Origin of the sequence: Pedobacter cryotolerans (assembly GCF_005116475.1) — a bacterium.
Classification (GTDB): domain Bacteria; phylum Bacteroidota; class Bacteroidia; order Sphingobacteriales; family Sphingobacteriaceae; genus Pedobacter; species Pedobacter cryotolerans.
Window position 1 is genome coordinate 1 of record NZ_SWBO01000009.1, and the last position, 115,343, is coordinate 115,343.

Here is a 115,343-nt window from a genome sequence, read left to right on the forward strand (position 1 = left end):
GATTGTTACCAACGATAGCGGAACATGGGTTTTCAATCCAACGACCAATACATGGACAAACATTAACGGTCCAAAAGGAGACAAAGGTGACCCAGGTGTAGTAGGAGTAGAAGGACAACCAGGATCAACTGGAACCCCAGGTATCCCAGGATCAAGTGCGACAGGTGCTCCTGGARCAGGTGTAACGATTGTTACCAACGATAGCGGAACATGGGTTTTCAATCCAACGACCAATACATGGACAAACATTAACGGTCCAAAAGGAGACAAAGGAGATGCTGGTGTAGTAGGAGTAGAAGGACAACCAGGATCAACTGGAACCCCAGGTATCCCAGGATCAAGTGCAACAGGTGCTCCTGGAGCAGGCGTAACAATTGTTACCAACGATAGCGGAACATGGGTTTTCAATCCAACGACCAATACATGGACAAACATTAACGGTCCAAAAGGAGACAAAGGTGACCCAGGTGTAGTAGGAGTAGAAGGACAACCAGGATCAACTGGAACCCCAGGTATCCCAGGATCAAGTGCGACAGGTGCTCCTGGAACAGGTGTAACGATTGTTACCAACGATAGCGGAACATGGGTTTTCAATCCAACGACCAATACATGGACAAACATTAATGGTCCAGCGGGTCCACAAGGGCCAGCAGGAGCTGATGGAGCAGACAATATTTTAGCAGATAATGGTTTAACAAAAGTTGCAAATACAATCAATTTAGGTGGAACGCTAATTGAACCAAAAACAACCATTATAACTAATACTACTCCAGGTAGCAATACTTTAGCTATCACCGGTTTAACATTAGGTGTATTAACAGATAGTTTGATTGTATCTAGTCCAGGTGGTATTTTAAAAACATTGCCTTCATCAACATTAAATTCAAATGATTGGCATATTACAGGAAATACAGGTACCGATTCAAATATTAACTTTTTAGGAACAACAGATCTTGCAAGTTTGAGATTTAGAACAAATAATATCGAAAGAATGGCTATAGACGTTATAGGTAACGTTAGTATCGGTGCTACACCGTCCATTGGAGCTAAGTTTCAAGTAGCTACAGAGGATAGTAAAGATGTAGTATTTAGTAGATACTTAAATAGCCCTGCTGATGATGATATTGATCTAGATTTTATAAGAGGCTACGGTACAATTGCAGCTCCAACAGTTGTAACTGCAAATGGTACGAGGCTTGGAGGAATAAGAGGAAGAACATTCATCAACGCTAACCCTGTTACTATGTTAGTTTCACCTTTATTGGCCTTTGCGCCAAGTGCTGAAGTAGCCTTTGAAACTGATGGCGTTCCTAGTACAACATCTGCACCGGGTAAAATTTTATTCAGAACAACTCCTGTTGGAGATATAGGGACAATAACAAGAATGTTAATCGATAATGCTGGTAATGTTGGTATTGGAGTTACAGCACCAAACAACAAATTACATGTTTCTGCAACAGCAAATCCGGTACGTTTTGAAGGTTTACTAGCCAGTGCTAATGTTGCCGATAAGCAAGTGGTAGTTGATGGAGATGGTGTATTAAAAACCGTTGCAGGCTCTACTAGTGCGGCTATACGTACGGTAACCGTAACGGTTGGCTCAAAAACTGCTGCAATAACTGATGAAACCATTTTAGTAGATGCTAGTGCTGGTTTAGTTCAAATTACACTTCCAGATGCAACAACTGTTAAAGGTAAAAGGTACAACGTTAAAAAAGTTGACAGTTCTGCAAATGAGGCTCAAGTAATCTCTGCTGGTGGTACAATTGATGGTAATGCTGCAAGGTACTGGTGTAACAGGTACATTGCCTTGGCAAGGTTGGGTATTCCAATCTGATGGTACAAATTGGTATATCATTAGTAGAATTTAAAAAAAAATACAACTGCCTACCCAACAGGGTGGGCAGTTAAAAATAAAAAAAGAGGGATGCGAAACTTTTTAGGGATGATTGGATTACGCATAAATAAGATTTTCTAATGATCTTGCCCTCTTTTTTATCAATTAAAATTAAGTTGCTGTAATCGATTTAATCAAATGAAAAAATTAATCCTATTTACGCTAGCCTTGTTTTTTTCGGTTGATCAATGTAATGCGCAATTGGCCGTTATCAATAGTAAAAAGGTAATGTTAAGCGTACCAGCTTTTGCAAAAACAGATACGCTGATTGCTAAAGAAACTGCTGTTTATGCTGCAGAATACAATAAAAAACAACTCTTCCTAAATCAATTGATTAAAGTTGCTGATAGTTTGTATAAATTAAATGCTAAATCTGAATTAGCCAATAAGGCCATCGCAGATGCACAAGCTTCTGAGAAAGATTTAAAAAGCTACGCAGATGTTTCTAATAAAAAATTATTAGAATATAAACAATTACTACAACAGCCATATATCGATAAAGTTATGGATGCCATTAAAGCCGTAGCCTCAAGATTAAAATACATGCAGGTTATAGATAATGCTTCGGTAGGAATGTTATATGTTAATCCTCTATCCGACATCACCAATCAAGTAATAAACGAATTAAAATCCAAATAAATGGATCATAATTTTAAGTCGATATTAAAATATTAGGTTACAATAATGTTAAAAGGTTTACAAATAGTTTGAGGAAGTATAAGGATCTATTCTTTATAAAAAATAAAAGTTACTCCATAAATAAGTGCTAGTAGAACTTCTCGACTTAAGTAAATATTAAACATAGCAAAAGGTTTCACTTGTGTTAACTCGTTTTGAGATAACAAGCAGTATATCAAAATAAAAATGAAAAAATTGATTAAAATATTTCCTCTCGTAATAGTTGCAATAGGAATGGTTAATGTTGTAAAAGCTCAACAGGGTTTTGGTACAAGCACTCCAGCTCCATCGGCTGTTGTAGATATGGTTGCAGGTAACAAAGGGGCCTTATTACCTCGCATAGCTTTATCAAGTACTATAGTTGCTTCGCCAGTAACTTCCCCGGCAGACGCACTAACTGTTTTTAATACAGCAACGGCTGGATTAGCGCCCAATAATGTTACACCTGGGTATTATTACTGGAGCGTAGCAGGTAGTAGATGGGTTAGATTGCTTGACATAGCTACATCAGACATCAACCTTTATAAGGATAATGGTAGCATTACTGCTTTGGCTAATAGAACGGTCACTGTTCCTCATTCAACAAATTTAAATTTTTCTGGTTTAGGAGGCGGAAGTGTCTATACTTATATAGAAAGTGGTACTATAGGTTTATATGCTTATGATGCCAATGGCGTTATTGAGATAAGTACAGAAGGAAGTAATAGTGACATCACTTTATCAACAGCTGTGGCTGGTTCAGATGTATTACTACAACCTCAAACGAATGATAAATTTGTAGGTATTGGTACAGTATCGCCAACACAAAAACTAGATATTGGTATTGGAAGTGTAAGAGTTAGAGATATTACTGCAACACACACTTTAGCAGCTACAGATAAAGTTGTTATTGCTGACAATGCAGGAATTTTAAAATCTGTTGATAAATCAGTTTTGGCCGTAGAGCCATGGTTTGTTCAAGGCGGTGAGCTTCAATCAAACTTAAATGCAGATCCAATTTATCATACAGGAAGTGTAGCGATAGGTATTGCAAGTAGCGCAAGTATTCCTGCCGCAGAAGTTACAGCCCATAATCCAAAATTATATATCGAAGGCAATGTAAGCACTACAGGTTCTTATTATACGGCAAGTAGTGTTTATGCAGATTATGTATTTGAGAAATATTTCGCTGGTAAATCTGAGATCAATCCGAACTATGAGTTTAAGTCTTTAAACTACGTAAGAGATTTCATTAAGACTAAACATCATTTACCAGGAGTAACTTCAATTGCTGATTTGAGAAAGGCAAACAATGGCTATACTTTCGATATGACAAAATTAACGGTTCAAAGTTTAGAGAAAATTGAAGAATTGTATTTGCATACCATTGAGCAAAAAGATAAGATAGACGCACAACAGAAAGAAATTTCAGACATGAAAATTCGTTTATCGCACATAGAAAAATTATTAACTCGTAAAGTTAATTAACTCTTTAATTTTTCAAAATTCTGTTCTTTTTATTAAGAACACAAGAAACTAGCCATGAAATTTAATATGTATAAAACTTTGAAGATAAGCTTCCTTTTTGTCTTCATGCTATTGTTCAGCAATAATCTTAGCGCCCAAGGGGGTGTTGATGTTATTATCTGGATGGACAATAGCGGATCTATCTCTGCATCAGAATATACTGCAATGGAAGCCACTACCAGACAAATTATTAGTGCTACTATTAATTGTGACCCATCTAAAAATAGGGTAGCAGTAGTGCATTATGGGCAAGCTTTCCTTTCTGATGGATCAAGACCCAATAGATTATTCATTGAATCCGATTTTACCAATAATGCAGTTACGGCTAATAATTTTCAAAGAAGAGGAACTAGTACAAGTCCTACTCCAGTAAACGATGTAGGTTATCACGACGAAGCTCATTCAGCATTAGGTTTAATTGGTAATGCCATTGATGGAGTTGCCAGTACCAGAATCATAAGTACACAGAAGACTCTTACAAGAACACCAGGAAACAGACTTGTTGTATTTTTCTTTACAGATGCTGAAAGAGATTTCTTCCCTTATTCTTCTTTAATAAATCCAATTTTGGGTGATGATTTTCAGAACTACAATAATTTTAAGGCAAACAGAAATGCCCATTTTGTTGTATTAAAAGGAGGACCAAATGAGCAAAACACAATAACAGCAAATAGTGCTGCTGCAGCAATTGCTTCTTTAGGCGGTAATTTTACTGATGTGGCAAACATGGATGCCAATCCAAATGATCCACAAGGAAGTAAAACCACACCACGAGCATATTACTACACCTCAAATTTTTCTATTTCTGCTGCAGATTTAACGGCTTTAGTCAGCGAAATTTGTTCTGCAAACTCTTGTGTTGCTGGAAATAATGCTCCTGCTTTGCCAAGTACCAATATCACTTTAAACCCATCAACAATTGGCGATTTAATCGCATCACTAACACCAAGTAATCAGCCTCCAGGTACAACTGTTACAATCCATTCTGCTACACCCGCCAACAGCGCAAATAAATATACAAATGCTACCGCTATTACACCCGGAGCTACCTATTATGTTTCTTTTTATGATGGGGTAGAATTTTGTTATAGCCCAACAACTGCTATTTTAATAGATTCTAATTGTGGCGTAATTGATTCTGATGGAGATGGTGTTTTTGATGGATGCGATTTGGATGATGATAATGATGGTATTTTAGATGCCGTAGAATGTATGGGTACCAACAGAATATCAAATGGTGTTTTTCCAACAACTGGTGGTAACACCAATGCTTTAACTGGGTGGACAGTAGGAGGAACATATGCATCATCAGGTACTTGGGCATCTCCAACTGGTAGAATAAATTTAAATACAAATGGATTAGAATTTAGAAGAGACGCCGCTACAGTTTCAACTGTAACACAAAACTTAACAGGAGTAATGGGTAGTTCTTCTATAAATATTAATGAATTCTATTGGATAAGAACCTTACAAGACGCAGCCAATGGAGGTTTTACATTTACTGTTTCTTTTGCAGGTACAGTTTATGCAACAATAAATTCTACCACAATGAATGATACAACATCACCTATTCTTTCTGCAAATAATGGGGCTAGTGTTAATACCAATTCATTTCCTTTTGTCACATCAGCTGGAACTATGTCTGGCAAAACAAATATTGTTATCACTCTGCCTACAAGTATTCCCTCAACAGGAGCATTGGTAATTACTTATACTGCTAATTCTGACCCAACTGAAGTTAGGGGTGTTGGTATGAGATCAATTTCTTTACTTTCTTGTGGAGATTTAGATGTCGATGGAATCCCAAATAATTTAGACTTAGACAGTGATGGCGATGGCTGTACAGATGCAGTAGAAGGCGCAGGTAATTTTACCTCTGCCAATTTGGTCAATTCTTCAATGCCAGGTGGCAACGCTGGCGGAAGTTTTAATGGTTCTACCACTACACCTGTTACTCAAAACTTGGGCAATACGGTAAGTAATGCGCCAGCAACTTTAGGTGTACCTACAATAGCCACTACAGGGCAAGCTGTTGGGGAATCGCAGAACAAACTCCTATCTGCACAATGTGTAACCTGTACAACCGGAGGGAATATTCCAGTAAGTGGGTCATTTACGGTAAACGGGGTTACTGTAACTTCCACAACTTCTGGAAGTATTGGAACCTATGCAAATGCTTATACAACTGATTGCGGAACACCAACAACACCTGCAGGTGCTTTAGGAGTTGGAGGAATAGGAGCTTGGACTGTAAAACTAGATTTTAACAAGCCTGTAAACAATATTGTTGTATTTCTTACAGCAACGGGTAGTGGTAACGGTTCATCTAATACTGAAAATTTCATTTTTAATACCAATGGTGGCGCTGTCAGTATTGCGGCACAATCATCTTGTTATTCTACTATTACAGGGAACCAAATTATTTCTGGTGCTTTTGCACCTGGTACTGGTGGTGGTGGTGGTGTTTTTGTTATAACTTCGCCAAGTCCCTTTACACAGCTTGTTATAAATGGAGCAGGTGGATCACAAGGTTCAATAATGGCATTATGTGCAGCTTCTATTACGCCAGATTGTACCATAACTACATCTAATCCAGATTCTGATGGCGATGGTGTTGCAGATAACTGTGATTTTGATGATGATAACGATGGTATTTTAGATACCGCAGAAGGTACAGGAGATACAGATTTAGATGGTATCCCTAATCGTTTAGATTTAGATAGTGATGGTGATGGTTGTAGCGATGCTGTAGAAGGAGCAGGTAGTTTTACAGCTACAGATTTAGTTACTTCTTCTATGTCTGGAGGTAATACTGGCGGAACGTATAATGGTTTTTCTACTACACCAGTTACCCAAAACCTTGGTAATACAATTAGTTATTCACCTGCAACTTTAGGAGTACCTATCATTGCAACTACAGGACAAGCGATTGGAGATTCGCAAGACAAAACAAAATCTCTGCAATGTGTTACCTGCACAGGTGGTGTGAATTTAGTAAGAAGCGGAACATTTACTTCTAATGGTGTTAATATTACTACATCTTACACAGGCGTGGTTAGCGCAGGTAATTCTACAAGTCCTTTCATTGGTTGTGGAGTTACTGTCCCTACTGGAGCAATAGCTGTTGGTGGTGGTGGAGGTTTGGGAAGCACTAATCCATGGTCACTAAAATTTGTTTTTGATAAACCAGTAAACAATTTAATTTATTATGTTGGAGCAACTGGTTATGGGCAAAATGAAAATTTTATCTTCAATGGTAACGGTGGTGCAGTTTCTATTAGTTTACAATCAGCATGTGATGCTACTGTAATTGGTGGTAACCAAATTGTTTCAGGACTTAACACCGTTCTTGGTAGCCAAGGAGGGGGTGCCGTTTTTGTGGTGTCTTCCGCGTCTGATTTTACTGAATTAACTATCAATGGCAATGGTGGAAACGGAGGAGCGCTAATAAATGTATGTGCTAACTCTATTACACCAATCTGTCAGTCAGGAACTGTGGCACCAGCTTTAGCAAGTACCAATATTACTTCTAACCCTGCTACAGTGGGGGATTTAATTGCTTTATTATCTGCAAGTAATCAACCAGCGGGTACTGTAATTACCATTCATTCTACAACTCCAGCTACTACTGCTAATAAATTTGCAAATAGTTCCGCAATTGTTGTGGGCACCACCTATTATGCTGCTTTCTATGATAGTTCAGGACTTTGTTATAGTCCTACAACGGCGGTTAATGTAATTTCATGTACTAAACCACCAACTTTAGGTATTCCAGATAGTTATACCAAAACTGGCGTATCAAGCCTGGTAGGTTTTGCCAATGGCTGGCCAGGCAATGTGCCAAATGGTTTTATCGCTATCGAATCTAAAAACAAAGGTTTTGTTATAACTAGAGTAAAAAATGTTACAGATATTCCAACAGCAGATTTAGTAGAAGGAATGTTAGTTTACGATATTTCAGCTGCTTGTATTAAGTTATACAATGGCGCAACGTGGAACTGTTTAGCTAAAAATTGTAATTAATTATTTAAAATTAATGAAATGAAAAAATATTTAATCGTCATCATTATGGCTGCATTTTTTACAGTAAATGCTATTGCACAAACAGCCATTGAAAAACAAACGGTAAGTAGCACTTCTTCTGTGTTAGATTTTGCTGCTGGCACTACAAAGGGAATCATCCTGCCCGCTGTAGAAACTTTGCCTACAACACCTGCAAACGGTACATTTTTATTAGACAAGAATGATAAAAAAATTAAAATGTATCAAAATGGGGCTTGGGTAGAGCTATCAAATACTGGAGATATCACAACTATTGTATCTTATAGTGGTACGGTTGATAATGGCAAGCAAACCATAATTGGTTCTCGTACCACAAAAGTGGTAGATGTATCTGGAAATTATGTTGATGGGCCAGTTGACGGTGTTTTAGTATTAGAATCACCTAACAAAGCACTGGTTTTACCAAAAGTAGCCAATCCACACCTAACTGTTAAAAGCCCATATCCAGGAATGATGTGTTACGATACCGTAAGTAAGTCATTAGCGGTTTATGATGGTAAACTATGGAATTATTGGAAATAGTAATGGATTTGATTTAAATAAATTAACAATCGGCTACATTGAAGTTATTTCGAAGTTGTTTGCAGTAGTATTGCCATCAAATAAATGATCACCTTAATAAAGTTGCGTTAACATAAGCTTGTTCCAAAGCTAGCGGCATTTTACGAAAATAACACAATTTAAAGTAGACAAAAGTTTGTATAAAGCAGACTTTTGGCTAATAATCTGAGTACGCTAATTAAACATTGGTTTTAAAGGTTTAAACTAGGATTTGGGTTAGCTTGTTCGTTGCCCTGAATTTATTTTAGGGTCTTTCATGCGGAATAGATGCTGAAATAAATCCTATACCTAGAGGATCAGCATCACGACCCTACGAAAAATAGACTTATTACAATGATAATTTCGTTGAGTAATTATCGAATTCAGGCTAATAATAAACTAAAGAAATGAGATTGGTATTACGATAATACAATGATGTTTCTTGGGGAAATTTTTTCCCGATTTTTAGATTTATAAATTCTTTCTCCCCATAAATTGGGTGATGTATTTTGTTATATGAGCTGTAAAAGCGGTTTTATCAACTGGCACTTTAATTGAAAACAACAAAGCAATTATCTCCAAAGAAATAAAATTAATAACCAAAAGGTTAAAATATAATTATGAAAAGAGTTTTACTATTGATATCATTCATTACCCTCTTCCAATTAACAAAAGCTCAACAGGGTTTTGGTACCAATAATCCTGCTCCATCATCAGTAATAGATATGGTATCTACCAATAAAGGCTTTTTGGTGCCACGTGTATCATTAACTAGTTTAATTGTTTCAGCTCCAATAAACTCACCTGCAGATGCGCTTACTGTTTTCAACACTGCTACCACAGGTGTTGCTCCCAATAATGTAACACCAGGTTATTATTATTGGAGTTCTGCAGAAACAAAATGGATTAGATTACTTACTTCATTTTCTGCCGATGTTCGTAGAATTGGAACTAGTCATATTTCAGAAGATGCTGGTGTTGGTTCAAATGGTTCTACCATGCTGGGAACGCATAATATTGCAATTGGAGCAGGAGCAATGAATAGTGTATCAGTTGGCCCAAGTCCTTTTGGCTTATTAGGAAATGTGGCTATAGGAGGTGGAAACCAATTAGCTAAAGTTACAGGCCCAGGCAACATTGCTATAGGTTATGGTAATAATCCTAACGGAACTGGTGGAGGTAATATTGGTATTGGTGGACTTAATTTAAGTGCAGTAACCACAGGTGAGGGTAATTATGCTATCGGAATTGAATCACAGCAGGCGGTAACTACTGGAAGTCAGAACATATCATTAGGTGCTGCTGTATTGAAAGTAGCTACAGGTAATAAAAATATTGGGATGGGAAATGATGTTTTAACTGTGTTGGCTTCAGGAAATGATAATGTTGGCTTTGGTGTGGCTGCTGGTGGTGCTCTAACAACTGGTAATTATAATACTTTTTTTGGTACCGAGGCAGGTAATAGACTTACGGGCCCAATTAGTGATCATTATACTTCTGGAGATTTTGGCTTATTTTTAGGCTCGCAAACCAAGGCTAAAAATGCATTAGATAATCAATTAAACATTGGTAACTGGATATATGGTGAAAATGGTGCACTTGCTTTAGGTAACTTTACAGGTGGCACAGCTTTACCAACTATAACAGCTTCAAATCGCTTAGATGTGGTAACAGGTAATGTTGGTGTGCGTGATATTAATGCTGCATATACCTTATCAGGAACAGATAAAGTTGTTATTGCCGATAATACTGGCGTTTTAAGAGCTGTAGCTACTTCTGCCTTAGTATCAGCATCATCAGACATCAACCTTTATAAAGATAATGGTACGGTTACCGCTGGTGCCAATAGAACGGTAAATATTCCTCATTCAACAAATTTAAATTTTTCTGGTTTAGGAGGTGGAAGTGTATATACGTATATAGAAAGTGGCACTATAGGTTTACATGCTTATGAAGCCAATGGCGTCATTGAGATAAGTACAGAAGGAAGTAATAGTGACATCACTTTATCAACAGCTGTGGCTGGTTCAGATGTATTACTACAACCTCAAACCACTGATAAATTTGTAGGTATTGGTACAGTATCGCCAACACAAAAACTAGATGTTGGTATTGGAAATGTAAGAGTTAGAGATATTACTGCAACACACACTTTAGCAGCTACAGATAAAGTTGTTATTGCTGACAATGCAGGGGTTTTAAGATCTGTTGATAAATCAGTTTTAGCCGTAGAGCCATGGTTTGTTCAAGGCGGTGCGCTTCAATCAAACTTAAATGCAGATCCAATTTATCATACAGGAAGTGTAGCGATAGGTATTGCAAGTAGCGCAAGTATTCCATCAGCAGAAGTTACAGCCCATAATCCAAAATTATATATCGAAGGCAATGTAAGCACCACAGGTTCTTATTATACGGCAAGTAGTGTTTATGCAGATTATGTATTTGAGAAATATTTCGCTGGTAAATCTGAGATCAATCCGAACTATGAGTTTAAGTCTTTAAACTACGTAAGAGATTTCATTAAGACTAAACATCATTTACCAGGAGTAACTTCAATTGCTGATTTGAGAAAGGCAAACAATGGCTATACTTTCGATATGACAAAATTAACGGTTCAAAGTTTAGAGAAAATTGAAGAATTGTATTTGCATACCATTGAGCAAAAAGATAAGATAGATGCACAACAGAACGAGATTGAAAAGCTTAAAAAAGATGCTGAAGATACTAAGGCTAGATTACAGCGGTTAGAAAAACTATTCAATAAAGCTAATTAATTTCTTGTTTTATATATTAAGGTGAAGCGCATTCATTATGTGATTATCGAAGCATAGATAACTAAACAGTTTGTTCAAAAAAAAATGTTAAAAAAAATAATATCCTTTTGTTTCGCAATGTTATGCTCAATTTGGGTATTTGCACAAGTGCCAACTTTAATTGGCTCTGCTAAGTTCTTTGCTGTTGGTTCTGGCTTAACTGGGGCGCCAACCTTTAATTACAACATCCCAGCAGGAAATAATAGAGTCATGGTAGTAAGTGTAGTGATAGAAAGATTCCACGACCCACTAAATAGTAATTTCCCAGCAGGCGCAGATGGTATAGATAATAATACATCTGTACAAGTGTCAATTGGTGGAACTGTAATTAATGGCTTAGCTGGTTTTACATCTAAAATATCTGCTTTTCCGAATACAAGACTTACAACATCAAGATATTATAGATATTTTAGTGAACAAGATGGACTGCCAACAGGAAATACTTCCATTACATTGCCAAATTTAAACCTTCCTGAGTCTGCATCAGACGAAATGTCTGTAATTGTTTCAGTTTACCAGAATGTAAAGAGTATTGTTCAAATACAAAATTCTTCAACTTTTGATCCAGGGCCAACGGGTACAACATTAGTAACAGCAACTGGTGTAGTACCCGCTAACCCAGTTGGGCGCAGCGCAACCGAAATTATTTATCAAGCTGTTGGAAACAGTTCAGAAAGTGAAATAATTAGCTTATCCTCTGGTTGGGCAAGCACTGCTAACATGAGCAATGTGGTTACAAACTCTTCTACGGTTAACAATGTCTCATTAAATCCTAATGAACCAGATGGTCTTTCGCACATAATAGGATATCGTACATATCCAGTAGGTACAAATCCAACAGTTACTTTTACGAGAGCAGGCACAGGACAAATACATATTGCTTCTGCATTTATTATGGCTTTAATGCCTCTTGCAAAGCCCGCAGTTACAGGTACAGTTTATATAGATAATAATGGTTTAACAGGAGGTGTAAATGGAGCAGGTACTTGGAATACCTCAGGAACACTTTGGGTAAATGCTATTAGCGACGGCATAGTAATAGCTAGAGCACCTGTAAACAATTTAGGGGTTTTTAACTTTCCAGAAGGCGGTAATTTGATTGAAGGAACCTACATCACTTTTCAGTTGAGTAAAAACGAAGGCATTGTAGGTTCTAATGCACCAGAAAAAGAACTTCCTTTAGGTTGGGGTACAGTTGGCGAAAGTACAACCTCTGGAACAAGCGATGGTACACCAAATGGAGAATTTCAATTTATGATTGGTAATGCCAATTCAGCAAATAATACAACCAATAGGTTTGGGGTTACGGCTTGTGCAGCAGGTACTGCCGCACCAATTATTAATGCTGCTACTAATTATTCTGTAGCCAATAGTGCTTATGGCATTCCATGTGGTTCAACTAAAGCGCTTTTAAGTACGCTTAGTGCTTCAAACAAACCTGCTGCGGCAACGGTAACTTTAACATGGCATACTGCTACACCAGCAACTAACGACAATCTAGTTACAAACATTGACGATTTAGGTGGAACAGAAAAGGTATACGCAGCTTTCTACAGTTCGGTTAATGATTGTTATTCGGCAACAAAAGAAATTACCGTTTTAGCGCCGCTTTGTGCTGGCGATAATGATTTTACAGCTACGCCAATAATTTCTAATGTAGGGGGTACACTTCCTACTATATTTGCCAATGATAGTTATAAAGGCATTACCATAACAAGTATATCAGCCATTACAGTTGATCGTTTGTATGAACTTTGGACACCTGCAAATGCAACAATTAACGACAATGGAACTTTAACTATACCAGCCGGATTAGCGCCAGGTACATATACGTATTATTATAAATTGAGAGATACAGATCCTGATGTTGGCGCATTAATTAATGACAGCCGAGTAGCAGAAGTTAAATTTAGAGTGGTAATAGATTCTGATGAAGATGGTATTGCTGATGAAACAGATTTAGACGATGATAATGATGGAATTCTAGATAGCGATGAATGCGGATCAAATGAAAGAATATCAAATGGCGTTTTTCCAACAACGGGAGGTAATATCAATACGCTTACTGGTTGGACAGTTGGTGGAACTTATGCCGCATCAGGTGCTTGGGCATCTCCAACTGGTAGAATAAATTTAAATACAAATGGATTAGAATTTAGAAGAGACGCCGCTACAGTTTCAACTGTAACACAAAATTTAACAGGAGTTGTTGGTGGTTCTTCTATAAATATAAACGATTTCTATTGGATAAGAACCTTGCAGGATGCAGCTAGTGGAGGTTTTACATTTACCGTTTCTTATGCAGGTACAGTGTATGCCACAATAAATTCTACCACAATGAATGATACAACATCACCTATTCTTTCTGCAAATAATGGGGCTGGTGTTAATACCAATTCATTTCCTTTTGTTACCTCTGCTGGAACTATGTCTGGCAAAACTAATATTGTTATCACTTTGCCTACTAGTATTCCCTCAACAGGAGCATTGGTAATTACTTATACTGCTAATGCTGACCCAACCGAAGTTAGAGGGGTTGGTATGAGATCAATATCTTTATTTTCTTGTGGAGATTTAGATGAAGATGGAATACCTAATAGTTTAGATTTAGACAGTGATAATGATGGTTGTGTAGATGCATTAGAAGGAAATGAAAATGTCACAAATGCACATTTGGTAACTGCTTCTGGAACGGTTGCTGTAGGCTTCGGTTCCACAGCTGCTAATCAAAACTTAGGAAATACGGTAGATGCCAACGGAGTGCCAATAATTGTAAACACTGGTGGTGCAGCAGATATTGGTAGCGATGTAGGGCAAGGCGTAGGAAGTGCCTACGATAACCTAACTAACCCATGTTGCACAAATACAGCTGCTCCAGGTACGCCAGATGGTTACACTAAAACAGGTGTTTCTAGTTTGGTGGGTTTTGCTAATGGCTGGCCAACTAATGTACCAAACGGGTTTATTGCTATCGAATCGAAAAATAAAGGTTTTGTAATAACTAGAGTGGCAAATACAAGCGCCATTACATCACCACTAGAAGGTATGTTGATTTACGATATATCAGCTAATTGTGTAAAGCTATATAACGGTACAGTTTGGAAATGTTTAGAGAAATTTTGTGGGTTTTAAATAGATTTTATGAAAAGGGTTTTATTAATAATGATATTGAGTATATCAGGAAGTTTAGTGTCAAAAGCACAAACAGCAATAGAAAAGCAAACCTCATCAAGTGCAAGTTCGGTTTTGGAGTTTGCTAATGGTACCACCAAAGGAATTATCCTTCCATCGGTAGAAACATTACCTACAACACCGGCAAATGGAACTTTTTTATTAGATAAAACAGATAAAAAAATTAAAATTTACCAGAATGGGTATTGGCTTGAACTTTCTGGAGTTGGTAATACTACAACCATTGTACCTTATAGTGGTACAGTAGATAATGGCAAAAAGACAATTATTGGAGACAAAACTACTACAGCCGATGGCATACTTGTTTTAGAAGCTACAAATAAAGCATTGGTTTTGCCACACGTAGCTAATCCACATTTAAATGTTAAAACTCCATACCCAGGTATGTTGTGTTATGACACTGTTTCAAAATCGCTTGCTGTGTTTGATGGTAGCGTTTGGAACTATTGGAAATAGAGTTAATTTCTTAAGTAATAAATCAAATTTACAAATATTTAATAAAGAAGTTCATTCTTTGAATTTCATTAAGGCATAAAAATGAAAAAAATACTACTATTATTATTGCTAAGTGTATCTAGCTTATTAGGTTTTGCGCAGGCACCAACTTATATCAATACCACTTTCAATATCAATGCAGGCGTACCAGTAACTTGGTATGGCGATGTAACATTTGGTCCAAATGCAATAGTTTATATAGAAGATGGTGCTATGGGGATATTCTATGGGAAAAATATGATTGTAGATCCAGGTGCAACATTTATAGCATTACCAGGAAATAATCAAATAGGTACTGGTACCATTATTTTTAAAGAGAATAATCCGAATCATCCAGGATACCCTTTACAACAAACTTTAAATGGAGGGTTTACAAGTGGAAATAATCCATCTTTACTAAATATAGAGTTAGATAACGCCAATGGACTTTCTTTATCAGGTAATGCCCGAGTTACCAACCAAGTTAAGTTTACCAAAGGTCATATCTATTTAAATAACTTCAATCTTGTTCTTGGTGCATCGGCGTCATTATCAAATTACGATGTAAGTAAACATGTAGTAACCAATGGTACAGGAGTTTTAACAAAAGAAGGTATTGCCAATAATGGAAGTTTCATTTATCCAGTAAGTATTGCAGGTTCAGATTATACTCCCGCAACTGTAACTAACAATGCTGCATTAAGAAATATCAGTGCACAAGTAAAAGATTATGCAACAAGTGCAGCAATAGAAACAACCTTTGTTACTAAAGGTATGGAACGTACTTGGCAAATTACAAGTAATGTTGCAGGTGCAGCAACGGTAACATTACAGCATAACTCAGCAACAAACACTAACGGTAGCGGTACAAATGAAAGCGCTTTCAATAACGAGTTAGCTTTTGTTAGTCAACAAATAACATCAGGTGTATGGTCGCAGTCTTGCTCGGGTACAAATGGTGGCAATCCGATTAGCATTAATACTGGCAACAATTTTAATTTGCCAACTACAGTAGATGCAACAGCATTTTTTAGTAAGAAAACAGTTAATTGTACTGATTTAATGGTGACAAAAACAGTCAATAATACAACACCAACAATAGGTAACAATTTAATATTTACCATAGTTGCAAAAAATAATGGTGTTGTAGATGCAAGTGGTGTTACGGTAACAGATTTGCTGCCTAGCGGATATACTTATGTAAGCGCTACAGCTAGCTCAGGTACTTATAATCTAGTAACTGGAATGTGGGCGATTGGAAATTTGGCTAACGGAATTAGTGCAACATTAACGATTACTGTTACCGTAAATGCTACTGGTTTATATGCAAATACAGCAACAATTGAAGGTACAGAAACTGATCCTGATTTAAGCAACAATAGCTCAACTGTTACGCCAACTCCGGGTGCCATTCAAGCAAATTTGGGCGTGTTAAAAACAGTAGATATAGCAGCACCAACAATTGGTAATAATGTTGTATTTACAGTTGCGGTTAATAATGCTGGACCAAATAATGCAACAAATGTTAAAGTAACAGATATGCTGCCAGCTGGATATACATTTATCAGCTCTACGGTTACTGCGGGCTCTTTTAATCAACTTTTAGGCACTTGGACGATTGGTGATTTTGCAAATGGAGCAACTGCTACTATGACGATTACTGCAAGAGTTAATGCTGTTGGGCCTTATGCCAATACAGCAGTTATTGCTGGTGCAGAGTTAGACCCAGTGCCAGCTAACAATACATCAACGGTAACGCCAATTCCAAATGCAGCAAAGGTTGATTTAAGCATCATTAAAACTACTCCAATTGCTTCAACATCAATAGGAGAGGAGTTTACGTATGAATTAAATGTGAAAAACATCGGAGTAAATTTAGCAACAGAAGTATTAACTACGGATATTCTGCCAGCTGGATTAACTTATGTATCTGCGAGTACGAATAATGGAACTTTTACTTTTAACTCAGGTACGAGAACTCTTAGCTGGAATATTGGTCAATTAGCCGTAGGCGCAAATGTGGTATTAACCATCAAAGTAAAAACTGATGATGCTGGATTAATTACTAATACTGCAACGGTGGGCAGTAAAGAAGAGGATATTAATTTAGCAAACAACTCCTCAACAGTTGATAAAGAAATATTTGGTTTACGTATGCCAAACGTGATCACACCAGATGGAGATGGTAAAAACGACGTGCTAAAAATACCAGGCTTAAAAGCTTATCCAGAAAATACTTTATCGGTATTTAACAGATGGGGTAATGAGGTGTGGTATAGCAATGGAGCTTATCAAGAAAATTGGAGTGGAGAAGGATTAAATGAAGGTACCTACTATTATAAACTTAGCTTAAAAGACAAAACAGGGAAATGGATAACCTTTATTAAATGGGTTACTTTGTTAAAAGACTAAAAATAAATAGCAAAAAAGAAAAGCAATCTGTAATGGGTTGCTTTTCTTTTTTAGGGGTATACGATATAATTTACTTGTGTAATTCAGTGCTTATATATTTAGTAATATGGTTGTGGTGGGGATTTTTTTTCCCAAATTATTCAAAAATAAATTATATCTCCCCAAATAATTATCTACAAAAGTTCAAAAAACCACCTAAACAAGGTCTCAAAGCAATCTTTAGTATGTGGCACTTTAATTGAAAATGGGTATGCATCATACTCATTTTTACATTAAAACTCCTGGTAAAGCAGGCTTAACATACAATGAAAAAAATATACATTTTATTTACACTAATCATTTTATGCCATATTGTTAAAGGGCAACAAGATGCTCAGTATAGTCAGTATATGTTTAACGGTATTTATATCAATCCAGCTTATGCAGGATATAAAGAACAGTTGAATATACATAGTTTTTATCGTAACCAATGGACAGGTATTGATGGAGCGCCAGTAAGCATGTCGCTTGCGGTTGATGCAATTGCAAACGAAGGAAATGTTGGTTTTGCATTACAAATAGCATCTGATAAATTGGGAGCTCAAAGTAGCATATCGGCCTATGGAAATTATGCATACCGCTTAAGAGTTGGCAATTCAGAGGCCTCTCGTTTAGCATTAGGTGTAGGTTTTGGGGTGGTGCAAAACGGAATAAATGGAGATATGCTAAACCCAATTGATTTTGGAGACAATAGAATTCCCATTGGGATGCAAAAGAATATTTTACCAGATGCTAGAGCAGGTGTATTTTATTCGAATGACAGGTGGTATGCTGGTTTTTCCGCTGATAATTTGATTGCGCAATATACCGTTAAACAAGATTTTTCTGCGGCTTATTATCCCACTCAAAAAGCACATTATTACTTAACTGGAGGGGTTTTATTGCCTTTGAACGAAAATATACAAATTAAGCCTTCATTTTTGCTTAAAGACGATAGAGGTGGCCCTACAAGTTTAGATGTAAACGCCTTTGTTTTATTAGCAGATAAGATTTGGTTGGGTGGTAGTTATCGTACAGCAGTGAAACTGTATGACAAATCGTATTTGCAGAAAGATTTGCAAATGAAAAATTCAGTTGTGGCAATGACAGAAATTTTCGCAACTCCACAATTGCGATTAGGTTATGCATTTGACTATAGTTTGAGCAAGCTTTCTGGTTATAGTGGTGGTTCTCATGAAATTTCTGTTGGTTTTTATATCAGACCAAAGAATTTGAGAATGTTAACTCCTAGGTATTTCTAACACAATTTTAATTAAATATAATATTACACAAATCATCTCTAAACCTTAGTAAGGAAAAATTTAAATAAATGAGAAGAATATTCAATATAAGCATTATTGTAATTAGCATATTAATGCTCAACATATCTACTAGTAAGGCGCAATATGTACTTAAAGAGGCTGATATTCAGTTTGATCTTTATAATTATGAAAAAGCAGTAATACTATACACGGAAGCTTATCAAAAGAAAAAAACACTAAAGGCTACAGAAAGATTAGCAGAAAGCTACAGACTGATGCAAGATTACAAACAAGCAGAAAGTTGGTACGCACTTTTAATAAGCACAGAGGGTGCTAAGCCTGAAGCACACAGGTGGCATGCAGAAATGCTAAAAAATAATTCAAAATATAGCGAAGCCAAAGTGCAATATGCAAAATACGCAACACAAGCAAAAAATTTAACTCCAGCTCAATTTAATCAAGTAGATGTTTGGCAAAAATCTTGTGATTCGGCTGTAAAATGGATGAGAAACCCAAATACAATTGCCATCAAAAATGAAAAATCTCTAAATAGTGCTCAATCTGATTGGGCAGCTGTAAATTATAATGGTAATGTTGTATTTACTTCAGATAGATCAAATATTGGAGAACTTAATGTAAGAACAGATAAACCATTTTTAAAATTTGATACGGGTAAAAAACCAGATAAAAAAATATACGGTTGGACAGGTAACGAATACTTAAAAATTTATCAAAAAGATAAATCAATTGATAGTATCTCTCTATTTCCAATAAATGCTCATACTGATTATCACGTTGGCGCTACGAGTTTTAGTAAAAATGGAAATGAAGTATTTTTTACATTAACAAAAATACCTAGTAAAGTAGAAAAGTTAAAAAATGCGCCTAGCACCATTAATATAGAAATTTACAGTAGTAAAATGGAAAACGGAAAATGGAGTGAGCCTATTCCATTTCGTTACAATAAGGCGCAAGAATGGTCTGTTGGAGATCCTTATTTAAGCATAGATGGAACAACTTTGTTTTTTGTTTCTAATAAGCCAGGTGGATTAGGTGGTACAGATATTTATTATTGTAAACGTTCATCTGGAGGAAATTGGGGTGAAGCTATAGCCTTGTCGGCAGCTAATACTGCGGGTAATGAAAGAAGTCCTATGAAGGATGATGAGAATTTTTATTTTTCAACGGATGGTAGTATCAGTATGGGCGGCTTAGATATATTTAAAGCTAAAATTACAGATAGAGGGGTTTTAACGAATATCGAAAATATGGGCTATCCATTAAATTCTGCCCAAGATGATTTTGCTTTTAATATTTTAGATAAAACAAAAGGTTATTTTGCCTCTAATAGAGAGGGTGGGATAGGTAGTGACGATATTTATACTTTTATAGAGCAACTGAAACTTAAATTTAGATTGGAGGGACAGGTATTTAATAAAGAGACAAATTTTCCTTTAGCAAATGCAGTAGTAACTTTAAAACATGTTAACGGTACGCCAATCAAAACTACTACTGATGAGAATGGCAGATATAAATTTAATTTAGAAGAGAACACGGATTATAATGTTTTAGCAGAAAAAACAGAATTTAGAACAGCCAATGAAGATATAACAACCAAAGGTTTAAATGAATCAAAAGTGATTAAGCAGGATCTTTATTTGGCACAAATAGTTATTGGAAAGGAAATTAGAATTGAGAACATTTATTACGATTTCGATAAATCTAACATCAGGCCAGATGCCTCTAAGGAATTAGATAAAATAGTTACTGTGATGAAAGAAAATCCAACAATTTGGATTGTACTTGGATCACATACTGATAGTAGAGGTAAAGATCAATATAACCAATGGTTATCTCAAAGTAGAGCTAACTCTGCCGTACAATATATAATTGATAGGGGTGTAGATAAAAGCCGTATAACTGCAAAAGGCTATGGAGAAAATAAACATGTAAACGAATGTGAAAATGGAGTGAAATGCTCAGAAGAAGCTCATCAATTAAATAGAAGAACCGAATTTACAATTGTTAAACAATAAATTAAAGGCGCTCTTAACTACAGATGAATATTCTTATTGCTGATGATGTTAAAATTTACAGGCTTGCAATTAAATCCTATATCCATAAATTATGGCCAGATGCTGTAGTTTATGAAGAAAGTAATTTAGATTCAGTAATAAAAGATGTTTTTGATGTAGAATATGATTTGCTGATATTAGCTGATAGTATGCCAGGTAATGAGCAAATTGAAGATTTTGTTACACAAGCAATAAAATACACCAAGGTAATTATATTTTGTGATTGTACTGAAGATAGCGCCAAAGCCAAGAGATTAATAGAATTGGGTGCGGATGGTTTTTTATCGAAAACGGCGACAGAGCAGGAGGTAATTAGCACTTTGCTATTTGTTTTTAGTGAAAATTAATCAGGCTTAGATAAATAAAACGCAGCTGTAAAAGATTTATGATGTTTGCATTAAACATTTTACCTTTGTGTATGGAAATAAAAGAGCAGAAAAATAATCCATTACATGGTTTAACTCTTGAGTTTATTGTAAAACAACTTTTTTTTCATTACGGATGGGAAGAGCTGGGCAACCTAGTTAAAATCGCTTGTTTTAAAAATGATCCAACAATGAAATCGAGCTTAAAGTTTTTACGAAAAACAGATTGGGCTCGTAAAAAGGTAGAAAAATTATATTTAAACACATTTCACTAAAACATTGACGCCTTAATAAAGTTAGTTAAATAGATCTTATTTAACCAGCTAATTATGAAACAGGTATTCTCAATATTTTTTCTAGTAATTTTTATTCATTTAACTGCAAAAGCGCAAACTGAAATTAAGGGACAAGTCATAGATCAGGTTTCTAAAAAAGGTCTTGAAAAGGTTGAAGTGCTAAACACCACCAATCAATTATCAACGCTTACTGATATCAATGGTAATTTCAAGATCAATGCTAAAGTTGGTGATGTGATGGTTTATCGACTATTGGGTTTTGATACAGATACGGCTTTATTAATAAATTTAAAAGAAGTAAAAAGACTTCTTCGTACACAATCAAATACCTTAAATACAGTTAGTATTTCTGGGCAGGTTGACCCTAAAACTCAGTATGCCGATGTGTATAATAAAGCCAATCCGGTATTACTAACTCCAGGTAGGGGTCTGCGTTTTTATCCGTCTAGTTTTTTTGGTAAAGAAGGTAAGCACGCCAGAAGGCTAAAAAAATTGATCGAAACTGATCAAGTAGAGAAAGAAATTGATAAGAGATTTAATGTCGTTACTGTTACAGCATTGTTGCCTATTAAACAACCAGAACTTTATGCGTTTTTGGTGCTTTATCGTCCTGATATTAAATTTGCTATAAATGCTGATTCTGATGATTTTAGATTTTATCTATTAGAAGCTTATGAAAAATTTAAAGCGTTGCCTGCAGATCAAAAAACATTGCCTAAACTTCAGAATTAGTACGTTGTACTATTAAGGTAGTTTTTTGAATTTCTAATAAATGTTATAAATTAAATGTTTTCTTCAACTAAATTTTCTTGCGCAAAACGTGTTAAATCGCTGTATTTAAGATATTTTTAAATATTGATAAGGTTTTTGTGTGCAAACCTAAAATACATTTCATAAATTAGTCATTCAAATATGAATGTATGAAAAGAGGTTTGATGTTAGTTGTGATGCTTTTTGTGGTTAATAATGCTTTAGCTAAAATGGTAAATGCTTTGCCTAAAGATAAACCAAGTGTGCTGGTGTTTTCATTAACTAAGGGTTTTCACCATTCATCAATAGCCGATGGAATAGTGGCGTTATTTAAATTGGGACAAGAAAATAACTTCAAGGTAGATACCACCACAAATGTTTTATCATTTAATACGCAAAATCTTAAACAATACAAAGTCATTATTTTTTTAAATCCTACCGGAACTAGTGTGTTTAATGATGATCAAAAAGCTGCATTTAAATTTTTTATAAATGAAGGTGGTGGTTTTGTTGGCATACATGCAGCAACAGATTTTAGTTACGAATGGGATTGGTATGGTAAATTAATTGGAGGGTATTTCGAAAGTCACCCTAAAATACAAGAAGCAAAATTAAATATTGTAATGCCTAAACATACGCTGGTAAAAGGTTTGCCTAGCCCATGGTTACATAATGACGAGTGGTATAATTTTAAAAATTTAAACACTGATGTTAAGGTACTCATCCAGGCTGATGAAACTTCATATAAAGGTGGTAAAATGAAAAATAATCATCCTGTTAGTTGGTATCACATTTACGATGGTGGAAAAGTTTTTTACACGGCATTGGGGCATACCAATGAGTGTTATTCAGATCCTGTTTTTCTTAAACATTTATTAGCTGGTATAAAGTGGGCAATAAAATAAATTGATTTTTGGGCGTTTCCCAATACCGATGAAGAATCGGTAAAGGGCCGGGCTTTACAGGGCTTCGCTTCGCTACGGTACCGATAAAAAATCGGTACAAACCCTTTCAATCCCTAACGCAAACCAAACCGTTTAGTTTTTGTTGTTTAACTTAGCAAGGTTAAAAAAATATTTTGATCATGATAAGAATAAATGAGCAAACTGAAAATGAAGTTTTGCAAGATTTAAAAGTTGGAGATTTAGTAACCGATGGTTTTAGCAAAACAGGTTTAATAGAAAGTGTGGAAACCACTGATGATGGGTTATATAAAATCTATGAAATTTATTTAACTACCGGTAGGGTAATTACTACTAAAAGATAAGATTTTATCGATTTCTTGTCATCAACTTATTGTAATAAATCATAGCTAAGCCAATACTTATGAATGCTAATACAATAAAAAAGGTATTGATTAACACTTGTTGATAACCAAATTTAGTAACATCTAAAAACGGGTAAGGATACCAATTCACAAAATAACCTCTAATTAACGAATAGGCTAAATAAACTAATGGGAAATAAGTCCACGAGATCATATCTTTCCATACAAGTGAAACTTTGTTAACAAATACTACCCAATAGCTAAAGTAGGCTAATGGTACAACAACATGTAGTAAGTTATCGGCAACCAATTGCCAACCTTTTGGTTCCCACATACCTCTAAGTACTAAATTGTAAACTAAACCAACTATTAAAATGTATAATGCAATTGCAGATTTGGTTTTTGGTAATGAAAATATTTTGCCAAAACTTGTAGGTGATGCTAATAATTCTGAGGTTAAACTAATAGCAACCAATAAATTACTTAAAATAGTAAAGTAACTAAAGTAGTTAGCAAGGCTATCTTTTAAAATGATGAGTTGTAGAATTAGCGCAAACCATGCAATCAACACCATTGCTATTTCAACATATTTTTTCATTGTTTCTTTAGTTAATTAAAGATACAGATAGCTAGCGGATTTTAATAAGTGAAAATAAAAATTTTGATTGTTACCAATTTGGTAATAAATTTGTATATTTAAACATGCGCATTATTGCCAAGAAAACACTTATTGATTTTTATAAAAAACATAACACTGCTAAGGCGAGCTTAGAGGCGTGGTATTTGGAGGTGGTTGATCAAGATTGGGCCATGCCGGCAGATGTAGTTAAGCTTTATACATCTGCAGATGTGATAACTGGGAAATGTTTTGTGTTTAATATAAAAGGCAATGATTATCGATTAATAGCCGATATAGAGTTTAAGTTAAAAATTGTTTTTATAGTTTGGATTGGTACACATGCCAATTATGATAAAATTAAAGTAGAGGAGGTAAAATATGTTAAGGGTAATTAAGACAGAAGAAGAATATGAGTTAGCTTTAGGAAAAGCTTATTTGTTATTGCAGGAAGAGATAGAATTAGATACCAAAAAAGCCGATGAGTTAGATTTACTCACTTTACTTATTGAGCATTATGAAGAGGCTCATTATCCAATTATGCCGCCAACTCCAATTGAAGCAATAAAATTTAGATTAGAGCAATTGGGTAAATCCCCAAGTGAATTATCAAAAATTTTAGGAGCTAGAAGTCGCCAATCTGAAATCTTAAGCGGTAAACGTAAGCTAAGTTTGAGCATGATTAGAAAACTACATGAGGTTTTGAATATTCCTGCTGAGAGTTTGATTGGGGCTTATTAAAGTTTTGTAAATTCATGCTCAGCTCAATAGATTTAGACTTTCAAAAAATAAAGAAAAAAATATATTATGTTGATGGTTCTCTGCGTGATATTTATATTCATAATACTTCAAAAGAAGATTGGCAAGTTTGGGCAGACTTTGTAAATGAAAATTACAAAATTTCATTCCATATTTATGAAACAAAGGTAAATGAGGATAATGTTAATCTATCCAAGATATTTGATTATTGGTGTGGCGTTCATGATAATTGCTCAACAGCAACAATTTACATAGGTGATATACAAGTGAACGCTCACTTCTTCGACGATCAGGAAATAGAGAACGATATTTCTCCAAAAGAAATAAAATCTATCGAAGATCATAATCAGCTATTAGGTTATATGGTTGGGCTTTCAAATGTTCTTAATAAAAAAGTAATTATGACACCAGAGAACGAACCTAACATGATTTTAATTTCGGTTGACAAAGGCAAAATTTTTATTAAAAACTAAATTAGCTCTTATTCCATGGTCTGTGATAAACAGAACACCATTTAGGGGTTATTGTTAAACTTTGTAAAACTATTGCATTTTACCTAAAACTTTGTCAGGGTAAAGCGTATTGCAACTGATGTTTCTTGCACAGGTTTTGGTGCTCTAAACCCGATATACGTGGAAATTTTTGTCATGCTGAGCCTGTCGAAGCACAAAAATTGGAACATTAGCGGGGCTATTGTAGCCATTGATTACTGACAATCGTTTTCTCGAAAGAGCCTTTAAACTTTGTCAAATCTTTAAACTCCTTGCTATTAATTTGACAAAGTTACAATGAGCTAACTTTGAAAAGCTATTGCAGTTTGCCTAAAACTTTGTCAGGGTAAGGCGTATTGCAACTGATGTTTCTTGCACAGGTTTTGGTGCTCTAAACCCGATATACGTGGAAATTTTTGTCATGCTGAGCCTGTCGAAGCACAAAAATTGAAACATTAGCGGGATTGGTTTAGCCATTGATTACTGACAATCGTTTTCCAGAAATGTTATTCGGTAAACTTATTATCCTCAACTATTTACTGAATTTAAATTAAAGAGATTGCTTTCCCGAGGAAATCGGGACGGGCTGTTGTTCCTCCTCGCAAAGAAGGCAAGGAGGAAAGAAAAAAAATCTTACTCAAACACTTGATTATCACAAATTAAGTTCATACTTTTGCAGTCCCTTAATGTGGCCTCATTGTAGGCTGGCCATTAAGGAAGTTTTTAAATAAAATAGCAAAAACAAAAAGCAAGAAATGCCAACCATTCAACAATTAGTTAGAAAAGGTAGAGTAGCACTGGAGTTCAAGAGTAAGTCTCCGGCGTTGGACAGTTGTCCACAGCGAAGAGGTGTATGTACACGTGTATATACTACTACCCCTAAAAAACCAAACTCAGCAATGCGTAAAGTTGCCCGTGTACGTTTAACCAATGGAAAAGAGGTGAATGCCTATATTCCTGGAGAAGGTCACAACTTACAAGAGCACTCAATCGTTTTGATTCGTGGTGGTCGTGTTAAAGATTTACCAGGTGTACGTTACCACATTATTCGTGGGGCATTAGATACATCAGGTGTAGCTGGTCGTAACCAACGTCGTAGTAAATATGGTACTAAGCGTCCTAAACCAGGGCAAGTAGCTGCAGCACCAACTAAAGGAAAGAAAAAATAATTAGGAGGAAACAGAAATGAGAAAATCAAAACCAAAAAAGAGAATTATTCTTCCTGATCCTAAATTTAACGATGTTCAGGTTACAAGATTTGTAAACAATATGATGTACGATGGAAAAAAATCTATCGCTTACTCTATTTTTTATGATGCAGTAGAAATTGCAGAGCAAAAAGCTGGTGAGAATGGCTTAGAAATTTTTAAACGTGCTTTAGTAAATATAAGCCCAGCGGTAGAGGTTAAGTCTCGTAGAGTTGGTGGTGCAAACTTCCAAGTACCTACAGAGGTAAGACCAGATCGTAAAATTGCTTTAGGCATGAAATGGTTAATTAACTATGCTCGTAAACGTGGTGAAAAAACCATGAAAGAAAAATTAGCAGGCGAAATTGTTTCAGCAGCTAAAGGTGAAGGTGCAGCAGTTAAGAAAAAAGAAGATACGCATAAAATGGCTGAGGCTAACAAAGCGTTCTCTCACTTCAGATTCTAAGATAAATGATTGAATGAAGGAATTTTGAATGAGTGAATAGATTTAAATGCTATTCACTCATTCTATTATTAGCTCATTCATTAATTCAAAAATATGTCAAGAGATTTAAAATTTACAAGAAATATAGGTATTGCAGCTCACATTGATGCGGGTAAAACTACAACAACAGAGCGTATTCTATATTATGCAGGTGTTAGTCATAAAATTGGTGAGGTGCATGAAGGTGCTGCAACAATGGACTGGATGGCACAAGAGCAAGAGCGTGGTATTACCATTACTTCTGCTGCAACAACCGTTGGATGGAAATATAGAGATCAAAACTATCACATTAACATTATCGATACTCCTGGACACGTAGATTTTACCGTAGAGGTAAATCGTTCGTTACGTGTATTAGATGGTTTAGTGTTTTTGTTCTCTGCAGTTGATGGTGTTGAGCCTCAATCTGAAACTAACTGGCGTTTAGCTAATAACTATAATGTTGCTCGTATTGGTTTCGTTAACAAAATGGACCGTTCTGGAGCAGACTTTTTAAAAGTTGTTGGCCAGGTTAAAAGTATGTTAGGTAGTAATGCAGTTCCATTGCAATTACCTATCGGTTCTGAAGATTCATTTAAAGGTGTGGTTGATTTAATTAACAACCGTGGTATTGTTTGGAATGAGCATGATAAAGGTATGACCTTTACAGAAGTGCCTATCCCAGAAGATATGTTAGATGAGGTTGCAGAGTGGAGAGAAAAATTACTTGAATCAGTAGCTGATTATGATGAAACTTTGATGGAGAAATTCTTCGAAGATCCTAACTCAATTACTGAGCGTGAAATTTTAGATGCTTTACGTGCAGCTGTATTAGATGCTAAAATTGTACCTATGGTTTGTGGTTCATCTTTCAAAAACAAAGGTGTACAAACTATGCTTGATTATGTGATGGAATTATTGCCTTCACCTATGGATAGCGAAGGTGTTATTGGCACTAACCCAGATACTGGCGAAGAAATTTTACGTAAACCATCAGAAAAAGAGCCTTTTGCAGCTTTAGCTTTTAAAATTGCAACAGATCCTTTCGTAGGTCGTTTATGTTTTATCCGTGTTTACTCGGGTAACTTAGAAGCGGGTTCTTACGTTTATAACGCTCGTTCTGAAAACAAAGAGCGTATTTCTCGTATCTTCCAAATGCATGCTAACAAGCAAAACCCAATTCCTAATGTAGGTGCTGGAGATATTGCTGCGGTAGTAGGCTTTAAAGATATTAAAACTGGAGATACCCTTTGCGAAGAGAAAAACCCAATCATTCTAGAATCAATGAACTTCCCTGAGCCAGTAATTGGTTTAGCAATTGAGCCTAAAACTCAAGCAGACGTTGATAAATTAGGTATGGCTTTAGGTAAATTAGCAGAAGAAGATCCTACATTTAGAGTTCAAACTGATGAAGAAACTGGTCAAACAGTAATTTCTGGTATGGGTGAGCTTCACTTAGATATTTTAATTGATCGTTTAAAACGTGAATTTAAAGTAGAAGTAAATCAAGGTGCACCACAAGTAGCTTACAAAGAAGCAATTTTTGGAACAGCTAATCACCGTGAAACTTATAAAAAACAATCTGGTGGTCGTGGTAAATTTGCTGATATTTCAGTGGTAATTTCGCCAATTGATGCTGATTTCGAAAAAGGTGGTTTACAATTTGTAAACGAAATTACAGGTGGTTCAATTCCACGTGAATTTATTCCTTCGGTAGAAAAAGGTTTTGCTTCGGCAATGAGTAATGGTGTGTTAGCTGGTTACCCACTTCCTGATATGAAAGTACGTTTGATTGATGGTTCATTCCATGCGGTCGATTCAGATGCTTTATCATTTGAGCTTGCTGCTCGTATGGCATATCGCGAAGCTTTACCAAAATGTAAGCCTACTTTGATGGAGCCAATCATGAAAATCGAAATCTTAACTCCTGAAGAAAACATGGGTGATGTAATCGGTGATATGAACCGTCGTCGTGGTCAGTTATTAGGTATGGATACACGTAACGGATCTCAAGTAATTAAAGCAACTGTGCCTTTGTCAGAAATGTTTGGTTATGTAACTCAGTTACGTACAATCACTTCTGGACGTGCAACTTCTACAATGGAATTTGATCATTATGAAGCAGCGCCTAAAAACGTACAAGATGAAGTAATTGCTAAATCAAAAGGTAAAGTTAAGTCAGAAGACTAATAATGTTTAGCGTTCGGCGCATGGCGTAAAGCGGTTAAATCGCTCAACGCCATACGCTCAACGCCTAACGCAAGATAAACCGACCGCTTGTTATTAATAGCTCTAACAGGTGATCATAATTAAAATAGAACATGAGCCAAAGAATTAGAATTAAATTAAAATCTTACGATTACAACTTGGTAGATAAATCTGCAGAGAAAATCGTTAAAACTGTTAAACCTACGGGTGCAGTAGTTAGCGGACCAATTCCGTTGCCAACAGAAAAGAAAATCTTCACTGTTTTGCGTTCACCACACGTAAACAAAAAAGCACGTGAGCAGTTTCAATTGTGTGCTTATAAACGTCTTTTAGATATTTATAGTTCTAACTCTAAAACTGTTGATGCATTGATGAAACTTGAATTACCTAGTGGTGTTGAAGTAGAAATCAAAGTTTAATGATTTTATAATCCAAAAAAAAGTCCTTGAAATTTTCAAGGACTTTTTTTGTGTCATTAGTTTTATAAACTACTTCCCTCTCGTTCTTAATTCTTCTAAAGCATTCCGCTCATCTTGTAATTCTCTAGCTAACTTACGTTGCTGATCGTTCGATTTGGTTTTATAAGCTTGGTATTCAGCAGAAATTTCGTCATAAAGTTGGGTTCTGTGTTTAGCCTCTAAAATGCTTTTAGCAGATCTGGCAATTACAACAAATAATGAAATTGCCAATATGATAATTATCGACCAAACGATGGTGCTATAAGTTCCCTTAGTAAATGAAATACCTAAAAAGCTAATTTCATCAGCCTTTGCTGTGGTTTCGCTCAAAGAATTTTCCTTTCCACTAACTTCAGCTTTTAAGCTTGAAATCGTTTTTTCTTGCTCTATTACTTTGGTATTAATGTTTTTAAATGCCGTTCTCTCTTTTCTTAGGGTATCATTTACACTTTTCCATAAAGCATCTAACCTAACAGGATTAATTAATTTAGAGCCGTATGATGATCTGGAGCGAGATAACAAAAAACGATATTGTCCATTTAAACTAAAATCAGTATTCCTAACCGTGTCAATTGTTCTTTTCTGGTATTTATTTCTTAGGGCTGGTTTAGCCAGATTTTTAACAGGTGTTTGAGCCTTAATTGCTGTTTGAGCTAAAATATTAAAAGACAAAAAACATAACATTATTCCTGTTACAGTAAAAAGTAATCGTTGTTTCATAATTGTGATGATCTCATTAATTAAACAATTATAGTTAAAAATTATTGTGTATTTTAATATGTGATGGTCTTTTTATCATAGATTGCCACATCATTTTTAATAAATTCACTCTTCTCAAAAATCATTTATTAAATGATGACATAGCTGAATATCTCTTTAAAATGAAATGATTTTGTTAAAATCTTATCGAACAGTTTTGTTTGAAAAAACAATAAAACGTGACGATCTCGAATTCATACCAATGTACACGAATGGGCCTCAATTATTTGTTATGGAGATTTAAATGTTTACAAAGAACAATTGAAGCTGCAAAAACTTTTTTCGCTAATAGGATGGAAGGAGCAGTTTAGTTAAGTTCTGAAATGATTTGTAAACTTTCTAATTAATAAAATATTACTTTGTATATAGACTTTATTATTTAGATTTTAATTGATAAAGCACAAAGAAGTCACTTATATTTGCAGCAATGACGGTTTTATTATTTACCATTATTGTATTAATTGGTGCTTTCCTAGCGGGATTACTGGGCTCTCTTACTGGCTTAGGTGGCGGAGTAATTATCATTCCATTGCTAACCCTTGGCCTAGGAGTAGATATTCATTATGCAATTGGTGCATCCATCATTTCTGTAATTGCTACATCATCAGGTTCGGCAGCAGCTTATGTTAAGGAAGGTATTACTAACGTTAGAATTGGTATGTTTTTAGAGGTTGCTACAACCTTAAGTGCCATAGTTGGAGTAGTTATTGCATCCTATATTAAAGCCGATTATATCATTGTAATTTTTGGATTGATTTTATTATTCTCTGCATTTATGATGTTGAAGAAAAAAATTGATCACTCTAATAATGAAAAGACAAGTGTTTTAGCTAATTATTTCAAGTTAAACGGGAGTTATCCTACAGAAAATGGAATAAAGCAATATGCGGTTCATCACGTAGTTGGTGGCTTTGCCATGATGTTTGTTGCAGGAACGCTTTCAGGTTTATTGGGTATAGGTTCTGGTGCATTAAAAGTTATTGGAATGGATAACATCATGAAAATTCCGTTTAAGGTTTCTACAACAACGAGTAATTTTATGATTGGGGTAACTGCAGCTGCTAGTGCGTTGGTATATTTGCATAAAGGTCAAATAGATCCGGCAATAGCGATGCCAGTAACTATAGGAGTTATTGCAGGAGCAACCATCGGGGCTAAAATTTTAATCAAAACCAAAACAGATAAGTTAAAAGTTGTATTTGCAGTGGTTGTTACAATTTTAGCTTTGCAAATGATCTATAAAGGCTTAACCGGCAGTTAGAGGTGTTTTAAATGAAAAAGAAAGATCACTCAATAGTTTAGATATTCAAAATTCAATCCTTCAAAATTCAGTCATTAATTATAATGAGTAAGCAAATCAAACATTATTTAGGAGACAAGGATGTTCAAGTTATTTTGGGAACTTTATTACGTGTGGGTGTAATCTTATCAACCGCTGTTGTGTTATTAGGAGGGATAATTTTTTTAACTACACAAAGCAACCACAGCGTATCTTTTTCAGAATTTAAGCCAGAGCAAACTAAATTTTCGTCTGTAGCAGAAATAATTGTTGGTCTAAAAAATATGGATGGATTAGCAATAATTCAATTTGGCGTATTGCTGTTAATTTTTACTCCAATAGCACGAGTAGTTTTTTCAATCTTTAGCTTTCTAATGGAGAAAGACTATATGTATGTGATAATTGGTACAATAGTATTGTGTGTGATTATCACCAGTTTATACCTCGATATAGCTCATTAGAGAACATTTTCTCTTCAATGTACGAGTGCTTAAAAAATAATTGCTCTTTTTTACAAAAATAATGAGCTAACTATTTGAAAATTAATAATTCTTGTCTATCTTTGCCGTCCCTTAGCGGGGATGTATATCCACCTTGAACGAAGCCCTACTGCTTCGATGGGTGTTAAATTAAAAATAGAAAATGTCAGGTATTATTGGAAAAAAAGTAGGAATGACCAGCATTTTTGACGCCGAAGGAAGAAACATTCCTTGTACGGTGATCGAAGCTGGACCTTGTGTTGTAACACAAGTTAAGACCGAAGAAAAAGATGGTTACGTTTCAGTTCAACTGGGATATGATGAAGCCAAAGAAAAAAACACTACCCAACCTCTAAAGGGTCACTTTGCGAAAGCAAACACAACTCCAAAACGCAAATTAGTAGAATTTGAGCAGTTTGAAGATTCAGTTAACTTAGGTGATACTGTAACTGTTACAATTTTTAACGAAGGCGATTTTGTTGATGTTGTTGGTACTTCAAAAGGTAAAGGTTTTCAAGGTGTGGTAAAACGTCATGGTTTTGGTGGTGTGGGTGGTCAAACTCACGGTCAGCACAACAGATTGCGTGCGCCAGGTTCATTGGGTGCTGCATCTTATCCAGCTCGTGTATTCAAAGGAATGCGCATGGCAGGTAGAACTGGTGGAGACAGAGTAAAAGTTCAAAACTTACAAGTATTGAAAGTTTATGCTGAGCAAAACTTAGTAGTAGTTAGTGGTTCCGTACCAGGAGCTAAAGGTTCTTACGTAATCTTAGATAAGTAAGCAGATGGAAGTTAAAGTAGTAAACATTTCAGGAAAAGAGACAGGTGCCAAGGTGCAGCTTCCTGAGTCGGTATTTGGTGTAACACCAAGCGACCACGCGATTTATTTAGATGTAAAGCAGTATTTGGCTAACCAACGTCAAGGAACTCACAAATCTAAACAACGTAACGAAATTGCAGGTTCTACCCGTAAATTATACAAACAAAAAGGTACAGGCGGTGCACGTGCCGGAAGCATTAAATCTCCATTATTTAATGGTGGTGGTCGTGTTTTTGGTCCACAGCCAAGAGACTATAGTTTTAAACTAAATAAAAAATTAAAATCATTAGCACGTAAATCTGCTTTAGCTTATAAAGCTCAAGATAACAACGTGGTAGTATTAGAAGATTTTACTTTTGATAGCATTAAAACTAAAAACTATATCAATTTGGTTAATGCATTAAATTTAGCTGGAGAGAAAACGTTATTGGTTTTACCTACGCAAAATAATAATATCTATTTATCAAGCAGAAACATTCAGAAAGCTAAAGTTATTACAGCAGCAGATTTAAATACATACGATGTATTAAATGCAGGCAAACTTTTGTTAACTGCAGATTCGCTTAAAACATTGGAGGAGGCATTTGCCAAGTAATATGGAAATTTTACAAAAACCAATATTAACTGAAAAAGCTTCTGCATTAACTGAAAAAGCTAATCGTTTTACTTTCAGAGTAGATCATAGAGCTAATAAGTTGCAGATTAAATCAGCCATCGAAAAAATGTATGGAGTGAACATCGTTGCCTTAAACACTATGGTGGTTGTAGGTAAGTTGAAATCAAGAAATACAAAAGGTGGATTAGTAACGGGTCGTACCCCGAAATACAAAAAAGCTATTGTTACATTGAAAGATGGCGAAACAATAGATTATTACGCGAATATTTAATAAGAATTGAATAATTTATAACTATGGGCTTAAGAAAATTTAAACCAGTCACTCCGGGTACCCGTTTTAGGGTAGGCGCAAGCTTTTCGGAGATTACAGCAACCAAGCCCGAAAAATCATTGGTTGTATCTTCTAAAAAATCGGGAGGTCGTAACAATACAGGAAAGATGACAATGCGCTACATGGGCGGTGGTCATAAAAAATCTTACCGTTTAATTGATTTTAAACGTGATAAGTTTAACATTCCTGCAACAGTAGCTACTGTTGAGTACGATCCAAACCGTACCGCCCGTATTGCTTTATTGCACTACGCAGACGGAGAGAAGCGCTACATTATTGCACCAGAAGGGTTGCAAGTAGGACAAACTGTGCTTTCGGGTGATAACGCTACTCCAGAAGTAGGTAACACATTAACGTTGGCAAATATCCCTTTGGGATCTATTATCCACAATTTAGAAATTCAACCAGGTAGAGGTGCTCAATTGGCACGTAGCGCAGGTGCTTATGCACAACTTGCCGCTAGAGATGGTAGATATGCAACTATTAAAATGCCATCAGGTGAAGTAAGATCTATCTTAGTTACTTGTTTAGCAACAATTGGTGCAGTTTCTAACGCAGATCATGCAAATGAAGTTTTAGGTAAAGCAGGCCGTGCTCGTTGGTTAGGTCGTCGTCCAAGAACTCGTCCAGTAGCGATGAATCCTGTGGATCACCCAATGGGTGGTGGTGAAGGTCGCTCTTCAGGTGGTCAGCCTCGTTCAAGAAACGGAGTTTACTCTAAAGGCTTCAAAACCCGCTCACTTAAAAAATACTCAAATCGTTTCATCATAGAGAAAAGGAAGAAATAATGGCTCGTTCGATAAAAAAAGGACCTTATATTGACCATAACGTAGAGAAAAAAGTAATCTCTATGAATGATTCAGGCAAAAAGTCTGTGATCAAAACTTGGTCTCGCAGATCAATGATTTCACCAGATTTCGTGAATCATACATTTGCTGTACACAACGGTAATAAATTTATACCAGTATACGTAACAGAAAACATGGTTGGTCACAAGCTGGGAGAGTTTGCTCCAACCAGAACATTTAGGGGTCACTCTGAAAAAAGAAAATAATTAAGAGATGGAAGCATTAGCGAAATTAAACAATTGTCCAACCTCACCACGTAAAATGCGTTTGGTTGTAGATCTTATCAGAGGTGAGCGTGTTGAGAAAGCATTAAGCATTTTAAAATTCACAAATAAAGAAGCTGCAATTAGAGTTGAAAAACTTTTATTATCAGCAATCAAAAATTGGGAATCTAAAAATGAAGGTTCTCGCCCTGAAGAAAACCAATTATACGTGAAAACGATAATGGTAGGCGGTGGTCGTCAGTTAAAAAGATTAAGACCAGCACCTCAAGGTCGTGGTTACAGAATACGTAAGCGTTCTAACCATGTAACTTTGGTAGTAGATAGTAAAAACATTGAAACTAAAACTAATTAATAAACATGGGACAAAAAGCAAATCCAATAGGTGCTAGATTAGGAATCATCAGAGGATGGGATTCTAACTGGTTTGGAGGCAACAACTATGCTGATAAATTAGTTGAAGACGAAAAAATAAGAAAATACCTTTCAGCTCGTATTGCAAAAGGTGGAGTAGCTAAAGTAGTAATTGAGCGTACGTTAAAACGTATCACTGTTACTATCCATACAGCTCGTCCAGGTATTGTAATCGGTAAAGCAGGTGCTGAGGTTGATAAGATCAAAGAAGAGTTAAAGAAATTGACTAAAAAGGAAATTCAAATTAACATCTTTGAAATTAAACGCCCAGAACTTGATGCACAGTTAGTTGCAGAAGGTGTTGCAAAACAACTTGAGGCTAGAATCTCATTCCGTAGAGCAATGAAAACTACTATCGCATCAACAATGCGTATGGGTGCAGAAGGTATCAAAATAATGACTTCAGGTCGTTTAGGTGGTGCTGAGATGGCTCGTAGCGAACAGTACAAAGAAGGAAGAATTCCTTTGCATACTTTCCGTGCAGATATTGATTACGCATTAGCAGAAGCATTAACTACTTATGGTAAAATAGGTGTTAAAGTTTGGATCTGTAAAGGTGAAGTTTACGGTAAACGTGATCTTTCTCCAAACATCGGTGCTGCGAGCAATGCTCCAGGCAAAGGTGGCGACAGACCTCAAGGTGCATTCGGCGGTCGTGATGGCGGTAGAGATAACCGTGGAGGTGGCGATAGAAGAAATGACAAACGCGGTGCTGGCCAAGGCGGAAGAGACAATAAAGGTGGTGGTGCTAACAGAGGCCCACGCAAATAGTTAACAAGATCGTTTAACGATAATATTAAAATAAAATGTTACAGCCAAAAAGAACGAAGTTCAGAAAGATGCAAAAAGGCAGAATGAAAGGTTTAGCAACTCGTGGTGCTGAATTGTCATTCGGATCTTTCGGGATAAAATCTTTAGAGGCAACTTGGATTACAAGTCGCCAGATAGAAGCAGCCCGTATTGCGGTAACTCGTTTCATGAAACGTGAAGGTCAAGTTTGGATTAGAATATTCCCGGATAAACCGGTAACTAAAAAACCAGCTGAGGTACGTATGGGTAAAGGTAAAGGTGCTCCAGAATATTGGGTAGCTGTTGTTAGACCCGGACGTATAATTTTTGAAGCAGAAGGTGTTCCGATGGAAGTTGCCAAAGAAGCATTAAGACTTGCAGCTCAAAAATTACCAATTCAAACCAAATTTGTAGTACGTAGAGATTACGTAGAAGCATAAAAAAAGTTTTGGGATCAATGTTATAAATAACTTGTTGTTATAACCGCTAGACCCTAACATAAAAATTAATAAAATGAAGAACTCAGAAATCATAGGGCTTTCAAAAGAAGAACTAGTAGCTAAGATTGCAGAAGAAAAAGAAAACTTGGTAAAGTTAAAATTTGCACACACAATTTCGGCTATAGAAAATCCTACCCGTATTACTAAGGTAAGAAAAGACATCGCCCGATTAACTACTGAATTGACTAAGCTTAATAAAGCACAGTCTGCAACTGAAACTAAATAACTTTAGAGTCGAAATGGAAAGACAATTAAGAAAAACAAGAACCGGGTTGGTGGTAAGCAACAAAATGGATAAATCTGTTGTTGTAGCGGTTGAGCGTAAAGTAAAACACCCGATCTATGGTAAGTTTGTTAAGAAAACTACCAAATTTATGGCTCATGACGAAAAGAACGAATGTGGTATCGGAGATACTGTATTAATTCAAGAAACTCGTCCGCTGAGTAAAAACAAGAACTGGAGATTGGTACAAATTTTAGAAAGAGCTAAATAAGATGGTACAACAGGAATCACGATTAAACGTAGCCGACAATAGCGGCGCAAAACAAGTATTGGTTATCCGTGTACTTGGTGGAACAGGTAAAAGATATGCTTCTATAGGTGACAAAATTGTTGTTACTGTAAAAAGCGCTTTGCCTTCTGGTAACATTAAAAAAGGAACAGTTTCTAAAGCAGTTGTAGTAAGAACTAAAAAAGAAATCAGACGTAAGGATGGTTCTTATATTCGTTTTGACGATAATGCAGCAGTATTATTAAATGCACAAGACGAGCCACGTGGTACACGTATTTTTGGCCCGGTAGCAAGAGAACTGCGTGAAAAACAATTCATGAAAATTGTATCATTAGCACCGGAGGTATTATAATATGAAAAATAAAGTAACACAAACCAAAGTAAAAATCCGTAAAGGAGATTTAGTTAAGGTTATAGCTGGCGATTCAAAAGGCCAACAAGGTAAAGTTCAAGAAGTATTGGTTGCTAAAAATAGAGTTGTGATAGAAGGTGTTAATCTTGTATCAAAACATACTAAACCAAATGCTGCAACACCTAACGGTGGTATAATTAAAAAAGAAGCTGCTCTTCATATTTCTAACGTACAATTAGTTGATCCAAAATCTGGTAAAACTACTCGTGTTGGTCGTAAATTAAACGCTGACGGAAAATTAGTTAGAGTTGCTAAAATTTCAGGGGAGGAAATCAAATAATGGCATACGTACCAAGATTAAAAAGCAAATATAAAGAGGAAATTGTAACTGCTCTTAAAGATAAGTTCAATTACAAAAGCATCATGCAAGTTCCTAAATTGGAGAAAATTGCCATCAACCAAGGTGTTGGCCGTTACTCTGTAACTGATAAAAAAGTTATGGATAGCTCTATCTTAGAAATGAGCACTATTGCTGGTCAACAAGCAGTTGGAGCTAAATCTAAAAAAGATATCTCAAACTTTAAATTACGTAAAGGTATGCCAGTTGGTGTAAGAGTAACTTTACGTGACAATAACATGTATGAGTTTTTAGATAGATTAATTTCTGTAGCTTTACCTCGTATTAGAGATTTCAAAGGTATCAATGATAAAGGATTTGATGGAAAAGGTAACTATACTTTAGGTATCACTGAGCAAATCATTTTTCCAGAGATCAACATCGATAAAATTAGCAAAATTTTAGGTATGGATATTACATTTGTAACATCTGCTACTACTGATGTTGAAGCATTGGAACTTTTAAAACAATTTGGATTACCGTTTAAAAATCAAAAAACTGAGCAATAATGGCAAAAGAAGGAGTAAAAGCTCGCGAAGTTAAGCGCCAAAAATTGGTTGCTAAATATGCAGACAAACGTGCGGCTTTAAAAGCAGCAGGTGATTACGAAGGATTAGATAAATTACCTAAAAACTCTTCGGCAGTGCGTTTGCACAACCGTTGTAAGTTAACTGGTCGTCCTCGTGGATATATGCGTACTTTTGGTATATCAAGGGTTACTTTCCGCGAAATGGCTTTAGATGGTAAAATACCAGGCGTTAGAAAAGCTAGCTGGTAATTACTGAGTTATAAATTTTGAGTTATAAGTTGTAAGTTGTATTTTTGCAGCCCTTACAACTTATAGCTCATTGTATATATAGCTAAAAATAGAATTTTAACCGATAGCAGGTCTTATAGCCGAGGGGCAAACAAGATACCACTATCACAAATAAATAATAATGAATACAGATCCAATCGCAGATTATCTGACACGAGTGAGAAATGCTATCAAAGCTAATCACAGAATTGTAGAAATTCCTGCATCAAACCTTAAAAAGGAAATTACTAAAGTACTTTTTGATAAAGGTTACATCGCAAACTACAAGTTTGAAGACACTAATGCTCAAGGCATTATCAAAATTGCATTAAAATATAATGCAATCACTAAAATCTCGGCTATCCGTACGTTAACACGTATCAGCAAACCAGGTTTAAGACAATACGCTGGTGTAGATAATATGCCAAGAGTATTAAATGGTTTAGGTATCGCAATCTTATCTACTTCTAAAGGTGTAATGACTGATAAAGAAGCAGCCAAATTAAACATTGGCGGTGAGGTATTGTGTCACGTTTATTAATTAAAGGAGGATAGCACAATGTCAAGAATAGGAAAAAATCCAATTAATGTACCTGCAGGTGTTACAATAACTGTTTCGAAAGATAACGTTGTTACTGTAAAAGGCCCAAAAGGTGAATTAACTCAAGCAGTAGATGCTGATATCATTTTATCTCAAGAGGATGGCGTTTTTACAGTAAGTCGCCCAACTGAGCAAAAAAGACATAAAGCCTTACATGGTTTATATCGTTCTTTAATTAACAATATGGTTGTTGGTGTAACAGATGGTTTTAAAATTGAACAAGAATTAGTAGGTGTGGGTTACCGTGCTACTAACCAAGGTAATACTTTGGATCTTGTTTTAGGTTATTCTCACCATTATGTATTCCAGTTACCAGAAGAAATTAAAGTAACTACTACATCAGAAAAAGGTCAAACTCCTAAAATTATTTTAGAGAGTATCGATAAACAATTAATTGGTCAGGTAGCAGCGAAAATTCGTTCGTTACGTACTCCAGAGCCTTATAAAGGTAAAGGTATCAAGTTTGTTGGTGAAGTGTTAAGAAGAAAAGCAGGTAAATCAGCTTCTAAAAAATAATTAAAATGGCAGGAAAAAAATTATCTCGTAGAGATCGTATCAAAAAAGGTATCAGAAAAAGACTTACTGGATCTGAGAGCCGTCCACGTTTATCAGTTTATAGAAGCAATAAAGGTATTTATGCTCAAATTATTAACGATGTAACTGGTAATACAATAGTTTCAGCATCATCTTTATCTAAAGATTTTACTGGCAAAGGAAACAAATCTGATCAGTCAATCGCAGTAGGCAAGTTAATTGCTGAGAAAGCAATTGCAGCTGGTGTTAAAGAAGTTGTTTTCGACAGAAATGGTTACTTATACCATGGTCGTGTTAAATCGTTGGCAGATGGTGCTCGCGAGGCTGGTTTAGTATTTTAATCTAAGAAAAGAATAAGATGTCAACTATCAATATAAAAAGAGTTAAGACTAGCGAAATCGAATTGAAAGATCGTTTAGTTAGCATACAACGTGTTGCCAAAGTAACCAAAGGTGGTCGTACTTTCAGCTTCTCGGCCATTGTGGTTGTTGGAGATGAGCAAGGTGTTGTTGGTTATGGTTTAGGTAAAGCCAAAGAGGTTACTGAAGCTATTGCTAAAGGAATTGACGATGCTAAAAAGAACTTGGTTAGAGTTCCAATTTTACATGGTACTGTTCCTCATGAGCAAATCGGTAAATTCTCTGGAGGTTTTGTTTTAATTAAACCAGCTGCAGTTGGTACTGGCGTAATTGCTGGTGGTGCGATGCGTGCTGTATTAGAGAGTGCGGGTATTCACAACGTATTAGCAAAATCAAAAGGTTCATCAAACCCACACAACGTGGTAAAAGCAACAGTAGATGCTTTAACTAAAATGCGTGATGCTTACACAGTAGCTCAGCACCGTGGTGTAGATTTAAATAAAGTTTTTAACGGATAATATCATGGCTAAAATTAAAATTACCCAAGTAAAAAGCATTATCGATAGAAGCGAGCGCCAAAAAAGAACAATGAAAGCATTAGGTTTAACTAAAATGAACCAAACTGTAGAAGTTGAGGCTAACGCTGCCATTATTGGGATGGTAAGAAAAGTTAATCACTTAGTAGCTATAGAAGCAATTTAAAATGAATGAGTGAAGGATTGAATGAAAGAATGTTATTGGCATTCACTCATTCAATCATTCTACATTCTATCACTATTTTATTTATCGTTGTCCCTGATTAGTGAAAGCGAAGGGCAACACAACAAGTTTAAAAATGAACTTAAGTAATTTAAAACCTGCATCAGGTTCTGTAAAAAAAGTTAAAAGAATTGGTCGTGGTCAAGGTTCTGGTCGTGGTGGTACATCTACTCGTGGTCATAAAGGAGCTGGTTCACGTTCTGGTCATAAAACCAAAATTGGTTTTGAAGGTGGTCAAATGCCTTTACAACGTCGTGTGCCTAAAGTTGGTTTCAAACCAATTAACCGTACAGAATATGTTGGCGTTAACTTAGATGTGCTTCAAGGTTTAGCTGAAAGATTCAATTTAACAACAATTGATTTTGCTGCTATACAAGAGCATGGTTTAGCTTCTAAAAATGATCTAATTAAAATATTAGGTCGTGGTGAAGTTAAAGCAAAATTGGAAGTTACAGCTCATGCATTTTCTGCAACTGCACAAAAAGCTATCGAAGCTGCTGGAGGCTCAATCGTAAAATTGTAATTAATGAAGAAGCTATTTACTACTTTAAGTAATATCTGGAAAATACAAGAATTAAAAGAACGTATTTTATTTACGTTGATGATTCTTGTGATTTACAGGGTCGTTTGTCAAGTGGTTCTACCAGGTGTAGATCCAGCTCAGTTAGTAGATACTCAAAAAACTGGAATTTTAGGTTTATTAGATATGTTTGCAGGTGGTGCTTTTTCTAAAGTATCAATTGTAGCATTAGGTGTTATGCCTTATATCTCTGCATCTATTGTTGTTCAGTTGTTAGGTATTGCTGTCCCTTCTTTCCAAAAAATGCAAAAAGAGGGTGAGAGCGGAAGAAAAAAACTAACACAATATACACGTTACCTAACTGTTTTCATTACAGCAATTCAAGCTATCGGATATGTAAAAACTCAAATTAAACCAGAAGCAATTCTGATTGATTTAACTACATTTTACGTTATGTCTGGCTTTGTTTTAACAGCAGGTACATTGTTTGTAATGTGGTTAGGAGAAAAAATTACTGATAAAGGTATTGGTAATGGTACATCATTAATTATTATGGTGGGTATTATTGCCCGTTTACCAATTGCATTACAACAAGAGATTTCATCTAAATTCTCTGGTAACGATGGTGGTTTGATCATGATTGTTTTAGAGATTGTGGCATTGCTTGCCGTTGTAATGTTTACTATTTTAATTGTTCAAGGTGTACGTAAAGTACCTGTGCAATATGCAAAACGTATAGTAGGTAACAGACAAGTAGGTGGAGTTAGACAGTACATTCCTTTAAAGGTGAATGCGGCTGGGGTTATGCCAATCATTTTTGCTCAGGCATTAATGTTTATTCCTAATGCTTTAATAGGTTTTTTCCCTGAAAGATTAACCGATAGTTGGTTACATCAATATACTGATATTACCTCGCTAACATATAGTTTGACATTTGCATTTTTAATTATTGCATTCACGTTTTTCTATACTGCAATTACGGTAAATCCAACACAAATGGCTGATGATATGAAGAAGAATGGTGGCTTTATTCCGGGTATTAAACCAGGTTTAGCAACGTCTTCTTTTATTGATGATGTGATCTCAAAAATTACTTTCCCAGGATCGTTATTTTTGGCAATCATCGCTATCCTTCCATCTTTCGCAGTAAAACTTGGTATTCAGCAAGAATTTGCTCAATTTTTTGGAGGAACATCTTTATTAATTTTGGTTGGAGTTGTATTAGATACTTTACAACAAATCGAAAGTTATTTATTAATGCGTCATTACGATGGTTTAATGAAGACTGGTAGAGTAACCGGAAGAACTGGTATTCCTGCTGCAGGAACAACAAGTTCTCCTATTTAAAAATGATAAGGTGATCATATTTAAAATGATTGATTTGCCTTAATTGGTTAATCAATCATTTTTCATTTTAATCATTTAAAAATAAACAAGATGTCAAAAATTTATTATAAATCTCCGGAGGAGATCGAATTAATAAGGGAAAGTTCTTTACTTGTTTCAAAAACCTTAGCAGAAGTTGCGAAGATAATTGCTCCAGGCGTTACTACGCTAACTCTTGATAAATTAGCTTTTGAGTTTATTAAAGATCATGGCGCTGTTCCTGCTTTTTTAAATTACGGAGGATTTCCTAATTCATTATGTATTTCTCCGAACGATCAAGTTGTACATGGTATACCTAGTGATTATGTGATTAAAGATGGAGATCTTATATCAGTTGATTGTGGAGTAATAAAAGATAGTTTTTTTGGCGATTCGGCATACACTTTTTCTATTGGAGAGATTGATGCTGAAAAACAAAAGTTGGTAAACGTAACTCAAGAATGTTTACGGTTAGCAATTGAAAAAGCTGTTGTTGGAATGAGAATTGGAGACATCGCATTTGCAGTTCAAAATCATGCCGAAACAAATGGTTTTGGTGTAGTTAGAGAACTTGTAGGGCATGGAGTAGGAGTAAAGCTTCATGAAAAACCAGAAGTTCCCAATTATGGTAAAAGAGGTATTGGGGTTAAATTAGAAGAAGGAATGGTGATTGCCATTGAACCAATGATTAATGCAGGAACTGCAGGTATCAAGTTTTGGGCTGATGGTTGGACTGTAACTACAAAAGATAATAAACCATCTGCGCATTTTGAACACACTGTTGCTGTAAAAAAAGGTAAAGCTGATGTTTTATCCACCTTTTCTTTAATTGAAAAAGTTTTACAAGAAAAAGTATAAAAAGTTAAAAATTTTTATTTAATTTTGCAACCCTGTTTCATAGCAGCTAATTAAGTAAAAATCAGTATAATATGGCTAAACAAGCCTCAATTGAACAAGACGGAGTAATAAGAGAAGCGTTATCGAATGCTATGTTTCGAGTTGAACTTGAAAATGGACATGAGATTATTGCTCATATCTCAGGGAAGATGCGTATGCATTACATTAAAATCCTTCCTGGAGATAAAGTTAAATTAGAGATGTCGCCTTACGATTTATCAAAAGGCAGGATTACTTATAGATATAAATAAAATGAAAGTTAGGTCATCAATTAAAAAGCGAAGCGCTGATTGTAAGATTATTCGTCGTAAAGGTAAACTTTACGTTATTAACAAGAAAAATCCAAAGTACAAACAACGTCAGGGGTAATTAGAAAAAATTGTAATGTACTGTACAACGGTGGCCCGCCGTTCAGGCTTACTTAAAAAGACAAAATAAATATGGCAAGGATTTCAGGTATTGATTTACCAAGAAACAAAAGAGGTGAGATCGGACTAACGTATATCTACGGAGTAGGTAAGGCAACTGCACAACGTATTTTAAATACTGCAGGTATCGATGTTAACAAAAAAGTACAAGATTGGTCTGATGATGAGTTGTCAGCAATTCGTACCATGATTAATGATGAGATTAAAGTAGAAGGTGCTTTACGTTCTGAAGTTCAATTAAACATTAAGCGTTTAATGGATATCGGTTGTTACCGTGGTTTGCGTCACAGAAAAGGTTTACCTGTTCGTGGTCAGCGTACCAAAAATAACTCTCGTACTCGTAAAGGAAAGAGAAAAACTGTTGCAAACAAGAAAAAAGCAACTAAATAATAATTGATAGCCGTGTAGTGATCACTTTGTGAGTACTACATGGTTGGAATAGAAAGATAAAAATTAGGTACTGAGTGCCGAGGTAGAGCAAGTCTCCTATCTCATGTCTCATATCTCAAATCTAAAAGAAAAAATGGCTAAAAGTAAAAAAGTTACCAAAAAACGTATTGTTGTTATCGAGCCTGTAGGTCAAGCTCATATCAATGCTACGTTCAATAATATTATCGTTACTTTAACAAACAATAACGGTCAGACTATTTCATGGTCTTCAGCTGGTAAAATGGGTTTCAAAGGTTCTAAAAAGAATACTCCATACGCTGCTGGTCAAGCTGCTTCTGATTGTGGTAAAGTAGCTTTTGATTTAGGCTTACGTAAAGTTGAAGTATTTGTAAAAGGTCCAGGTTCAGGTCGTGAGTCTGCAATCAGAACTTTACAAGTAGCAGGTATCGAAGTAACATCTATCAAAGATATTACTCCACTTCCTCACAACGGATGTCGTCCACCTAAGAAAAGAAGAGTTTAATTAATTATTTTTTAAAGCTAAGAGTCTCCCGATTAAAGTTGGGAAGATACTTTAAAATCAAAAACAACAAATGGCAAGATATACCGGACCAAAATCCAAAATCGCCCGTAAGTTCAGAGAGCCAATTTTCGGCCCTGACAAAGTATTAGACAGAAAAAACTATCCTCCTGGCCAACATGGTGCTTCTAAAAGAAGAGGAAAGCAATCTGAATACGCAGTACAGTTAATGGAAAAACAAAAAGTAAAATACACTTATGGTGTGTTAGAAAAACAATTCCGTAACTTATTTACTAAAGCTTCATCTCGTGAAGGTATCACTGGTGATAACTTATTACAATTGTTAGAAGCTCGTTTAGATAACACAGTTTATAGATTAGGTATTGCTCCAACTCGTTCAGGTGCACGTCAATTGGTTAGCCATAAGCACGTTACTGTAAACGGTGAGGTAGTAAATATTCCATCATATCAATTAAGAGCTGGTGATGTTGTTGCCGTTCGTGACAAATCTAAATCTCTTGAGGCAATTACAAATTCAGTAGCAGGAAGAATGATCAATAAATTCAATTGGTTAGATTGGAATGCAAGCGAATTAACAGGTAAGTTTTTAGCTTATCCTCAACGTGATGAGATCCCAGAAAACATTAAAGAGAACCTTATAGTAGAGTTATACTCTAAGTAATCATAATATTAGTTAAAGCCTTTATGGCTTTAACTTTTTTACGTTACACATTATTAATAACGAACTAAAAACATTATAAATGGCAATTTTAGCATTTCAGAAACCAGATAAGGTAATCATGCAGAAATCAACAGATTTCGATGGTCAATTTGAATTTCGTCCTTTAGAACCCGGTTTCGGTGTAACAATTGGCAATGCCCTAAGAAGAATTTTATTATCTTCATTAGAAGGTTTCGCAATTACAAGTATTCGTTTTTCTGGCGTTTCTCATGAGTTTTCTACCATGAAAGGTGTTGTAGAAGATTTGACTGAAATCATCTTAAATTTAAAACAAGTTCGTTTTAAAAAAGTTGGTGATTCTGGAGATTCAGAAAAAGTTTTCATCATTGTAAATGGTCAAGACCAATTTTTAGCTGGTGATATTACTAAATTCTCAAACAATTTCGAGGTTTTAAACCCTGATTTTGTAATCTGTAACATGGAAAAATCTGTTACTTTAGAGGTAGAATTAACTATCAACAAAGGACGTGGCTATGTTCCAGCAGAAGAGAATAAAATTACTGATACTGTTGTTGGTGTAATCTCAATCGATTCGATTTTTACGCCAATGAAAAATGTAAAATACACGATCGAAAACTATCGTGTTGAGCAAAAAACAGATTATGAGAAATTGATTTTAGATATTTCTACTGATGGATCTATCCACCCAGAAGAAGCTTTAAAAGAAGCAGCTAAAATTTTGATCCAACACTTTATGTTGTTCTCTGATGAGAATTTAGTGTTAGAATCTCAAGCTAAAGAAGAAACTAAAGAAGTTGATGAGGAAATTTTACACATGCGTAAAATCCTTAAAACTGAATTGGTTGATTTAGATTTATCTGTACGTGCATTAAACTGCTTAAAAGCAGCTGACATTCGTACTTTAGCTGATTTAGTTTCTTACGATGTTGCTGATATGTTAAAATTCAGAAACTTCGGAAAAAAATCTTTAACTGAAATTCAAGAATTGGTAAAATCTAAACAATTATCGTTTGGAATGAACCTTTCTAAATTTAAGTTAGACGAAGAATAGTACAGTTTGCAGTTTTTAGTTTTCAGTTCAAAACTGTTAATTGAAAATTGATAACTGAAAATTAATTTAATTTTCACTGTGTATAATTCCCTCAGATTAAGTTCAAAGAGACGGTATACACTTTACAAAACAAACAATGAGACACGGTAAAAAAAACAACCATTTAGGTAGAACAACTTCGCACAGAAAAGCGATGTTAGCTAACATGGCTTCTTCATTAATTAAGCACAAGAGAATTTCAACTACATTAGCTAAAGCGAAAGTTTTACGTGGATATGTTGAGCCTTTAATTACAAAATCTAAGACTGATACTACACACTCTCGTCGTATCGTTTTCTCTTACTTACAAGATAAAGAAGTTGTAACTGAGTTGTTCCGCGATGTTGCAGCAAAAGTTGCTAACCGTCCAGGTGGTTATACTCGTATCATCAAATTAAACAATCGTTTAGGTGATAATGCAGAGATGGCTTTAATTGAATTAGTTGATTACAACGAAGTTTACGGTAAAGATACAGCTGCAGAAGAAAAGAAAACTACTCGTAGAGGTAGAAGCAAAACTAAAAAAGCTGATGCTCCTGCTGATAAAGCACCAAAAGCTGAAGCTGCTGTAGTTGAAGAAACAGAAGTTGTAGAAGAAACTCCTGCAACTGAAGAAGCTAAACCAGAAGCTAGCGCTGAAGAAGAAGCTCCAAAAGCATAAATCCCTAAATCTCCGCCGAGGCGGAGACTTAAATAAAAAACCGCTAAGATTTATTTCTTAGCGGTTTTTTTTTGAAAGCATTTTAAATTTGCAGGTGTAATTAAACCTTCACATTTTCCAATCCATACTGTTTCAATACATCAGCTGGTACACCATCCCATTGGTTGGGTGTGTTGCCAACATAGCCGATATCTTTAACACCTATTTCTGTAGTATAAAACCCAGATGCGGTTAAATCTCTCATCCTATTGAAAAATGCAACGCCTGCAGACATTTCTGGCTTTGCTTTGATAGGATAAGCAATTTCATCAATAATGCTGATTTGCTGTTGAGCAGATGCTTCGACAAAAGGCTTTTCAAATTGGTTGAAACATTGAATATCCAACCATTTTAAACCACCACGTAATGGAGTTTGATGATAGGGCATATCTTTTACAATAAATTCGATAAACTCTGGTACTTTAGCGTCGGTAGCACTACCAGAAACGTTATCCCTTGGGATGATGATATCTACCAAAACGGTTATTGTTGCCATTTCGTGTTTGGTAAAAAAAGTCTCACTTTTCAGTTTTTCATCTCTTTCTACTTCCCATTTTTCTCTACCAGCCTGTGGCTCTAAAACAGTTGATGACGTTTCTTTTTTAACATCAGAATTGCAAGCTCCAACCAGTACCGTTGTACTTAATGCGGTTAAGCCTAAAGCTTTTAATGAATCTCTTCTATTCATGATTATAAGTTTTGTCTTTTCTTTTCAGCTAAAATATATTCTGCAGTACGCATAGATAAAGCTAAAATTGTCCATGTTGCATTTTTATCACCTTGTTGTACAAATGGGCCAGCATCAACTACAAATAAGTTTTTACAGTCGTGTGCTTGACAATATTTGTTTAACGCTGATTTTTTCGGATCATCGCCCATACGAATGGTGCCAACCTCGTGTATGATTTTTCCTGGAGCTTCAAGACCATAATTTGTTTCGGGACCATGAATTTTAGAAGTAACTACACCATCCATTTCTTTCATGATAGAAAGAAAGGTTTCTTGCATGTGTTTAGCTTGTAGAATTTCTTCTTTAGCCCATTTGTAGTGAAACGTTAAAACCGGAATACCAAATTTATCTACTACGCTAGGATCAATTTCACAATAGTTATCTTCTCTTGCAATTGCTGTTCCACGGCCAGCCATACCAACACTAGTTCCATAAAAGCGTCGATAATCTTCTTTTAAGGCAGCACCATAACCACCTGCTTCTTTCATTTTTCCACTTTTATCTGGAACCATGCCATTCATTGATGCAACGCCACCACCAAAACCATAAGAAGGCATACCCATTCCTCCGCCATATTCAATGTGATAGCCACGTGGGAAATCTAATTTTTTATTATCGAGCCACCATGGAGAATAGATATGAATACTACCAAGTCCATCTTCGTTATATCTTTTTCTATCCATTAATTGAGGAAGAAAACCATATACACCTGCACCAGTAGAATCGTGTAAATATTTACCAACAACACCGCTATTATTTGCCAGTCCATTGGGATGTTGAGATGATTTTGAGTTCAATAAAATTCTGGCTGATTCGCAAGCGCTTGCTCCTAAAATTACCAATTTTCCAGTAACCTGATATTCCTGTAAATCTATTCTATTTACATATGAAACGCCTTTTGCAGTCCCGTCTTTGTCGGTTATTACTTCCCTAACCATCGCGTCAGTTATTACGGTTAAATTACCAGTGGTTTGTGCAGGCATCACTAAACAAGATGAAGCAGAAAAATCTCCATAAACTTTACAACCTCTACCACATTGGCCGCAGTAAAAACAAGGTGCACGGTCGTTATTGCCTTTAATTGATTCTGTCATTACCGCACCGCGACCAGTTATCACTTTAACACCAGCTTTTTCTGCACCTTTTTTAATAAAAAGTTCATTTAAGCGAGGTTTGGGTGGTTTCATAAATATGCCATCTGGCTCATTCTTTAGTCCTTCTACTGTGCCATATATCCCAATCATACGATCTACTTTATCATAAAAAGGTTTAACATCATCATAAGTAATTGGCCAATCTTCTGTTAAACCATCTGTTGGCTTAAAATCTTCAGGGCCCATTCTTAATGAAATTCTGCCCCAATGATTTGTTCTTCCACCCAACATACGCGACCTAAACCAATCGAATTCAGTTTTATCTTTTTTGGTATATGGCTCGCCATCTAATTGCCAGCCGCCGTAAGAAGCATCAAAATCTCCGAATGGTCTGGTTGTACCAGCGCCACGACGTGGTGACTCCCATGGCCACTTCATTTGATGTGAATCTATTCTGGGGTCAAAATTTTGTCCTGCCTCAAGCATTAAAACTTTTTGTCCGGCATGTGCCAAAACGTAGGCTGCCATTCCGCCGCCAGCACCAGAGCCAACAATGATGGCATCATAAACTATAGAAGATTTTTTTATCTGAAAATCGCTCATTATAAATGGTTAGATATTTAACGATATCCTAAATTAAAGTTTAATTTTGTGAAAGTGAAACTTAAAGGAGCTATTTTTTTATTGTATCCTAATTGTTAACTAAATCGATTTAGATATATGATAAACGCAGAATTTATTAGTGAATTTAATAGTGTTTTAAGTACGAGTATTAAGGCTTCTACAATGGTTAAATTATCATTAGGAAACTATAATGGCAACGAAAAAGAACTTAAAAATATTTATATCAAAAAGGTAAAAATTAAAAGAGCTGATATGCTTTCTTTTAATTACCGTTATAAAACGAGAGACATTTTTAAAAATTTTGGAATTGATGATGGTTTAAAATTGGTAAAAAATTTATTAAGTAATGATTTTAGGATTGGAACTTTATTTACAGTAGATGAAGAGGTAATCATTGAGCACGACAAAAAAGGTGCTATTAAATTAAGAAAAAGAGCACTTGGTAAAAAACTAGAGGTAAGTATTGCTCATGATAAAGAGAAGAAACGAATTATAAAACCAAGTAATAACCCTTATTTGCATGCGCTAAAAATTACTGATGCAGAGGGAAATGTGTTTAAGAACGCACAAGATAAATACAAGCAGATTAACCAATATATTGAAATTTTAAGCTCTTTAATTAAGGAATTGCCAGAGGGAACCATAAAGAATGTGGTAGATATGGGCTCTGGTAAGGGTTATTTAACTTTTGCTTTGTACGATTATTTACATCAACAATTAAACTTGAAAGCTAAGGTAACGGGAGTAGAGTTTAGAGAAGATTTAGTGAATTTGTGTAATGATATTGCTAAACAAGCTGACTTTAAACAATTGCATTTTGTTGAAGGAACAATTGAAGATTATAACGTAAAGGAAATTAATTTGTTAATTGCTTTACATGCTTGCGATACCGCTACAGATGATGCAATTTTTAAAGGGATAAAAGCTGGTGCCGAATTAATTGTTGTTGCACCATGCTGCCATAAACAAATTAGAAGAGAAATAGAAAAGCATAAAGTTAAAAACGATGTTTCCTTTTTAACTAAATATGGCATTTTCTTAGAGCGCCAAGCAGAAATGGTTACTGATGGAATTAGAGCTTTGATTTTAGAATACTACGGATACAAAACTAAGGTGTTTGAATTTATTTCTGATGCACATACACCGAAGAATGTTTTGGTGGTGGGTGTAAAACCCCTAAATCCCCTAAAGGGGACTTCTGAGACGAGGCGTAAGGAAGAGATTTTGCAAAAAATTAAAGAAACTAAAGCTTATTTTGGAATTGATTACCATCATTTAGAGCGATTGTTGGATTTATGATTTGGCTAAAGCCAATATACTTTTCCATAATTCCATTGGCTGAATCCAACGGCAATGAGTTAAAAGATTTTGCATATTACTTACCGACGGTTTCATGAAATTTGCCATAGGCTTTTAGCCACATTTTTACCTATTAGCAAAGGCTTTTGTTATTTAAACCTGATGGTAACGAAAATACTTTTTGGTGTCGTCATTTCGAAGAAGGAACGACTGAGAAATCTGTAAGTAGGGAAGCATAGGATAAAGATTTCTCACATGCGTTCGAAAGGACGGTTGAAAGGTCGACAAAAAGATTGTAGTGCACAGCAGGGCTGAAATTGCTAAGAATTACTGACATTCGTTTTCTAAAACGCCTTTAAACTTTTTTCCTTCTGCCTTTTATCCATTTTCTGCCAACGTGTCAGCCAAATATTGCCTTAATTATTACATTTTAACAGACATTTCTGTGTTATTTCTGCCAAAACTCAATTGGCACATTGCTTGTTATTATGCTTGTAAACATTAAAAATTTACAAGAAATAAAAAATAAAATGGGAAAAATAATTGGTATAGACTTAGGAACAACAAACTCTTGCGTTTCTGTAATGGAAGGTAACGAACCTGTAGTTATAGCCAACAGTGAGGGTAAGCGTACAACGCCATCTATTGTTGCTTTTGCAGAAAACGGCGAGCGTAAAGTAGGAGAACCTGCTAAACGTCAGGCGATAACGAACCCTACAAAAACAATTTATTCTATTAAACGCTTTATGGGTTCTAGCTTTGCTGAGGTTTCGAAAGAAGTTGGTAGAGTACCTTATAAAGTAGTTAAAGGTGATAATAACACGCCACGTGTTGAGATTGATGATCGTAAATATACTCCACAAGAGATATCGGCGATGATTTTGCAGAAAATGAAAAAAACTGCTGAAGATTTCTTAGGTCAAGAAGTTACGGAAGCGGTTATCACTGTACCTGCATATTTTAACGATGCACAACGCCAAGCAACTAAAGAAGCTGGTGAAATTGCTGGTTTAACTGTAAAACGTATCATTAACGAACCAACTGCAGCTGCTTTAGCTTACGGTTTAGACAAAACAAACAAAGACATGAAAATTGTTGTGTTTGATTGTGGTGGTGGTACACATGATGTTTCTGTTTTAGAGTTAGGTGATGGAGTTTTCGAAGTAAAATCTACTGATGGTGATACACACTTAGGTGGTGATGATTTTGATCACATTATTATTGATTGGTTAACAGAAGAATTCAAGGCTGAAAACAGCATGGATTTAGCTAAAGATCCAATGGCTTTGCAACGTTTAAAAGAAGCTGCTGAGAAAGCTAAAATTGAATTATCAAGCACTACTTCTACAGAAATTAACTTACCATATATTACTGCTGATGCTAGCGGTCCAAAACACTTAGTGCGTACTTTAAGTCGTGCTAAATTTGAGCAATTAGCTGGCGATTTAATTAAACGTACGATTGATCCATGTAAATCTGCTTTGAAAAATGCTGGTTTAAAAGTTGGTGATATCGACGAAATTATCTTAGTAGGTGGTTCAACTCGTATTCCTGCAATTCAGGATGCTGTTAAAGCTTTCTTCGGTAAAGAGCCTTCTAAAGGTGTAAATCCTGATGAGGTTGTTGCAATTGGTGCAGCTATTCAAGGTGGTGTTTTAACTGGTGAAGTTAAAGACGTATTGTTATTAGATGTTACTCCACTTTCTTTAGGTATCGAAACTATGGGTGGTGTAATGACAAAACTAATTGAATCTAACACTACAATTCCATCTAAAAAAGCAGAAACTTTCTCTACAGCTGCAGACAATCAGCCTTCAGTAGAAATCCATATTTTACAAGGCGAGCGTCCAATGGCTGCTCAAAACCGTACAATTGGTCGTTTCATGTTAGATGGTATTCCGCCAGCGCCACGTGGTGTACCTCAAATTGAAGTATCTTTTGATATTGATGCAAACGGTATTTTACACGTAAGTGCTAAAGATAAAGCTACTGGTAAAGAGCAAAAAATCCGTATCGAGGCATCTTCTGGTTTAACTGATGAAGAAATCAAGAAAATGAAAGAGGAAGCTGAAGCTAACGCAGAAGCTGATGCTAAACAAAAAGAAGAAGCAGATAAAATTAACGGTGCTGATGCCTTAATATTCTCTACTGAGAAACAATTGAAAGAGTTTGGTGATAAATTATCTGCTGATAAAAAAGCACCAATTGAAGCTGGTTTAGAGAAATTAAAAGCAGCTCATTTAACACGTAACTTTGCAGATATTGATGCAGCTCAAGAAGAATTGCAAAATGCATGGAATGTAGCTTCTGAAGAAATGTACAAAGCTGGTGAGCAACCTCAAGGTGAAGCACCACAAGCTGATGCACAACAAGGTGGCGATACTGTTACTGATGTTGAATTTGAAGAAGTGAAAGACGAAGAGAAAAAATAAGTCAATTCTCAGTTTTCAATTGACAATTTTCAGTTGAATTATAATATAAAAAGCGTTGCTGATTAATTTCAGTGACGCTTTTTTAGTTTAGTAAAAACAGAGTGATTTCATTATTAACCATATAAGAAATGTAAGTTAATATATGTTACTCATAAGCCTTATATGGTTGATGTTTTTGAAAATGAATAGAAGTATTTCATGCCAAGATCAGTTCCGCCATTCGCTACAATATTTTTTGTTTTTCGTCATTTCGAGCGCAGGGAGAACCACGAAGTGCTCAGCGAAGCTAAATCTGTAAGTTAGAAGTTCTAAAATAACAGATGCCTCAATCGTTCCTCATTTCGGCATGACTGCAACGCAAGAAACAAAAAACATTTCCGCTTTTGTCGGGTTTAAATAACCAAGCAAAATGCTTTTGGGATAGTTTTTAATGCAAACTTACCTAAATAGGAGTATTAAAATTTTTCAACTATGTTAAAAACAAAAAAGGTTCGAGTTATAACCCGAACCTTTAAATATTATTAATTTAAAATTTAGTTCCAAAGTTTCTCTGGATATGCTCCATCTTTTACAAGCTGATCGATACTGGCTTGAACGAAAGGTTTATCTTCTTTATAAGTAACACCAAACCATTGGTTAGCAGTTGGAACAACCTTAAAAGTTGCACTGTTTGTTTTTACTAAATTCTCACCAATTAATGGAATAAAAAATTCAGCTTTTGGTTTATCTTTATTAGCCATTGCAAATTCTTTAAATAACTCTTCCGTAATTTTAAAAACTGCTGGTGTAAAGCCCCAAAAATTCATTGAAACTGGTGTTTCGAAATCTAAAGGGTATTTTTTATCATCTTCTTCAAAAACGATAGCCTCACCATCTTTGTAAACTTTAGTACGCTCTATAATTTCACTCAAATTACCAGCTTCATCAACTTTACAAACGCCACGAGAAACAGCGCCAAAATCAGATAAAGTTTTACCTATTTGATAGCCAATTATAGAGAAATTACTATCATTTGCTTCATCATTTAAAAAGTCGACCATTTTTTTAAAAGCATCGTAACCGTAAAAATCATCAGCATTGATTACGCAAAACGGTTCTTTTACTACTGTTCTTCCAGATAAAATTGCATGAGCTGTTCCCCATGGTTTTTCTCTATAGATTTCTTCTTCAATACCAAATTGTCTCAAATCAAAGTTCTGAAAAACATAATCAACTTCAATTTTACCTTTTAATTTAGGGTCGAAAATGCTTCTAAAATTTTCTACAAATTCTTCTTTAATGATAAATACAACTTTGCCAAAGCCGGCTTTTATTGCATCATATATTGAATAATCAATTATGGTTTCGCCGTTAGGGCCAAAACCATCAATTTGTTTCATGCTTCCGTAGCGGCTTGCCATACCGGCAGCTAATATTAATAAAGTAGGTTTCATATTGCGAAATTAGTGATTTGAGGATTAACTTTTAATAGCCATTTAGTACTATATAAATTAGAAGCCAAAGAAACCTCCGCTTTTTGCTCTTGGTTTTTTGCCAGTTAACATGCCGAATAAGCCACGTACAATTTCTCTTCCAATTTGTCTGGTAATTGTGGCGCCCATTACTTTTTCAACTATGCTTTTTTCACCAGGCTTAGGTTTGCTCTCTTGTTCTTCTCTTTTTTGTTCTTCAATTGCTGCTTTGGCTTCATTTTCTTCAGCCATTTTCTGATTAATTCTATCAGTTAACATTTCAAACGCACTAACAGGGTCAATTGTTTTTTGATATTTTGTAAATAACGGACTAGCCTGCATTAATTTTTCGCAATCAATGTTTGCCATTGGTCCCATAATAGCTCTTGGTGGCGTTAACATAGTAGCGGCAACTTCTGTCGGAATACCTTTTTCATTCAGCACCGTAACCAAAGCTTGACCAGTTCCTAAGGCGGTTAACATTTTATCTATTTCGTAAAAATCAGATTTTGGATAAGTGTTAACGGTTTTTTTCAATGCATCTACATCGTTTGGTGTAAAGGCTCTTAAAGCATGTTGTACTCTGTTACCTAATTGAGCCAATACCGTTTCTGGAATATCCATTGGAGATTGTGTGCAGAAAAATACACCAATTCCTTTAGAACGGATTAACCTGATGATGGTATTTACTTGTTCTAAAAATGCTTTCGGCGCATCGTTAAATAGGAGGTGAGCTTCATCAAAAAAGAACACTAATTTTGGTTTGTCTAAATCTCCTGCTTCGGGCATTGCCTGATAAATTTCTGCCAATAAACTCAATAAAAAAGTAGAATATAAAACAGGCTGATTTTGCACATCTGCAATATTTAAAAGAGAAATTACTCCCTTTCCGTCAATTCGGCTAAATAAATCTTCTATATCGTAAGAAGTTTCGCCAAACATGCCACCTAAACCTTGCTGCTCAATAGCTACAATTTTTCTTAACACGGTACTAGAAGTTGCCGATGAAATGGATCCATAACTACTTTTAATTTCTGCAGCTCCAGCTCCTTCTGATAAATAACCTAATAACTTTTTTAAATCGTTTAAATCAACGATAGGCATTTTGTTATCATCAGCATATTTAAAAATAACCGCCAAAACACCAGTTTGTGTATCGTTTAGCTCTAATATTTTAGCCAATAAAACAGGGCCGAATTCTGTTACTGTTGCCCGCATTTGCGCACCAGTTTTTCCGCTAAGCGAATACAGTTCAATCGGAAATCCGGTAGGAGTGAAAGGTTTGTTTAATTGTTTTGCTCTATCTTCAATTTTTGGGTTTGTTGTGCCAGCTTGGTTTAAACCAGATAAATCGCCTTTAACATCTAACATAAAAACTGGTACACCAGCATCAGAAAGTTGTTCGGCTAGTAATTGTAAAGTTCTGGTTTTACCAGTACCTGTTGCACCTGCAATTAAACCATGGCGGTTCATCATGCGTAATGGTAAATTCACTTCAGCTTCTGCTAAAACCTCGCCATCTAAAATGCCAGCGCCTAAATATATCGATGCTCCAGTTGGGGCATAAGATGCTTTAATCTTTTCTGTAAATAAAGTCTTTTTATCACTCATTGTGTATGATGTTTTTCGGCTTTAAATTAAGAAAGATTTATGGGATTTGAAATAGGTATTAATGCAATTAATAATCATCTACTAATGGTTTATTAGGTTGATATTTTCTCACAGTCTTGTTGTACGTGGAGACACGTACCACGGCTTGATGCCTTGGTTTGTGTCTTCACGAACCATATGTTTTTTCTTCCTAAATTTTTAAACAGTTTCTAAGCTTTATTGGCCGGTATTTTCTCCGTTAGCATTTTGTTGCCTTGCAAATCGTAATAAGTGCAAGTCATTTCTTTCATATCTAAAATCCATTTTTCTACACCAATTTCGGCAGCTTCGGCACAAAAGGTTAGGTAATCGGTTTTGCCTGATTGGTGAATTTTTAATATAGCTTTTAAATCTTCTTTATCGCTATCTGTATTGATTTTTTTTGCCTCCCATTTTGGCGGAGCAGCGATGGTGTATTCATTTTCTCCATGATATTTTATATGCCCATCTGAAAGAAAATGTTCATAAGCAATTACACCCATTTCTTTTATTTCTTGGATATAGTTTGGAAAATCTGCACCACTTCTAGTTTTAGCGTGTGCTGCTTTAATTTGTTCTAAGGTGAATTTTTCACCATCATTTGTGTTGTTTTGAACCATTGCGTATACTGCCATAATGAATAATTTTAATTTAGAAACTGTTTAAATTTCAACCAAATAATTTTCATAATGAGTAGTCACCCTGAGCGTAGTCGAAGGGTTTAATGTAAGGGTCTTCGACTACGCTCAGACTGACACTGATTTTTATGAAATATTTTTAAACAGTTTCTTGATCAAAATTCTGTTTTTGTTCAAAATTAAAATTGTAAAAAATCGTTTATTTTTCGAATTTATCTGGTGTTTCTCCAGTAAAATTTTTAAAATCGTGTATCAAGTGTGCTTGATCGAAGTAATTGTTTTCATCACAGATAACCGCAAAAGGTTTTTTCTCTTTAAGATTTTCTAACACCGAATTGAAACGTATAATGGAAGCAAACTTTTTAGGTGTTGTGCCAACAATTTGTCTAAAACGTTTTTCTAGAGGGCTTTGGCTAATAAATAGCATTTCGCTAAGTTGTTTTATTTTAATATTACCTTTTGTTTGATGGATGTATTAATGGCTTGCGTAATTAATAAATCTTCTTTTTTATTTAATAAGTGCTGTAATAGAAAGTTTTCTACAACCATTATTCTGTGTTGGTCTGTAGTTGCTTTATTTAGCAAATCTTCTACTTTATCTATTTCTGCTTTTGCAAGTAAATAATCAAGACTTATGCTTTGGTTAAATAGTTCGTTAATTGGATTTTTGAAGAAATGAGCTGCACCAATTTCATTAAAGAAAACCAATATAGATCCAATATTTACGGATGGTTTAAAGATTTTATATTGGTCTTGTAAACCAGTAATTCCAATGGCTGCTAGATTATTTTCCTCGTTTTTATTTAGGTAGGCTAATTTTCCTTTATATTGAAAACCAATAACTAAGCCTGTTGTTGCAAAAACTTTATAGCTAGCATCATCAGTTGCTTCTGAGATAATCAAATGCTTAATGTAGGGTTTTAATCTATCTGAAGGAATTATCTTTTCAAACCTCATAACAGTTGATTATAGATTCATCCGTTTTTGAAATTCATCAACAAACAAACTCACATGATAGCCATCTGCCAATGCATGATTAACATGAATAGAAAGTGGCATCGTTTTTTTGCCATTTTCATCTGTCATTTTGCCAAATGAAAATTTTGGACAGCTATCTTTAAAAGAGAAACTGCGAGCATGTGATAAAGAGGTGAATTTTAAAAATGGCATAGCCGATATATGAATTACATTGGCATTATTTCCATTGAGGTTTAACCCATTAGAATTTCTAACATTTTCTATTTCTAGTTTTGCTGACGACTGAAATTCATCAAAATCTGAAAAATAATCGATATACGAAAAACCAAAGCTATTATCTGGGCGATTAATTACAGCAGAAGCATTTACTTGGTCGTAAACATAGATTTGGTTATCTTCTATCCTGAACCTAAAATTTTCAATAGCATTCGCTGCTGCTAATGATTGATGTAAGTAATACAAGAAAAAGCCTATGCCTTCTTTTTTGCATTTTTCATAAGCTATGGTGCAATCTATATCTACAGTAACACCAAAAAATGGTTCATCAAAACTATTAAAGAAATTAAAATGGTCTTTTCTTGCCCAGTTTTCTAAATCAAATAGCTTTTTCATTATTTAAGGAAGGTTAGTATTTCGGTAATAGTTTCTGCCGATTTAAAATTATCATGTTCTACATTATGTTCTACAACTTCGTGAGCCCAAGTGGTATGAAATGGAACATGAATGGCATGTGCGCCAATTGCCAGTACGGGCAAAACATCAGATTTAAGAGAATTGCCAATCATTAAAAAATTTTCTGGTTTGCAGTCTAGGTGTTTTAATAATTTTAGGTAATCCTTTTCGTGTTTTTCGCTCATAATTTCGATATGATGAAAATAATTTTCTAATCCAGATTTTTGCAGTTTTCTTTCTTGGTCTAACAAATCACCTTTGGTGGCAACAACTAAACGATAATCTTCTTTTAATGCTGATAAAACTGTTTCAACTCCATCCAACAATTCGATTGGTTTATTGAGTTGTTCTTTGCCAAATTCGATGGCTTTTGCAATCATTGTTAAACTGGCAGTTCCTTCAGTAACTTCTAAAATAGTTTCTATCATCGAAAGCATAAAACCTTTAATGCCATAACCATATAACGGAAGATTTCTTATTTCTATTTTAAATAATTCTGCGGCAACGCTATGCATTGGCAGATAATCTTCTAATAAAGCACAAAATTTGTCTTCGGCTTCGCGAAAATAAGGTTCGTTTACCCATAAAGTATCGTCGGCATCAAATGCGATGACTTTAATATTGTTCATTTTAGATGTTGTTTTGAAGTAAAAGTAGGGAATGTTAACATTAAGGAATGAAGAAGATTAAGTCTGGTTGAAGAATTAAATAATTTTAAAGGTTTTGCTTTTCAAAAGATTTTAAAAGGAGATTGCCGCGTCGTGCCTCCTCGCAAAGACGATTTTACGGACAAGAAAAGGCCGAGGGGAAAACCCTCAACCTTCTATCTTCAAACCCTCAACCTTTCTTAAGAGAACTCTCTAAAATCTTGGTCGGCTTTAATGTTTAATAAACTTTGATAAATTAGGTTGATTACATTATCAACATCTTCTTTATGCACCATTTCTACCGTGGTGTGCATGTAACGTAATGGTAAAGAAATTAATGCCGAAGGTACACCGCCGTTTGAGTACGCAAAAGCATCTGTATCCGTTCCGGTAGAACGTGATGAAGCTTGACGTTGGAATGGAATATTATTTTTCTCTGCGGTTTTAATCAACAATTTATTCAAATTAGTTTGTACTGCTGGCGCATAAGAAACTACCGGACCTTTACCACATGCTAAATCACCTTGTGTAATTTTGTTGATCATAGGCGTTGTAGTGTCATGTGTTACATCTGTTATAATTGCCACATTTGGCTTAATGCGTTGTGCAATCATTTCAGCACCACGTAAACCAATTTCTTCTTGTACCGAGTTAACAATGTATAAACCAAAGGGTAGTTTTTGCTTATTTTCTTTCAATAAACGAGCTACTTCGGCAATCATAAAACCACCTACACGGTTGTCTAAAGCTCTGCCCACATAGTAACGATCGTTTAAAACCATAAACTCATCTTCATAAGTAATTACGCAACCCACATGTATGCCTAATTTTTCTACTTCTTCTTTGCTGGTGCAACCACAATCTAAAAAGATATTTTTCAATTCTGGAGCCTGTTCTTTATCGCCATGGCGAGTGTGGATAGCTGGCCAGCCAAAAACAGCTTTAACCAATCCTTTTTCGGTATGGATATTAACACGTTTTGAAGGTGCAATCTGATGGTCTGATCCGCCGTTGCGAATTACATAAATTAAGCCATCGCTAGTAATGTAATTTACATACCATGAAATTTCATCGGCATGTGCCTCAATTACCACTTTAAAAGCAGCTTTAGGATTAATAACGCCTACCGCAGTACCATAATTATCGATAAAACTCTCATCAATATATGGTTTTAAATAATCTAACCATAATTTCTGTCCTTCCCACTCATAACCAGTAGGAGCGGGGTTGTTGATGTATTTTTCTAGAAATTGAACCGATTTTTTAGTTACAACTGGAGTATGTTTTTTCTTGTTTTCTTCTTCTTTTTTCTTTGCCATAATTTTTTTATTTAATATCGTCATCCTGAACTTGTTTCAGGATCATTTAAACAGATGCTGAAATAAATTCAGCATGACGTAATCTTTAAAATTTCATTTCCATTCTTACAAAATCAATACCGCTTGATGAATAGGTTTGATTAGTTTCTGTAAAGCCAAATTTAGCATAAAATTCTTTGGCATTTACCCTTGCATTGCACCACAGTTTCGTCAATTTTTGTACTTCACAGAAGTCAATTAAATAGTTGAGCAATTGAGCGCCAAATCCTTTGTGTTGGGATTCGGGTAAAACTCCCATTTTTCTAAACTGCCCCACATCACCTTCTGTGAAAAGAGAAACTACGCCAATTAATTCATAGTTCTCATAAATACCAAAATGGATGCCATCAAAATCGTTTTCCAATTTTACAAAATCATAAGGTTGTTCGGGGTACATGGCTAAATGTCTGATACGCCAAGTTAATGCTGGAAATATTTGTTCTACAACTGCCATTTTTAAAAAGTTAAATGTAAGATGGAAAATGTATCGTTAAGACGAAATTAAGAATGTTTCTTTCATATCAATTTTTTTAATCCATCTTCCTTTTTACATTTCCCATCTTCCATTTTTAAAGTGGGATGTTTCCATGTTTTTTTCTAGGATTATTAACTACCTTATTCTCCAACATCTTAAATGCCTTGATTAATTTGATACGAGTTTGTGAAGGTTCAATAACTTCATCAACAAAACCACGTTCGGCAGCACGATAAGGGTTTGCGAAAATATCAGAGTATAATTTTTCTTTTTCTAGCCATTTCTCTTGTTGATTTTCTGCCGCAGTAATTTCTTTTTTAAAGATAATTTCTGCAGCTCCTTTTGCACCCATCACTGCAATTTCTGCACTCGGCCAAGCATAATTCATATCTGCACCAATGTGTTTGCTATTCATTACGTCGTATGCACCACCATAAGCTTTACGAGTAATTACGGTAATTCGTGGTACAGTAGCTTCGCTAAATGCATATAAAAGTTTTGCGCCATTGGTAATAATTCCATTCCACTCTTGATCTGTGCCAGGTAAAAAACCGGGTACATCTTCTAAAACTAAAAGTGGGATATTGAAACAATCGCAGAAACGAACAAAACGTGCTGCTTTGGTTGATGAATTGCTATCTAACACGCCAGCTAAATAGGCAGGTTGATTAGCAACAATGCCAATACTTCTTCCTGCTAAGCGAGCAAAGCCGACAACAATATTTTCTGCATAGGCTGCATGAACTTCAAAAAAGCTATCACTATCCGTAATTTGCGCTATCACATCTCGTATATCGTACGGTTGACTAGCGATTTCTGGTAAAAGTGTATCAAGGCTTAAACGTTTTTCATCACCAGTTTCATAAGGTAAATTTGCGGGTGTTTCTTCACAGTTTTGCGGTACATAACTTAAAAGTTTTTTTAAGTAATTAATGGCTTCAATTTCATTAGCGCAGGCGAAATGCGTAACACCAGATTTGGTAGCATGAGTTGTTGCCCCGCCCAATTCTTCAGAACTTACCTCTTCATGGGTTACCGTTTTTACCACGTTTGGACCGGTTACAAACATGTAAGATGTATTTTCAACCATCAAGATAAAATCTGTAATGGCAGGAGAGTATACAGCGCCACCAGCACAAGGACCCATAATGGCAGATAATTGTGGAATAACACCAGAAGCCTGCACGTTTTTGTAAAAAATATCAGCATATCCGCCTAATGAAACAACGCCTTCTTGTATACGAGCGCCTCCGCTATCATTTAAACCAATTAATGGAGCGCCATTTTTCATGGCCATATCCATTATTTTACAAATTTTTTCGGCATGAGTTTCAGAAAGTGACCCACCAAAAACAGTAAAATCTTGAGAGAAAACATAGGTTAATCGTCCGTTTATAGTTCCATATCCAGTTACTACGCCATCGCCAAGGTATTTTTCTCGCTCCATACCAAAATCGGTGCTGCGGTGTGTAACCAACATGCCAATTTCCTCAAAACTTCCTTCATCCATTAAAAAATGAATACGTTCTCTAGCAGTTAGTTTTCCTTTTTTATGCTGACTATCTATACGAGCTTGGCCGCCGCCTAAATGAGCTTGTACTATTTTGTTTTGTAAGATATCAATCCTATTTTTCATCTTTAAACTGAATTTTTTTAAAAGTAAACAATAGCTTTGATTTTGCAAATTTGTAAGCAACTAGGGAACTTTAAATGTGTAAATTGTTTGATTTATAAAGTGCTTGTATAGAGCTAATTTGTAAAAATGTCGTTTTATATTGCATTTTTATTACGATAATCTTTTAATATTGCGCACTATAAAACCTATTTTTGATTTTATTGAAGCTAATTAAAATATGTTGCTAAGAAAATACCGTTTGCTTATAACCATAGCCTTTATGGGTATCTTTGCAATAAAGATGGTAATTTCTGGTGCGCCAGTAATTTTTACTCATTTAGATAGAAGTTTGATGAATGCTGTTATTATGCAACTTGAGGTTGAAAATAATGGTGATGAAACGCAGAAAGTTAGCTTGAAACTTGTTGAATGTAAACAAATGTTTCAACGTTTTGATCTTACTTACATTCCTATTGAAATTGACTACGGTGTAAGTAATAGTTTTATAGAGCATTCGCGGAGATATGTAGATCCTCATCATCCCTCAGTACCCACACCTCCTCCCAACTTTTCTTAATTTTTTTGTTGCCTTCGCTTTATAATGCAAATTTGTTTTTTGCTAGGCGATTGAGTGTTTTAGGAAATTTAATAGTGTTTAACAAAGTATGTTATGGGAAACGAGAATTCGAACTCGAGTATGTTCGATTTTAAGAAATATTTATCAAAAAAGAATTTAAAGAAAGATTTACCAGCAAGTATTGTAGTTTTTTTAGTGGCTTTACCATTGTGTTTAGGTATTGCTTTAGCTTCTGGAGCGCCTCTCTTTGCTGGTTTAATAGCTGGTATTGTTGGTGGTATAGTTGTAGCTTCAATTAGTGGATCTCAATTAAGTGTTAGTGGGCCAGCTGCAGGTTTAACAGTTATCGTTTTAAACTCTATTACTGAACTTGGTAGTTATCAAATATTTTTGGTAGCTGTTATGGTTGCAGGTTTAATACAAGTTATTTTAGGTGTTATAAAGGCGGGTACTATCGGTAATTATTTTCCTTCGAGTGTAATAGAAGGGATGCTAGCTGCTATCGGTTTAACTTTAATTTTAAAACAATTACCACATGCATTTGGTGTAGATAGTGATTTTTTTGGAGATGAAGGCTTTTTTCAACAAGATCATGAAAATACTTTTTCTGCTATTGGAAATGCTGTTACTCATTTAAGTATTGCTGCAGTAGTAATTAGTGTATTGTCGATAGCAGTTTTATTAATATGGCCTAAATTTAAAAAATTAAGCGTAGTGCCGGCACCGTTAATTGTTGTTATTATAGGAGTTATAGGTGCGCTCTTATTTAGCGGCGGTGCTGAAGCATTGCGTACAGATCAATTGGTTACTATTCCTGTTGTAAGTAGTCCATCTGATTTTTTTAATTTATTTTCATTGCCTGATTTTTCTTCCTTAACAAATCCTAAAGTTTATATGGTTGCATTAACTATAGCAATTGTAGCAAGTTTAGAAACATTGTTGAGTATTGAAGCTGTAGATAAAATTGACCCTATCAAACGCGTATCGCCAACCAATAGAGAGTTAATTGCCCAAGGTTCTGGAAACATGATTAGTGGTTTGCTTGGTGGTTTACCAATGACTTCTGTTATTGTACGTAGTTCGGCAAATGTTAACTCTGGTGGTAGAACAAAAATGTCGGCTATTTTTCACGGTACGCTATTGTTACTTTCAGTATTGTTCATTCCGAAAATCATAAACTTAATACCATACGCATGTTTAGCGGCTATTTTATTAGTAACAGGTTACAAATTAACTCGTATTGCTTTATTTAAACACATGTATCATAAAGGTTGGGATCAATTTGTGCCATTTGTAGTAACAATTATTGCCGTTTTATTAACAGACTTATTAAAAGGAGTTGGTATAGGTATGGCTGTTTCTATTTTTTACTTGCTTCGTACCAATATGCGTAATCCATTTTTTTATAGGATACAAGAAGAAGGTGATAAAAAGAACATTAGAATTAAATTAGCAGAAGAAGTATCATTTTTAAATAAAGCTTCAATTCAAGTATTATTAACTAATATCCCTAAAGAAACCAATGTAATTATTGATGGTTCAAACTCGAGATACATCGATCCAGATGTTTTAGAAACTATTTTTAATTACAAACACAATGCTTATACAAAAGGTATAATTGTAACTTTAGAGCACGTTAAAAAACATTACGTGGTTCCAAAGTTAAATTCAAAAATTGTAGAAGAAATTAATCAGTAAAGAAAATTTAATTATTAGAAATTATGTGTGCAAATCATTCAGAAGAACTTTTAACAAGAGAAGAAATAACATTAGAAAACTTACTTCAAGGCAATAAAGATTTTGTAGAGAGAACATTAGAAGAAGATCCAGAATATTTCAACAAATTATCAGCTGGGCAAAAGCCACCTGTTTTATGGATCGGATGTTCTGATAGCCGAGTGCCGGCAGATAAGATTACCAATACCATGCCTGGTGATATTTTTGTAACCAGAAATATCGCAAATGTGGTAACACATACAGATATTAGCCTATTAAGCGTGCTCGATTATTCGGTTAATGTATTAAAAATTAAACACATTATTGTTTGTGGCCATTATGGTTGTGGTGGTGTTGCTGCTGCACATGGTAATAAACAAGTAGGATTAATTGACAATTGGTTAAGAAACATTAAAGATGTATACCGTTTTAACCAAGAAGAAATTGATGGCTTGCCAGAAGATCAGAAAGTTGACCGTTTGGTAGAATTGAATGCTATACATAGCGCTAATAATGTGATGAGCACTTCTATTGTGCAAAATGCTTGGGCTAACGGACAAGAGTTATCTGTGCATGCTTGGGTTTATAGCTTAAAAACAGGATTGATTAATGACCTGAAATCTACTTTTTCAGCAGCTGATGATATGGATCCAGTATTCAAAATGTCTATATAATTAGCATTGTTTTTAAAATTAAGAATGCCTCTAAAAGTTAATTACTTTGGAGGCATTTTTTTTGATCATAGCTTTAATAACATTAGAAAATATTTACAAAGTTTTGGTCAAATATAAATTTCTCATCGTACTTCAAATACCGCAATTTATCTCATCAAATATTGGAAACGAGTTTTTATAGTCTAATATGTTTGAAGACTATTGAAACCTTGTAACGCTCATTGAAATTGACGACAAGCTAAACAAAAAAAGCCTTTCCGAAATTAATTGGAAAGGCTCATAATTATGTGTTTGTTTTAACTTAGGCTACAACAGCTTCTGCTAATACAATTATTTTATTGTCCAGAACTTCAACTACGCCACCTTTAATGTTAAAGATTTCTTCGCCTGTGCTTGCTTTAATAATTACCGGACCATCTTCTAAAGTAGAGATAATAGGAGCGTGGTCTTTCAAAATTTGAAAAGAGCCTAAAGTTCCTGGAACGGTAACCGCAGTTACATCGCCTTCGAAAACTTTTTTATCTGGAGTTAATATTTCTAAAGTCATTCTTTTTACGTTTTACGTACAGCGCTAGGCGTTAAGCGTGCTAAACGCATATCGCCAAACGCTTAACGCGTTCCTAGTTAGATTCTGCCAATAATTTTTTACCTTTTTCGATAGCTTCTTCAATGCTACCAACTAAGTTAAATGCAGCTTCTGGATATTCATCAACTTCGCCATCCATGATCATGTTAAATCCTTTGATGGTATCTTTAATGTCAACCAAAACACCTTTTAAGCCTGTAAATTGCTCAGCTACGTGGAAAGGTTGAGATAAGAAACGTTGTACACGACGAGCTCTAGATACTGTCAATTTATCTTCTTCAGATAACTCGTCCATACCTAAAATCGCGATGATATCTTGTAATTCTTTATAACGTTGTAAAGTTTCTTTCACACGTTGAGCGGTGTTGTAATGCTCATCGCCTAAAACAGCAGGAGAAAGGATACGAGAAGTAGAATCTAGTGGATCTACTGCTGGATAAATACCTAACTCAGCAATTTTACGAGAAAGTACTGTAGTTGCATCTAAGTGGGCAAAAGTTGTAGCCGGTGCAGGGTCAGTTAAATCATCTGCAGGTACATATACTGCTTGTACAGATGTAATTGAACCACGTTTAGTAGAAGTAATACGCTCTTGCATTAAACCCATTTCAGTTGCCAATGTTGGTTGGTAACCTACTGCAGATGGCATACGACCTAATAAAGCCGATACCTCAGAACCTGCCTGAGTAAAACGGAAGATGTTATCAACGAAGAAAAGGATGTCTTTTCCAGCGCCTTCGCCATCACCATCACGGAAATATTCTGCAACAGTTAATCCTGATAATGCTACACGAGCACGTGCACCAGGAGGCTCGTTCATTTGACCGAATACCAATGTTGCTTTAGATTCTTTTAATTTTTCTGTATCAACTGATTTCAAATCCCAACCACCTTTTTCCATAGAGTGTAAGAATTCATCACCATAGTTAATTACGCCTGATTCGATAAACTCACGTAGTAAATCGTTACCCTCACGAGTACGCTCACCCACACCTGCGAATACTGATAAACCAGCATAAGCTTTAGCGATGTTGTTTACCAACTCCATGATCAATACCGTTTTACCTACACCAGCACCACCAAACAAACCAATTTTACCACCTTTTGCATAAGGCTCTAATAAATCGATAACTTTGATACCTGTAAAAAGCACTTCAGTTTCTGTAGATAAATCTTCGAAACGAGGAGGAGCATTGTGAATAGGGCGACCACCAGTTTTATCAACAGCTGTGATACCATCAATAGCATCTCCAACTACGTTAAATAAACGACCTTTAATTTGATCTCCAACAGGCATTTTAATAGGTGCACCAGTATCTAATGCAGACATACCACGTACCAAACCATCAGTAGAGTCCATCGAAATGGCACGTACACGGTCTTCACCAAGGTGTTGTTGAACTTCAAGAACAATCTTTTGTCCGTTTTCTTTAGTAATCTCTAATGCAGAGAAAATTTTAGGTAAATGGGCATCGTTAGCAAAACTTACGTCAACTACCGGTCCTATGATCTGCGCTATTTTTCCAATGTTAGGCATATTTATCTTGTTGAAATGTTGTAAAGTTGAAAACTTGAATGTTTTTACACCCTTGTATTTCGGTCTGCAAAGCTAAGAGTTTTCTGTTAAAATTTTATATATAAATTAAAAGTTTTTCAACAGATTTTTTATTGATAAATTAGCGACTATGAAAACAGTATTAGTAACTGGCAGTAATGGGCTTTTAGGGCAGAAAATTACTGAAAAAATTTTGAGAGAAGGCGGAGTAAATTTAATAGCTACTTCTAAAGGATTAAATCGTTACCCCGTAAAAGACGGATATGTATATATGGATATGGATATCCTTGATCCGATTAAGGTAAGGAATGTTATTGAACGTTATAAACCCGATTCAATTATCCATACTGCCGCCTTAACCAATGTTGATGCTTGTGAGCATCAGAAAGAAGAAGCGTATCAGCTTAATGTAACTTCCGTTGAAACTTTATTATTGCTTGCCGAAGAATACAATATTCAATTGGTACATCTATCTACAGATTTTATTTTTGATGGAGAACATGGACCTTATGATGAGTTGGCTGCGCCTAATCCATTAAGTTATTATGGGCAAACAAAGCTAAAAGCCGAAGAAATTCTTAAAAATTCTAAAGCGAAATGGGCAGTTTTAAGAACAATAATTGTTTATGGCATTATAAAAGATCTAAGCAGAAGTAATATTGTATTGTGGGCGAAAGACGCTTTAGAAAAAGGTAATCCAATTAATGTGGTAAACGACCAATGGCGAATGCCAACATTAGCTGAAGATTTAGCTGATATTTGCTTTTTGGCAATTGAGTATGATGCGCAAGGTGTTTTCAATGCCTCTGGTAAAGATATGATGAGTATATCGGAGTTAGTTGCCAAGGTTGCAGATTTTTGGCAGTTAGATAAAAATTTAATAAATGAAGTAAGTGGCGAAACTTTAAACCAAGCTGCTAAACGACCAGCAAGAACTGGATTTATTTTAGACAAATCAATGACTGAATTAAATTACCAACCCCATAGCTTTGAAGAAGGATTAGCGATAGTTGATCAGCAGATGAAAAATGCTGAAGGGCAATAGTTAATGGTCGATAGCTGATAGGCTAGTTGGCTATCGACTATGGTCCATTAACCTTCATCCATTTAATTAAAAAAATATATTATATGTTATTACAAATAGGCGATAAAGCCCCAGATTTTAAATTAAAGAATACAGAGCTTAAAGAAGTTTCATTAGGAGATTTTACCGGCAAGAAAGTAGTTTTACACTTTTTTCCGTTGGCATTTACAGGTGTTTGTACCACACAACTTTGTACCATGAGAGATAGCTTTGGCTATTACGATGGTTTAAATGCGCAAGTTTTAGGTGTTTCAGTTGATTCTCCTTTTGCTTTGGCAAAATTTAAAGAAGAACAAGCTTATCAGTTTCCTTTGCTGTCCGATTTTAATAAAGAAGCAGCTGCAGCATATGGCGCATTGTACGAAGATTTTTTAGGAATGGCAGGTGTTGCTAAACGTGCTGCTTTTGTAATAGATGAAGACGGTAAAATAGCTTATGCTGAGGTTTTAGAAAATGCTGGTGATTTGCCAGATTTTGAGCAAATTAAAGCGGTTGTGGCTTAATTATACATATTGATTTAGGAGAGCAGGGGCTGTACAACTATTAAAGTCAGCCCCGCTTTTCGTTTCAATCTTTTTTGTTTTCGCCAACCGTCATCTCAAATGTGTGCGATTATAAAGTGATTTGCAGCTATGTGACAGATTTCTCAGTCGTACCTCCTTCGAAATGACGGATCAAAAAAGTATTTTCACTGCAATCGGGTCTATGAACAAAGTTTTTTGCAAAAAACTTACATTCTAGTTATTAGCAGATACTGTTATGAAATCAATTCAGGCTGAGTGTAGCTAAAGAATATCACATAAAGTCGTTTCGACTACGCTCAACGTGGCAAAACGTTTAAAATATCAGGGCTTTACAATTATTTACAATAAAAATTGCGAAATTAATTTTGAAACATTACTTTTGCAGTCCGTTAACCATACGGAAATGCATTTGTAGCTCAATTGGATAGAGCATCTCACTACGGATGAGAAGGTTTGGGGTTCGAATCCCTACAAGTGCACTAATTAAGAGCCTTGCTGCCAACAGGCGGCGAGGCTTTTTCACTTTTAAAGACAACCTTAATGCTGAATTTAGTTCTCTTTGGCCCTCCAGGTGCAGGCAAAGGCACCCAATCTGAAAAACTGATTAACAAATATCAGTTAGTGCATATTTCTACAGGAGATCTTTTTAGAGCACACATTAAAAATCAAACTGCTTTAGGACAAAAAGTTAGTCAATTGATAGCCGATGGTGAATTAGTGCCTGATCAGATTACCATTGATATGTTAGAGGAAGAAATCGATAAAAATCCGAATGCAAAAGGATTTGTTTTTGATGGTTTTCCGAGAACTATACCTCAAGCAATAGAGCTAGATAAGTTTTTGGCAAGTAAAGGTAGCAGCATTGCAGGTGTTATTGCCTTAGATGTTGATAAAGATGAACTGGTAAAACGTGTAGCTTTACGCCAAAAAGAAACAGGTAGATTAGATGATCAAGCAGAGAAATCTCAGAAAAGAATTGATGAGTATTTCAACAAAATCATTTTGGTTTTACCTTATTATGATGAACAACAAAAACTAACTAAAATTAATGGCATTGGTGAAATTGAAGAGATTTTCACTAACCTTTGTACCGTTATAGATAGTTATTAAAACATAATATTTAAATTTAGACATCCGCAAAAATCTATGGTTATTTTTGCGGATGTTTATTTTTGGCGATTTTTTGAATTCTAAAATCGTCAATCTAAAATCAAAAATTAAAATGTCACAGGGATCAAATTTTGTAGATTACGTAAAGATATGTTGCCGTTCTGGCAAGGGAGGGGCAGGTTCTGCACATTTGCACCGTGATAAATTAACCTCAACTGGTGGCCCAGATGGTGGCGATGGTGGTAGAGGAGGTCATGTTATTTTAAAAGGTAACTCGCAGTTTTGGACATTGCTACACCTAAAATACCGTAAACATATTATTGCAGAAGATGGTTTAAGTGGAGGTAGTAGTCAGAAAACAGGTAAAACTGGTAAAGATGAAATTTTAGAAGTGCCCTTGGGCACTATTGCTCGTGATGCAGAAACAGGTGAAGTACTATTTGAAATTACAGAAGATGGTGAAACTAAAATTTTAACTGCTGGAGGTAGGGGCGGCTTAGGAAACTGGCATTTTAAAACTCCAACTTTACAAACGCCACGTTTTGCGCAACCTGGCGAACAGGGTAAAGAGGAGTGGATGGTATTAGAGTTGAAAGTATTAGCTGATGTTGGCTTGGTAGGTTTTCCGAATGCTGGTAAATCAACTTTGTTATCAGTTTTATCTGCAGCTAAACCAGAAATTGCCGATTATCCTTTCACAACATTAGTGCCTAACTTAGGTATTGTTTCTTACCGTAATGGAAAATCTTTTGTCATGGCAGATATTCCAGGGATTATTGAAGGAGCATCAAAAGGTAAAGGTTTAGGATTTAGATTTTTACGTCACATAGAACGTAACTCTGTATTGCTTTTTATGGTGCCTGCAGATACAAGTAGAACGATAAAAGAAGAGTACGAGATTTTATTGAACGAATTGCAAGAATACAATCCAGAGTTGATGCAAAAGCCACATTTACTGGCTATTACCAAATCTGATATGCTGGATGATGAATTGAAAGAAGAGATGAGCAAAGATTTGCCAAAAATTCCATCAATATTTATTTCTTCGGTTGCTCAGCAAGGAATTACTGAATTAAAGGATATGCTCTGGAAAGCAATTAACACCCCCAACCCATAAAGGGGAGCAGTAAACTTAATAGACTGGCGTAATATCGAGGGATAATTTATTTCCTAAAAATCAATATAAATGACGATAATTTAATGCGATTTGTCATTCTGAGCGCAGCGAAGAATCTCTATTATAGTATTTATTATTTGAGATTCCTCCGAAGTCGGAATGACAAAACTAGGAGTTTATAATTTTTATAAAATTTTGATTTATAGAAACTTAACAAATAGTGTCAATGGTAGCATAGCGACGAGATATCTCTTAGTTTTAATAGATCAAACCATCTAATTTCTATTAGCTGAAGCTAGTGGAAGTATTAGTGGCTATACTAATGAACTGTTTAATCAATAACCCTATCTTTAACTTTGATAGCCGGATTACTTTGATAAATACTAAACGATTCTAAATCTTTAGTAGCTACAGAACCAACTGTTAATACGGCATGAGAAGCTGCGGTAACGCCCGGACAAACAACTGCATTAGCGCCAATCCATACACCATCTTCTAAAACAATGGGTTTAGTAATAAGATCGAAATCTGCTTTTTTATAATCATGATTGCCAGTTAAAAGCATCGCTTTTTGCGAAACACAAACATTATTGCCAATACTCACTTCTGCTAAATTCTCAATTCTGCATTCGGCTAACCACGAATAATCTCCGATGCTTAGTTTCCAGGGATAATGAATATAGATGTAGGGTTTAATGCGAACATCTTTACCAATTTTAGCGCCAAATAACCGCAGTATCCAAACTAACACAGAACTGGAAGGCATTAAGCCAGAACGAAAAATGAGCATACTCGTAAAATACCAACAAAAAATTTTGAAGGTTGAGGCACCCGAATCAAAATCTTTTTTATCAAAATCTTTCTTAAGTTTTGTCTGATTTTTCAATTTACTGATCTGGATTTGTTTTTGATAGGGAATTTGTATTCTTCTTAATATATAAGTATAATAAAAGGAAGATACAGATATAAACTATGATGTTAAATATCTCGTGGTGATAAGTAAAATTATCTCTTTGTGATTCGAAAAAGCAAAGCAATACACCTAAGCCAGCAATTCTGCCTACGTTTAACACATAAATCATAATCATTCCAATAACAAAAAGCCTAAATTTTGCTTTCAGCTTTGCTGGAAAAGCGATTACAAAAGCTGTAAAAAAACTCATTACACCTAAACCTAAGCAAGAATAGTTAACTCTTAACAAGGGTCCATTAACTACCATTACATCGATTTCATTGTAAATAGCATAAAAACCAAAAAGTTTAATGATCCATACAGCCGGTACAATTAATATTGTTCTTAATCCTTGAATGTAATTTAGATTTTCGGAGATAAAGGCATTGTAATATTTTCCACCTTCGCTCATTACGCTATTCATAAATAAATTGCCTTGGCTAAATAGAAAGTAGAAAAAAAGCAGTTTAACCACAAATAATAATGCAGCTTTATTGGCTTTTTTTTTGTTTAAGGATTGTTCCATACATTGAGAGCGTTAATTCGATTTACAAATTTACATCTTTAGATTTTATAATTTCTTTCATTTTAACATCAACAATTAACCTAAACCAAAATCCTTGTAAAAAATGGAATAAAACACCTGTTGATCCGTCTAAAACACCTAATTTAAAGATTAAGCGATACCCAAAATATAAAAATGGTCTAAAACCTAAAGGTAATTTCCACCAAACTTTTTTAAGGTAAGCATTACGTTCATCAGGGTTGCCAAAAAAATCTGCTCTATTGCTTTGGCTCCTTAGATTTTTGAACCGATCTACTTCTTCTTGGGCAATTAAATCACTATATCTATTGTGTTTACTAATCCAAAAACTAATCTCATTTTCTTTGAGGTTTTCTTCTATAAGATGGCCATTTTTCCAAATTGTAGTTTCTCCATTTACAATAAAGCGATGATCCATGTTTTCATTTAAATCAGAATAACCAATTCCAGTGCGAAACATTTTTAACAAATATTTGGGATAGAAACCACCATATTTGATCCATGTACCTTTAAAATAATTTTTTCGATTAAAATATATCCCATTGATGGATAAATAATCATCATTCTTAAAATTTTGCAACATCAAGTATAATTCTGTTGTTACAATTTGGTCGGCATCAAGCCCGATGATCCAAGGAGTTTTGATGTTAAAGTTTTTAAGCGCGAAATCCCATTGTTTAGGATGATTTTCGAATGGATTGATTTTTGTTTCGGCGTTAAAATCTTTTGCAATAGCTAAAGTATGGTCCGTACTACCAGAATCTAAAATATAAATAGCCGCATTTAAATCCTTAATAGATTTTAATAGTCTTGGTAAATGAATTTCTTCATTGTAGGTTAGGATGACAAAACTGAAATTAGAATTCATGATAAATGTTTATAGTTGTCATCTTTAACTTGCAAAACGATATTGTTAGCTATTGAACAGTAAATTCTTGTTCTTTTAAAAGTAATATTAGCTTTCTTTTTAACCATAATTTAACATGACCTCTAACTCATAAATGATTAACATGTAGATCTTATTAGCCAAATAAGCTAAAATTTAATTTTTTTGGCAACATGTTATCCAACATTATAGTTAGCCATTTAATATATCTGTATAAAGCTTAATGTATTTTTGCGCTAAAATTTTGTCGTTAAAATCTTTAAAAATTAAAGATGCAGCCAATTTTCTTATTTTATTTCTCTTTTGGTTATCTTGGTAGCTTAGGTTCAGTTTATCAGCAACTGAATGTACATCCAGTTTGGTTATCCATCCTAAATTGTTTTCGGTTACATAATTTGCTAAACCAACTTGATTAGATAATATTACAGCTGTACCCACACTTAAACTTTCGATTACTACGTTTGCGAAATTTTCATTGTAAGAAGTAAGTACCATTATATCGTTTTTTGATAGTAAATTAAACTTATCATCATTTTTAACTTGACCCAACCAGCTAATTTTATCAGCTAATTTTAAGTGTGTTGCCCTAGTTTTTAAGCTTTGGATATAATCTTTATTACCGGATCCAGCTATTGTTAAAATAAAATCAAAATTTAGTATTGATAAAGCATCAAATAGTAGTTCTAAACCTTTTTTTTCTTCGATACGTGATAGAAAGATAATTTTAAATGGGATTGCTGTGTTTTCGTTATTTATTGATTGTTGTTCTTTGTTCGTTACATGATGATCATTTAACTGAACTAAATTTGGAATAACTACAATGCTTTTAGGGTTTACAAGAGTTAAAATATCATATTTTTCTTTCTCACTTGTAGCATGAATATGGCAATAGTTAAGCAATCTTTTACCAATTATTTTATGAATAAGGTTTTTAGCTAATGAATTTCTATTGGTTTGAGTATAGGTTGTTAACATTCCTCTGGGCGATAATACAACGGGTATTTTGTGCCAAAAAGCAACTGCACAACTTAATACAGAAACTAAATTCCACCAGGCATGGATGTGTATGATAATACCAATTTTGTCATGCTGAGCCTGTCTAAGCACCTTAAATAAATTATAAAGTAAGGCAGGAGAAAAATGAGTATGATCTTTCGTTATTCTGCTGAAATAACTTACCTCAACACCATCAACTATTTTAGTTTGATTAGGTTCAACTTCCAGTTCATTTTTACCATTAGCCGTAGTTGTAAAAACCTTTAAAGTTAGTTTTTCAATCCACCTATCACACTTTCGGACATCTGAACTTCCTGTCTCTTCATCTTTCCAACTCCCCAGAGACTCACACAATTTTGCCACAGACATGGTTGGCCCGCCATAAATATATGCTGGTTTATATGCCGCAGTAATTTGTATAATTTTCAATCTGGGTAGCGAATTAAGCCTCTTCTAAAATACCTTTGGCTTTAAAAATAAAATGAAATATGTACATGGTAACTACACTCCAAAATACGGAGTTTACCAAGAACTCGAAACTGTTGCCTCTCCATAAAATTTGAAATAAACCTGCAAAAATAACGGCACAGCCCATAAAATAACTTCCAAATAATTTTTCAGCCTTGATGGCAATCCATTGAGCTATGGCGCCATAAGCAAAAAGACCAATAAAAATTCCGATCATGCCATAAGATAAATAGCAATCTACAATATAAGCTGGTTTAGCTGAAACTACAGATTGCCTGCTCACCACACCAGCGTTGTAAACTCTTTGCATTACCATATCTTCAATTATAGGCTTACCTGGCCACAAAAATCTTGGAATAATTGAGGTTGCAGCATCCTTAAGTAAATGAGTTTTGTAGTATGGTATGTAGTTAGGTGTAGAATTAACGTATTTGATAAACATATCAATTTCAGAAAATCTATAAATTAAAAATTCCCAATTGTCTTCTTTTAATTCTGTTTCATCTGTATTAAAAACTGCATCTATACTTTGATCTCTCAACTCTGAGGCTTCAAGTCCTTGTCCCGCTAAATTTCTGAAATTACCGATAAATGTAGGCAGCACAAAAAATAAAGCAATAAGTATTACACTAAATACAGGCACTATTTTTTTTCCATATATTGGTAAAAGGAATACACCCAAAAGCAATACGCAAATAATTATTGGTTCTTTAAAACCCGAAACTAAAGCATTCATTAAATTACTTGTAAATAAAGCTCCGGCCAACAAAATGTTTGTTCTTTTTTGTTCTCTAATAGCGAAAGCTAGGGCAATGGTGCCGGCAACAAAACTAATCCCTGTAAGTTGAATACTGAATTGACTTAAAGCGCCGACTTTGCCAAAAGCATAACCAATGGGTAAACATACTATTGAGATACCCAAAAGTAAATTACTAACGGATGGAGTATAGAGGTTATATTTTTTTTCTACTGGATAGTTCATTTGACTTAAGATACCATGAACTAACGCTGCATGGCCTAAAACATAATACATTTGACACTTTGCAATTGCCAAATATAAATCGTCTTTAAACATTACACTGTTACCTGTATAATCAAAATATTCATATCCAACAGCGTTGATATAATAGAATATACTTGTAAAGCACATGTAACCAGCAAATATTAATTGCATTAAAAAAATTGGTCGCATGAGCTGATCAAAAATTTTATGATCTTTAGGAAGCGGCTTAATTACACCACTGTAGCTTAAATAAAATATATAAAACGACCCAGCCCAAGCAACAATATAAGCGGCATGGGCTTGCTTTAAAATAAGCCATGCCAATAAAAATGGGATGTAAAGTAGTAAATATCGCAAGGGATGTATTGAGCTCATTTATTTTTATAATTCATTTAAAATTGCAGTACACTGTTTAGTAAAAGACCATTCTTTAATTTTAATGGCTGATTTTTTGCCCATTTCTTTTAAAGTAAATTTATTACTTACCATTAAATTGAGCTTATCAGATAAACTTGCTAAGTTATTGCTTTCAAATATATAACCATTCTCCCCATCAATCACTAAATCTTCTGCACAACCTACATGATCTGAAACTAAAATAGCTTTACTGCAAGCCATTGCTTCGTTAACAGCTAAACCCCAAGTTTCTTCGGAGCCCTGTGATGGTAAACAAAATAGATCGCAAGCTTGATAAATGACAGGCATTTGTGTTTGGTTTTGAAAATCCATAAAATGAATCTTTTGAGATTTGAGATTTGAGATTTGAGATTTGAGACTGTTTTCCAATTCTCCATTTCCTACAAACAACAAATGAACACCATCCAAATTCAAATTTATAAAAGCCTTAAGCAACAATTCAGGATTTTTCTTTGCTTCTAATTTACCTGCAAATAAAATTAACATCTGATCAGGTGAAATTTGCAGTTGTTGTCTTAATTGTAAAGCTTCTTTGCTTCTATCTTCAGCAAATCGATTATTATCTACAGCGTGGGGAGCAAAAACTAATTGATTTTCCTTTAATCCAAATTTTTTAAAATAGGCTTTGTTGGCAGAACCAACATAAAAAGCTTTATTGCTGTGCTGGTAAACCCATTTTAAGAATAAACCTCTCAGAATCTCTTTAATTCCCTTTCGCTCATCAATTAAAGTAGAATCTCCTCTGAACCAAAGCGGAATTTTACCTTTAAAATAGCGAAGAGCGGAGATATGACTTTGATAAGCCCAGCCGTAAATTAAGATAGCCATTGGATCAAAATCCTTAATTTTCTGTTTTAGGGTTGGATTTATAATTCCACTAAAATGATGTGAACCAGGATTTTTTGCTGTATTTGCTAAAAACTCATATTCATAACCTTGCAATAAAGGTAAATCCCAATCAATCCATTTCTTAAAATCTGGATCGTATTTAGCTTTAGCACCTTCCTTACCCCAAGTATAAAAAACTTTTAACTCGCAACTTTGAGCCAATAATTGAAATAAAGGGACATAATATTGGATAGGGTGGGTGATGATGATGGCTAGTTTTTTCAATTAAATACTACGATTAAAAATTTTAAATGCAGCAGCACTATTTAACCTATCTGTCACAAATTCAATATCCCTTAAATAAATGGTATTGTGACTTCCAAATATTGTAATTTCTACAAGTTCCCTTTTTAGTGGATTATAATCATGCGGTTTAAAACCATTGCTTAATAGTTTATCATGTATTTCTTGGTCATCATATCCATATCTGCTACCACTTCCATTGAGTTCAATTATGATGGCTTTTAAAGTTAAATCTGCTAATGTTAGGTTAGCTCCATTTAATACTTCTCTCTCAAATCCCTCTACATCTATTTTAATTAAACTTGGCTTATTTTTAAGGTAATAAATATCTAACATATCTGTTTCAACTAAAATAGTATGCTGATTATCCTTAACATTTATGAGAATATGATTGGTAGTGTCTTCATCAACTGTAAAGTAAAGTTTATCTTTTTTACTGCTGATGCCTTTGTTTTCAGTTGTTACCAAATTGCCCAGCTTATTCAAATCAATATTCGCTTTTAAAATGGAGTAGGTTGTTGGTATGGGTTCAAATGCGATGGTTTTGGAATTACACAAACCAGAAGCCAATAGTGTATATGCGCCAACATTTGCGCCGATATCAAAAAAGGTATCTTCTGAACGCAAGAAATGAAGTAGAAAACCCATGTCATTAAATTCGTGCAAACCACAATAGATGTTGCCAGTAATGCCAGTAAGCTGTTTTTTTGCGTAAAAGTTAATATTTCCTATGAAATGCTTAACGTAAAGCTTCTCAGGAAAGAAAAGAGTTTGTAATTGCCATAACAAAAATTTTTTATAAGCTTTAAAAATGTATTTTTTAGCTAACGGATGGTTATGAATAAAGGAAAAAGTTCGTTTGAATTTAGATAGCACTTATAACATTATTAAATAATTCACATTGCAATTGAGCTCTTTTTTCAGCAGTGTATTGTTTAAAATTATTCCAATTAATTTGTCTTTCGAATTTATAACTTTCAGCGAGCTCTTTTAGTTCTAAATATGTATTATGGATAAGCTCATCATTAATTTCCTCCAAAGGGATTACTTTTCCTTCAGAGCATTCCTTTATAATATTAATAGCTGAACTTTTTGGATGAAAGATGCCAATCATGGGCTTTTTTGCCAAGATGTATGGATAAATTTTCGAAGCAGTATATTTCGCATCATCTGACCCAAGCATCATTAGAACATCTGCATGTTGAAGGGTTTTAATTGCAGCGTAGAATGGAATTCTGTTAGTTTGTTCCGTTACATAATTATTTACATCAATTTCATCAGCAATTGGCATAACACTTGCCTTACCGAGACCATTTGGCGCATAGCTTGTGCCGAGAAAATAAAAATGGATTCTACAAAAAAGCTTATTGTTGGTCATCAATCCGTGCTTGTAAGCTAGAAATAATAACGTAAGAGATTTTCTCATTATATTTCCAACAACTCCTACGTATAAGAACTTGATTTTTGAGTTGTCTAAAATTAAATTGTCGTTGGCTAACTTAGCAATATCAAAATCTACAGTCGATGCGCCAAAAGTGATAACTGTTTTAGGTATTTTTTTTACATTAGAGTATCTGTTCTCTAAATCATTAAGATAGGCTTGAGAAACGCTAATTAAACCGTCTACATTTTTCATGGCTAACGGCTCCAAAAATTTATTCAACCGATAGGAAAACCAATATTTTGGCGGACGATCTTCTTTCGGTTTGTTTTGATAGTAATCAGTGTGCCATGGATCTTGCATGTCAATCACATAAGGTACATTGAACTTAATTTTCCAATATGCCCCGAGAATTAATAATGGAAATTGTGTAGTAGAGAAATAAACTAGATCATACTTTTTACTTTTTAGCAGTTTATTAACCTTGCTTTTATATTGCCAAATAGAGCGTAGTGAAATGCTACCCAAGCCAATTTTTTTTGTAACTTTTTTAGGTAATGCTGATACACGATGAATAACTATATCATTTGGTATAGATAATGTTAATAGTGGATCTTTAATCATATCTACGTATTTTTCATCTACAACCACAACTTCCACATCCCAGCCAAATTCTTTAAAATACGGTAGACTCATTCTTACACGGTGCATATCTGCTGCATTAACGGGTGGAAAATAAGGAGAGATAATAAGCGCCGTTTTCAATGGTATAAAGTTTTTCGAACTAAGTTAATAAATAAACGTGCCTCATTTTCCCAATTATATTTGGTTTTCGCTAACTGATATGCATTTCTCTTAATGTCGCTCAATCTTCCTTTTTCATTCAAAAGCATTTCAATATGAGAGCGAAGTTGATGGATATTAGCAGTTTCGTATATAAAACCGATTTCTTGATTTTCTTCGAGGAAAGCTCTTTGTGCCAATGTATCGCTCGCTATTACGGCCAGGCCAGAAATCATATAGGTGAAGATTTTATTCGTTAGGCAAATATTTCTATTGAAGGGTTTTTTACGTTCAAGCGCCAAGCCTACATCAAAATTACTAGCTAATTCAAAGATTTTGACGCCAGATACTGGTGGATGATAATTAATCTTGAAATTAGATAGAATGTCAAAATATCTAAGGTCGGTTTTGTTTATGCTACCTAACAAATGTAATTCAACTAATGGATTATTAATTTGTTTTACAGCCTCTATTATATCTTCTAAACCTCTATCTCTACCAATTGTCTGAGAGAACCAGAATAGTTTTATGCCATAACCTTCATGTTTATTTAGTATTGGCTGATACTTTAACTCGAACACATTATTGATAACTATTGGATCCAAATTGGGATAAAGTGTTTTATAACTTTCTGCAATTAATGGACTAGCGCAAGTAATATAATCCACTTGAGTTAAATATTTATCTTCAATAAAAGTTTTGAGTTTAACGTCAAAACTTTCAAGGTCATCAGAGGTCTCATTTCGATGAAAATCTTCTGCGTCGAAGCCTGATTTAGCTTTGTTTTTTTCTGCAGCTTTTACTGCAATAGGTAGTGAGGCTAGATTATGAGCTATATATATATCGGCTTTCCACTGCTGTGCTTTTTTCAGAAATTCGAAGTAGGCTTTCGAATAAATGAATTCTTGATACCTTGCAATTCCTGATTTTTTAATAACTGCTAAGCATAACTTATGAAGCAGTTTAGTGAAAAATTTAGGTTTAATAATGTCGTAAGAGATTTTAGGATTCTGATCTAAAATTTTTTGATCTTCTAACTTCAGATAGGCTAAGTTCTGCATGAAAATTATATGTACTTCATATTCATGTGCTAAGCTTGCCCTAACCTCCTTTATTAACCTTGGGTTGCTAGAAATATGATTAGGTGTAATGAAACAGATTTTTGCGGACATTAATTTAGCTTACTCTCTATGGTTTCAATTAATTTTTTCCTGTAGGCTGGCCAACCATAGTTTTGAGCTTTTAGTTTAGCCTTTAATCCCATTTGAAGTAATTCATCTTTATGATTGTAGCTCCAAAGCATTTTTTCTAACAAATCGTCCTTGCTTCCAGCTTCTACCAATAATCCATCAATTTCGTGAATGATTAAATCGGGGGCAGCTGAATTTTTACTAGCTATTACAGGTAAACCACTCGCCATTGCTTCTGTAATAACCATGCCAAAACCATCTGCTAAAGTTGGATTAACAAAAACAGAGGAATTTTGGTAAATATCCATCAACTCTTCATGTCTAATGTTACCAAAAAAATGAACGTTTTTTGGTAAACCTAATTTTAATTTCTCTGGTAAAAAGTAAGCTCCATATAAGTGTAATTCAACTTTGTCAAATGGTAATTGTAGCTCATTCCAAACTTCTAATAAAATGTGAATACCCTTATTAAAAGTTAAATTTCCTGCATACATAAAAATAAAAGTATCTTTTTTCTTTTTATGATTTAGATGAACCTCAGGAAATCCTAAAGGAACCACAGCAATTTTACTTGGGCTTACCCCAGCGATAATTAAAGAATTTTTCGTAAAACTGGAATTACAAATGACAATGTCAGCAAGCATGATCTCCTCGTCTTTTCTTGCGTTTATTTTTTCAGGCTTATCATATAATGCTAATTTCAAGGAGGTGGTAATCAGGGTTGGATATTTTATAAGTTCAGTTTCTATAATTTTTTTAAATAATTTATGATGAACGCTTGTTTGCTCATAAATGGCGAAAATATTTTCCTTTTTTGCCTTTTTAAGAGTTTCCAAAGCACAATGCTCATAGGTATGTATAGCATCGATATTCTTTTTTGATATCGTTTTTGCGACCCATTTATCAAACTTTAGTTCAGCATAATACCATATTAAATCTGTTATCTTTGCGCTTAGTTGGCGTGCCGATAAGCTACGCAAAATCTCCAAAATGGGCTTGTTTTCAAAGAAATTAATCGGAATAGAACTAAATTGCCTTCTGCGCAGTTCTTTTTCTATGAATTTTATTCTTGACAATAAAGAGTAAAATTTATGACTTGGATGATAGAAAAAGGTAGTAAAAAATTTATGTAATTTATTTCTTTCAAAATAGGCAATAACATTTTGTTTTACATGTGGACCAACAGACGGATTAGAAACTGCTACTTTCATTATTATAGTTTATTCATAACCTTTGATACAATTTTTGGTGATTTCTTTACGTAATAAGAGGTTAACCCAAAAAATTTCTTGATTGGCCCAAAGAATTTACCCATCCAAAGGTATTTGTAAAATCCAGAATCAGTTATATAAAATATATCCGGTATCTCCTTCCAATTCGGATAATCAAAATATATTTTTCTCTTGTTCATTACATAATGAAAGTAACCTAGTGTTTTGTTTTCTAGATATAATTGACCCTTTTTAAACTTGATAACTCTATTAGCAGGTAGGTTTTCACAAATGAAAGTCTTAAAAGATGATTTAATATTTCCCAACTCTGATTCTTTTGCCACAATATAAGTAAAGCAAGACTTTGGAAGTTCCAATTTGCCTAAACCAAACCATATTTCTGAATTATGGCTTGTTTCGTCAATCCCCTCATATCGTTCACTTTTTGCTAATTTTTCAAATTGATCGAGTTTTTTAAATAGGTTATTATTATAATTATTGTTTTTTATCAAAGTGAAAGAACCAGATACGATTTCTTCTCGAGCTGAAATAACATCATAAGATTTAGAGATTTCATATTTAACTTTTTCTTCTAAATTTCCGTAAAAAAGATCAATATCTCCATAACCCCAATATTCATAACCAATCGTGTAATTATCGAATATAATGCCGTAAGTTGGCTTGAAGTCGCATAATTTGTAGGCATTGTTTAGCGCAAAACCTGATAAACTAAGTTTAACCTCAATTAATGATGAAATTTCATTTAAACTGCTTTTCTCAAATCTTATGTTGTTAGGATATTTTTTTGGTATGGGTAGGTCAGTTATAAATAATATTTGTAACCATTCATTATGGCTACAACTACTTAAGTACAATTCAAAATATTTTGGCCACTCTCCAAAATAAGGAATAAGTAACAAGATTTTTTTATAATTCTTGCTATCTAAATAGTCTATCACCTTAAATTTTTTCCAATAAGTTAACAAGCTCACTCGAAGAATTGTATACTTCCACTTGAAACCCTTTGTCTCTCCAAATCGACATATCACCTAAATTATTTGCAATTACTGAAACACCATTTTCAATAGCTTCATATAGCACATAAGGTCCAGTCTCATACCAAATTGATGGGATAATCAGTACATCAATGTCTTTATAATATTTGCTAACCTCTTCATTGCTTAAGTTAAACTTCCACAAAATATTTTGATGAGATAAACTCATCTTTTGTATTGTTGTCAAATATTCAGCATCATTTTCAATACCAATGATCAAAAGGTTTAAATCCTTTCGATGAGACAAAATAAATGAATTAATAAGTATATGAAGGCCTTTTTCTCTACTTATACGTCCAATAAATGCAATAGTTTTTGTTTTTCTGTTCACTTTTTTTTGTGGAACTAAAACCTCTCCAATTAGTTGCGTTGTTATTTTAATTTTAGCACTATCAAAGCCATTTGATAAAAAGATTTTTTCTTGCCAATTTGTAAAAAGATATAATTTATCACATAATTTATTTAGTTTTTGTAAATCTCTCTGTTTCTGGGTCACCACATTGAAAATAGATTTTGGCCAGCCGACAATGTCGACGCTTTTGCTTACTAACTTGCATAGTTGTCTTGGAACACCTTTCTTATTTAGATAACATGCCTTGCATAAATTATTATCAATTTTCCCATGGCAAGCTGTTTCTCCAAATTGCATTAAGTCACCATGTATGCAGGTTATTGCCGGAACATGAGCGGTAAAATGGATCTTTATACCATTTTTATGTACTTCCTCTAAATGAAATATATTAAATGCAGGCGTTAGTGTATGAAAATGAATTAGATCGAAATTCTCCTTTTCCAAAATGGACTTGAAGAAGATTAGATTACTTGGATTAGTGCACCCAGTAATAATACCTCTGTCAGTACTTGTCTCATCTGGCAAAACAATAACTTCCAAATCCTGAAAGTAAAACTCGTCTTGAACGGATTTAAATGCAGTGATTACTTTGACAATATTTCCCTCAATTATTAATTTTTTTGCTAGATTTAGTACATATTTCTCTGTACCGCCATTAGAATATGGATAGAAATAGGCGCTAACTAAAGCTATTTTCATCCTATCAATCTCCTTTTTAGCATGGCAACTTTTTCTGCGTTCTTGTAACCTAAAATACTTGACAAAATTCTCAAACTTCCTTTTTCCTCTGGAATATAATTTGGCGAGATTTTAAGCAGAAAATCAATTGCTTTATTTTGCAACTTACGATCTAAATATCTAAACTCATTTATACAATATCGAACACATCTCACAATTGCATGTTTTTCTTCCTTTTTAATGGCACTTTCCTTATTCCAATAGTCATATATTTCTTGTGCATTTACAAAACAGTCTTTTACAAATGCTAAATTATTCTTAGTAGAAAGCGAATTTCTTTGGCCTATTCTATAGCTAGCCATAATTCCGGGAGTGTAGGTAAAGATTCCATTAGATAAGGCTGCGTCTAATAAGTACCTTGCATCTTGGATAACGGGTAAATTTTTATTCCATTGGATAACAGAAATAATTTTTCTCGAAAAAAGCAGCACAGCTGGAGGACACCAAAAATCACTAAAAATATTTACTGCTACTGAATCCGACAACCTCCGCTTTATCATTTCTGTAATTCTCATCTCGCCATCTTCAATTACAAATTTTTGCCAGTCACCGTATGCTATATCTGCATCGTGCTGTTTTAATGCGGAAATTTGTACATTTATTTTATGCTTATCAAGTAAGTCATCTGCATCTAAAAACTGAATATATGCTCCTTTGGAATTTTCAGTACCCAAGGTTCTGGCATTACTAACTCCTTGATTTGGAGTAGAAATAATTTTTATTTTTTCATCAAAAGCTCTTAGAATTTTTAGTGTATCGTCTGTAGAACCATCGTTTATTACGATGATTTCTATATTTTCATATGTTTGTTCAAAAACAGAAACCAAAGTTTTTTCGATAGTTAACTCAGCATTGTATGCAGGTATTATTACCGAAACTAAATCGTTTATTTTTTTTTCAGCCATTTTTCGGTTAGGTTTAACCCTTCATCGATAGATATTTTAGGTTTCCAATTTAAAAGGTTTTGAGCTTTGTTCGAAGAAAATTTGCTTTTAGTATTTCCGAAAAGTTCGTTTAACCAGATTGGTGGATTAAATTTTTCTTGGCTAAGATCTTTAATTAGAACAGATTGGTTATTTGACCAAATTTTCTCCCTATTATAATTTAATTTACTTTTGAATAGGGGTAATAATTTAAATGAATGCTTTTTAACTTTACCTAAAATTTTATGTCTATTGATAAGCTCAACGAAGCTATAATTGGTAAGCAAGAAGTTGCCTATCTGTTTTAGCGTACTTCTGCTTTCAAAACTTCTATTGAGTAGATCTTCTTTTTTTAAAGAAGGAATATCCTTGCCAAATTCTTTTAGTAAAGGCTTCAGAAAGTCTCGCCACTTGATGTTTCCATCATTTATTATGAAATTTTGGGCGTGCGCACCTTCAGTTTTTAAAGCTAACTCTATTGCATCAAGTAAGTTTTCTATATAAACTACATTAGCTAATCCTTCTCCATTATCTATTAAACAGAATCTATTATTTTGGGCAAGAGTATAAGGCAGCTGGGTATAAGTTTTTCCATCAGGTCCGTAAACGCAAGTAGGGTTTAACAAAACAATTCTAGTTTTAGTCTGTGTTTTGGCAAAATCTAACACCCATTTTTGCATCATTGATTTTGTTTTTCCATAAATACCTCCCGCTGGCTTAATTTTGTTTTGTTCTGTAACCGTACCTTCTGGAAAGCCGTATACATTCATCGTACTTAATATTACAATGGCTTCAACTTCTTCTTCGCATGCCACTTTCACAAGGTTCTTAGTAGCTTCAACATTTATTTCATATGCATCATCATCTTGTGAACAATAGGCGAGGTGAACAATATATTTTTGATTTTTTACATGCAATTTTAATGCATCATATTCTAACAAGTTAACTTTTGGCATTGTTAAATTAAATCTTCCAATTTTTGCGCAGTTTCTGTAGCCCCTAACAACAGCTTTAACCATGTTGTTAGGATTGGCCATTAAACGTTGTATTAGCTCAGAACCTATAAATCCTGTCCCCCCAGTAATTAAATAGTTATCAACGGGGTTACCATTATAGCACTTTTCTTGATGGTGTTTGTATGCTTCAGTAATTAATGCAGTTGTATTTTTTGCTTCGGCTATTGGAACTAATGATGATGATTGTAATAGCAAGTTTTGTATCTGCTGAACAAAGCAAGCCTCAAAAACATAGGCTAAATTTTTATTTGTAAATGCATTTTCCTTTCTAATTTTGTGAATTAGTTCAAACCCAAAAGGTTGAAAATAAGCAAATTCAAAATCATCTTTTTCTAGCCATAATGTTCCATTAGTACCAATAATAGTAAACTTGTTTTCCAAAACTTTCGTTCTTGATAACTTTAATTCAATATCAATTCCAGAACTACTCTTTAATTTGTAATCGCAATTAGCCTCTACGCCACCTTGAAAATCGTCTTTATAACTTATTGAGGTTATAGGTTCTTTCAAAAGATCTTTCAAAAGATCTATATAGTGCACGCCCATGTCGGCTAAAACACCTCCATTTTTTTTACTAAAAATATCTTCGCTGTCGGCAAGCCATGAGTAAGGATTTCCGTCTGCTATAATGATTTTTTTTATCGATCCAATACTTTTAAGGCTATCTTTCAATGCTTGAAAAGATGGCATTAACCTTCTAACCATCGCAACAAATACACTCGATTGATAGTTTGCATTGTGCTGAGTAATCTGTTCGAAAGTTTCATTATCTAAACACAAAGGTTTTTCACAAAGTGTAGTAATATTATTTGCTAAACAACTTTTGATAGCATCTGCATGTAGATAATTGGGGATAGTAATAATAGCAAAATCATAGCAATCCTCATTGCAATCAAAAAAAGCTTGATAGGTGATTTTCTTCACTTCCACGTTTTGTGCCGAAAGTTTCTTAGCATTAGCTTCATTTGGTTCTATTATGGTTAATGAAGTTAATAAGTTAAGATATTTAAAAGCTGGTAAATAATATTCTTGAACAACTGCACCCCCACCAAGGATAAGAATTTTTGGTATACTCATCGTGATTTATTTAATAAAATTTTGAGCCTTAATGCGGGCTTCTCTATAAAATTCCAGCTCAAAAAGGCTAAGAAAAATGTAGGGATAATTGTTATAATTACTAGCATCCACGGAGTAAAATTAGATTTGGTAAGTAAAATAATTTGAATGATTGGAAAATGATAGATATATATACCGTAGGAGAAGTCCCCGAAGTTTTCTATCGTTTTTAAGGGTAAATTTATACTTAGCCATAAAAGTATATATGCTAAAAAAAAAGGATAGAGAGGCATGCTTTTGTTATAAAAAATGTCAATAATAAATAGACATACACTTGCCAAGAATATAAGTTTGCTATATATTATTGAATTGAGTAGCACATTAAAAATCACACCTACACCAAACATATAGGGTAAAATGGCAACCTGCTGTGATGTATACACTTTAAAAAAGATGGTGCATTTGCAGTCACTTAGCCAATAAGTTACGATGTAAATGGTAATTAATAAGATCGTTGGTGCTTTATGTTTTAAAATGCCAAATAGCCCAGCAAACCCCAAAAGCATATAAAACAGAAACTCATAAGCTAAAGTCCATAAAGATCCGTTTAAAGATTTTTCTTGAAGGGTATCAGTCAGTCCACCTATGCTAGGCTGATTTATAATCAAAAACACATTGTTAGAGATGTACCCCAGCTGGCTTTTGAACAGTTGAAATGTAAATTCAGTACCATTGATTTTTAAAATTAAGAATGAGCCTAAAAAAGTGGTTAAAATTAGGCACATCCAAAATGCTGGAAATATACGAATGACACGTTTTAGAGTGAAGCGAATAATTGATTGCGTATTTGTCCAACTAGCTGTTATAAGAAAACCACTCAAGATAAAAAAGCCATAAACTCCGATTGCACCAAAATTTATAAAGCCTATGTTACTTAGGGGGTCATTAATGCCATTCAGCGCAAAACTATGTTGTATAATTACAAGCAATGCTAAAATTAGGCGTAACAAGCCTATTGCATTATGTTTTGGATTAAATCTATCTCCGAATGTTTCAAATGGGTAACTCATACAATTCTATGTGTTTATTTGCCCAGTTTTCAAAACTAAAATTTTGTGAATAAAGTTTATGATAGTCAAATCTTTTCCAATTTTTTGATATGATTAACTCAGCTAGTTCGCCTGATGTTTCTGCTGTAATTTCAGTGCTAAAGTCTAATAATTCATTAACACCATTAGCATATCTAGCAATTACAGGTGTTTTACAAGCAAGACTTTCGGCAATACACAAACCAAAAGTTTCAATTTCACTTATGGATACTGTAACATCTGCTGCGGTGTAATAAGATGCCATAGTAAGCTTATCCGTTACGTAAGGAAGCGTAATTTCCTTAAAATAATTAGTACGTACCTTAACCTCAATTTCATCACCGTAAATTTTGATGAAGCAAAATTTTTGAAGCAAATTAGCCTTTTCCATCTTTTCTAGTAGCTCACTATACCAATCCTTTCCTTTTTTCGCATCATCCCAACGAGCTTGAGGGAAAAAAACGACAATCTCATCATCTTGAATTTTAATCTTTGCTCTTGTAAGAATTATATCTTCTATTTTTTGCTGTCTAAAAACTGAGGTGTCTAGCCCATGTTTAATAACAGTGATACTCGAGTCCAAATTTCTGACCAATTCTTTTGCCTCAGCTTTTATCCATTTAGAAGGGGCAATAAAAAAAATCTTGTGTGCGCTAATAAAAGCCTGTTTTTTTTGCTGAAGATTTGGTGTATTATCCCATTTTAATACAGGATATTCATTTAATTTAGGGCAATTATTGCAACCACTTAACCATTTCTTACAATAGGTAGGGTGTATACAATTAGCAGTTAATGGCCATAAGTCATGTAGGGTCCAGATTACTTTGTTTGATTTAGCTAAATGGTTAAGTAAAATAAATGAGGTTTGCGCTACATGCGTTACATGTATATGAACTACACCTCTAAAATTTTTCAGATAGCTATCAAGCAAAAAATTATCTAGAAAATTAATTAAGCCTGGCTTGGCTAAAATATTTTCAACTTTAATAAGTATGTTTTGTAAATGTCCAATCATACCTCCATACCTCCTATAACCACGACCATGTAAATGGCCTTCTAATCTATCGGTTGATAATACAGAACTTTTGTATCCCTGTTTTAATAAGGCATTATGCAAATCCATAGCGGCTAATGTGCCACCGCTCTTATCCTTGTTAGAAATGATGTGAAGTACTTGCAATGGAAGACTTTTTCTTTAGATAGTTGCTTAAACTTTTTATTTTACGACGGTTGTCAATTAAACTACAAATAAATCCAAGGCGATATTTAAGTTTTTTCTTACGCTCAAGATTTAAATTTCCAATAATGCCGAAAAGATCATATCTGGCTAAGCGATAAATCTCTAATAGCAAAGTTTTTGTGAAAAAAAATGTTTTGTTTTCATTGATTGTATTATAAGGGGTTAAAAGAGCAGCACCGTATCCAAAGAAATAGTTTAACCTCAAAAAATATTTTTCGTTGATTTTTGATGGCGGAAAATTGTGCCTAAATTCTAACTTCTCTAAATAATAGATTCGGAAACCCAATAATCTAGTAATGTAACAAATTTCGGTATCCTCACCACTCATCAAGTTTTTACCATTTCTCATTGCCGATAAATACAATGGCCAATTTTGGTCGAAAACAAAATCGTAAATTTCTTTTCTTATCACCATTCCTGCCCCATAAACGCTACCTATATTTGTCGTAATGTCGGCAGAGCAGAGCCATTGAGCAGCAGCTGCGTAATTATGTAAATGTGGTATTATCCACTCGGGTAGCCTCACTGAATTTGCTGGCTTACCTTTCCCTCCAATCACACCAATTTTTCTATTTTTTTCTAAAAAATCAAATGCAGTATATGCGTAATCTTTATTTAACCAGTTGTCATCGTCGCAGATAATAAGATATTCATATTTAGCATGTTCAACCGCCATTTTAATGGCATTTATCTTTCCAGGTTTCGGTTGAAAAAAGGAACGTATTTGATAATTAGTATTATTGATGATAATATCCTCAATTATAAGATTGGTGCCATCATTGCTATTATTGTCAATGATGATAATTTCCCAATTAATTGCTGTTAAATTCGTTTGAGCAAAAAGATGTTGAAGAGTAGCAGCAAGTTGAAGCGACCCGTTATATGTACATACTAATATTGATATACCCTTGAGAGACATTTAAATTTTATTTTCTAAATGTTCTAGAAATGCTTGATCAGCATTGTGAACGTATTTCGACAGGAAAACCATTTTAGCTTGTTGGCCTATTTCTTTTAATCTGGATCGTTGTTGCCACATCTCATTTAATTTAATTTCAAAACTTTCCTCTGTAGGTTTACTCGCAATAAATCCAGTTACACCATCTTCGATCCATTCATCTACAAAACCAACATTGGTACAAACCGCAGTTCTTCCACAAGCCATAGCTTCAAGAAGTACTGAAGGGGCAGCATCAACTCTCGAAGGCATAAGTAGCAAATGATGAGTGGCCCATATACCAGATATATCTGAATGATGTCCTTTTAAAGAAATGAATTCTGTTAATTTAAGTTTGTTAATTGAATTATTTAATTTCTCGTAATCAGGCCCATCCCCAAATATGCTTAAGTGCCATTTTCTTTGCTGCCATTCGGGTTTCGAAAAAATATTTAAAAGTATATCTTGTCCTTTCCATAAAATATCTAAACTACTAACCATTGCAAATTTGATGGTTTCATTGTCGGGGTAGGACAAATCTGTTATGCTATTTAGGTTTATCGGATTTTGAATAAAGAATACGTTGTTGAGCTCTGTATTTAGTTGCTTCTGTAAAACATTAAACTGTTTTTTTGCTACAAAATAGTTCCCCTTTGCCTCAGAACAAAGCTTAGTCATCTTTAAAATACTTTCTTCAGTTAACACTAAATCGGCAATATAAGAATGAAATGTAATAACGAATTTGGAGTTTGTTTGCGTTAAAAATTTTGCCGTTATATTATCAAATGCTAAATCGTAACATCCAGGCTGATTGACTATAATTAAAGCTGGAGCAAAATTGTTGATTTTAGTTTCTAAATGTCTTGAGAGCATTTTTACAGCATAATCTTTATCTAATCTGCTTAATAGCTTATCTTTAATATTTGTTAGATGGTCCTCAAAAAAAATAACTTTTGCACCAAAAAATTTTAAAATTTCAATTTTATTTGGATCAATATTGCCATCAATTACTACAAGGATGCTGTAATTTTTCTTTGCCGCTAACAGTGCAGTATTAAACCAAAGATTTTCACTGCCGCCCCATAATTTTCCTTTAAGTAATGAGATAAAAACAAGTTTCATTAAGACCGCACAAAATATAAGTTTGCAAAAACACTAAGAAAATATCGTAAACCAAACATTGAAAAAATCAATGGACTATAAATGATATGACTTATCCTCTTTATGTAAGGTATTGACTTTAGGTTTCGACAAAAGATGGAAATTAAAAAGTGTCTCGCTGTATTTACTGTCATGTATTCTTTTGCAACAATCAGTCGATAGCTTAGGAATAAGCTTTCCCATTGTTCAAAATGTTTTAACTTTTTATGATCGTAAAAAAAATTAAACAATAATAAATTCGATCGTTCTGATATATCCTTGGTTAATTGCTCTATTAAGAGAAGTCTGCTTTCATTAACAACCTTTTCTTCTTCAACTTTTTTTAAGTTGGATGTCTGATTTTTATGTGTACGATAAAGAACTAAGCAGTTTGGTAAATTAGCAATTTTTGTTTTCTCACTTAGCCTTATCCATAAATTGTAATCTTCTGCAGCTTTATGATTTTCATTGTATCTGATTTCGGTTTGTATTAGAATCCCATTTCTTATCATAACCGCTGGATGTGCTATCGGGTTTGCGTAGAATAGCATACGATAACATTCATCTGAGTTTTCTGGAAACTCAAGCATATTATAATAATGATGATTTTCATTAAAAATTTTAATCTTTGAGCCAAGCACTCCGATAGAGGCATTTTTCTCTAAAAAAGATACTTGGAGTGCTAACCTGTTAGGTAGATTTATATCATCTGCGTGTGCAATAGCTATATACTTTCCCTTAGCAATAGCAATTCCCTTATTCAATTGTAATGACTGTCCTGCATTACTTTCTAATAGTGTCTTAATTCTTTTATCATAATAGCTATTAACTATAGTAGCTGTATTATCGCTAGACCCATCATCTATAACAATTAACTCCCAATTGTTATAAGTTTGATTGATAACACTTTCAATAGCTTCACTAATGTATTTCTCAGCATTATAAGCAGGCATTATTATTGAAACTAAAGGCTGATCCATTCTTTAGGAACAATATTACTTTCAATAGAATTAAACCAATTTTTGGGGGCAATTACAATTTTATTAATGAACTGATTTAACCAAGCTCCCCACCAACTAAAACTGCTATTTGCAATAATCTGATTTTTGCATTTAGAGATTAAATACATGTCAATCCATGGCTCATTTTCTTTAGAAACTATTTCTTTGTTTGCAAGAAAAGCGAAATTGTTTTTGCACCAATTAGGATCATCTGAAAATATAAAATATTTAGGGTCTATCAATTTACCTTCGAGAATCTTTACAGCGTTTTTGTAGTACGATAATGGTAAAACTCCATGATGTTCATTTATCTTCGATTTAAGATAATCACCTCTTCTGATATGAATAGCTACTGAATTTGAATTCTCTATATCATTTAGCAGTCCTGTAAACTTATCATCCAATTCTGGAAAAGCAAATTCATTTAGCAATGATTTTCTAATTTCATTAAAGTATGTTGGATTTTGGAAATATCCATCAATATATAAAATCTCATTTTGATGTTTTTTGCTTAAATTCTCATTAATATTGCTATCATCTATATGACATATTCTTTTTAGACTATTTGGTAAAAGGAGTTTTAAAAAATCGTATTTTTTGTTTTTGGTTAGGAGTAAACGTTGAGCATAAGGATTTAATATTTTAACCTTGAGCCTTCTGAAAATATGAAGTTCAAACCTTCTTGCTGTAAAGTCTTCAGATGATATATTATTTTTATTTAAAAAACTATCGTCAAAATAAATTTTTCTAGATGATAGTGATCTTGCTGCGGCATATTGGAACATTTGATTTCCTAAACCGCCCATTAGTTTTACAATAACTATCATTTTTTTATAAACCAAAAACAACCACAACCATAGGTTTGTTCAGAACCTAGTGCAAGCGCTGCATCAAAAATAAAATCATTATCATCCTTCACTAAAGAAAAGTTATTAATTTCACATCCATTGAATAGATCAATTATCATAGCTGGATCATATATACGGTGAGCATTAAACATGATTTTTGGTTTACCAACTGGTGTAACAAAAAGAATTGAACCACCTGATTTTGTGACTCTAATTAGCTCTAATATTGCTTTAATATCTCCATCTGGATCTATAGGGTCTCCATATCTACCTAAACCAATGTGTTCTATAGTATGCATGCAAGATATACATTCGATTGTTCCTGTTTCAAAATGGAGATGGGTTAAGTCAGCTTTTCCATTCATTAATCCACTTAGCTTCAAATCCGCAGGTCTGTAGTCGTAAAATTCTGTAGGTGTAAAAGCAGAGATGATGGAGCAAAAGTGCAGGGTAGAGGAGATGTCAATATGCTTTTCAGGATTTATCTGTTTTACTATTCTCGCAGCCCAAGCGGGATGATAAATATAGTGTGCATCAAATCCTGTTTTCTCTGTTTTATCATTCAAACAAGGAAATAAGTCACTATTATTTAGTTCAAATCTTTTTCTTTGGTCTAAGGTTCTAAATAAATTAAGATCATTTAAATAATGTTTAGGAAGATTTGGATGATTGAACAGCTTATTTTTAAGCTTGTGATAAATTTTTTTAATCATTCGTTTTAAGTGTAGATTTCATCTGGTCTATTAATATTCCAGTGTTTACACTATAGTCTAATTTACTTTTATTTAATTGTGCATTCCCAATAACTATTTCAAATTGTATAGCATCTTCTATGAATTGTATATTTTCCTTGTTTTTTGATAACCCAACATGAACAAGATAAGTTCCTGTAGCATAATGGGAGTTTTCTTCAAAAAATGTAACTGCGTACTTCCCTTTTTTTAAATCGCTAGGCTCGTGCCAAGTAGTTTTTAGTGCTATTCCTGTTAAGCTTACGATGCCAACAGCACAAACTAGACCTCTAATTTCTTCATTAACCTGAAAATATATAGTAACACTCCAAGGTTCCAAAACACTAATTTCTGAGGTTTCTATATTATAAGAATTTTTTAGTAGGATAGATAATACGTCTATAATTCGATTTTTAACCGGAACCAAGTCTAAACGAGAAATGTTTTTGTTTTGGTTTAAATAGTCATTAATAATGATAGGTATTTCATTGTAATTACTTGCCGTTCCATTTGTCAATAAGAGCCCCTTATTACATAATTGCTTAATACTTACCATATTATGGCTCACAAAAAGCACCGTCCTTCCTTCGCCTTTGCTCACTTCGCCCATTTTACCTAAGCATTTTTTCTGAAACTCTGCATCGCCTACGGCTAAAACCTCATCCACAATTAAAATTTCACTTTCTAAGTGAGCGGCAACGGCGAAAGCTAGTCGAACGTACATGCCAGAGCTGTAGCGTTTAACAGGTGTATCTAGATAGCGTTCAATTCCTGCGAAATCTACAATTTCTTCTAATTTTCGCTGGATTTCCTTTTTGCGCATTCCTAAAATGGCGCCGTTTAAAAAGATATTTTCTCTACCGCTTAATTCTGGATGAAAACCTGTACCTACTTCTAATAAACTGGCTATTCTACCTTTTCCGGTTATTTTACCAGTAGTAGGGGCGGTAACTTTACTTAAAATTTTAAGTAGTGTGCTTTTGCCAGCGCCATTTCTTCCAATAATACCCACCGCATCACCTTGTTCAATTTCAAAGTTAATATCCTTCAAACTCCAAACTACATCGCTGGTACCTTTGCTGCTGCGGTCATTAGTTTCCCCAATGCGTAAAAAAGGATCTTCTTTTCCCCGTACACGAGCATACCAACGCTCTAAATCTCTACTGATGGTTCCAGTACCTATTTGACCCAATTGGTAGGCTTTAGAGAGGTTTTCTACTTTGATAGCAATGTTTGACATGTTTAATTCCTAGTTAGATAGCTCCCTCTCTTAAAGGAGAGGGCGGGGGGTGAGGTTAAACCGTATCCACAAAATTCCGTTCCACTTTATTAAAAATTACAACTCCAAAAATCAATAAAGCTAAAGTTACTCCAGTTGTATAGCCTAGACTTACCCAACCAAAGCTTCCTTCGCCTAAAAAGCCGTATCTAAATGTTTCGATAATAGGAGTCATAGGGTTGTATTCGATAATCCAAGCGTAAGCAGGATATTTTTCGAGAGCAGTGGATAGGGGGTAAATTACTGTGGTAGCATACATTAATAATTGCACACCAAAGGTTACCAAAAATGCTAAATCTCGGTATTTGGTAGTCATCGCAGAGATAATCATTCCTGTACCTAAACCTAATAAAGCCATTAAAATTACAATTACAGGAAACAATGCAATTGCCCATGTAAAACTAAATTGAGCACCTATTACAAAGTGATAATATGCCACCATCATCATAAATAAAATCATCTGTACGCCAAACCTTACTAAGTTACTTACCACAATACTTAAAGGCATAATTAAGCGAGGAAAATACACCTTGCCGAAGATATTAGCATTATCTTTAAATACAGTAGAAGTTTTGGTTAAACAGTCAGCGAAATAATTCCAAGCGGTAATGCCTGCCATATAAAATAAGGGTTTTGGAAGCCCATCTGTTGAAATTCCAGCTAAATTGCCAAAAATAAAAGTGAAGATAATAGTTGTGAATAACGGTTGAATAAAAAACCATAATGGACCAAGAATAGTTTGTTTGTAAAACGAAACAAAATCTCGCCGTACCAATAAGCCTAATAAATCTCGGTAAGCCCAAACTTCATTTAACTTTAAATCAAATAACGAAGATTTTGCTTCTATCGTCCAATCATGTTGCTGGTTGCTCATTTAGCTGTATAATAGATTAAAAACTTTTGTTTTATATTGATCATATCCGAAATGAGCCACAGACAATTGTTGCAGCTTATTTTGTAGAGCTTTTGTTTTTGGTTCGCTCAAATTTTCATTAATTGCCTTAGCAATTTCAGTAGAACTTGATGGGTCAATTAAAGTACCCAACTCTCCATTTAACAAAGCATCTAAACTCCCATCAGCATTGCCAGCAATTGACGGGCAACCACAGGCAGCGGCTTCTATAAAACTAATGCCGAAACCTTCTCCTTTACTTGGCATCACAAAAACATCAGCTAATAAGTAATGATCATTCACTTCTTCATCTTGTAAAAAACCTGTTAAAGTTACTTGCTGTTCAATTCTTAGTTTTTTAATTAGCTTTTTAATTCTTTCTAATTCCATTTCATCGGCTTTGCCAGCTAAAATATAATGTAGGTTTGGATATTTGGTTAACAATTGAGGTATCAATGCAATTATTTGATCGTAACCTTTATATTGTTCAAAAAAAGACATTCTAGTTAGCGTAAATAATATATTTTGATCAGTATTTAAATGATATTTTTTTAAAAGATGGGTAGGTTTTTCAAAATTTTTTGGAGGACTAAAAAATGGATCTAAGCCATTGTTTAAAACTTTGATACGCTCCTTAGAGATGCCTTGTCTAATGAGTTGATTTGCAGTAAAATTGCTCACAGCCCATATTTCACAGTGCTTTTGCAGGAAATTTATTTTCCAATTTTTAAGCTGATGCCAAACCTCAATTCCATGTGCTATTAAAATTATTCTCTTTTTTGATGTTAAATTTTTAATGAGCCATCCAAAAACAAGTAAATTAATATGACTTAAAATTACAATGTTATTTGCTCTGCTTTTACTTAGCGTTGAAATTGCAAAAGATATTTTATTCGCTTTAAATCCATTAAAATTTATATTTGATACATAGTTGATGTCTGGTTTGTTATCATATACAGAAAGAACATTAAACGAAGTTATTTTTTTATCTTGTTGCAAATCGCTTAACACTTTACAAATTGCCCTGCCAACTTTTTCTATCCCTCCAGTTAGGCTAAATGTGTTTAATGTTAAAAATAGAATCTTCAAGTTTCTTTATTTATTGTATTTATTTATTTGATACAATGCAAATATTTTAGACCAATGAATGTTTCCAGTTTTAAACTTATTGATGAGCGCTTTAACATACAAATTGCTATACAAATCTTCATTTACAATTTCTTCTTTGTTAAGAAACCATTGCTGCAAAGGAAAAGTAAAACCCATTTTCGGTCTATTATAAATGGCTTCAGGTAATATATTTTTAAATGAATGAATGAGTAAACTTTTTGGTGTTTTATTAAAAAGTAGCTCTTTTTTAATTTGTGCCACAGCCGCAATAAAGTGCTGGTCTAAGAATGGGATACGCACTTCAATACCATGGCTCATGCTCATAAAATCAGTGTCCTTTAAAAGCTGATTTTTCATAAACAAATTAGTTTCGAACCAAGCGGCACGTTCTTGGCCAACTAAATGATCTATATTTTTTTCAACCGGAAAACTTTCTAACAAATCATCTATTTCAATTTTTGGTATTTGAAGAATTTTTGATATCGCCTTTGGTGTAAAAAAACCTCTTAGAAATAAATATTCTCCTATCGGATTCTGGTAACTGAGGTAGTATATTCTTTTTAACTTTTCAGAAGGGAGTTTAGCGCTAATTTTGAGTAAAAGTTTAGGTAATTTCTTTAAATTTTGCACCAAATTCATTCTTTTAAACGATGGATATCCTCCAAAAATTTCATCGGCACCAATGCCAGATAAAACTGCTTTTAAGCCATTTTCTTTAGCATATTTAGTAACAAACCAAGAGTTAATACCATCATTAGTTGGCTGGTCCATAGCAGCTAACATCTCATCAAAGTTTAATTGGAAATCTTTTTCGGTAACCCGATAGGCGGTATGTTTACCACTTGTTTGATTGGTGATGATTTTTTGATATTTCTCCTCAGAAAATTTCTCTTCAACAAAGTTAATAGAGAGTGTGTTTAGGTTTGTTTTTACCTCTTCATTAGCAAGCAGAGTAATAATACTTGAGTCAATTCCTCCACTTAAGAATACACCAATAGATGCATCGGCAATTAAGTGATTGGAAACTGAATTTTTAAGTTTTTCTGCAACCTGATGAGTAGCCGCTGCTTGGGTATTAATTTTTATTTCGCCTGTAATTGGTAAATAGGAGTTGATTTGAAATTGATGGGTGTTATGGTTCCATACTAAATAAGAACCTCCTGGTAATGCAAATACATTTTTTAATGTGGTAAATGGCTGAGGAATATGACCAAAAGCTAAAAAATAAACTTTCCAATCTGGATTTTCCTCAAACGTATATGATGTATTGTTAAATGCTTTAACTTCAGATGAAAATATTAAAAGTTTAGGTCTGCAGCTGTAATATAGAGGTTTAATCCCCATCTCATCCCTTACCAGATAGGTTTTTTTTTCTTCACTATCATTTAATGCAAATGCAAACATGCCCCTTAATTTTGCAAATAGGGTAGTTCCCCAAGCTTTAAAACCGATTAAAATAACTTCAGTATCTGTATTAGTTTTAAAAGTAAAATTTAGTTTTAGTAGTTCTTCTTTTAATTCTTTATAATTATAAATTTCTCCGTTGTAGGTTAGGGTTAAGTTGCCATTCATCATAGGTTGATGACCTGCACTAGATAAATCAATAATAGCTAATCTTCGATGACCAAATACGGTAAGTTCATTTATTGCCGTTAAGCCTTCGTCATCTGGTCCTCCATGTGCCAAGGCATCGCACATAGATTTAACATCAGCCTGAATTTGATCAAGATTACGATTGCTATCTATAATTCCAGCTATTCTGCACATTGTTTACTTTGCTGCTTTGCAGTGGTTTGGGGAGAGGCTACAGCTCACGGTCATTAAGTTAAGCTTTTTAAAGCGGTCGTCCTTGCGAGGAAAGCGTAGCGACAGCCTGTACCGACTTTCAGCAAAGCAATCTTTTCTGCAGGTTGGTATCTAGTAGCGAAAATGCATGAAAGATTGCTTCGCTCTGTGAAAAACAGAAACTCGCAATGACGAGCGATGTTCCATAACTTAATGACATTGGGCTACAGCTTCGCCCTCTCAGTCACAGTTAATTTTTGTAACTTGTTAATTTATAGGTTATTATTTCAGTGGCTCAATATGTGCCATTGAGGTTTTAATTAAAATTGAAAAACCCAGGTTTTCTAATCGTAAAACTAAACTTTTTTTGCTCTTTAAAGATACTAATTCGGCAATAATTCCTTTAAATGGACCAGCCTTAATTAAAACTTTTTCGCCCAAAGAAATTTCATGTTCTACAAGTTCTAAGTCGGCATTATTAGCTAGTAATAATTTTAAATCTGCTATTTGTTTAAGTGGTATTGATGCAATTTTACCAGTAAAATAAATGAACCGCGATACGCCATAAGTCATCAGTACCTCGGTATATTCTTTTGAGGAGATGTAAACAAATAGATACGACCTTAACAAAGGCTCTTCCGTTATTTTTTTTCTATCGCTCCATTGTTTTTCTACCTTAATTAAAGGAAGATAGGTTTCAATATTTTTTCTATTTAACTCCTCTTGCGTTTTTTTCTCAGCTCTAGAACGAGTGTAAATAGGATACCATTTGTACGAATTGTCAATCAATGTGATAGGGTTGATTTGTTTTTGTTGAGCATGACAAAAAAACAATATTATTTAAATAAAGACTTTCTCAACTAATTAATTTTATTCGTTATTTCCTCTCTATAGAGACCTCGACACCTCGACACCTCCACATCTAACCACCTCAACCCCATCTACTTCTTTTTCCAAAACTCCCACCATTTTTTAGGGTCATTATCATAATATCCTGATCCAGCATAACCAGAATAATCAGAATAATAATAGGTGCTATTGCCACCACCTCTAGAGTAATCGGTGGTGTAGTAGTTAGAGTGTAGTGCATCATCTCCAAATGCATTAAGTACAATTGCTAAATTACTTAAGCCATACTCACGAGATAACCTTTCGGGAATAGCTGCTGCTCTAAGTTGAGATTTGCCAGATCTTATTACAAATAAATTTACATCAGACTGCCTGATTAAAGGAATAGCATCAGACACTAAACCAACGGGAGCAGTATCTACTAACACATAATCATACAATGGGGCAAGTGTAGCCAATAGTTCTTTCATCTTTTCGGTGTGTAATAACTCCGAAGGGTTTGGTGGCACTGGGCCAGATGGCATAAAATCTAAACTATGTATTTCATCATGAGTAATTGCCTCTTCTAAAGTACATTGACCAGATAAGTAACTACTTAATCCGATTTTATTATTGTTGCCAAAAGCTTTATGCATTTTAGATTTTCGTAAATCTGCAGCTATCAATATGATTTTTTTATCAATTAAGGCTAATGTACTCGCCAAATTTACCGTTACAAATGATTTTCCTTCTCCAGATACTTCAGATGTAACACAAATGGTTTTACTTTTTTTATTGGCAGCTAAAAAACTTAAATTGGTTCTAACTGAACGTACAGATTCTGCAAAAACGGATTTAGGTTTAGCCAATGATAGTGCTTGTCTGCTATCTTTATCAATAAATTCTGGGAATTTGCGTATAACACCAATAATTGGTGTGTTTGTTAAGCCTTCTACAGTTTCTTTATCATATATGTATGGATTTAAGAAACGAACTAGTAAAATTAAACCAAAGCCAGCTGCAACACCTAAAAATGCTGCAGATGTGTATGCCGTATTTTCAACAGGAGAAATTGCGTAATAAGATGGATAAGCTGGATTTACAATAGATGCTCCTGGTACAATTGCAGCAGCATTCATCTCTGCTTCTAACTTTTTTTCTGAAAGATAAGAGCGCACTTTGTTATTTACCTCAAAGTTTGTTTGCAATTTAACGTAGTTCTGTTGTTTTGCAGGGATAGTGCTAATGCTATTATTTACTCCCGAAATCTGATTGTTAATATAGCTAATTGTTTGTTGGTTTCGCTCTCTTAAAGACCTGATGTTGCTTTTAATAGCAGATTTTAAATTTACAATTTGCTTGTCTAAATCTCTTATAGGTTGCGAATCAGAATTAAACTGACTTAGCTTTAATTCTCTATTGCTAACCATTGTATTAAGTTGGGTAACTAAAGGGCCTAGTGTGCTAGTTAACACACCTTCTAAATCTAAACCAATTTCAATTTTATTGCGGTTATTGTTAACTTGATCTTCTAAATTTCTGATGGATAGCAGTTGCAAGTTTAAATCAGATTTTTGTTTTTCTAAATCAGCTAATTTTCCAACTGTTGTTGCTGTTGATGAAGGCAAATCGACAATTTTATTTCTAGTTTGAAAATCTGCTAAATTAGAACCCGATTTATTTGCCTCATTATCAATAAAACCTAATTGATTGTCTATAAAATCAACAGTTTGCTTGGCAGAGCGTCTTCTCTGTGTAATGTCATACGAAACATATTCTTTCATAATGGCATTTAAAACATCAGCAGCAAAATCTGGGTTAGCATCTGTTTGACTTAAACTCATCACGTTAGTAAAACGAGCAGCTTCGCCAACATTTAAGCCTCCCATTGCCCTGCCAATAAAATCTTCTTTGCTATTAAATTTAAACTGATAAGTGCCACTGTTTGGTATCTTGTCTTTAATACGGAAAACCATATTTCCTATATTAATATGCTGGCCGTACTTATAGCTTTTGGCTTCATCTTTACCTTCAGCTAATGATAAACTAAATGTAAGGTTGTCTTTAGCGGTTACTTGATATAAAGCTCTGTCAAAATTTAAGGTGTCTTGTTTAATGATTTCTATCGCAAAAGGCACATTTGGATAAAGCTCTGTAGTTCTAACTCTTCCTTTTAAATAATAGCTTATTTTATAATCTAATGTTTTAACGGCATTCAAAACAACTGCGTTACTTCTAATCGTAAAACTTTCAGCCTGTATTTTGTCGGTGTAATTATATACTTGAGATGACATTTGGTTGCCGGTACCTATATTTGGACTACTTTCTTCAAGCTTTAAGGATGCTCCAGTTTGATACATTGGCGGGGTATAAAACAAGTGTATTTTCGCAATAATTAACGAAATAATTAAGCAGCCTACTATCCAATACCAACGACTTAAAAAAACCTTAAAAATTTTATAAAAATCAATACTTTGACTAGGTTTTTTTTCAATATTATTTTGAGTATCCATTAACGAGAAATTGTAAAGATTAAGACTGCTAAATTAACCACAACTAACAAGGGTTGTAAAATGTTACTAAAGCTTTGCAATTTGTCGCTAGTTGCTGCACCTTTTGTAGTTTGCAATACAATGATATCGTCGTTTTGTAGCACTAATTTTTTACTAGCTAAACTATTAATATCGTTTAAGTTAACATAAATAATTTCAGGTTTACTTCTGTCTCCTCTAATAATTTTTAAAGTTTTAGGGTCGGCTGTTTTAGTAATGCCACCAGCTTCGCCAATAATGTCAATTAATGTGGTATTATCTCTTTCTAGTAAAAAGTTTCCCTGTTTACTAAACTCTCCTAATAAGGTTACTTTTAAATTAACAATACTCAGCTCAATTATGGGATCGGGTAATAATTTTGATTTGTATATTCCCTCAATTTTTGCAGTAGCTTCTCTGCGGCTTAAACCCGCCACTTCTACTTTTCCAATTGCAGGTAAATTAACTTTGCCATCAGGTTGTACTTCATAAGAAAGCACGGTATTAATTTTGCCAGTTGGACTGCTTGCTGCGCTTGTAGACCCAGCTCCTGTTGATGCGGTAGCACCCCATTCTTTATTCTGTACGTTTCTAATGGCTAATAAATCATTAACTTTAATTTTGTAATAAGAGTCAATTCCTTGGTCGTTTACCACATACACCTGTTTAATGGTGTCTGTTACAACATCAGTTGCTGCGTTAAATAAACTTCTTTCTTTACGAGCGCCACAAGAACTTAATATCAATACAAATGCAGTAATAAAATATAGGGATAATTTTTTATGCATATTCTTAAAAGGAGTAAGGGTTAATTTTGTAAGTTTGATCCTAACTTCAAAAATACATTATTCAATTGTCTAAAAAAAGTGATTGAGAAGTAATTTATTTTTTTGTTTAATCATTTGCTAAACTTATAACTAATGTATAAAATTTTAATATTAAGTATTTTATTTTTAATATGTTTCAGTATAGATGCAACAGCTGTAATAGGATGTCAAAGAGATAGCAATTAGATGTTTATACAAATCCACCAAGTGGATGGAATGAATGGACTACAGCTGTTAGAGAAAATTGTCCTTCTGGCTCAACTACTTCAGATCAATACGCGAATGTAACAAGTTATACAACTTTCCCAGCAACTGTATGTTATATAGGTTTTTTGGGTTGGACAGGAGCAGGTAAATTGGTTAATTACAGTATTTTAAACTGTCCAATTGATGATTATATTCCTTACTTAGCCTTAGTTATAAGTGTTTTTAGTTGTTTTTTTCTATCAAGAAGTAAAATGAATCTTATATAGATAATCTTACACTTGAAATCTCTTAGTTGAGTAATGTTGCGCAAAATCTTACTCATCACGTAACATTTCTCATCATATTAATTGTTTACACAATTATTTTTTTTGTGCTAAATTCTTAAACAATATCATTGGTTGGGCTTAATGCTACATGAACTAAAGTTTTGCAGACTTTGGCTTTGAAATTGAATATTGGTTAAACCAATTCTATATATTCAATCACTTTCGATGAAATTATATCTCGTAATTTTAGCTTTCCTACTTTTATTTAATCATACAGTTACCAAAGCTCAATCGGTCACAGTTCAAGGTTGCAACAGCGGCAGCTACATATATCTTCAACATATAGGATCAACTAATTTTTATGGAAATGTATACGAAGTTTACTTTAATGGTACTAATCAGGGTGAGCGAATAAAAATTTATAATAATGATGATGGTTTAGCGACAACTAAATGCGATGAAATTAGTCCAGGTTCTATTGTGCCGACTGGAGGAAATCAATGCTGGATAGCAATTTCAGTTCCTGCTACCAATACCAGCACAGGAGCTACTTGGGCAACAAAAGTTAATGCTACCTATGTACCTTGTCCAATTAACAATGTTCCGATTGATGATTTTATTCCTGTTATTCTAGTTACAACAGTTTTATTTGGCCTGCTTTGTTTAAGGAAAAGTGAAAATAGGCTCTTAGCCAAATAGATAATCGTAATTTAACCTTAATTTGTAAAGGGAAATACTTTTAGTTTGTGTATATATATTCAACTATTTTTCATCCTGTACAGCTATGCACTTAATTTTGAAGCATCAAATTATTAAAATATGCTTTTAAATGTACTATATGTCTTTTGATAAGCCTTCGCAGAGATGATGCAAAATGAGAAATTGTTTATCTCGTTAGATTAAATTGTTATTATTCGTAATGATGCGAACTAAAGGTGCCAAGGCATTCTACGAGTTAAAATTTACACTGATTTGTAAAATCATCTTACCCTTTTAAAGAGTTTTTAAAGCGTAATAAATTTAAATTTGATATAATTTCAATATTTGAAAAATAATTGCTTAATTAGATATAATTTTAATAGTAATTAAATTTTTTAATTATCAATAAAATTATATCTAAATTCTCATGCTCAAAAAAAATCTAATTTGCTTAATAGCCATCATCTTATTGTCAGTAAATACTGATAAAGTTTTGGCTGCTACTGGTTGTTTATATACTTCAGGTTATATATACCCTAATAGAAGTGGTAATTTTACTGGTAACCCTCCAGGTACTACATATGGAAATGGAAGTTATGAAAATTACAGTTTTAATGGTAGAGTTCTTGAAAATGATGTTTATTGTGTAGTCGAAAGTACTGTTCCATGTAGAATAGATGGTTCAAATGGGGTTTGGGGTGTTAAAGTCACTTTCTCATATGTTCAATGTCCTATTGACGATTATATTCCATTATTAATCACATTCATTTCTGGTGTTGGCTTATTTTATCTTAAGCGAAAAACAACTTATATGTTAGCTTAATTTTAAATAAACTCTTGATTTATAAACTGTTTAAAAATGATTTAATATTTTAGTTTTAAACAGCAATTTAGCTATTGTTGGTGGGAAAGTCAACATGGAAAAAAGCCAAAGTAGCGCCTCCAATCACCTGTTAGCCTATCTTTAAATAGTTTCTTAATTGGAAGAATCTTTTAAATTTTAGAATAGCGCTTGTGTTAATTTTGCTTTTTATATTAATTTATTTCCATTCAATTTAAATTTTTTCTTTTAAGTATGCAATTGAAAAAAAACTTTTGATATATCGCTGATTTTCATTAGGTTCAATCACCTGATAAATCCTAGCTTATGAAAAAGTTATTTTTTATCATCCCTAAGGTTATTTTAAGATATTTAGTTTTCCTCAATTTCTTGGTATTTTGCTCTTACGCTCGTGCGCAAGTGTACGGTTGTCATGTAGTTGTAGGTGTTTCAGATCGTATTTTTTATACTCCATACGGTGCTGGAAGCCCCACGGAATGGCAAACTGTAGTAGGGGGTGCAATAACTGCCACTGGTGAAACAGGTGGTTATAGGTCTGATGGAAGTGTTACCTATGGCTGTATAGCAGATATTGGTGGTACTTGCACCGTTTATCAACAATACGAAATAAGTGCTGGTCCGCCACAAATTATAGGGATGAGGCCCTACAGAGTAGGTGTTTATGCAAGTATTGACCCAGTAAATTGCCCCATAGATAATTATATCCCCTTATTATTTATCTTTACCATAGGTATTACATTAATTAAATTTAAAAAAGTTGTACCATTATGATTAAATGAAAGTAAGCATCATCACGGTAGTTTATAATGGCGAAAAATATATTAAAGATTGTATCGAATCAATCCTCGCTCAAGATTATCCTCAAATTGAATTGATTGTAATTGATGGTGCATCAATAGATTCAACAGTACAAATAATCCAATCTTATCAAAACAAAATCCATCATTTTATTTCAGAACCAGACAATGGTATGTATGATGCGCTAAATAAAGGAATAAAATTAGCAACTGGCGATATAATTGGCGCTTTAAATGCAGATGATACATTAGCCACTAAAACAATACTAACAGAAATTGTAGCCTTCTTTAAAAAAACAAATGCTGATGGAATATATGGCAATTTAAATTATGTAAATGCAAAAAATACAGAACAAATTGTTAGAAAATGGAGAACAAAACAACATCTAATCGGAGATTTTAGTGTTGGTTGGATGCCTGCACACCCAACATTATATTTAAAAAAAGAACTTTTTTATAAGTATGGTAATTATTCATTAAATTATGGTACCGCTGGCGATTATGAATTGATGCTTAGGTTTCTGTATAAATTTAAAATTAAAGCATTATTTTTAAATAAGTTAATTGTAAATATGCGTACTGGCGGAGTAAGCAATTCGTCGTTTAAGCAAAGATACTTAGCGTTTGTTAACGATTACAGCGCAGCAAAACACAACACAATACCCATTCCGCTGCTAACAATTGTGTTAAAAAAAATATCAAAAATAACGCAGTTTTTGCATTCAAATTAATTAATTTAACTTTCTATAAATTTATTGATACTTTTAGGCAGAAACTCAGCTTGTCTCGTGGACTTTTTTCAAAATTATATCATTTATTATATTGGCATTGTAGGCTTGGCTTTTTTGCTAGTCATCACAGTTATTCCATCTATTATATTTACAGCCATAAAATATAGATTATTTGATAATGCCGATGGATACCGAAAATCGCATAGAATACACATTTCGAGATTAGGAGGCGTGGCCATTTTTTGCAGCTTTACCATAACTACATTATTATTTGCTGCAATGGTAGATTATAAGCAGGCCAATTTTTTAATTACATCCTCCATTATTTTATTCGCACTTGGTTTAAAAGACGATTTATATGGCTTAAATCCGCTTACTAAATTTTTATTGCAAATTGTTGTTGCCTCCATTTTGGTGGTGGCTGGTAATTTTAGACTAACTAGTTTTTATGGTGTGTTTTATTTATGGGATGTTGCGCCATTGTGGGGTGGTTTATTTTCAATATTGGTAATTATTTTTGTAAATAATGCTTATAATTTAATTGATGGTGTAGATGGTTTAGCGGGCACATTAGGTGCAATATCAACCTTATGTTTTGGGGTGTTTTTTGCAATTGCAGATGCTTACCCTTACGCTTTTATAGCCTTTGCTATGTTTGGGGCAATATTGGGGTTTTTGGTTTTTAATTATCATCCTGCAAAAATATTTATGGGCGATACAGGTTCATTAATTATTGGTTTGGTTTGTGGAGTTTTGGCTATTAAATTTATCAATATCAATAAAATTGGAAATACTCCTGATCCTAATTTTTACTCAGCGCCAGGTATCGCAGTTGCGGTTATTATTGTTCCAGTTTTCGATTCATTAAGAATATTTTTTATTCGTGTAATGCATAAAATGCCTCCGTTTAAAGGAGATAGAAACCATATTCACCATAGGCTACAGCAGTTAGGTTTTACGACCAATCAAATTGTTGTTGCTTTAAGTTTTTTTAGTGGAGTGATGATTACACTTTCACTATTTATGCAACATTGGGGTAACTTTGCTGTAATTTCTGTGATTATAATTATCTGTGTAATTTTAAATGCAATAATTACCTATAAAATTGGCAAAAGAAGAGATCGAAAATACAAATTAATGGATGTAATTTTATTAGATACATTTCGGATAATTAAATGATAACTGTAAGCTAAAATTTAATCAGCCAAAAACAATTAAATTATTACATTCTCTTAAAGAATATAGCTAATTTTACGCCATGAACATTGCAATAAATGGATTTGGCCGAATTGGGCGAACCTTTCTTCGTACTGCACTTAAACGTAAAATTAATGTTGTAGCCATCAACGATTTAACTGCTCCAGCTACACTTGCTCATCTTTTTAAATATGATTCTGTTCATGGTGTTTACCCTGGAGATATCACTTATACCGATACATCAATTATTATAGATGGATTTATCATCAATGTTTACGCCGAAAAAGATCCTCTTCAATTACCTTGGGCAGCGCTCAATGTTGATCTAGTGATAGAATCTACAGGTAAATTTACAGATAGAAGCAAAGCCAACTTGCATATTCTTGCAGGGGCAAAACAAGTAATTATCTCTGCCCCAGCTACAGATTCATCCATCCCTATGGTAGTTATAGGGGTTAATGATGATCATGTTGATTTAAATTCACCTATTTTATCTAATGCCTCATGTACTACAAACAATGTGGCGCCAATGGTTAAAATTTTAGATGATAATTGGGGAGTTGAAGAAGGATATATCACCACCATTCACTCGATGACAGGAGATCAAAATTTACATGACTCGCCTCATAAAGATTTGCGAAGGGCAAGAGCGGCTTCATCATCTATTATACCTACCTCAACGGGTGCCGCAAAAGCAATTACTCATATTTTTCCTCATTTAGAGGGTAAATTAGGTGGAGCAGGTATCCGTGTACCGGTTTTAAACGGTTCATTAACAGATTTTACCTGTGTTTTAAAAAATAAAACTACGATCGATCAAATTAACGAAGCCTTTAAAGCAGCATCTTTAATAAAAATGAAATCGATTATTGAGTATACTGAAGACCCAATTGTTTCCGTTGATATTATTAATAATCCACATTCTTGTATATTTGATTCTCAGTTAACTTCCATTGTGGGCGATTTGGTAAAAGTTGTAGGTTGGTACGATAACGAATCAGGCTATTCTAATCGTTTAGCAGATTTGATAGAGAAAATAAATGCGCATAAAGCATCGGCTTAAATATTTGTTAAATGGTTAAATTTATTCCACTTGAGCTTACTTTAGGGTTAAGAAGTAAGGTATTAAGAAATGATATTCCTTTAGAAGAATGTACTTTTGATACAGACCAAATTGAAGGTGTGTTTCATTTGGGCTATTCTATTGAACATGAAATAACCACAGTGGCAACATTTTTTCCGAACAATACTATTAATGAGGATAAATTAGGTTATCAACTGCGAGGAATGGCAACCGACCCACTTTTTGCAGGTAAAGGATTTGGGAAACAACTTATAAATTTTGCTGTTGATTATATTAAAACAACAAACGCCGACTATATTTGGTGTAATGCTAGAAGTTCGGCTATTAAATTCTATGAAAAATTAGGATTCGAGATAATTTCAGATGAATTTGAAATTTCTGGGGTTGGGCCTCACTATAAAATGATTTTAAAACTAAATAAGATATGAATACGATCGATCAAATAAACTTTAAAGATAAAAAAGCATTGATAAGGGTAGATTTTAATGTGCCTTTAGATAAAGAATTTAACATAACAGATGATAAACGAATGCGAGCTGCCATGCCTACCATCACTAAAATTTTAAATGATGGTGGTTCTGTAGTTTTAATGTCGCATTTAGGTAGGCCAAAAGGTGGTCCAGAAGATAAATATTCGCTAAAACACATTTTAGGAGATTTATCTAGAATGTTAGATTTAGAAGTGAAATTTGCTACAGATTGTATTGGAGCTGATGCGGAAAAGCAAGCGAAAAATCTTTTTCCGGGAGAAGTGTTGTTGTTAGAGAATTTACGTTTTCATCCACAGGAAGAAAAAGGTGATGTTGCTTTTGCAGAGAAATTATCGAAATTAGGAAATGTTTATGTAAATGATGCTTTCGGTACAGCCCATCGTGCTCATGCATCAACCACAATAATAGCGCAATTTTTTCCTAACGCTAAATATTTCGGTTATTTAATGGCTGAGGAATTGAAAAATGCAGAAAAAGTAAACCATGGCGCAGCAAAACCTTTTACTGCAATTATGGGTGGTGCTAAAGTTTCTGATAAAATTTTGTTGATTGAAAGTTTGTTAGACAAAGTAGACAACCTGATTATTGGTGGAGGTATGGCTTATACTTTTGCTAAAGCGCAGGGCGGAGAAATTGGCACCTCTCTTTTAGAAGAAGATAGAATGGCTTTGTGTTTAGAATTAATGGATAAAGCAAAGGCAAAAGGGGTGAATTTAATCCTTCCGGTAGATACCGTAATAGCTGATAAGTTTGATAACGATGCTGCTAAAGATCAGGTAGATAGTGGTCATATTCCGGCAGATTGGATGGGATTAGATATTGGTACAAAATCAGTAGAATTATTTACAGAAACTATCAAAAATTCTAAAACATTATTGTGGAACGGACCAATGGGTGTTTTTGAAATGGCAAATTTTGAACAAGGTACCAAAGCTATAGCTGAAGCGGTTGTTGCAGCTACAAAAAATGGTGCCTTCTCATTAATTGGTGGTGGCGATTCAGCCGCTGCAATTGCTAAATTCGGATTAGAAGATGAAGTAAGCTATGTTTCTACAGGTGGTGGTGCCTTGTTAGAATACATGGAAGGCAAAGAATTGCCAGGAGTGAAAGCGATACAAAGTTAGATTCTGTCATCCGATGACTATGTGCTATTTGCCTTTGTCATCGGACGACTAAATATCGAAACCTATTTTTAGTCATCCAATGAAACTTTCCTTGATTTATTATTCATCGGATGAAATACACTCGTAATTCGATGACTACCCGCTATTTGCCTTTGTCATCGGGGGCCTAATTATAAATACCTATTATTTTATTAATAGTATGAGCCGTTTTTATAGTTTAATTGATTTAGAGTTTCAAAAAATACCTAAGAGCATTTTTTCTGAAATCAAATGCTCACCTTCTCTAATAAAATCATCTTTTTCAATACCCGAATGTTCGTAAAAAAGACTTTGATTACACAAGCTGCCATTTCTCATTCCGATGTAATCAAGATAAGATGAAAATTTCCAATCTTTTAAGTCCGTAATTAAACCAGCTTTTAGCGGGTTCTGATGAATATAATGTGTGCATATTGATAAATAATTTATCGTGTCATTGGCATTTATTTCTAATTTTTTGGCTTTTGTTTTTTGTTGAAAAAGTGATCCCGTAAAACACTCTTGTTTTTGAAGAGCTCTGGTGTAAGACCTTAAAACTATGGCAATCGCTTTGTTTAAAGATTTTTGTCCGATTTTCTTTGCGATATTCGTATCCCTATCCTTAATATAAATTATAAAGTGGAAGTGATTAGGCATTAAACAGTAGGATAAAATCTCACAAAATGGAAGAATTTCTGTTCTAATCTTTCTTAGAAAAAATAAGTAATTCTCTTCGCTAAAAAAGATTTGCTGTTTGTTGTTGCCTCTATTATAAAGATGATAAAACTTTCCCTCTGTAAATTCCATAAACAAATGATTTATTGGTAATCTTAACATAAATTATAGATTAAAGCAAATGCTTGAATCTAAGTCATCGATGACTAATGACAAGCAGAAATCTTTTTCCTTCCCCCCACGTTAGATCTATTTGTTAAACAAAATTAAATTCTGTTTAACAATCTGCAAATAACTTTCAACAAACTTACGATGACATAAACTCGTCATCCTATGACTATGTGCTATTCGCCATTGTCATCGGACGACTAAATATCGAAACCTCTTTTTAGTCATCCGATGAAACCTTTCTATCGATTTATTATTCATCGGATGACAACCCACTAGGTTCCCCACTCAAAATGTGCCAATGTGGGATAAATTTACAGGTTTTTACATGTTGATAACTTTTTTGTGGTAAAAAGTGGTAAAAAGTGGTAGAAGTGTTTTATTTTTACACTACATTAAAAAGTGTAAAGACCGTAATGACTCAACTGATAGGAGAATTTGATTGTAAATTGGATGCGAAAGGGCGCTTAAGTGTGCCTTCTTCGTTGAAGAAGCAATTGCCTGATGTTGAGCGTGATGGACTGATTGTTAGTCGTGGTTTTGAACAAAATTTAATCATTTACCCAAAAAAAGTTTGGGAAGGCATTGTTGCCGAGATGATGAAGTTGAATATGTATGTGCCTGAAAACAGGGATTTCGTTCGTAAGTTTCAGCGCGGTGCAACCGAACTTTCTTTAGATGCTGCTGGAAGGGTTTTAATACCTAAATCATTAACCGATTTCGCTAAAATTGGTTCTGAAGTGGTTTTAGCTTGTCAATTAGATAGGGTAGAGGTTTGGGATAAGAAAGCTTATGATGATTTATTTAATGATTCGCCTGAGGATTTTGCAGCACTAGCGCAAAAAGTAATGGGTGGTAATAATGGGAGGATAGGAGATGGAGCATAATTACCATGTGCCAGTGATGTTAAAAGAGTGTATTGAAGGTTTAAATATCAATCCCTCTGGTGTATATGTTGATGTAACTTTTGGTGGCGGAGGTCATTCTAGAGAAATTTTAAAAAATTTAGGAAAAGATGGGGTGCTGATTGCATTTGATCAAGATCCTGATGCGCAAAGAAATAAAATTGATGATCCGAGGTTTAAATTTGTAGATCAAAACTTTGGTTTTCTTAAAAATAACTTGCGTTTATTGGGTTATAAACAAGTGGATGGGATTTTGGCAGATCTTGGTGTTTCTTCTCATCAGTTTAACGAGCCAAGCAGAGGTTTCTCTACTCGTTTTGATGCTGATTTAGATATGCGGATGGATAAGCATCGTCCTTTAACCGCTGCTGTAGTTTTAAATACTTATGCAGAAGATAAGTTGCATAAAATTTTCGGTATTTACGGCGAAGTTAAAAATGCAAAATCGTTAGCAGCTACCATTGTTGCTTCTCGTGTAAATAAATCGATTGTAACCTTGGCCGATTTTAAGGCCATCATTGCGGCTCATATCCCGAAAGGAAAAGAAAATAAATACATGGCGCAAGTTTTTCAGGCGCTCAGAATAGAAGTGAATGCGGAGATAGATGTATTGGAAAGTTTTTTAGAGCAAACTGAAGCCGTTTTAAAACCAGGTGGTCGTTTGGTGGTAATGTCTTATCACTCATTAGAAGATAGGCCTGTAAAAAGTTTCATCGCCAAAGGCAAATTTAGAGGTGATGTAGAGAAAGATTTTTTTGGAAACGAGCAAAAACCATTTAAATCGATCACTCGAAAAGCTGTTGTGGCTAATGAAGAGGAATTGAGCATTAACAGTCGTGCTCGTAGTGCGAAACTTAGAATTGGTGAAAGATTATGAATAACCAATTTAGAAAAAGGATAGAAGAGCAAGAGGAGGAAGAAATTCATCTTGTTGAGGAAGAGCCAAAGCCAAAAGCTGCAGTTAAGGAGGGGAGTACTACTGCTTTTTTTAGAAAGCTATTTGTAGATGGTGTGGTTACTAAAGAATCGGCTACGGATATGTTGCCTTTTATCATTTTCTTATGTGTTTTGGTAATGATTTACATCGCCAATAGCCACATGGCAATGAAAAATATAAGAAGTATAGATAAGTTAAGTAAGGAAGTAAAAGTGCTCAATTGGGAATATAAATCATTTAAAGCTGATTTAATGTTCAAGAGCAAATTAACCGAAGTGGCAGCGAAAGTAGACACCTTAGGTTTAAAAGAATTAATAGAACCGCCAAAAAAATTAGTAATCAACAGAGATGAACATTAGAGCAAACATATTATTAAGGGTATACATCGCTTTCGGGCTTATTGTGCTTTTTGCCGTTGCTGTTTTATTGAGGTTGGGGCATGTGCAATATGTTCAAGGAGAGAAGTGGGTAAAAATGGCCGATAGTCTTT

General features: G+C 34.2%; 119 protein-coding genes, 1 tRNA gene and 1 pseudogene (1 of these 121 running past the window's edge). 76 read left to right on the forward strand and 45 right to left on the reverse strand.

The window, feature by feature from the left end; translation table 11 throughout:
• The 16 genes and pseudogenes from FA045_RS18900 to FA045_RS14335 all read left to right on the forward strand — a co-directional run.
• Nucleotides 1–1,837: pseudogene (locus FA045_RS18900) on the forward strand (collagen-like protein); the annotation flags it as partial.
• Nucleotides 1,838–2,035: 198 nt separating this feature from the next.
• Complete coding sequence (locus FA045_RS14265) at nt 2,036–2,536, forward strand: OmpH family outer membrane protein (protein ID WP_136877761.1); 501 nt, start codon at nt 2,036–2,038, stop codon at nt 2,534–2,536.
• Between the two features lie 225 nt (nt 2,537–2,761).
• Nucleotides 2,762–4,042 carry a hypothetical protein gene (locus FA045_RS14270; protein ID WP_136877762.1) on the forward strand — a complete coding sequence of 427 codons (1,281 nt, stop codon included), beginning with the start codon at nt 2,762–2,764 and terminating at the stop codon, nt 4,040–4,042.
• Between the two features lie 162 nt (nt 4,043–4,204).
• A complete protein-coding gene (locus FA045_RS14275; RefSeq protein WP_136877763.1) occupies nt 4,205–8,104 on the forward strand; it encodes a beta strand repeat-containing protein in 3,900 nt (1,299 codons plus the stop codon).
• A gap of 18 nt (nt 8,105–8,122) precedes the next feature.
• Nucleotides 8,123–8,665 carry a hypothetical protein gene (locus FA045_RS14280; protein ID WP_205943162.1) on the forward strand — a complete coding sequence of 181 codons (543 nt, stop codon included), beginning with the start codon at nt 8,123–8,125 and terminating at the stop codon, nt 8,663–8,665.
• A 638-nt stretch (nt 8,666–9,303) separates the two neighbouring features.
• Nucleotides 9,304–11,457, forward strand: coding sequence for an autotransporter outer membrane beta-barrel domain-containing protein (locus tag FA045_RS14285; protein ID WP_136877764.1), 2,154 nt, complete (start codon nt 9,304–9,306; stop codon nt 11,455–11,457).
• An 84-nt stretch (nt 11,458–11,541) separates the two neighbouring features.
• Entirely contained in the window at nt 11,542–14,628 is a 3,087-nt protein-coding gene (locus FA045_RS14290) for a hypothetical protein (RefSeq protein ID WP_136877765.1), read from the forward strand.
• A gap of 9 nt (nt 14,629–14,637) precedes the next feature.
• Nucleotides 14,638–15,144 carry a hypothetical protein gene (locus tag FA045_RS14295; protein WP_136877766.1) on the forward strand — a complete coding sequence of 169 codons (507 nt, stop codon included), beginning with the start codon at nt 14,638–14,640 and terminating at the stop codon, nt 15,142–15,144.
• A gap of 81 nt (nt 15,145–15,225) precedes the next feature.
• Complete coding sequence (locus FA045_RS14300) at nt 15,226–17,574, forward strand: T9SS type B sorting domain-containing protein (RefSeq protein ID WP_136877767.1); 2,349 nt, start codon at nt 15,226–15,228, stop codon at nt 17,572–17,574.
• 305 nt (nt 17,575–17,879) lie between these two features.
• The gene (locus FA045_RS14305) at nt 17,880–18,854 is read left to right on the forward strand and encodes a PorP/SprF family type IX secretion system membrane protein (RefSeq protein ID WP_136877768.1); all 975 of its coding nucleotides are present in this window, start codon (nt 17,880–17,882) and stop codon (nt 18,852–18,854) included.
• 68 nt (nt 18,855–18,922) lie between these two features.
• Nucleotides 18,923–20,890 (forward strand): OmpA family protein, encoded by a 1,968-nt coding sequence (locus tag FA045_RS14310; protein ID WP_136877769.1) that lies wholly within the window; start codon nt 18,923–18,925, stop codon nt 20,888–20,890.
• Between the two features lie 23 nt (nt 20,891–20,913).
• On the forward strand, nt 20,914–21,276 hold the full coding sequence (locus FA045_RS14315; RefSeq protein WP_136877770.1) for a response regulator: 363 nt from the start codon (nt 20,914–20,916) through the stop codon (nt 21,274–21,276).
• Nucleotides 21,277–21,347: 71 nt separating this feature from the next.
• Nucleotides 21,348–21,569: a VF530 family protein gene (locus FA045_RS14320; RefSeq protein WP_136877888.1), complete on the forward strand. Its 222-nt coding sequence runs from the start codon at nt 21,348–21,350 to the stop codon at nt 21,567–21,569.
• A 54-nt stretch (nt 21,570–21,623) separates the two neighbouring features.
• On the forward strand, nt 21,624–22,322 hold the full coding sequence (locus FA045_RS14325) for a carboxypeptidase-like regulatory domain-containing protein (RefSeq protein ID WP_136877771.1): 699 nt from the start codon (nt 21,624–21,626) through the stop codon (nt 22,320–22,322).
• 188 nt (nt 22,323–22,510) lie between these two features.
• Complete coding sequence (locus FA045_RS14330) at nt 22,511–23,245, forward strand: ThuA domain-containing protein (protein ID WP_136877772.1); 735 nt, start codon at nt 22,511–22,513, stop codon at nt 23,243–23,245.
• Between the two features lie 179 nt (nt 23,246–23,424).
• Complete coding sequence (locus tag FA045_RS14335) at nt 23,425–23,607, forward strand: hypothetical protein (RefSeq protein ID WP_136877773.1); 183 nt, start codon at nt 23,425–23,427, stop codon at nt 23,605–23,607.
• Nucleotides 23,608–23,611: 4 nt separating this feature from the next.
• Here FA045_RS14335 and FA045_RS14340 read toward each other — a convergent pair whose 3' ends face one another.
• Entirely contained in the window at nt 23,612–24,205 is a 594-nt protein-coding gene (locus FA045_RS14340; RefSeq protein WP_136877774.1) for a Pr6Pr family membrane protein, read from the reverse strand.
• A gap of 104 nt (nt 24,206–24,309) precedes the next feature.
• On the opposite strand from FA045_RS14340, the gene FA045_RS14345 reads away from it, so the two are divergent.
• From FA045_RS14345 to rpsJ, 7 genes are all read left to right on the forward strand, one after another.
• Entirely contained in the window at nt 24,310–24,621 is a 312-nt protein-coding gene (locus FA045_RS14345; protein WP_136877775.1) for a type II toxin-antitoxin system HigB family toxin, read from the forward strand.
• Nucleotides 24,605–24,964: a helix-turn-helix domain-containing protein gene (locus FA045_RS14350; RefSeq protein ID WP_136877776.1), complete on the forward strand. Its 360-nt coding sequence runs from the start codon at nt 24,605–24,607 to the stop codon at nt 24,962–24,964. The genes FA045_RS14345 and FA045_RS14350 overlap by 17 nt, the downstream gene beginning before the upstream one ends.
• A 14-nt stretch (nt 24,965–24,978) precedes the next feature.
• Complete coding sequence (locus FA045_RS14355) at nt 24,979–25,455, forward strand: hypothetical protein (RefSeq protein WP_136877777.1); 477 nt, start codon at nt 24,979–24,981, stop codon at nt 25,453–25,455.
• Nucleotides 25,456–26,228: 773 nt separating this feature from the next.
• Nucleotides 26,229–26,642, forward strand: a complete 414-nt coding sequence (gene rpsL / locus FA045_RS14360; RefSeq protein WP_008244597.1) for a 30S ribosomal protein S12 — start codon at nt 26,229–26,231, stop codon at nt 26,640–26,642.
• 16 nt (nt 26,643–26,658) lie between these two features.
• Nucleotides 26,659–27,126, forward strand: coding sequence for a 30S ribosomal protein S7 (rpsG, locus tag FA045_RS14365; RefSeq protein WP_136877778.1), 468 nt, complete (start codon nt 26,659–26,661; stop codon nt 27,124–27,126).
• Between the two features lie 93 nt (nt 27,127–27,219).
• Complete coding sequence (gene fusA, locus FA045_RS14370; protein ID WP_136877779.1) at nt 27,220–29,334, forward strand: elongation factor G; 2,115 nt, start codon at nt 27,220–27,222, stop codon at nt 29,332–29,334.
• 131 nt (nt 29,335–29,465) lie between these two features.
• A complete protein-coding gene (gene rpsJ, locus FA045_RS14375; RefSeq protein ID WP_008244591.1) occupies nt 29,466–29,771 on the forward strand; it encodes a 30S ribosomal protein S10 in 306 nt (101 codons plus the stop codon).
• Between the two features lie 69 nt (nt 29,772–29,840).
• Here rpsJ and FA045_RS14380 read toward each other — a convergent pair whose 3' ends face one another.
• Nucleotides 29,841–30,530, reverse strand: a complete 690-nt coding sequence (locus FA045_RS14380) for a hypothetical protein (protein WP_225871351.1) — start codon at nt 30,528–30,530, stop codon at nt 29,841–29,843.
• 466 nt (nt 30,531–30,996) lie between these two features.
• Between FA045_RS14380 and FA045_RS14385 the strand changes: the two genes are divergently transcribed.
• The 31 genes from FA045_RS14385 to rplQ all read left to right on the forward strand — a co-directional run bounded on the left by FA045_RS14385 (nt 30,997) and on the right by rplQ (nt 47,750).
• The gene (locus FA045_RS14385) at nt 30,997–31,830 is read left to right on the forward strand and encodes a sulfite exporter TauE/SafE family protein (RefSeq protein WP_136877780.1); all 834 of its coding nucleotides are present in this window, start codon (nt 30,997–30,999) and stop codon (nt 31,828–31,830) included.
• A gap of 83 nt (nt 31,831–31,913) precedes the next feature.
• Nucleotides 31,914–32,309 (forward strand): DUF1634 domain-containing protein, encoded by a 396-nt coding sequence (locus tag FA045_RS14390; RefSeq protein ID WP_136877781.1) that lies wholly within the window; start codon nt 31,914–31,916, stop codon nt 32,307–32,309.
• Nucleotides 32,310–32,490: 181 nt separating this feature from the next.
• Complete coding sequence (rplC, locus tag FA045_RS14395) at nt 32,491–33,108, forward strand: 50S ribosomal protein L3 (RefSeq protein ID WP_136877782.1); 618 nt, start codon at nt 32,491–32,493, stop codon at nt 33,106–33,108.
• A 4-nt stretch (nt 33,109–33,112) separates the two neighbouring features.
• Nucleotides 33,113–33,742, forward strand: coding sequence for a 50S ribosomal protein L4 (gene rplD / locus FA045_RS14400; protein ID WP_136877783.1), 630 nt, complete (start codon nt 33,113–33,115; stop codon nt 33,740–33,742).
• 1 nt (nt 33,743) lies between these two features.
• On the forward strand, nt 33,744–34,034 hold the full coding sequence (gene rplW / locus FA045_RS14405; RefSeq protein ID WP_136877784.1) for a 50S ribosomal protein L23: 291 nt from the start codon (nt 33,744–33,746) through the stop codon (nt 34,032–34,034).
• A gap of 23 nt (nt 34,035–34,057) precedes the next feature.
• Complete coding sequence (rplB, locus tag FA045_RS14410; protein ID WP_136877785.1) at nt 34,058–34,882, forward strand: 50S ribosomal protein L2; 825 nt, start codon at nt 34,058–34,060, stop codon at nt 34,880–34,882.
• Nucleotides 34,882–35,148 (forward strand): 30S ribosomal protein S19, encoded by a 267-nt coding sequence (gene rpsS, locus FA045_RS14415; protein ID WP_136877786.1) that lies wholly within the window; start codon nt 34,882–34,884, stop codon nt 35,146–35,148. Before rplB ends, rpsS begins: the two co-directional genes overlap by 1 nt.
• Nucleotides 35,149–35,155: 7 nt before the next feature.
• The gene (gene rplV / locus FA045_RS14420; protein ID WP_136877787.1) at nt 35,156–35,518 is read left to right on the forward strand and encodes a 50S ribosomal protein L22; all 363 of its coding nucleotides are present in this window, start codon (nt 35,156–35,158) and stop codon (nt 35,516–35,518) included.
• Nucleotides 35,519–35,523: 5 nt separating this feature from the next.
• A complete protein-coding gene (gene rpsC / locus FA045_RS14425) occupies nt 35,524–36,348 on the forward strand; it encodes a 30S ribosomal protein S3 (protein ID WP_136877788.1) in 825 nt (274 codons plus the stop codon).
• Between the two features lie 35 nt (nt 36,349–36,383).
• Nucleotides 36,384–36,806 carry a 50S ribosomal protein L16 gene (gene rplP / locus FA045_RS14430; RefSeq protein WP_131555073.1) on the forward strand — a complete coding sequence of 141 codons (423 nt, stop codon included), beginning with the start codon at nt 36,384–36,386 and terminating at the stop codon, nt 36,804–36,806.
• A 73-nt stretch (nt 36,807–36,879) separates the two neighbouring features.
• A complete protein-coding gene (gene rpmC, locus FA045_RS14435) occupies nt 36,880–37,092 on the forward strand; it encodes a 50S ribosomal protein L29 (protein WP_136877789.1) in 213 nt (70 codons plus the stop codon).
• 13 nt (nt 37,093–37,105) lie between these two features.
• The gene (gene rpsQ, locus FA045_RS14440; protein ID WP_055130475.1) at nt 37,106–37,360 is read left to right on the forward strand and encodes a 30S ribosomal protein S17; all 255 of its coding nucleotides are present in this window, start codon (nt 37,106–37,108) and stop codon (nt 37,358–37,360) included.
• A 1-nt stretch (nt 37,361) separates the two neighbouring features.
• The gene (gene rplN / locus FA045_RS14445; RefSeq protein WP_041878524.1) at nt 37,362–37,730 is read left to right on the forward strand and encodes a 50S ribosomal protein L14; all 369 of its coding nucleotides are present in this window, start codon (nt 37,362–37,364) and stop codon (nt 37,728–37,730) included.
• A gap of 1 nt (nt 37,731) precedes the next feature.
• Nucleotides 37,732–38,070, forward strand: coding sequence for a 50S ribosomal protein L24 (gene rplX, locus FA045_RS14450; protein ID WP_136877790.1), 339 nt, complete (start codon nt 37,732–37,734; stop codon nt 38,068–38,070).
• Entirely contained in the window at nt 38,070–38,636 is a 567-nt protein-coding gene (rplE, locus tag FA045_RS14455; protein ID WP_136843384.1) for a 50S ribosomal protein L5, read from the forward strand. Before rplX ends, rplE begins: the two co-directional genes overlap by 1 nt.
• A complete protein-coding gene (rpsN, locus tag FA045_RS14460) occupies nt 38,636–38,905 on the forward strand; it encodes a 30S ribosomal protein S14 (RefSeq protein WP_136877791.1) in 270 nt (89 codons plus the stop codon). The genes rplE and rpsN overlap by 1 nt, the downstream gene beginning before the upstream one ends.
• A 160-nt stretch (nt 38,906–39,065) precedes the next feature.
• The gene (gene rpsH, locus FA045_RS14465; RefSeq protein ID WP_136877792.1) at nt 39,066–39,464 is read left to right on the forward strand and encodes a 30S ribosomal protein S8; all 399 of its coding nucleotides are present in this window, start codon (nt 39,066–39,068) and stop codon (nt 39,462–39,464) included.
• An 18-nt stretch (nt 39,465–39,482) separates the two neighbouring features.
• Entirely contained in the window at nt 39,483–40,040 is a 558-nt protein-coding gene (gene rplF, locus FA045_RS14470; RefSeq protein WP_136877793.1) for a 50S ribosomal protein L6, read from the forward strand.
• Between the two features lie 5 nt (nt 40,041–40,045).
• Nucleotides 40,046–40,399, forward strand: a complete 354-nt coding sequence (gene rplR, locus FA045_RS14475; RefSeq protein WP_136877794.1) for a 50S ribosomal protein L18 — start codon at nt 40,046–40,048, stop codon at nt 40,397–40,399.
• Between the two features lie 17 nt (nt 40,400–40,416).
• On the forward strand, nt 40,417–40,935 hold the full coding sequence (gene rpsE / locus FA045_RS14480) for a 30S ribosomal protein S5 (RefSeq protein WP_136877795.1): 519 nt from the start codon (nt 40,417–40,419) through the stop codon (nt 40,933–40,935).
• A 4-nt stretch (nt 40,936–40,939) separates the two neighbouring features.
• Complete coding sequence (gene rpmD, locus FA045_RS14485; protein ID WP_136877796.1) at nt 40,940–41,119, forward strand: 50S ribosomal protein L30; 180 nt, start codon at nt 40,940–40,942, stop codon at nt 41,117–41,119.
• A gap of 133 nt (nt 41,120–41,252) precedes the next feature.
• Nucleotides 41,253–41,699, forward strand: a complete 447-nt coding sequence (rplO, locus tag FA045_RS14490; RefSeq protein ID WP_136877797.1) for a 50S ribosomal protein L15 — start codon at nt 41,253–41,255, stop codon at nt 41,697–41,699.
• 3 nt (nt 41,700–41,702) lie between these two features.
• Entirely contained in the window at nt 41,703–43,043 is a 1,341-nt protein-coding gene (secY, locus tag FA045_RS14495) for a preprotein translocase subunit SecY (RefSeq protein ID WP_136877798.1), read from the forward strand.
• A 90-nt stretch (nt 43,044–43,133) separates the two neighbouring features.
• A complete protein-coding gene (gene map, locus FA045_RS14500; protein WP_136877799.1) occupies nt 43,134–43,919 on the forward strand; it encodes a type I methionyl aminopeptidase in 786 nt (261 codons plus the stop codon).
• Between the two features lie 71 nt (nt 43,920–43,990).
• Nucleotides 43,991–44,209 (forward strand): translation initiation factor IF-1, encoded by a 219-nt coding sequence (infA, locus tag FA045_RS14505; RefSeq protein ID WP_008244555.1) that lies wholly within the window; start codon nt 43,991–43,993, stop codon nt 44,207–44,209.
• Between the two features lies 1 nt (nt 44,210).
• The gene (rpmJ, locus tag FA045_RS14510; protein ID WP_010599887.1) at nt 44,211–44,327 is read left to right on the forward strand and encodes a 50S ribosomal protein L36; all 117 of its coding nucleotides are present in this window, start codon (nt 44,211–44,213) and stop codon (nt 44,325–44,327) included.
• A 71-nt stretch (nt 44,328–44,398) separates the two neighbouring features.
• Nucleotides 44,399–44,776: a 30S ribosomal protein S13 gene (gene rpsM / locus FA045_RS14515; RefSeq protein ID WP_136877800.1), complete on the forward strand. Its 378-nt coding sequence runs from the start codon at nt 44,399–44,401 to the stop codon at nt 44,774–44,776.
• Between the two features lie 133 nt (nt 44,777–44,909).
• On the forward strand, nt 44,910–45,299 hold the full coding sequence (rpsK, locus tag FA045_RS14520) for a 30S ribosomal protein S11 (RefSeq protein ID WP_010599885.1): 390 nt from the start codon (nt 44,910–44,912) through the stop codon (nt 45,297–45,299).
• A 70-nt stretch (nt 45,300–45,369) separates the two neighbouring features.
• On the forward strand, nt 45,370–45,978 hold the full coding sequence (gene rpsD, locus FA045_RS14525; RefSeq protein WP_136877801.1) for a 30S ribosomal protein S4: 609 nt from the start codon (nt 45,370–45,372) through the stop codon (nt 45,976–45,978).
• Between the two features lie 79 nt (nt 45,979–46,057).
• Nucleotides 46,058–47,050, forward strand: coding sequence for a DNA-directed RNA polymerase subunit alpha (locus FA045_RS14530; RefSeq protein WP_136877802.1), 993 nt, complete (start codon nt 46,058–46,060; stop codon nt 47,048–47,050).
• Nucleotides 47,051–47,186: 136 nt separating this feature from the next.
• Nucleotides 47,187–47,750 carry a 50S ribosomal protein L17 gene (gene rplQ, locus FA045_RS14535; protein ID WP_136877803.1) on the forward strand — a complete coding sequence of 188 codons (564 nt, stop codon included), beginning with the start codon at nt 47,187–47,189 and terminating at the stop codon, nt 47,748–47,750.
• Nucleotides 47,751–47,850: 100 nt separating this feature from the next.
• Here rplQ and FA045_RS14540 read toward each other — a convergent pair whose 3' ends face one another.
• On the reverse strand, nt 47,851–48,477 hold the full coding sequence (locus tag FA045_RS14540; RefSeq protein WP_136877804.1) for a gluconate 2-dehydrogenase subunit 3 family protein: 627 nt from the start codon (nt 48,475–48,477) through the stop codon (nt 47,851–47,853).
• A gap of 2 nt (nt 48,478–48,479) precedes the next feature.
• Nucleotides 48,480–50,216, reverse strand: a complete 1,737-nt coding sequence (locus FA045_RS14545) for a GMC oxidoreductase (protein ID WP_136877805.1) — start codon at nt 50,214–50,216, stop codon at nt 48,480–48,482.
• Between the two features lie 117 nt (nt 50,217–50,333).
• Here FA045_RS14545 and FA045_RS14550 point away from each other — a divergent pair, with 117 nt between their 5' ends.
• Together FA045_RS14550 and dnaK are read left to right on the forward strand one after the other, a co-directional pair.
• Nucleotides 50,334–51,536 carry a class I SAM-dependent methyltransferase gene (locus FA045_RS14550; protein ID WP_136877806.1) on the forward strand — a complete coding sequence of 401 codons (1,203 nt, stop codon included), beginning with the start codon at nt 50,334–50,336 and terminating at the stop codon, nt 51,534–51,536.
• A gap of 530 nt (nt 51,537–52,066) precedes the next feature.
• A complete protein-coding gene (gene dnaK / locus FA045_RS14555; RefSeq protein WP_136877807.1) occupies nt 52,067–53,968 on the forward strand; it encodes a molecular chaperone DnaK in 1,902 nt (633 codons plus the stop codon).
• A 533-nt stretch (nt 53,969–54,501) separates the two neighbouring features.
• Here dnaK and FA045_RS14560 read toward each other — a convergent pair.
• From FA045_RS14560 to FA045_RS14600, 10 genes are all read right to left on the reverse strand, one after another.
• Nucleotides 54,502–55,401 (reverse strand): nucleotidyltransferase family protein, encoded by a 900-nt coding sequence (locus FA045_RS14560; protein WP_136877808.1) that lies wholly within the window; start codon nt 55,399–55,401, stop codon nt 54,502–54,504.
• 57 nt (nt 55,402–55,458) lie between these two features.
• On the reverse strand, nt 55,459–57,030 hold the full coding sequence (locus FA045_RS14565) for a helicase HerA-like domain-containing protein (protein WP_136877809.1): 1,572 nt from the start codon (nt 57,028–57,030) through the stop codon (nt 55,459–55,461).
• Between the two features lie 209 nt (nt 57,031–57,239).
• Nucleotides 57,240–57,683, reverse strand: a complete 444-nt coding sequence (locus FA045_RS14570; protein ID WP_225871352.1) for a DUF1398 domain-containing protein — start codon at nt 57,681–57,683, stop codon at nt 57,240–57,242.
• Between the two features lie 202 nt (nt 57,684–57,885).
• Nucleotides 57,886–58,113 (reverse strand): helix-turn-helix domain-containing protein, encoded by a 228-nt coding sequence (locus FA045_RS18975; RefSeq protein WP_205943163.1) that lies wholly within the window; start codon nt 58,111–58,113, stop codon nt 57,886–57,888.
• A gap of 14 nt (nt 58,114–58,127) precedes the next feature.
• Nucleotides 58,128–58,643 carry a DUF6597 domain-containing transcriptional factor gene (locus FA045_RS14575; RefSeq protein ID WP_205943164.1) on the reverse strand — a complete coding sequence of 172 codons (516 nt, stop codon included), beginning with the start codon at nt 58,641–58,643 and terminating at the stop codon, nt 58,128–58,130.
• Between the two features lie 9 nt (nt 58,644–58,652).
• Nucleotides 58,653–59,276 (reverse strand): CatA-like O-acetyltransferase, encoded by a 624-nt coding sequence (locus FA045_RS14580; protein WP_136877810.1) that lies wholly within the window; start codon nt 59,274–59,276, stop codon nt 58,653–58,655.
• Nucleotides 59,276–59,965: an HAD family hydrolase gene (locus FA045_RS14585; protein WP_136877811.1), complete on the reverse strand. Its 690-nt coding sequence runs from the start codon at nt 59,963–59,965 to the stop codon at nt 59,276–59,278. Before FA045_RS14585 ends, FA045_RS14580 begins: the two co-directional genes overlap by 1 nt.
• 218 nt (nt 59,966–60,183) lie before the next feature.
• Entirely contained in the window at nt 60,184–61,302 is a 1,119-nt protein-coding gene (locus tag FA045_RS14590; RefSeq protein WP_136877812.1) for a M42 family metallopeptidase, read from the reverse strand.
• Between the two features lie 85 nt (nt 61,303–61,387).
• A complete protein-coding gene (locus FA045_RS14595) occupies nt 61,388–61,795 on the reverse strand; it encodes a GNAT family N-acetyltransferase (RefSeq protein ID WP_136877813.1) in 408 nt (135 codons plus the stop codon).
• A gap of 115 nt (nt 61,796–61,910) precedes the next feature.
• A complete protein-coding gene (locus FA045_RS14600; protein ID WP_136877814.1) occupies nt 61,911–63,452 on the reverse strand; it encodes an acyl-CoA carboxylase subunit beta in 1,542 nt (513 codons plus the stop codon).
• A gap of 217 nt (nt 63,453–63,669) precedes the next feature.
• On the opposite strand from FA045_RS14600, the gene FA045_RS14605 reads away from it, so the two are divergent.
• From FA045_RS14605 to FA045_RS14615, 3 genes are all read left to right on the forward strand, one after another.
• On the forward strand, nt 63,670–64,008 hold the full coding sequence (locus tag FA045_RS14605) for a hypothetical protein (protein ID WP_136877815.1): 339 nt from the start codon (nt 63,670–63,672) through the stop codon (nt 64,006–64,008).
• Between the two features lie 93 nt (nt 64,009–64,101).
• Nucleotides 64,102–65,706 carry a SulP family inorganic anion transporter gene (locus FA045_RS14610; RefSeq protein WP_136877816.1) on the forward strand — a complete coding sequence of 535 codons (1,605 nt, stop codon included), beginning with the start codon at nt 64,102–64,104 and terminating at the stop codon, nt 65,704–65,706.
• A 23-nt stretch (nt 65,707–65,729) separates the two neighbouring features.
• Complete coding sequence (locus FA045_RS14615; RefSeq protein ID WP_136877817.1) at nt 65,730–66,398, forward strand: carbonic anhydrase; 669 nt, start codon at nt 65,730–65,732, stop codon at nt 66,396–66,398.
• Nucleotides 66,399–66,699: 301 nt separating this feature from the next.
• Here the strand turns inward: FA045_RS14615 and atpC are convergent, their stop codons facing one another.
• Together atpC and atpD are read right to left on the reverse strand one after the other, a co-directional pair.
• Nucleotides 66,700–66,945, reverse strand: coding sequence for an ATP synthase F1 subunit epsilon (atpC, locus tag FA045_RS14620; protein WP_136877818.1), 246 nt, complete (start codon nt 66,943–66,945; stop codon nt 66,700–66,702).
• Nucleotides 66,946–67,018: 73 nt separating this feature from the next.
• Nucleotides 67,019–68,521, reverse strand: a complete 1,503-nt coding sequence (gene atpD / locus FA045_RS14625; RefSeq protein ID WP_136877819.1) for a F0F1 ATP synthase subunit beta — start codon at nt 68,519–68,521, stop codon at nt 67,019–67,021.
• Nucleotides 68,522–68,669: 148 nt separating this feature from the next.
• On the opposite strand from atpD, the gene FA045_RS14630 reads away from it, so the two are divergent.
• The 5 genes from FA045_RS14630 to obgE all read left to right on the forward strand — a co-directional run bounded on the left by FA045_RS14630 (nt 68,670) and on the right by obgE (nt 72,374).
• Nucleotides 68,670–69,584 carry an SDR family oxidoreductase gene (locus tag FA045_RS14630; protein ID WP_136877820.1) on the forward strand — a complete coding sequence of 305 codons (915 nt, stop codon included), beginning with the start codon at nt 68,670–68,672 and terminating at the stop codon, nt 69,582–69,584.
• 83 nt (nt 69,585–69,667) lie between these two features.
• Nucleotides 69,668–70,126, forward strand: a complete 459-nt coding sequence (locus tag FA045_RS14635; protein WP_136877821.1) for a redoxin domain-containing protein — start codon at nt 69,668–69,670, stop codon at nt 70,124–70,126.
• A 426-nt stretch (nt 70,127–70,552) separates the two neighbouring features.
• Nucleotides 70,553–70,626 (forward strand) — tRNA-Arg (locus FA045_RS14640).
• 61 nt (nt 70,627–70,687) lie between these two features.
• Nucleotides 70,688–71,257, forward strand: coding sequence for an adenylate kinase (locus FA045_RS14645; protein ID WP_136877822.1), 570 nt, complete (start codon nt 70,688–70,690; stop codon nt 71,255–71,257).
• Between the two features lie 112 nt (nt 71,258–71,369).
• Complete coding sequence (gene obgE / locus FA045_RS14650) at nt 71,370–72,374, forward strand: GTPase ObgE (protein ID WP_136877823.1); 1,005 nt, start codon at nt 71,370–71,372, stop codon at nt 72,372–72,374.
• Between the two features lie 331 nt (nt 72,375–72,705).
• On the opposite strand, the gene FA045_RS14655 is transcribed toward obgE, so the two are convergent.
• The 28 genes from FA045_RS14655 to FA045_RS14790 all read right to left on the reverse strand — a co-directional run bounded on the left by FA045_RS14655 (nt 72,706) and on the right by FA045_RS14790 (nt 104,674).
• The gene (locus tag FA045_RS14655) at nt 72,706–73,260 is read right to left on the reverse strand and encodes a WcaF family extracellular polysaccharide biosynthesis acetyltransferase (RefSeq protein ID WP_136877824.1); all 555 of its coding nucleotides are present in this window, start codon (nt 73,258–73,260) and stop codon (nt 72,706–72,708) included.
• Between the two features lies 1 nt (nt 73,261).
• A complete protein-coding gene (gene xrtY / locus FA045_RS14660) occupies nt 73,262–73,852 on the reverse strand; it encodes an exosortase Y (protein ID WP_136877825.1) in 591 nt (196 codons plus the stop codon).
• A 22-nt stretch (nt 73,853–73,874) separates the two neighbouring features.
• Complete coding sequence (locus FA045_RS14665) at nt 73,875–74,738, reverse strand: glycosyltransferase family 2 protein (RefSeq protein WP_136877826.1); 864 nt, start codon at nt 74,736–74,738, stop codon at nt 73,875–73,877.
• A gap of 210 nt (nt 74,739–74,948) precedes the next feature.
• Nucleotides 74,949–76,181 (reverse strand): XrtY-associated glycosyltransferase XYAG1, encoded by a 1,233-nt coding sequence (locus FA045_RS14670; protein WP_136877827.1) that lies wholly within the window; start codon nt 76,179–76,181, stop codon nt 74,949–74,951.
• Nucleotides 76,182–76,194: 13 nt separating this feature from the next.
• The gene (locus FA045_RS14675) at nt 76,195–77,598 is read right to left on the reverse strand and encodes an exosortase Y-associated Wzy-like protein (RefSeq protein WP_136877828.1); all 1,404 of its coding nucleotides are present in this window, start codon (nt 77,596–77,598) and stop codon (nt 76,195–76,197) included.
• A gap of 6 nt (nt 77,599–77,604) precedes the next feature.
• Nucleotides 77,605–78,753, reverse strand: coding sequence for a glycosyltransferase family 4 protein (locus FA045_RS14680; RefSeq protein WP_136877829.1), 1,149 nt, complete (start codon nt 78,751–78,753; stop codon nt 77,605–77,607).
• The gene (locus FA045_RS14685) at nt 78,754–79,647 is read right to left on the reverse strand and encodes an FkbM family methyltransferase (RefSeq protein WP_136877830.1); all 894 of its coding nucleotides are present in this window, start codon (nt 79,645–79,647) and stop codon (nt 78,754–78,756) included.
• Nucleotides 79,637–80,917 (reverse strand): glycosyltransferase, encoded by a 1,281-nt coding sequence (locus FA045_RS14690; protein ID WP_225871353.1) that lies wholly within the window; start codon nt 80,915–80,917, stop codon nt 79,637–79,639. Before FA045_RS14690 ends, FA045_RS14685 begins: the two co-directional genes overlap by 11 nt.
• The gene (locus tag FA045_RS14695; protein ID WP_169305065.1) at nt 80,914–81,996 is read right to left on the reverse strand and encodes a glycosyltransferase family protein; all 1,083 of its coding nucleotides are present in this window, start codon (nt 81,994–81,996) and stop codon (nt 80,914–80,916) included. Before FA045_RS14695 ends, FA045_RS14690 begins: the two co-directional genes overlap by 4 nt.
• Nucleotides 81,997–82,106: 110 nt before the next feature.
• Nucleotides 82,107–83,336 carry a glycosyltransferase gene (locus tag FA045_RS14700; protein ID WP_136877832.1) on the reverse strand — a complete coding sequence of 410 codons (1,230 nt, stop codon included), beginning with the start codon at nt 83,334–83,336 and terminating at the stop codon, nt 82,107–82,109.
• 2 nt (nt 83,337–83,338) lie between these two features.
• Entirely contained in the window at nt 83,339–84,295 is a 957-nt protein-coding gene (locus FA045_RS14705) for a DUF6625 family protein (RefSeq protein WP_136877833.1), read from the reverse strand.
• Nucleotide 84,296: 1 nt separating this feature from the next.
• A complete protein-coding gene (locus FA045_RS14710; protein WP_136877834.1) occupies nt 84,297–85,442 on the reverse strand; it encodes a glycosyltransferase in 1,146 nt (381 codons plus the stop codon).
• On the reverse strand, nt 85,439–86,386 hold the full coding sequence (locus tag FA045_RS14715; RefSeq protein WP_136877835.1) for a glycosyltransferase family 2 protein: 948 nt from the start codon (nt 86,384–86,386) through the stop codon (nt 85,439–85,441). The genes FA045_RS14710 and FA045_RS14715 overlap by 4 nt, the downstream gene beginning before the upstream one ends.
• Entirely contained in the window at nt 86,368–88,497 is a 2,130-nt protein-coding gene (locus tag FA045_RS14720; protein ID WP_136877836.1) for an NAD-dependent epimerase/dehydratase family protein, read from the reverse strand. Before FA045_RS14720 ends, FA045_RS14715 begins: the two co-directional genes overlap by 19 nt.
• Entirely contained in the window at nt 88,494–89,546 is a 1,053-nt protein-coding gene (locus FA045_RS14725; protein ID WP_136877837.1) for an acyltransferase family protein, read from the reverse strand. Before FA045_RS14725 ends, FA045_RS14720 begins: the two co-directional genes overlap by 4 nt.
• Nucleotides 89,530–90,744 carry a glycosyltransferase gene (locus FA045_RS14730; RefSeq protein ID WP_136877838.1) on the reverse strand — a complete coding sequence of 405 codons (1,215 nt, stop codon included), beginning with the start codon at nt 90,742–90,744 and terminating at the stop codon, nt 89,530–89,532. The genes FA045_RS14725 and FA045_RS14730 overlap by 17 nt, the downstream gene beginning before the upstream one ends.
• On the reverse strand, nt 90,719–91,723 hold the full coding sequence (locus FA045_RS14735) for a glycosyltransferase (protein ID WP_136877839.1): 1,005 nt from the start codon (nt 91,721–91,723) through the stop codon (nt 90,719–90,721). Before FA045_RS14735 ends, FA045_RS14730 begins: the two co-directional genes overlap by 26 nt.
• On the reverse strand, nt 91,724–92,863 hold the full coding sequence (locus FA045_RS14740) for a glycosyltransferase family 4 protein (RefSeq protein ID WP_136877840.1): 1,140 nt from the start codon (nt 92,861–92,863) through the stop codon (nt 91,724–91,726).
• On the reverse strand, nt 92,863–93,861 hold the full coding sequence (locus FA045_RS14745) for a glycosyltransferase family 2 protein (RefSeq protein ID WP_136877841.1): 999 nt from the start codon (nt 93,859–93,861) through the stop codon (nt 92,863–92,865). Before FA045_RS14745 ends, FA045_RS14740 begins: the two co-directional genes overlap by 1 nt.
• The gene (locus FA045_RS14750) at nt 93,846–94,709 is read right to left on the reverse strand and encodes an alpha-1,2-fucosyltransferase (protein ID WP_136877842.1); all 864 of its coding nucleotides are present in this window, start codon (nt 94,707–94,709) and stop codon (nt 93,846–93,848) included. The genes FA045_RS14745 and FA045_RS14750 overlap by 16 nt, the downstream gene beginning before the upstream one ends.
• Nucleotides 94,706–95,443: a DUF268 domain-containing protein gene (locus tag FA045_RS14755; RefSeq protein ID WP_136877843.1), complete on the reverse strand. Its 738-nt coding sequence runs from the start codon at nt 95,441–95,443 to the stop codon at nt 94,706–94,708. The genes FA045_RS14750 and FA045_RS14755 overlap by 4 nt, the downstream gene beginning before the upstream one ends.
• Complete coding sequence (locus FA045_RS14760; protein ID WP_136877844.1) at nt 95,436–96,701, reverse strand: ABC transporter ATP-binding protein; 1,266 nt, start codon at nt 96,699–96,701, stop codon at nt 95,436–95,438. The genes FA045_RS14755 and FA045_RS14760 overlap by 8 nt, the downstream gene beginning before the upstream one ends.
• A 55-nt stretch (nt 96,702–96,756) precedes the next feature.
• Nucleotides 96,757–97,614 (reverse strand): ABC transporter permease, encoded by an 858-nt coding sequence (locus FA045_RS14765; protein WP_136877845.1) that lies wholly within the window; start codon nt 97,612–97,614, stop codon nt 96,757–96,759.
• A complete protein-coding gene (locus FA045_RS14770) occupies nt 97,615–98,721 on the reverse strand; it encodes a glycosyltransferase family 4 protein (RefSeq protein WP_136877846.1) in 1,107 nt (368 codons plus the stop codon).
• Nucleotides 98,722–98,727: 6 nt separating this feature from the next.
• Nucleotides 98,728–100,509 (reverse strand): asparagine synthase (glutamine-hydrolyzing), encoded by a 1,782-nt coding sequence (asnB, locus tag FA045_RS14775; protein ID WP_136877847.1) that lies wholly within the window; start codon nt 100,507–100,509, stop codon nt 98,728–98,730.
• Nucleotides 100,510–100,809: 300 nt separating this feature from the next.
• Entirely contained in the window at nt 100,810–101,316 is a 507-nt protein-coding gene (locus tag FA045_RS14780; protein ID WP_136877848.1) for a UpxY family transcription antiterminator, read from the reverse strand.
• Between the two features lie 152 nt (nt 101,317–101,468).
• Nucleotides 101,469–103,868, reverse strand: coding sequence for a GumC family protein (locus tag FA045_RS14785; RefSeq protein WP_136877849.1), 2,400 nt, complete (start codon nt 103,866–103,868; stop codon nt 101,469–101,471).
• Entirely contained in the window at nt 103,868–104,674 is an 807-nt protein-coding gene (locus FA045_RS14790; RefSeq protein WP_136877850.1) for a polysaccharide biosynthesis/export family protein, read from the reverse strand. The genes FA045_RS14785 and FA045_RS14790 overlap by 1 nt, the downstream gene beginning before the upstream one ends.
• Nucleotides 104,675–105,411: 737 nt before the next feature.
• Here FA045_RS14790 and FA045_RS14795 point away from each other — a divergent pair.
• The 8 genes from FA045_RS14795 to FA045_RS14830 all read left to right on the forward strand — a co-directional run bounded on the left by FA045_RS14795 (nt 105,412) and on the right by FA045_RS14830 (nt 112,150).
• Entirely contained in the window at nt 105,412–105,885 is a 474-nt protein-coding gene (locus FA045_RS14795) for a hypothetical protein (RefSeq protein WP_136877851.1), read from the forward strand.
• A 427-nt stretch (nt 105,886–106,312) separates the two neighbouring features.
• Nucleotides 106,313–106,708, forward strand: a complete 396-nt coding sequence (locus FA045_RS14800; RefSeq protein ID WP_136877852.1) for a hypothetical protein — start codon at nt 106,313–106,315, stop codon at nt 106,706–106,708.
• 324 nt (nt 106,709–107,032) lie between these two features.
• On the forward strand, nt 107,033–107,497 hold the full coding sequence (locus FA045_RS14805; protein ID WP_136877853.1) for a hypothetical protein: 465 nt from the start codon (nt 107,033–107,035) through the stop codon (nt 107,495–107,497).
• A gap of 4 nt (nt 107,498–107,501) precedes the next feature.
• Nucleotides 107,502–108,254: a glycosyltransferase family 2 protein gene (locus FA045_RS14810; protein WP_136877854.1), complete on the forward strand. Its 753-nt coding sequence runs from the start codon at nt 107,502–107,504 to the stop codon at nt 108,252–108,254.
• Between the two features lie 57 nt (nt 108,255–108,311).
• Nucleotides 108,312–109,433: an MraY family glycosyltransferase gene (locus tag FA045_RS14815; protein WP_225871354.1), complete on the forward strand. Its 1,122-nt coding sequence runs from the start codon at nt 108,312–108,314 to the stop codon at nt 109,431–109,433.
• A gap of 79 nt (nt 109,434–109,512) precedes the next feature.
• On the forward strand, nt 109,513–110,514 hold the full coding sequence (gene gap / locus FA045_RS14820; protein WP_136877855.1) for a type I glyceraldehyde-3-phosphate dehydrogenase: 1,002 nt from the start codon (nt 109,513–109,515) through the stop codon (nt 110,512–110,514).
• Between the two features lie 11 nt (nt 110,515–110,525).
• Nucleotides 110,526–110,963 (forward strand): GNAT family N-acetyltransferase, encoded by a 438-nt coding sequence (locus tag FA045_RS14825; RefSeq protein ID WP_136877856.1) that lies wholly within the window; start codon nt 110,526–110,528, stop codon nt 110,961–110,963.
• A complete protein-coding gene (locus FA045_RS14830; RefSeq protein ID WP_136877857.1) occupies nt 110,960–112,150 on the forward strand; it encodes a phosphoglycerate kinase in 1,191 nt (396 codons plus the stop codon). The genes FA045_RS14825 and FA045_RS14830 overlap by 4 nt, the downstream gene beginning before the upstream one ends.
• 234 nt (nt 112,151–112,384) lie before the next feature.
• On the opposite strand, the gene FA045_RS14835 is transcribed toward FA045_RS14830, so the two are convergent.
• Nucleotides 112,385–112,975 (reverse strand): transposase, encoded by a 591-nt coding sequence (locus tag FA045_RS14835; RefSeq protein ID WP_169305066.1) that lies wholly within the window; start codon nt 112,973–112,975, stop codon nt 112,385–112,387.
• Nucleotides 112,976–113,427: 452 nt separating this feature from the next.
• Here FA045_RS14835 and mraZ point away from each other — a divergent pair, with 452 nt between their 5' ends.
• The 4 genes in view from mraZ to FA045_RS14855 are tightly spaced (each overlapping or abutting the next) and all read left to right on the forward strand, a layout consistent with a single transcriptional unit that may run on beyond the window.
• Nucleotides 113,428–113,898 carry a division/cell wall cluster transcriptional repressor MraZ gene (gene mraZ / locus FA045_RS14840; protein WP_136877859.1) on the forward strand — a complete coding sequence of 157 codons (471 nt, stop codon included), beginning with the start codon at nt 113,428–113,430 and terminating at the stop codon, nt 113,896–113,898.
• Nucleotides 113,888–114,793, forward strand: coding sequence for a 16S rRNA (cytosine(1402)-N(4))-methyltransferase RsmH (gene rsmH, locus FA045_RS14845; protein ID WP_136877860.1), 906 nt, complete (start codon nt 113,888–113,890; stop codon nt 114,791–114,793). The genes mraZ and rsmH overlap by 11 nt, the downstream gene beginning before the upstream one ends.
• On the forward strand, nt 114,790–115,212 hold the full coding sequence (locus tag FA045_RS14850) for an FtsL-like putative cell division protein (protein WP_136877861.1): 423 nt from the start codon (nt 114,790–114,792) through the stop codon (nt 115,210–115,212). The genes rsmH and FA045_RS14850 overlap by 4 nt, the downstream gene beginning before the upstream one ends.
• Nucleotides 115,202–115,343: the 5' end (the start) of a penicillin-binding protein gene (locus FA045_RS14855; protein WP_136877862.1), read on the forward strand. The gene runs 1,955 nt beyond the window's last position; the window shows 142 of its 2,097 coding nt (coding positions 1–142); the start codon lies at nt 115,202–115,204; the stop codon falls past the right edge of the window. The genes FA045_RS14850 and FA045_RS14855 overlap by 11 nt, the downstream gene beginning before the upstream one ends.

What these genes read in the sequence shown, in the direction of transcription:
- FA045_RS14265 (WP_136877761.1), top strand. Translation starts at nt 2,036, where the DNA reads ATGAAAAAATTAATCCTATTTACGCTAGCCTTGTTTTTTTCGGTTGAT.
- FA045_RS14270 (WP_136877762.1), top strand. Translation starts at nt 2,762, where the DNA reads ATGAAAAAATTGATTAAAATATTTCCTCTCGTAATAGTTGCAATAGGA.
- FA045_RS14275 (WP_136877763.1), top strand. Translation starts at nt 4,205, where the DNA reads ATGGACAATAGCGGATCTATCTCTGCATCAGAATATACTGCAATGGAA.
- FA045_RS14280 (WP_205943162.1), top strand. Translation starts at nt 8,123, where the DNA reads ATGAAAAAATATTTAATCGTCATCATTATGGCTGCATTTTTTACAGTA.
- FA045_RS14285 (WP_136877764.1), top strand. Translation starts at nt 9,304, where the DNA reads ATGAAAAGAGTTTTACTATTGATATCATTCATTACCCTCTTCCAATTA.
- FA045_RS14290 (WP_136877765.1), top strand. Translation starts at nt 11,542, where the DNA reads ATGTTAAAAAAAATAATATCCTTTTGTTTCGCAATGTTATGCTCAATT.
- FA045_RS14295 (WP_136877766.1), top strand. Translation starts at nt 14,638, where the DNA reads ATGAAAAGGGTTTTATTAATAATGATATTGAGTATATCAGGAAGTTTA.
- FA045_RS14300 (WP_136877767.1), top strand. Translation starts at nt 15,226, where the DNA reads ATGAAAAAAATACTACTATTATTATTGCTAAGTGTATCTAGCTTATTA.
- FA045_RS14305 (WP_136877768.1), top strand. Translation starts at nt 17,880, where the DNA reads ATGAAAAAAATATACATTTTATTTACACTAATCATTTTATGCCATATT.
- FA045_RS14310 (WP_136877769.1), top strand. Translation starts at nt 18,923, where the DNA reads ATGAGAAGAATATTCAATATAAGCATTATTGTAATTAGCATATTAATG.
- FA045_RS14315 (WP_136877770.1), top strand. Translation starts at nt 20,914, where the DNA reads ATGAATATTCTTATTGCTGATGATGTTAAAATTTACAGGCTTGCAATT.
- FA045_RS14320 (WP_136877888.1), top strand. Translation starts at nt 21,348, where the DNA reads ATGGAAATAAAAGAGCAGAAAAATAATCCATTACATGGTTTAACTCTT.
- FA045_RS14325 (WP_136877771.1), top strand. Translation starts at nt 21,624, where the DNA reads ATGAAACAGGTATTCTCAATATTTTTTCTAGTAATTTTTATTCATTTA.
- FA045_RS14330 (WP_136877772.1), top strand. Translation starts at nt 22,511, where the DNA reads ATGAAAAGAGGTTTGATGTTAGTTGTGATGCTTTTTGTGGTTAATAAT.
- FA045_RS14335 (WP_136877773.1), top strand. Translation starts at nt 23,425, where the DNA reads ATGATAAGAATAAATGAGCAAACTGAAAATGAAGTTTTGCAAGATTTA.
- FA045_RS14340 (WP_136877774.1), bottom strand. Translation starts at nt 24,205, where the DNA reads ATGAAAAAATATGTTGAAATAGCAATGGTGTTGATTGCATGGTTTGCG.
- FA045_RS14345 (WP_136877775.1), top strand. Translation starts at nt 24,310, where the DNA reads ATGCGCATTATTGCCAAGAAAACACTTATTGATTTTTATAAAAAACAT.
- FA045_RS14350 (WP_136877776.1), top strand. Translation starts at nt 24,605, where the DNA reads ATGTTAAGGGTAATTAAGACAGAAGAAGAATATGAGTTAGCTTTAGGA.
- FA045_RS14355 (WP_136877777.1), top strand. Translation starts at nt 24,979, where the DNA reads ATGCTCAGCTCAATAGATTTAGACTTTCAAAAAATAAAGAAAAAAATA.
- rpsL (WP_008244597.1), top strand. Translation starts at nt 26,229, where the DNA reads ATGCCAACCATTCAACAATTAGTTAGAAAAGGTAGAGTAGCACTGGAG.
- rpsG (WP_136877778.1), top strand. Translation starts at nt 26,659, where the DNA reads ATGAGAAAATCAAAACCAAAAAAGAGAATTATTCTTCCTGATCCTAAA.
- fusA (WP_136877779.1), top strand. Translation starts at nt 27,220, where the DNA reads ATGTCAAGAGATTTAAAATTTACAAGAAATATAGGTATTGCAGCTCAC.
- rpsJ (WP_008244591.1), top strand. Translation starts at nt 29,466, where the DNA reads ATGAGCCAAAGAATTAGAATTAAATTAAAATCTTACGATTACAACTTG.
- FA045_RS14380 (WP_225871351.1), bottom strand. Translation starts at nt 30,530, where the DNA reads ATGAAACAACGATTACTTTTTACTGTAACAGGAATAATGTTATGTTTT.
- FA045_RS14385 (WP_136877780.1), top strand. Translation starts at nt 30,997, where the DNA reads ATGACGGTTTTATTATTTACCATTATTGTATTAATTGGTGCTTTCCTA.
- FA045_RS14390 (WP_136877781.1), top strand. Translation starts at nt 31,914, where the DNA reads ATGAGTAAGCAAATCAAACATTATTTAGGAGACAAGGATGTTCAAGTT.
- rplC (WP_136877782.1), top strand. Translation starts at nt 32,491, where the DNA reads ATGTCAGGTATTATTGGAAAAAAAGTAGGAATGACCAGCATTTTTGAC.
- rplD (WP_136877783.1), top strand. Translation starts at nt 33,113, where the DNA reads ATGGAAGTTAAAGTAGTAAACATTTCAGGAAAAGAGACAGGTGCCAAG.
- rplW (WP_136877784.1), top strand. Translation starts at nt 33,744, where the DNA reads ATGGAAATTTTACAAAAACCAATATTAACTGAAAAAGCTTCTGCATTA.
- rplB (WP_136877785.1), top strand. Translation starts at nt 34,058, where the DNA reads ATGGGCTTAAGAAAATTTAAACCAGTCACTCCGGGTACCCGTTTTAGG.
- rpsS (WP_136877786.1), top strand. Translation starts at nt 34,882, where the DNA reads ATGGCTCGTTCGATAAAAAAAGGACCTTATATTGACCATAACGTAGAG.
- rplV (WP_136877787.1), top strand. Translation starts at nt 35,156, where the DNA reads ATGGAAGCATTAGCGAAATTAAACAATTGTCCAACCTCACCACGTAAA.
- rpsC (WP_136877788.1), top strand. Translation starts at nt 35,524, where the DNA reads ATGGGACAAAAAGCAAATCCAATAGGTGCTAGATTAGGAATCATCAGA.
- rplP (WP_131555073.1), top strand. Translation starts at nt 36,384, where the DNA reads ATGTTACAGCCAAAAAGAACGAAGTTCAGAAAGATGCAAAAAGGCAGA.
- rpmC (WP_136877789.1), top strand. Translation starts at nt 36,880, where the DNA reads ATGAAGAACTCAGAAATCATAGGGCTTTCAAAAGAAGAACTAGTAGCT.
- rpsQ (WP_055130475.1), top strand. Translation starts at nt 37,106, where the DNA reads ATGGAAAGACAATTAAGAAAAACAAGAACCGGGTTGGTGGTAAGCAAC.
- rplN (WP_041878524.1), top strand. Translation starts at nt 37,362, where the DNA reads ATGGTACAACAGGAATCACGATTAAACGTAGCCGACAATAGCGGCGCA.
- rplX (WP_136877790.1), top strand. Translation starts at nt 37,732, where the DNA reads ATGAAAAATAAAGTAACACAAACCAAAGTAAAAATCCGTAAAGGAGAT.
- rplE (WP_136843384.1), top strand. Translation starts at nt 38,070, where the DNA reads ATGGCATACGTACCAAGATTAAAAAGCAAATATAAAGAGGAAATTGTA.
- rpsN (WP_136877791.1), top strand. Translation starts at nt 38,636, where the DNA reads ATGGCAAAAGAAGGAGTAAAAGCTCGCGAAGTTAAGCGCCAAAAATTG.
- rpsH (WP_136877792.1), top strand. Translation starts at nt 39,066, where the DNA reads ATGAATACAGATCCAATCGCAGATTATCTGACACGAGTGAGAAATGCT.
- rplF (WP_136877793.1), top strand. Translation starts at nt 39,483, where the DNA reads ATGTCAAGAATAGGAAAAAATCCAATTAATGTACCTGCAGGTGTTACA.
- rplR (WP_136877794.1), top strand. Translation starts at nt 40,046, where the DNA reads ATGGCAGGAAAAAAATTATCTCGTAGAGATCGTATCAAAAAAGGTATC.
- rpsE (WP_136877795.1), top strand. Translation starts at nt 40,417, where the DNA reads ATGTCAACTATCAATATAAAAAGAGTTAAGACTAGCGAAATCGAATTG.
- rpmD (WP_136877796.1), top strand. Translation starts at nt 40,940, where the DNA reads ATGGCTAAAATTAAAATTACCCAAGTAAAAAGCATTATCGATAGAAGC.
- rplO (WP_136877797.1), top strand. Translation starts at nt 41,253, where the DNA reads ATGAACTTAAGTAATTTAAAACCTGCATCAGGTTCTGTAAAAAAAGTT.
- secY (WP_136877798.1), top strand. Translation starts at nt 41,703, where the DNA reads ATGAAGAAGCTATTTACTACTTTAAGTAATATCTGGAAAATACAAGAA.
- map (WP_136877799.1), top strand. Translation starts at nt 43,134, where the DNA reads ATGTCAAAAATTTATTATAAATCTCCGGAGGAGATCGAATTAATAAGG.
- infA (WP_008244555.1), top strand. Translation starts at nt 43,991, where the DNA reads ATGGCTAAACAAGCCTCAATTGAACAAGACGGAGTAATAAGAGAAGCG.
- rpmJ (WP_010599887.1), top strand. Translation starts at nt 44,211, where the DNA reads ATGAAAGTTAGGTCATCAATTAAAAAGCGAAGCGCTGATTGTAAGATT.
- rpsM (WP_136877800.1), top strand. Translation starts at nt 44,399, where the DNA reads ATGGCAAGGATTTCAGGTATTGATTTACCAAGAAACAAAAGAGGTGAG.
- rpsK (WP_010599885.1), top strand. Translation starts at nt 44,910, where the DNA reads ATGGCTAAAAGTAAAAAAGTTACCAAAAAACGTATTGTTGTTATCGAG.
- rpsD (WP_136877801.1), top strand. Translation starts at nt 45,370, where the DNA reads ATGGCAAGATATACCGGACCAAAATCCAAAATCGCCCGTAAGTTCAGA.
- FA045_RS14530 (WP_136877802.1), top strand. Translation starts at nt 46,058, where the DNA reads ATGGCAATTTTAGCATTTCAGAAACCAGATAAGGTAATCATGCAGAAA.
- rplQ (WP_136877803.1), top strand. Translation starts at nt 47,187, where the DNA reads ATGAGACACGGTAAAAAAAACAACCATTTAGGTAGAACAACTTCGCAC.
- FA045_RS14540 (WP_136877804.1), bottom strand. Translation starts at nt 48,477, where the DNA reads ATGAATAGAAGAGATTCATTAAAAGCTTTAGGCTTAACCGCATTAAGT.
- FA045_RS14545 (WP_136877805.1), bottom strand. Translation starts at nt 50,216, where the DNA reads ATGAGCGATTTTCAGATAAAAAAATCTTCTATAGTTTATGATGCCATC.
- FA045_RS14550 (WP_136877806.1), top strand. Translation starts at nt 50,334, where the DNA reads ATGATAAACGCAGAATTTATTAGTGAATTTAATAGTGTTTTAAGTACG.
- dnaK (WP_136877807.1), top strand. Translation starts at nt 52,067, where the DNA reads ATGGGAAAAATAATTGGTATAGACTTAGGAACAACAAACTCTTGCGTT.
- FA045_RS14560 (WP_136877808.1), bottom strand. Translation starts at nt 55,401, where the DNA reads ATGAAACCTACTTTATTAATATTAGCTGCCGGTATGGCAAGCCGCTAC.
- FA045_RS14565 (WP_136877809.1), bottom strand. Translation starts at nt 57,030, where the DNA reads ATGAGTGATAAAAAGACTTTATTTACAGAAAAGATTAAAGCATCTTAT.
- FA045_RS14570 (WP_225871352.1), bottom strand. Translation starts at nt 57,683, where the DNA reads ATGGCAGTATACGCAATGGTTCAAAACAACACAAATGATGGTGAAAAA.
- FA045_RS18975 (WP_205943163.1), bottom strand. Translation starts at nt 58,113, where the DNA reads ATGCTATTTATTAGCCAAAGCCCTCTAGAAAAACGTTTTAGACAAATT.
- FA045_RS14575 (WP_205943164.1), bottom strand. Translation starts at nt 58,643, where the DNA reads ATGAGGTTTGAAAAGATAATTCCTTCAGATAGATTAAAACCCTACATT.
- FA045_RS14580 (WP_136877810.1), bottom strand. Translation starts at nt 59,276, where the DNA reads ATGAAAAAGCTATTTGATTTAGAAAACTGGGCAAGAAAAGACCATTTT.
- FA045_RS14585 (WP_136877811.1), bottom strand. Translation starts at nt 59,965, where the DNA reads ATGAACAATATTAAAGTCATCGCATTTGATGCCGACGATACTTTATGG.
- FA045_RS14590 (WP_136877812.1), bottom strand. Translation starts at nt 61,302, where the DNA reads ATGGCAAAGAAAAAAGAAGAAGAAAACAAGAAAAAACATACTCCAGTT.
- FA045_RS14595 (WP_136877813.1), bottom strand. Translation starts at nt 61,795, where the DNA reads ATGGCAGTTGTAGAACAAATATTTCCAGCATTAACTTGGCGTATCAGA.
- FA045_RS14600 (WP_136877814.1), bottom strand. Translation starts at nt 63,452, where the DNA reads ATGAAAAATAGGATTGATATCTTACAAAACAAAATAGTACAAGCTCAT.
- FA045_RS14605 (WP_136877815.1), top strand. Translation starts at nt 63,670, where the DNA reads ATGTTGCTAAGAAAATACCGTTTGCTTATAACCATAGCCTTTATGGGT.
- FA045_RS14610 (WP_136877816.1), top strand. Translation starts at nt 64,102, where the DNA reads ATGGGAAACGAGAATTCGAACTCGAGTATGTTCGATTTTAAGAAATAT.
- FA045_RS14615 (WP_136877817.1), top strand. Translation starts at nt 65,730, where the DNA reads ATGTGTGCAAATCATTCAGAAGAACTTTTAACAAGAGAAGAAATAACA.
- atpC (WP_136877818.1), bottom strand. Translation starts at nt 66,945, where the DNA reads ATGACTTTAGAAATATTAACTCCAGATAAAAAAGTTTTCGAAGGCGAT.
- atpD (WP_136877819.1), bottom strand. Translation starts at nt 68,521, where the DNA reads ATGCCTAACATTGGAAAAATAGCGCAGATCATAGGACCGGTAGTTGAC.
- FA045_RS14630 (WP_136877820.1), top strand. Translation starts at nt 68,670, where the DNA reads ATGAAAACAGTATTAGTAACTGGCAGTAATGGGCTTTTAGGGCAGAAA.
- FA045_RS14635 (WP_136877821.1), top strand. Translation starts at nt 69,668, where the DNA reads ATGTTATTACAAATAGGCGATAAAGCCCCAGATTTTAAATTAAAGAAT.
- FA045_RS14645 (WP_136877822.1), top strand. Translation starts at nt 70,688, where the DNA reads ATGCTGAATTTAGTTCTCTTTGGCCCTCCAGGTGCAGGCAAAGGCACC.
- obgE (WP_136877823.1), top strand. Translation starts at nt 71,370, where the DNA reads ATGTCACAGGGATCAAATTTTGTAGATTACGTAAAGATATGTTGCCGT.
- xrtY (WP_136877825.1), bottom strand. Translation starts at nt 73,852, where the DNA reads ATGGAACAATCCTTAAACAAAAAAAAAGCCAATAAAGCTGCATTATTA.
- FA045_RS14665 (WP_136877826.1), bottom strand. Translation starts at nt 74,738, where the DNA reads ATGAATTCTAATTTCAGTTTTGTCATCCTAACCTACAATGAAGAAATT.
- FA045_RS14675 (WP_136877828.1), bottom strand. Translation starts at nt 77,598, where the DNA reads ATGAGCTCAATACATCCCTTGCGATATTTACTACTTTACATCCCATTT.
- FA045_RS14695 (WP_169305065.1), bottom strand. Translation starts at nt 81,996, where the DNA reads ATGCAGAACTTAGCCTATCTGAAGTTAGAAGATCAAAAAATTTTAGAT.
- FA045_RS14700 (WP_136877832.1), bottom strand. Translation starts at nt 83,336, where the DNA reads ATGAAAGTAGCAGTTTCTAATCCGTCTGTTGGTCCACATGTAAAACAA.
- FA045_RS14710 (WP_136877834.1), bottom strand. Translation starts at nt 85,442, where the DNA reads ATGAAAATAGCTTTAGTTAGCGCCTATTTCTATCCATATTCTAATGGC.
- FA045_RS14715 (WP_136877835.1), bottom strand. Translation starts at nt 86,386, where the DNA reads ATGGCTGAAAAAAAAATAAACGATTTAGTTTCGGTAATAATACCTGCA.
- FA045_RS14720 (WP_136877836.1), bottom strand. Translation starts at nt 88,497, where the DNA reads ATGAGTATACCAAAAATTCTTATCCTTGGTGGGGGTGCAGTTGTTCAA.
- FA045_RS14725 (WP_136877837.1), bottom strand. Translation starts at nt 89,546, where the DNA reads ATGAGTTACCCATTTGAAACATTCGGAGATAGATTTAATCCAAAACAT.
- FA045_RS14735 (WP_136877839.1), bottom strand. Translation starts at nt 91,723, where the DNA reads ATGTCTCTCAAGGGTATATCAATATTAGTATGTACATATAACGGGTCG.
- FA045_RS14740 (WP_136877840.1), bottom strand. Translation starts at nt 92,863, where the DNA reads ATGAAACTTGTTTTTATCTCATTACTTAAAGGAAAATTATGGGGCGGC.
- FA045_RS14745 (WP_136877841.1), bottom strand. Translation starts at nt 93,861, where the DNA reads ATGGATCAGCCTTTAGTTTCAATAATAATGCCTGCTTATAATGCTGAG.
- FA045_RS14750 (WP_136877842.1), bottom strand. Translation starts at nt 94,709, where the DNA reads ATGATAGTTATTGTAAAACTAATGGGCGGTTTAGGAAATCAAATGTTC.
- FA045_RS14755 (WP_136877843.1), bottom strand. Translation starts at nt 95,443, where the DNA reads ATGATTAAAAAAATTTATCACAAGCTTAAAAATAAGCTGTTCAATCAT.
- FA045_RS14760 (WP_136877844.1), bottom strand. Translation starts at nt 96,701, where the DNA reads ATGTCAAACATTGCTATCAAAGTAGAAAACCTCTCTAAAGCCTACCAA.
- FA045_RS14765 (WP_136877845.1), bottom strand. Translation starts at nt 97,614, where the DNA reads ATGAGCAACCAGCAACATGATTGGACGATAGAAGCAAAATCTTCGTTA.
- asnB (WP_136877847.1), bottom strand. Translation starts at nt 100,509, where the DNA reads ATGTGCAGAATAGCTGGAATTATAGATAGCAATCGTAATCTTGATCAA.
- FA045_RS14785 (WP_136877849.1), bottom strand. Translation starts at nt 103,868, where the DNA reads ATGGATACTCAAAATAATATTGAAAAAAAACCTAGTCAAAGTATTGAT.
- FA045_RS14790 (WP_136877850.1), bottom strand. Translation starts at nt 104,674, where the DNA reads ATGCATAAAAAATTATCCCTATATTTTATTACTGCATTTGTATTGATA.
- FA045_RS14795 (WP_136877851.1), top strand. Translation starts at nt 105,412, where the DNA reads ATGAAATTATATCTCGTAATTTTAGCTTTCCTACTTTTATTTAATCAT.
- FA045_RS14800 (WP_136877852.1), top strand. Translation starts at nt 106,313, where the DNA reads ATGCTCAAAAAAAATCTAATTTGCTTAATAGCCATCATCTTATTGTCA.
- FA045_RS14805 (WP_136877853.1), top strand. Translation starts at nt 107,033, where the DNA reads ATGAAAAAGTTATTTTTTATCATCCCTAAGGTTATTTTAAGATATTTA.
- FA045_RS14810 (WP_136877854.1), top strand. Translation starts at nt 107,502, where the DNA reads ATGAAAGTAAGCATCATCACGGTAGTTTATAATGGCGAAAAATATATT.
- gap (WP_136877855.1), top strand. Translation starts at nt 109,513, where the DNA reads ATGAACATTGCAATAAATGGATTTGGCCGAATTGGGCGAACCTTTCTT.
- FA045_RS14825 (WP_136877856.1), top strand. Translation starts at nt 110,526, where the DNA reads ATGGTTAAATTTATTCCACTTGAGCTTACTTTAGGGTTAAGAAGTAAG.
- FA045_RS14830 (WP_136877857.1), top strand. Translation starts at nt 110,960, where the DNA reads ATGAATACGATCGATCAAATAAACTTTAAAGATAAAAAAGCATTGATA.
- FA045_RS14835 (WP_169305066.1), bottom strand. Translation starts at nt 112,975, where the DNA reads ATGGAATTTACAGAGGGAAAGTTTTATCATCTTTATAATAGAGGCAAC.
- mraZ (WP_136877859.1), top strand. Translation starts at nt 113,428, where the DNA reads ATGACTCAACTGATAGGAGAATTTGATTGTAAATTGGATGCGAAAGGG.
- rsmH (WP_136877860.1), top strand. Translation starts at nt 113,888, where the DNA reads ATGGAGCATAATTACCATGTGCCAGTGATGTTAAAAGAGTGTATTGAA.
- FA045_RS14850 (WP_136877861.1), top strand. Translation starts at nt 114,790, where the DNA reads ATGAATAACCAATTTAGAAAAAGGATAGAAGAGCAAGAGGAGGAAGAA.